The 112,923-nt window shown below is 60.0% G+C and carries 114 protein-coding genes (2 of these 114 only partly in view); 56 read left to right on the forward strand and 58 right to left on the reverse strand.

Annotation, left to right across the window (positions count from 1 at the left end; all coding sequences use genetic code 11):
* Positions 1–774, forward strand: the 3' portion of a protein-coding gene (locus tag AC1DF8_RS10640) for a nucleotide sugar dehydrogenase (protein WP_478153394.1). It extends 570 nt beyond the left edge of the window; only the last 774 of its 1,344 coding nucleotides appear in the window; its start codon lies beyond the left edge, outside the window; its stop codon occupies positions 772–774.
* On the opposite strand, the gene AC1DF8_RS10645 is transcribed toward AC1DF8_RS10640, so the two are convergent.
* Positions 764–1,939 (reverse strand): DUF3095 domain-containing protein, encoded by a 1,176-nt coding sequence (locus AC1DF8_RS10645; protein WP_112968993.1) that lies wholly within the window; start codon positions 1,937–1,939, stop codon positions 764–766. The two genes, AC1DF8_RS10640 and AC1DF8_RS10645, sit on opposite strands and share 11 nt — an antisense overlap.
* Before the next feature lie 121 nt (positions 1,940–2,060).
* Here AC1DF8_RS10645 and AC1DF8_RS10650 point away from each other — a divergent pair, with 121 nt between their 5' ends.
* On the forward strand, positions 2,061–2,540 hold the full coding sequence (locus tag AC1DF8_RS10650) for a class I SAM-dependent methyltransferase (RefSeq protein ID WP_112546150.1): 480 nt from the start codon (positions 2,061–2,063) through the stop codon (positions 2,538–2,540).
* Positions 2,541–2,547: 7 nt separating this feature from the next.
* Here the strand turns inward: AC1DF8_RS10650 and AC1DF8_RS10655 are convergent, their stop codons facing one another.
* On the reverse strand, positions 2,548–3,003 hold the full coding sequence (locus AC1DF8_RS10655) for an Rrf2 family transcriptional regulator (protein ID WP_478153396.1): 456 nt from the start codon (positions 3,001–3,003) through the stop codon (positions 2,548–2,550).
* Between the two features lie 136 nt (positions 3,004–3,139).
* On the opposite strand from AC1DF8_RS10655, the gene AC1DF8_RS10660 reads away from it, so the two are divergent.
* A complete protein-coding gene (locus AC1DF8_RS10660) occupies positions 3,140–4,045 on the forward strand; it encodes an NAD(P)/FAD-dependent oxidoreductase (RefSeq protein WP_478153398.1) in 906 nt (301 codons plus the stop codon).
* Positions 4,046–4,057: 12 nt separating this feature from the next.
* Here AC1DF8_RS10660 and AC1DF8_RS10665 read toward each other — a convergent pair whose 3' ends face one another.
* Positions 4,058–4,936, reverse strand: a complete 879-nt coding sequence (locus AC1DF8_RS10665; protein ID WP_478153400.1) for an FkbM family methyltransferase — start codon at positions 4,934–4,936, stop codon at positions 4,058–4,060.
* Positions 4,936–6,651 carry an adenylate/guanylate cyclase domain-containing protein gene (locus AC1DF8_RS10670; RefSeq protein ID WP_478153402.1) on the reverse strand — a complete coding sequence of 572 codons (1,716 nt, stop codon included), beginning with the start codon at positions 6,649–6,651 and terminating at the stop codon, positions 4,936–4,938. Before AC1DF8_RS10670 ends, AC1DF8_RS10665 begins: the two co-directional genes overlap by 1 nt.
* A gap of 192 nt (positions 6,652–6,843) precedes the next feature.
* On the opposite strand from AC1DF8_RS10670, the gene AC1DF8_RS10675 reads away from it, so the two are divergent.
* Entirely contained in the window at positions 6,844–7,935 is a 1,092-nt protein-coding gene (locus AC1DF8_RS10675) for a glycosyltransferase family 4 protein (protein WP_478153404.1), read from the forward strand.
* Positions 7,925–8,692 carry a polysaccharide deacetylase family protein gene (locus tag AC1DF8_RS10680; protein ID WP_113114503.1) on the forward strand — a complete coding sequence of 256 codons (768 nt, stop codon included), beginning with the start codon at positions 7,925–7,927 and terminating at the stop codon, positions 8,690–8,692. The genes AC1DF8_RS10675 and AC1DF8_RS10680 overlap by 11 nt, the downstream gene beginning before the upstream one ends.
* On the opposite strand, the gene AC1DF8_RS10685 is transcribed toward AC1DF8_RS10680, so the two are convergent.
* The gene (locus tag AC1DF8_RS10685) at positions 8,674–9,504 is read right to left on the reverse strand and encodes an MBL fold metallo-hydrolase (RefSeq protein WP_112546157.1); all 831 of its coding nucleotides are present in this window, start codon (positions 9,502–9,504) and stop codon (positions 8,674–8,676) included. The two genes, AC1DF8_RS10680 and AC1DF8_RS10685, sit on opposite strands and share 19 nt — an antisense overlap.
* A gap of 501 nt (positions 9,505–10,005) precedes the next feature.
* On the opposite strand from AC1DF8_RS10685, the gene AC1DF8_RS10690 reads away from it, so the two are divergent.
* The 4 genes from AC1DF8_RS10690 (at position 10,006) to AC1DF8_RS10705 (ending at position 14,056) form a co-directional block, all read left to right on the forward strand.
* Entirely contained in the window at positions 10,006–11,121 is a 1,116-nt protein-coding gene (locus AC1DF8_RS10690; RefSeq protein ID WP_478153406.1) for an ABC transporter ATP-binding protein, read from the forward strand.
* A complete protein-coding gene (locus AC1DF8_RS10695; RefSeq protein WP_478153408.1) occupies positions 11,114–12,073 on the forward strand; it encodes an ABC transporter substrate-binding protein in 960 nt (319 codons plus the stop codon). The genes AC1DF8_RS10690 and AC1DF8_RS10695 overlap by 8 nt, the downstream gene beginning before the upstream one ends.
* 11 nt (positions 12,074–12,084) lie before the next feature.
* Positions 12,085–13,764: an ABC transporter permease gene (locus AC1DF8_RS10700; RefSeq protein ID WP_478153410.1), complete on the forward strand. Its 1,680-nt coding sequence runs from the start codon at positions 12,085–12,087 to the stop codon at positions 13,762–13,764.
* Between the two features lie 79 nt (positions 13,765–13,843).
* Complete coding sequence (locus tag AC1DF8_RS10705; RefSeq protein WP_478153412.1) at positions 13,844–14,056, forward strand: hypothetical protein; 213 nt, start codon at positions 13,844–13,846, stop codon at positions 14,054–14,056.
* Between the two features lie 2 nt (positions 14,057–14,058).
* On the opposite strand, the gene AC1DF8_RS10710 is transcribed toward AC1DF8_RS10705, so the two are convergent.
* From AC1DF8_RS10710 to pcaD, 6 genes are all read right to left on the reverse strand, one after another.
* The gene (locus AC1DF8_RS10710; protein ID WP_112969004.1) at positions 14,059–14,826 is read right to left on the reverse strand and encodes an SDR family oxidoreductase; all 768 of its coding nucleotides are present in this window, start codon (positions 14,824–14,826) and stop codon (positions 14,059–14,061) included.
* 62 nt (positions 14,827–14,888) lie between these two features.
* A complete protein-coding gene (locus tag AC1DF8_RS10715; RefSeq protein WP_478153414.1) occupies positions 14,889–15,935 on the reverse strand; it encodes a 3-carboxy-cis,cis-muconate cycloisomerase in 1,047 nt (348 codons plus the stop codon).
* Between the two features lie 110 nt (positions 15,936–16,045).
* Entirely contained in the window at positions 16,046–16,657 is a 612-nt protein-coding gene (gene pcaG / locus AC1DF8_RS10720) for a protocatechuate 3,4-dioxygenase subunit alpha (RefSeq protein ID WP_478153416.1), read from the reverse strand.
* Between the two features lies 1 nt (position 16,658).
* The gene (gene pcaH, locus AC1DF8_RS10725) at positions 16,659–17,408 is read right to left on the reverse strand and encodes a protocatechuate 3,4-dioxygenase subunit beta (protein ID WP_478153418.1); all 750 of its coding nucleotides are present in this window, start codon (positions 17,406–17,408) and stop codon (positions 16,659–16,661) included.
* Between the two features lie 10 nt (positions 17,409–17,418).
* On the reverse strand, positions 17,419–17,817 hold the full coding sequence (pcaC, locus tag AC1DF8_RS10730; protein WP_478153420.1) for a 4-carboxymuconolactone decarboxylase: 399 nt from the start codon (positions 17,815–17,817) through the stop codon (positions 17,419–17,421).
* On the reverse strand, positions 17,814–18,617 hold the full coding sequence (gene pcaD / locus AC1DF8_RS10735) for a 3-oxoadipate enol-lactonase (protein WP_478153422.1): 804 nt from the start codon (positions 18,615–18,617) through the stop codon (positions 17,814–17,816). Before pcaD ends, pcaC begins: the two co-directional genes overlap by 4 nt.
* A gap of 93 nt (positions 18,618–18,710) precedes the next feature.
* On the opposite strand from pcaD, the gene pcaQ reads away from it, so the two are divergent.
* The 5 genes from pcaQ (at position 18,711) to AC1DF8_RS10760 (ending at position 23,388) form a co-directional block, all read left to right on the forward strand.
* Positions 18,711–19,649, forward strand: a complete 939-nt coding sequence (pcaQ, locus tag AC1DF8_RS10740; RefSeq protein WP_478153424.1) for a pca operon transcription factor PcaQ — start codon at positions 18,711–18,713, stop codon at positions 19,647–19,649.
* 64 nt (positions 19,650–19,713) lie between these two features.
* Positions 19,714–20,607 (forward strand): NAD(P)-dependent oxidoreductase, encoded by an 894-nt coding sequence (locus AC1DF8_RS10745; protein WP_478153426.1) that lies wholly within the window; start codon positions 19,714–19,716, stop codon positions 20,605–20,607.
* Between the two features lie 81 nt (positions 20,608–20,688).
* Positions 20,689–21,366, forward strand: coding sequence for a response regulator transcription factor (locus AC1DF8_RS10750; RefSeq protein ID WP_112546168.1), 678 nt, complete (start codon positions 20,689–20,691; stop codon positions 21,364–21,366).
* Complete coding sequence (locus AC1DF8_RS10755; RefSeq protein WP_478153428.1) at positions 21,363–22,733, forward strand: sensor histidine kinase; 1,371 nt, start codon at positions 21,363–21,365, stop codon at positions 22,731–22,733. The genes AC1DF8_RS10750 and AC1DF8_RS10755 overlap by 4 nt, the downstream gene beginning before the upstream one ends.
* An 85-nt stretch (positions 22,734–22,818) precedes the next feature.
* A complete protein-coding gene (locus AC1DF8_RS10760) occupies positions 22,819–23,388 on the forward strand; it encodes a class I SAM-dependent methyltransferase (RefSeq protein WP_478153430.1) in 570 nt (189 codons plus the stop codon).
* Between the two features lie 78 nt (positions 23,389–23,466).
* Here the strand turns inward: AC1DF8_RS10760 and AC1DF8_RS10765 are convergent, their stop codons facing one another.
* Together AC1DF8_RS10765 and AC1DF8_RS10770 are read right to left on the reverse strand one after the other, a co-directional pair.
* A complete protein-coding gene (locus AC1DF8_RS10765; protein WP_478153432.1) occupies positions 23,467–24,222 on the reverse strand; it encodes an IclR family transcriptional regulator in 756 nt (251 codons plus the stop codon).
* A gap of 72 nt (positions 24,223–24,294) precedes the next feature.
* Positions 24,295–25,206, reverse strand: a complete 912-nt coding sequence (locus AC1DF8_RS10770) for an acetamidase/formamidase family protein (RefSeq protein WP_478153434.1) — start codon at positions 25,204–25,206, stop codon at positions 24,295–24,297.
* Positions 25,207–25,360: 154 nt separating this feature from the next.
* Between AC1DF8_RS10770 and AC1DF8_RS10775 the strand changes: the two genes are divergently transcribed.
* The 5 genes from AC1DF8_RS10775 (at position 25,361) to pcaF (ending at position 29,117) form a co-directional block, all read left to right on the forward strand.
* Positions 25,361–25,783: a YbaN family protein gene (locus tag AC1DF8_RS10775; RefSeq protein ID WP_112546172.1), complete on the forward strand. Its 423-nt coding sequence runs from the start codon at positions 25,361–25,363 to the stop codon at positions 25,781–25,783.
* Between the two features lie 148 nt (positions 25,784–25,931).
* On the forward strand, positions 25,932–26,138 hold the full coding sequence (locus AC1DF8_RS10780) for a hypothetical protein (RefSeq protein WP_112969015.1): 207 nt from the start codon (positions 25,932–25,934) through the stop codon (positions 26,136–26,138).
* Between the two features lie 372 nt (positions 26,139–26,510).
* The gene (locus AC1DF8_RS10785) at positions 26,511–27,218 is read left to right on the forward strand and encodes a 3-oxoacid CoA-transferase subunit A (RefSeq protein WP_112546174.1); all 708 of its coding nucleotides are present in this window, start codon (positions 26,511–26,513) and stop codon (positions 27,216–27,218) included.
* Positions 27,215–27,904, forward strand: a complete 690-nt coding sequence (locus tag AC1DF8_RS10790; RefSeq protein ID WP_113202147.1) for a CoA transferase subunit B — start codon at positions 27,215–27,217, stop codon at positions 27,902–27,904. The genes AC1DF8_RS10785 and AC1DF8_RS10790 overlap by 4 nt, the downstream gene beginning before the upstream one ends.
* Positions 27,905–27,914: 10 nt before the next feature.
* A complete protein-coding gene (gene pcaF / locus AC1DF8_RS10795; RefSeq protein WP_478153438.1) occupies positions 27,915–29,117 on the forward strand; it encodes a 3-oxoadipyl-CoA thiolase in 1,203 nt (400 codons plus the stop codon).
* A 6-nt stretch (positions 29,118–29,123) separates the two neighbouring features.
* On the opposite strand, the gene AC1DF8_RS10800 is transcribed toward pcaF, so the two are convergent.
* Positions 29,124–30,011 carry an amino acid ABC transporter substrate-binding protein gene (locus AC1DF8_RS10800; protein ID WP_478153440.1) on the reverse strand — a complete coding sequence of 296 codons (888 nt, stop codon included), beginning with the start codon at positions 30,009–30,011 and terminating at the stop codon, positions 29,124–29,126.
* Positions 30,012–30,217: 206 nt separating this feature from the next.
* Here AC1DF8_RS10800 and AC1DF8_RS10805 point away from each other — a divergent pair, with 206 nt between their 5' ends.
* From AC1DF8_RS10805 to AC1DF8_RS10815, 3 genes are all read left to right on the forward strand, one after another.
* Positions 30,218–31,012: an SDR family NAD(P)-dependent oxidoreductase gene (locus AC1DF8_RS10805; protein ID WP_478153442.1), complete on the forward strand. Its 795-nt coding sequence runs from the start codon at positions 30,218–30,220 to the stop codon at positions 31,010–31,012.
* 82 nt (positions 31,013–31,094) lie between these two features.
* Positions 31,095–33,251, forward strand: a complete 2,157-nt coding sequence (gene glgX / locus AC1DF8_RS10810; protein WP_478153444.1) for a glycogen debranching protein GlgX — start codon at positions 31,095–31,097, stop codon at positions 33,249–33,251.
* A 17-nt stretch (positions 33,252–33,268) separates the two neighbouring features.
* Complete coding sequence (locus tag AC1DF8_RS10815) at positions 33,269–34,279, forward strand: DNA topoisomerase IB (RefSeq protein ID WP_478153446.1); 1,011 nt, start codon at positions 33,269–33,271, stop codon at positions 34,277–34,279.
* Between the two features lie 51 nt (positions 34,280–34,330).
* Here the strand turns inward: AC1DF8_RS10815 and AC1DF8_RS10820 are convergent, their stop codons facing one another.
* The 7 genes from AC1DF8_RS10820 to AC1DF8_RS10850 form a co-directional block, all read right to left on the reverse strand.
* A complete protein-coding gene (locus AC1DF8_RS10820; protein WP_183850094.1) occupies positions 34,331–34,891 on the reverse strand; it encodes a DJ-1/PfpI/YhbO family deglycase/protease in 561 nt (186 codons plus the stop codon).
* 89 nt (positions 34,892–34,980) lie between these two features.
* On the reverse strand, positions 34,981–35,715 hold the full coding sequence (locus AC1DF8_RS10825; protein WP_113202142.1) for a glutathione S-transferase: 735 nt from the start codon (positions 35,713–35,715) through the stop codon (positions 34,981–34,983).
* 16 nt (positions 35,716–35,731) lie between these two features.
* Complete coding sequence (locus AC1DF8_RS10830; RefSeq protein ID WP_112546183.1) at positions 35,732–36,022, reverse strand: DUF3175 domain-containing protein; 291 nt, start codon at positions 36,020–36,022, stop codon at positions 35,732–35,734.
* A 66-nt stretch (positions 36,023–36,088) separates the two neighbouring features.
* The gene (locus tag AC1DF8_RS10835) at positions 36,089–36,403 is read right to left on the reverse strand and encodes a plasmid stabilization protein (protein WP_112969024.1); all 315 of its coding nucleotides are present in this window, start codon (positions 36,401–36,403) and stop codon (positions 36,089–36,091) included.
* Positions 36,404–36,572: 169 nt separating this feature from the next.
* On the reverse strand, positions 36,573–39,296 hold the full coding sequence (locus AC1DF8_RS10840; RefSeq protein WP_112969025.1) for a hybrid sensor histidine kinase/response regulator: 2,724 nt from the start codon (positions 39,294–39,296) through the stop codon (positions 36,573–36,575).
* A gap of 633 nt (positions 39,297–39,929) precedes the next feature.
* Positions 39,930–40,262, reverse strand: a complete 333-nt coding sequence (locus tag AC1DF8_RS10845) for a DUF2934 domain-containing protein (protein WP_183879659.1) — start codon at positions 40,260–40,262, stop codon at positions 39,930–39,932.
* 142 nt (positions 40,263–40,404) lie between these two features.
* Positions 40,405–41,046: a UdgX family uracil-DNA binding protein gene (locus tag AC1DF8_RS10850; protein ID WP_478153450.1), complete on the reverse strand. Its 642-nt coding sequence runs from the start codon at positions 41,044–41,046 to the stop codon at positions 40,405–40,407.
* A gap of 117 nt (positions 41,047–41,163) precedes the next feature.
* Here AC1DF8_RS10850 and treZ point away from each other — a divergent pair, with 117 nt between their 5' ends.
* The 3 genes from treZ to AC1DF8_RS10865 all read left to right on the forward strand — a co-directional run bounded on the left by treZ (position 41,164) and on the right by AC1DF8_RS10865 (position 45,451).
* A complete protein-coding gene (gene treZ / locus AC1DF8_RS10855; RefSeq protein ID WP_478153452.1) occupies positions 41,164–42,993 on the forward strand; it encodes a malto-oligosyltrehalose trehalohydrolase in 1,830 nt (609 codons plus the stop codon).
* A gap of 76 nt (positions 42,994–43,069) precedes the next feature.
* On the forward strand, positions 43,070–44,533 hold the full coding sequence (locus tag AC1DF8_RS10860; RefSeq protein ID WP_478153454.1) for a phospholipase D-like domain-containing protein: 1,464 nt from the start codon (positions 43,070–43,072) through the stop codon (positions 44,531–44,533).
* 93 nt (positions 44,534–44,626) lie between these two features.
* Complete coding sequence (locus AC1DF8_RS10865) at positions 44,627–45,451, forward strand: endonuclease/exonuclease/phosphatase family protein (protein WP_113014667.1); 825 nt, start codon at positions 44,627–44,629, stop codon at positions 45,449–45,451.
* A gap of 14 nt (positions 45,452–45,465) precedes the next feature.
* Here the strand turns inward: AC1DF8_RS10865 and tehA are convergent, their stop codons facing one another.
* Positions 45,466–46,422, reverse strand: a complete 957-nt coding sequence (gene tehA / locus AC1DF8_RS10870) for a dicarboxylate transporter/tellurite-resistance protein TehA (RefSeq protein ID WP_478153457.1) — start codon at positions 46,420–46,422, stop codon at positions 45,466–45,468.
* Between the two features lie 59 nt (positions 46,423–46,481).
* On the reverse strand, positions 46,482–46,820 hold the full coding sequence (locus tag AC1DF8_RS10875; RefSeq protein ID WP_112546190.1) for a carboxymuconolactone decarboxylase family protein: 339 nt from the start codon (positions 46,818–46,820) through the stop codon (positions 46,482–46,484).
* 120 nt (positions 46,821–46,940) lie between these two features.
* Here AC1DF8_RS10875 and AC1DF8_RS10880 point away from each other — a divergent pair, with 120 nt between their 5' ends.
* Positions 46,941–47,873, forward strand: a complete 933-nt coding sequence (locus tag AC1DF8_RS10880) for an AraC family transcriptional regulator (protein WP_478153459.1) — start codon at positions 46,941–46,943, stop codon at positions 47,871–47,873.
* Between the two features lie 18 nt (positions 47,874–47,891).
* Here AC1DF8_RS10880 and AC1DF8_RS10885 read toward each other — a convergent pair whose 3' ends face one another.
* Positions 47,892–48,797 carry a LysR family transcriptional regulator gene (locus AC1DF8_RS10885; RefSeq protein WP_478153461.1) on the reverse strand — a complete coding sequence of 302 codons (906 nt, stop codon included), beginning with the start codon at positions 48,795–48,797 and terminating at the stop codon, positions 47,892–47,894.
* A 110-nt stretch (positions 48,798–48,907) separates the two neighbouring features.
* Between AC1DF8_RS10885 and AC1DF8_RS10890 the strand changes: the two genes are divergently transcribed.
* On the forward strand, positions 48,908–49,738 hold the full coding sequence (locus AC1DF8_RS10890; RefSeq protein ID WP_478153463.1) for an SDR family oxidoreductase: 831 nt from the start codon (positions 48,908–48,910) through the stop codon (positions 49,736–49,738).
* Positions 49,739–49,744: 6 nt separating this feature from the next.
* Here AC1DF8_RS10890 and AC1DF8_RS10895 read toward each other — a convergent pair whose 3' ends face one another.
* Complete coding sequence (locus tag AC1DF8_RS10895; RefSeq protein ID WP_478153465.1) at positions 49,745–50,740, reverse strand: aldo/keto reductase; 996 nt, start codon at positions 50,738–50,740, stop codon at positions 49,745–49,747.
* 273 nt (positions 50,741–51,013) lie between these two features.
* Between AC1DF8_RS10895 and AC1DF8_RS10900 the strand changes: the two genes are divergently transcribed.
* Positions 51,014–51,904, forward strand: coding sequence for a LysR substrate-binding domain-containing protein (locus AC1DF8_RS10900; protein WP_478153467.1), 891 nt, complete (start codon positions 51,014–51,016; stop codon positions 51,902–51,904).
* A 3-nt stretch (positions 51,905–51,907) separates the two neighbouring features.
* Here the strand turns inward: AC1DF8_RS10900 and AC1DF8_RS10905 are convergent, their stop codons facing one another.
* From AC1DF8_RS10905 to AC1DF8_RS10945, 9 genes are all read right to left on the reverse strand, one after another.
* Entirely contained in the window at positions 51,908–52,450 is a 543-nt protein-coding gene (locus AC1DF8_RS10905; RefSeq protein WP_478153469.1) for a 3'-5' exonuclease family protein, read from the reverse strand.
* 118 nt (positions 52,451–52,568) lie between these two features.
* Positions 52,569–53,645 (reverse strand): ABC transporter ATP-binding protein, encoded by a 1,077-nt coding sequence (locus AC1DF8_RS10910; protein ID WP_478153471.1) that lies wholly within the window; start codon positions 53,643–53,645, stop codon positions 52,569–52,571.
* 1 nt (position 53,646) lies between these two features.
* Entirely contained in the window at positions 53,647–55,575 is a 1,929-nt protein-coding gene (locus tag AC1DF8_RS10915) for a glycoside hydrolase family 127 protein (protein ID WP_478153473.1), read from the reverse strand.
* Positions 55,576–55,602: 27 nt separating this feature from the next.
* The gene (locus AC1DF8_RS10920) at positions 55,603–56,466 is read right to left on the reverse strand and encodes a carbohydrate ABC transporter permease (protein WP_478153475.1); all 864 of its coding nucleotides are present in this window, start codon (positions 56,464–56,466) and stop codon (positions 55,603–55,605) included.
* Positions 56,466–57,377 (reverse strand): carbohydrate ABC transporter permease, encoded by a 912-nt coding sequence (locus tag AC1DF8_RS10925; RefSeq protein ID WP_112969037.1) that lies wholly within the window; start codon positions 57,375–57,377, stop codon positions 56,466–56,468. The genes AC1DF8_RS10920 and AC1DF8_RS10925 overlap by 1 nt, the downstream gene beginning before the upstream one ends.
* Before the next feature lie 82 nt (positions 57,378–57,459).
* Positions 57,460–58,698, reverse strand: a complete 1,239-nt coding sequence (locus AC1DF8_RS10930; protein WP_478153477.1) for an ABC transporter substrate-binding protein — start codon at positions 58,696–58,698, stop codon at positions 57,460–57,462.
* 40 nt (positions 58,699–58,738) lie between these two features.
* Entirely contained in the window at positions 58,739–59,761 is a 1,023-nt protein-coding gene (locus tag AC1DF8_RS10935) for a LacI family DNA-binding transcriptional regulator (RefSeq protein ID WP_478153712.1), read from the reverse strand.
* 187 nt (positions 59,762–59,948) lie between these two features.
* Entirely contained in the window at positions 59,949–60,302 is a 354-nt protein-coding gene (locus AC1DF8_RS10940) for a hypothetical protein (RefSeq protein ID WP_049811517.1), read from the reverse strand.
* A gap of 38 nt (positions 60,303–60,340) precedes the next feature.
* Complete coding sequence (locus tag AC1DF8_RS10945; protein WP_478153713.1) at positions 60,341–61,309, reverse strand: GGDEF domain-containing protein; 969 nt, start codon at positions 61,307–61,309, stop codon at positions 60,341–60,343.
* Between the two features lie 229 nt (positions 61,310–61,538).
* Here AC1DF8_RS10945 and AC1DF8_RS10950 point away from each other — a divergent pair, with 229 nt between their 5' ends.
* A complete protein-coding gene (locus tag AC1DF8_RS10950) occupies positions 61,539–62,510 on the forward strand; it encodes an alpha/beta hydrolase (RefSeq protein ID WP_183886433.1) in 972 nt (323 codons plus the stop codon).
* A 52-nt stretch (positions 62,511–62,562) separates the two neighbouring features.
* On the opposite strand, the gene AC1DF8_RS10955 is transcribed toward AC1DF8_RS10950, so the two are convergent.
* Both AC1DF8_RS10955 and AC1DF8_RS10960 read right to left on the reverse strand, forming a co-directional pair.
* A complete protein-coding gene (locus AC1DF8_RS10955; RefSeq protein WP_113210142.1) occupies positions 62,563–63,459 on the reverse strand; it encodes a LysR family transcriptional regulator in 897 nt (298 codons plus the stop codon).
* Positions 63,460–63,567: 108 nt separating this feature from the next.
* Positions 63,568–63,894, reverse strand: coding sequence for a hypothetical protein (locus tag AC1DF8_RS10960; protein ID WP_478153480.1), 327 nt, complete (start codon positions 63,892–63,894; stop codon positions 63,568–63,570).
* 359 nt (positions 63,895–64,253) lie between these two features.
* On the opposite strand from AC1DF8_RS10960, the gene AC1DF8_RS10965 reads away from it, so the two are divergent.
* Positions 64,254–65,357, forward strand: coding sequence for an NADH:flavin oxidoreductase/NADH oxidase (locus tag AC1DF8_RS10965; RefSeq protein ID WP_478153482.1), 1,104 nt, complete (start codon positions 64,254–64,256; stop codon positions 65,355–65,357).
* A gap of 117 nt (positions 65,358–65,474) precedes the next feature.
* Positions 65,475–66,593, forward strand: a complete 1,119-nt coding sequence (locus tag AC1DF8_RS10970) for a flavin-containing monooxygenase (RefSeq protein ID WP_478153484.1) — start codon at positions 65,475–65,477, stop codon at positions 66,591–66,593.
* Here the strand turns inward: AC1DF8_RS10970 and AC1DF8_RS10975 are convergent.
* Complete coding sequence (locus AC1DF8_RS10975; protein ID WP_478153486.1) at positions 66,525–67,631, reverse strand: aminoglycoside phosphotransferase family protein; 1,107 nt, start codon at positions 67,629–67,631, stop codon at positions 66,525–66,527. The two genes, AC1DF8_RS10970 and AC1DF8_RS10975, sit on opposite strands and share 69 nt — an antisense overlap.
* A gap of 310 nt (positions 67,632–67,941) precedes the next feature.
* On the opposite strand from AC1DF8_RS10975, the gene msrA reads away from it, so the two are divergent.
* Entirely contained in the window at positions 67,942–68,454 is a 513-nt protein-coding gene (gene msrA / locus AC1DF8_RS10980) for a peptide-methionine (S)-S-oxide reductase MsrA (RefSeq protein WP_112546207.1), read from the forward strand.
* Between the two features lie 78 nt (positions 68,455–68,532).
* Here the strand turns inward: msrA and AC1DF8_RS10985 are convergent, their stop codons facing one another.
* Complete coding sequence (locus tag AC1DF8_RS10985) at positions 68,533–68,703, reverse strand: hypothetical protein (protein WP_162710162.1); 171 nt, start codon at positions 68,701–68,703, stop codon at positions 68,533–68,535.
* A gap of 85 nt (positions 68,704–68,788) precedes the next feature.
* Here AC1DF8_RS10985 and AC1DF8_RS10990 point away from each other — a divergent pair, with 85 nt between their 5' ends.
* The 15 genes from AC1DF8_RS10990 to pepT all read left to right on the forward strand — a co-directional run bounded on the left by AC1DF8_RS10990 (position 68,789) and on the right by pepT (position 85,326).
* Entirely contained in the window at positions 68,789–71,863 is a 3,075-nt protein-coding gene (locus tag AC1DF8_RS10990; protein WP_478153488.1) for an ATP-binding protein, read from the forward strand.
* 25 nt (positions 71,864–71,888) lie between these two features.
* Positions 71,889–73,067 carry a YcaO-like family protein gene (locus tag AC1DF8_RS10995; protein WP_478153714.1) on the forward strand — a complete coding sequence of 393 codons (1,179 nt, stop codon included), beginning with the start codon at positions 71,889–71,891 and terminating at the stop codon, positions 73,065–73,067.
* Between the two features lie 9 nt (positions 73,068–73,076).
* Positions 73,077–73,820, forward strand: a complete 744-nt coding sequence (locus AC1DF8_RS11000) for a TfuA-like protein (RefSeq protein WP_478153490.1) — start codon at positions 73,077–73,079, stop codon at positions 73,818–73,820.
* A 44-nt stretch (positions 73,821–73,864) separates the two neighbouring features.
* Positions 73,865–75,049 carry a gluzincin family metallopeptidase gene (locus AC1DF8_RS11005; RefSeq protein WP_113210150.1) on the forward strand — a complete coding sequence of 395 codons (1,185 nt, stop codon included), beginning with the start codon at positions 73,865–73,867 and terminating at the stop codon, positions 75,047–75,049.
* A gap of 19 nt (positions 75,050–75,068) precedes the next feature.
* On the forward strand, positions 75,069–75,611 hold the full coding sequence (locus AC1DF8_RS11010; protein ID WP_246715546.1) for a hypothetical protein: 543 nt from the start codon (positions 75,069–75,071) through the stop codon (positions 75,609–75,611).
* A 259-nt stretch (positions 75,612–75,870) separates the two neighbouring features.
* Positions 75,871–76,581 (forward strand): 7-cyano-7-deazaguanine synthase QueC, encoded by a 711-nt coding sequence (gene queC, locus AC1DF8_RS11015; protein WP_478153493.1) that lies wholly within the window; start codon positions 75,871–75,873, stop codon positions 76,579–76,581.
* Positions 76,581–76,937: a 6-carboxytetrahydropterin synthase QueD gene (gene queD, locus AC1DF8_RS11020; RefSeq protein ID WP_183850128.1), complete on the forward strand. Its 357-nt coding sequence runs from the start codon at positions 76,581–76,583 to the stop codon at positions 76,935–76,937. Before queC ends, queD begins: the two co-directional genes overlap by 1 nt.
* Complete coding sequence (queE, locus tag AC1DF8_RS11025; protein ID WP_478153495.1) at positions 76,934–77,662, forward strand: 7-carboxy-7-deazaguanine synthase QueE; 729 nt, start codon at positions 76,934–76,936, stop codon at positions 77,660–77,662. Before queD ends, queE begins: the two co-directional genes overlap by 4 nt.
* A gap of 182 nt (positions 77,663–77,844) precedes the next feature.
* Positions 77,845–78,567 (forward strand): FadR/GntR family transcriptional regulator, encoded by a 723-nt coding sequence (locus AC1DF8_RS11030; protein WP_478153497.1) that lies wholly within the window; start codon positions 77,845–77,847, stop codon positions 78,565–78,567.
* Entirely contained in the window at positions 78,564–79,730 is a 1,167-nt protein-coding gene (locus AC1DF8_RS11035) for a PLP-dependent transferase (protein ID WP_478153499.1), read from the forward strand. The genes AC1DF8_RS11030 and AC1DF8_RS11035 overlap by 4 nt, the downstream gene beginning before the upstream one ends.
* Before the next feature lie 37 nt (positions 79,731–79,767).
* Complete coding sequence (locus AC1DF8_RS11040) at positions 79,768–81,030, forward strand: ABC transporter substrate-binding protein (protein ID WP_478153501.1); 1,263 nt, start codon at positions 79,768–79,770, stop codon at positions 81,028–81,030.
* A gap of 93 nt (positions 81,031–81,123) precedes the next feature.
* The gene (locus tag AC1DF8_RS11045) at positions 81,124–82,059 is read left to right on the forward strand and encodes a carbohydrate ABC transporter permease (protein WP_113014450.1); all 936 of its coding nucleotides are present in this window, start codon (positions 81,124–81,126) and stop codon (positions 82,057–82,059) included.
* Positions 82,060–82,062: 3 nt separating this feature from the next.
* Positions 82,063–82,893, forward strand: a complete 831-nt coding sequence (locus tag AC1DF8_RS11050; RefSeq protein WP_478153503.1) for a carbohydrate ABC transporter permease — start codon at positions 82,063–82,065, stop codon at positions 82,891–82,893.
* Positions 82,894–82,897: 4 nt separating this feature from the next.
* Positions 82,898–83,956 carry a sn-glycerol-3-phosphate ABC transporter ATP-binding protein UgpC gene (locus AC1DF8_RS11055; RefSeq protein ID WP_184405422.1) on the forward strand — a complete coding sequence of 353 codons (1,059 nt, stop codon included), beginning with the start codon at positions 82,898–82,900 and terminating at the stop codon, positions 83,954–83,956.
* 137 nt (positions 83,957–84,093) lie between these two features.
* Positions 84,094–85,326 (forward strand): peptidase T, encoded by a 1,233-nt coding sequence (gene pepT, locus AC1DF8_RS11060; RefSeq protein WP_478153506.1) that lies wholly within the window; start codon positions 84,094–84,096, stop codon positions 85,324–85,326.
* A gap of 20 nt (positions 85,327–85,346) precedes the next feature.
* Here pepT and AC1DF8_RS11065 read toward each other — a convergent pair whose 3' ends face one another.
* From AC1DF8_RS11065 to AC1DF8_RS11085, 5 genes are all read right to left on the reverse strand, one after another.
* Positions 85,347–86,156, reverse strand: coding sequence for a cell wall hydrolase (locus AC1DF8_RS11065; RefSeq protein ID WP_113014447.1), 810 nt, complete (start codon positions 86,154–86,156; stop codon positions 85,347–85,349).
* A 159-nt stretch (positions 86,157–86,315) separates the two neighbouring features.
* Complete coding sequence (locus AC1DF8_RS11070; RefSeq protein WP_112546223.1) at positions 86,316–87,356, reverse strand: sulfate/molybdate ABC transporter ATP-binding protein; 1,041 nt, start codon at positions 87,354–87,356, stop codon at positions 86,316–86,318.
* Between the two features lie 10 nt (positions 87,357–87,366).
* On the reverse strand, positions 87,367–88,254 hold the full coding sequence (gene cysW, locus AC1DF8_RS11075) for a sulfate ABC transporter permease subunit CysW (protein WP_478153508.1): 888 nt from the start codon (positions 88,252–88,254) through the stop codon (positions 87,367–87,369).
* A complete protein-coding gene (gene cysT / locus AC1DF8_RS11080; protein WP_112546225.1) occupies positions 88,244–89,101 on the reverse strand; it encodes a sulfate ABC transporter permease subunit CysT in 858 nt (285 codons plus the stop codon). The genes cysW and cysT overlap by 11 nt, the downstream gene beginning before the upstream one ends.
* An 8-nt stretch (positions 89,102–89,109) precedes the next feature.
* Positions 89,110–90,135 (reverse strand): sulfate ABC transporter substrate-binding protein, encoded by a 1,026-nt coding sequence (locus AC1DF8_RS11085; RefSeq protein ID WP_112546226.1) that lies wholly within the window; start codon positions 90,133–90,135, stop codon positions 89,110–89,112.
* A gap of 356 nt (positions 90,136–90,491) precedes the next feature.
* On the opposite strand from AC1DF8_RS11085, the gene AC1DF8_RS11090 reads away from it, so the two are divergent.
* Positions 90,492–91,505 carry a porin gene (locus AC1DF8_RS11090; protein ID WP_112546227.1) on the forward strand — a complete coding sequence of 338 codons (1,014 nt, stop codon included), beginning with the start codon at positions 90,492–90,494 and terminating at the stop codon, positions 91,503–91,505.
* A gap of 90 nt (positions 91,506–91,595) precedes the next feature.
* Here AC1DF8_RS11090 and AC1DF8_RS11095 read toward each other — a convergent pair whose 3' ends face one another.
* From AC1DF8_RS11095 to AC1DF8_RS11140, 10 genes are all read right to left on the reverse strand, one after another.
* Entirely contained in the window at positions 91,596–92,051 is a 456-nt protein-coding gene (locus AC1DF8_RS11095) for a PTS sugar transporter subunit IIA (RefSeq protein WP_112546228.1), read from the reverse strand.
* Between the two features lie 29 nt (positions 92,052–92,080).
* The gene (locus AC1DF8_RS11100) at positions 92,081–92,773 is read right to left on the reverse strand and encodes a response regulator transcription factor (protein ID WP_112969057.1); all 693 of its coding nucleotides are present in this window, start codon (positions 92,771–92,773) and stop codon (positions 92,081–92,083) included.
* Positions 92,770–95,481 carry a DUF4118 domain-containing protein gene (locus AC1DF8_RS11105; protein WP_478153512.1) on the reverse strand — a complete coding sequence of 904 codons (2,712 nt, stop codon included), beginning with the start codon at positions 95,479–95,481 and terminating at the stop codon, positions 92,770–92,772. The genes AC1DF8_RS11100 and AC1DF8_RS11105 overlap by 4 nt, the downstream gene beginning before the upstream one ends.
* Before the next feature lie 64 nt (positions 95,482–95,545).
* A complete protein-coding gene (gene kdpC / locus AC1DF8_RS11110; protein ID WP_478153514.1) occupies positions 95,546–96,115 on the reverse strand; it encodes a potassium-transporting ATPase subunit KdpC in 570 nt (189 codons plus the stop codon).
* Positions 96,116–96,127: 12 nt separating this feature from the next.
* Positions 96,128–98,188, reverse strand: coding sequence for a potassium-transporting ATPase subunit KdpB (kdpB, locus tag AC1DF8_RS11115; RefSeq protein WP_112969060.1), 2,061 nt, complete (start codon positions 98,186–98,188; stop codon positions 96,128–96,130).
* Between the two features lie 45 nt (positions 98,189–98,233).
* Entirely contained in the window at positions 98,234–98,389 is a 156-nt protein-coding gene (locus AC1DF8_RS11120; protein WP_184405424.1) for a hypothetical protein, read from the reverse strand.
* A 22-nt stretch (positions 98,390–98,411) separates the two neighbouring features.
* Positions 98,412–100,115 (reverse strand): potassium-transporting ATPase subunit KdpA, encoded by a 1,704-nt coding sequence (kdpA, locus tag AC1DF8_RS11125; RefSeq protein ID WP_478153517.1) that lies wholly within the window; start codon positions 100,113–100,115, stop codon positions 98,412–98,414.
* A gap of 52 nt (positions 100,116–100,167) precedes the next feature.
* Positions 100,168–100,257 carry a K(+)-transporting ATPase subunit F gene (locus AC1DF8_RS11130; RefSeq protein WP_016556800.1) on the reverse strand — a complete coding sequence of 30 codons (90 nt, stop codon included), beginning with the start codon at positions 100,255–100,257 and terminating at the stop codon, positions 100,168–100,170.
* A gap of 383 nt (positions 100,258–100,640) precedes the next feature.
* Positions 100,641–101,003: a copper resistance CopC family protein gene (locus tag AC1DF8_RS11135; protein WP_029868888.1), complete on the reverse strand. Its 363-nt coding sequence runs from the start codon at positions 101,001–101,003 to the stop codon at positions 100,641–100,643.
* A gap of 75 nt (positions 101,004–101,078) precedes the next feature.
* On the reverse strand, positions 101,079–101,279 hold the full coding sequence (locus tag AC1DF8_RS11140) for a hypothetical protein (RefSeq protein WP_029868889.1): 201 nt from the start codon (positions 101,277–101,279) through the stop codon (positions 101,079–101,081).
* Positions 101,280–101,519: 240 nt separating this feature from the next.
* On the opposite strand from AC1DF8_RS11140, the gene AC1DF8_RS11145 reads away from it, so the two are divergent.
* Positions 101,520–102,563 carry an NAD(P)-dependent alcohol dehydrogenase gene (locus AC1DF8_RS11145; RefSeq protein WP_478153520.1) on the forward strand — a complete coding sequence of 348 codons (1,044 nt, stop codon included), beginning with the start codon at positions 101,520–101,522 and terminating at the stop codon, positions 102,561–102,563.
* On the opposite strand, the gene AC1DF8_RS11150 is transcribed toward AC1DF8_RS11145, so the two are convergent.
* From AC1DF8_RS11150 to AC1DF8_RS11165, 4 genes are all read right to left on the reverse strand, one after another.
* Entirely contained in the window at positions 102,553–103,137 is a 585-nt protein-coding gene (locus tag AC1DF8_RS11150) for a DedA family protein (RefSeq protein ID WP_478153522.1), read from the reverse strand. The genes AC1DF8_RS11145 and AC1DF8_RS11150 overlap by 11 nt on opposite strands.
* Positions 103,138–103,165: 28 nt before the next feature.
* On the reverse strand, positions 103,166–104,527 hold the full coding sequence (locus tag AC1DF8_RS11155; RefSeq protein WP_478153524.1) for an FAD-containing oxidoreductase: 1,362 nt from the start codon (positions 104,525–104,527) through the stop codon (positions 103,166–103,168).
* Positions 104,527–104,985 carry a DUF4126 family protein gene (locus AC1DF8_RS11160; RefSeq protein WP_113114443.1) on the reverse strand — a complete coding sequence of 153 codons (459 nt, stop codon included), beginning with the start codon at positions 104,983–104,985 and terminating at the stop codon, positions 104,527–104,529. The genes AC1DF8_RS11155 and AC1DF8_RS11160 overlap by 1 nt, the downstream gene beginning before the upstream one ends.
* Before the next feature lie 95 nt (positions 104,986–105,080).
* A complete protein-coding gene (locus AC1DF8_RS11165; protein ID WP_478153526.1) occupies positions 105,081–106,268 on the reverse strand; it encodes an acyl-CoA dehydrogenase in 1,188 nt (395 codons plus the stop codon).
* A 168-nt stretch (positions 106,269–106,436) separates the two neighbouring features.
* Here AC1DF8_RS11165 and AC1DF8_RS11170 point away from each other — a divergent pair, with 168 nt between their 5' ends.
* Positions 106,437–106,775, forward strand: a complete 339-nt coding sequence (locus tag AC1DF8_RS11170) for a cupin domain-containing protein (RefSeq protein ID WP_029868895.1) — start codon at positions 106,437–106,439, stop codon at positions 106,773–106,775.
* Here AC1DF8_RS11170 and AC1DF8_RS11175 read toward each other — a convergent pair whose 3' ends face one another.
* Positions 106,776–107,726, reverse strand: a complete 951-nt coding sequence (locus tag AC1DF8_RS11175; protein ID WP_112546240.1) for a LysR family transcriptional regulator — start codon at positions 107,724–107,726, stop codon at positions 106,776–106,778.
* 252 nt (positions 107,727–107,978) lie between these two features.
* Between AC1DF8_RS11175 and AC1DF8_RS11180 the strand changes: the two genes are divergently transcribed.
* The 6 genes from AC1DF8_RS11180 to AC1DF8_RS11205 form a co-directional block, all read left to right on the forward strand.
* Complete coding sequence (locus tag AC1DF8_RS11180) at positions 107,979–109,190, forward strand: ABC transporter substrate-binding protein (protein ID WP_029869011.1); 1,212 nt, start codon at positions 107,979–107,981, stop codon at positions 109,188–109,190.
* Positions 109,191–109,193: 3 nt separating this feature from the next.
* The gene (locus AC1DF8_RS11185; protein ID WP_112546241.1) at positions 109,194–109,979 is read left to right on the forward strand and encodes an ABC transporter ATP-binding protein; all 786 of its coding nucleotides are present in this window, start codon (positions 109,194–109,196) and stop codon (positions 109,977–109,979) included.
* Positions 109,979–110,680, forward strand: a complete 702-nt coding sequence (locus tag AC1DF8_RS11190; protein ID WP_478153530.1) for an ABC transporter ATP-binding protein — start codon at positions 109,979–109,981, stop codon at positions 110,678–110,680. Before AC1DF8_RS11185 ends, AC1DF8_RS11190 begins: the two co-directional genes overlap by 1 nt.
* 4 nt (positions 110,681–110,684) lie before the next feature.
* Positions 110,685–111,572, forward strand: a complete 888-nt coding sequence (locus AC1DF8_RS11195) for a branched-chain amino acid ABC transporter permease (protein WP_112969068.1) — start codon at positions 110,685–110,687, stop codon at positions 111,570–111,572.
* A gap of 1 nt (position 111,573) precedes the next feature.
* Positions 111,574–112,563: a branched-chain amino acid ABC transporter permease gene (locus AC1DF8_RS11200; RefSeq protein WP_478153533.1), complete on the forward strand. Its 990-nt coding sequence runs from the start codon at positions 111,574–111,576 to the stop codon at positions 112,561–112,563.
* 110 nt (positions 112,564–112,673) lie between these two features.
* On the forward strand, positions 112,674–112,923 hold the 5' portion of the coding sequence (locus tag AC1DF8_RS11205) for a GMC family oxidoreductase (RefSeq protein ID WP_478153535.1). It continues 1,346 nt past the right edge of the window; the window shows 250 of its 1,596 coding nt (coding positions 1–250); it begins with the start codon at positions 112,674–112,676; its stop codon lies beyond the right edge, outside the window.

Consider the following 112,923-nt stretch of genomic DNA (forward strand, 5'->3'; position numbering starts at 1 on the left):
GACGGCCCGCAAGCCCTGTCGCTGATGAAGTCCTTCTATGGTGCCGCCGTCTCGACCGTCGTCCCGGTCTCCTCCAATGCCACGGCGGAAGCGGTCAAGCTCACCGAAAACATCTTCCGCTCGGTCAACATCGCGCTCGTCAACGAGCTTAAGACAGTCTACGCCGCGATGGGGATCGATGTGTGGGAAGTCATCGACGCAGCCAAGACCAAGCCGTTCGGTTATATGCCCTTTTATCCCGGCCCGGGTCTCGGCGGCCACTGCATTCCGATCGACCCTTTCTACCTCACCTGGAAGTCGCGCGAATACGAGCTGCCGACACGTTTCATCGAGCTTGCCGGCGAGATCAATTCGGCGATGCCGCGCTATGTCGTCGGCAAGCTGGCAGAGGCACTGGATATTCGTGCCGGCAAGGCACTCAGCCGCTCTCGCGTTCTCGTGCTTGGTCTCGCCTACAAGAAGAATGTTGCCGACATCAGGGAAAGCCCGTCGTTGCGCCTGATCGAAATCATCGAAGAGCGGGGCGGCAAGGCGGATTATCATGACCCCTTCGTCGCGGAGATCCCGTCGACCCGTGAATATCAGGCTCTGAAGGGCCGGAAATCCATCGACCTGACACCGGAAGCCGTTGCCGGGTATGATGCGGTTCTCATTGCGACTGACCATGACATGATCGACTACGCGGCTCTTTCGAAGAGCGCCAAGCTGATTGTCGACACCCGAAACGTCTTAAGCCGGCTCGGCCTCTCGGCCGATCATGTCATCAAGGCGTAACGAGCACGCCGGAAAGCTGCTTGCCGGTGATCTGGCTGGCGGCGACGGCGTAACCGCCAGCTGCGCCGTCGATGAAGTGCATGTGGTCGCGCGACAGCGGCGTCGGCACGAAGCAGGTCATCAGTGCCGACGACTGGCGGTGCAGGCCGTAACGCGCCACACCCTTTTCCTGTGCCTGTTTCAACAGCATCTCGATGCGGGCGAGATGTGTGGCGTCAACATCGATTGTCATCTTCAGTCCATCGTCGAATTTACGGAAATCCGAGTTGCCTGAGACGTCCCTCTTGTAGCGGCTTGCGTCGAAATGGGTGAAGGTAATTCCGAATTTATGCAGGAAGACGACCAGGCCGATCTGCAGGAGGATGAAGAGCTTTTGCCGCAGGCGCTTGCCGTCAGGTGCGGTGGCTTTCACCTCGCGATTAATACCCTTCATCGAGAAGGCAAGCTCCGGCCCGTTTTCCGGCACGGGATGCCCGCTCCGGTTCTGTTCTGCGGTGATGGAAACGATGCCGGTAACAAGAGCCTGGAATTCCGGCCCTGGGCCGTCCTCGCCAGGCACGGCGATGATCGAGACGATCTCTCCGTTGCGGGCCTCGATCGGGCTCCAGCGGCAGGAGAGGCCGGTCAGATCCGGCCGGGTGCCGGGTGCGGCCTTCTCGACGCCGTAGCGGCCCATCTTCATATTCTTCTCGGCCCATATCGTGCCACCGCCGGAAAACATCGCATAGGTGACATAAGGACTTGCCGAATAACGGGCGACGCGTACGTCGAGACCCTCCGCGCGAATATCCGCGATCGGTACGATGGCGATGCGCAAATCGAGGTCGAGATCTTCCTTCACCCAGACCTGCGTCGCGGCAAGCGCCTTGCGCGCTTCCTTCTCAAGCGAAACGGGCAAGGCGATCAACGCGCCGTCGCCGGCAAAGACGAAGGGATAGTCGCCCTTGCCGACAGCATTCAGCACCGCGGATATGACGCTGGCACCGGCCATGTTGACGTCCTTGTAGCGGCCGCCGGAAATCGCCTTCGTCGAGCCGACGATATCGGCCATCGCCAGCACCCATCCTTCGGGCAGCGGCTGATAGTTGCTCTCATCGGTCACGCCTTCGAAGTCGCTGAAGACAGGCACGTTGGCGAAGAATGCGTCGTTGGACATCTCGTTCATGGGACTGAGTTTATCACAGACCCGTGTTACCGCTGCAACGGCAATTTGCGTTTCCGGCAATCGACTTACACTGCATCGATATGGTAGCACCGCTGAGATATTTTATGATGGACGGGACAAGATGAGCCGCCTCGACAGCTTCATTCGCCGATTGACGGCTCAACGCGATATTCTCAACGCGATCATTGACCTGGTGGAAGAGGTGGAGGGGCCGGTGCTCGAATTTGGCCTCGGCAACGGTCGCACCTACGACCATCTGCGCGAGCATTTTCCCGACCGCCGCATTATCGCCTTCGATTGGGAAATACGTTCCTATTCCGCCTCAACACCGCCGGCCGAAAACATGGTGACTGGCAATATCCGCGACACCGGCCAGGCGTTCCTCGGAATCAATGCTGCGCTCGCGCATGCCGATATCGGCACCGGACATGACGAGATCGATGCCGTCACGCTGACCTGGCTGCCGCAGTTGATGGCTGGCGTTCTTACGCGTCACGGAATCGCAGTCAGCGGCTTGCCGCTGGAGCACGCCGAGCTTTTGCCTCTGCCTTTGCCCGACGGCATCAAGGAAGGCCGCTATTTCCTCTACCGCAGGAAATGATCCGCGCTCATGAGGCGCAGGAATAGGGTGTCGCCGAGCGTTCGGCAAATTTTGCCTCGAAGTCGGCCGCGATCTTGTCCAGCGTCACGCTGCCCAGCCGCCGCAGGAGCAGCGCCTGTGCCTCCTTCATCGCGTCCTCGAGAACGGCATTTACGGCTTGCTCCACAAGGCATGTAGGCTGGTCATCGGCCGGCCCGATCGCGAAAAGATTCGGTTCGCCGATGGCGTTATAGACATCGAGCAGGGTAATTTCCGATAGCGGACGCACCAGCGTCCAGCCTCCGCCATGCCCCTTTTCGGAACGGACATAGCCCTGCGCTCGAAGGCCGGCCATGGTGCGGCGGACGACGACGGGATTGGTGTTCAGCATCTTGCCAATCATTTCAGAGGTCGCCGAATGCTCATGCCGATCCATATGGATCAGCACGTGCAGCATGCGTGAAAGGCGGCTGTCATTGCGCATGAGGTTTCATTCCTGTCGATCGAATGCGCCATTATCACAAGCGGATCGTAACAAGACAAGTAACATGATACTTGACCGCTTCACTTCATGTAACTTATGTTGATTCATGATTGAGATGTCGTCGAAGGAGAGTGCTATGTCATACGAGGCTATCGTTGTCGGCGGAAATTTCGCCGGCCTGTCCGCGGCAATGCAGCTCGCCCGGGCGTTGCGCCGGGTTCTGCTTGTCGATGCGGGGGCGCCGCGCAATCGATATTCGCCGGCCTCCCATGGCTTCCTGGGCCAGGATGGCCAGACGCCGGCGGCGATCATGCGGGAGGGAAAGCGGCAGCTTGCGCTTTATCCGACCGTCACCATTCGGGACGGGGAGGTTGTTCATGCGCGTGCCGATGGCGGCGAATTCGTCATCGACATCGAGGGTGGTGGCGAAGAAAGGGCCGCGCGCATCGTCCTGGCAACCGGGATCAGAGATACACTGCCCGAGATCTCCGGTCTGCGGGAGCGATGGGGACACTCCGTGCTGCACTGCCCCTATTGCCACGGCTATGAGGTGAGCGGCGGCAGGCTCGGTGTTCTCGCAAACCATCCGCTTTCAGCACATTCGGCCATGCTGATTCCCGACTGGGGAGAGACAACCTATTTCACCCAAGCGCTATTCGAGCCCGATGAAGAGCAACTCGTGCGGCTGACCGCTCGCGGCGTACGGATCGAGCGCAGCCCCGTCGTGGAATTATTGGGCGATAGTCCCAGGCTTGAGGCCGTTCGCCTCACCGATGGCCGGATCGTGCCGCTCGATGCCGTGTTTGTCGCTCCGAAAACGGCGATGGCCAGTCCGCTTGCCGAGCAACTTGGCTGTGTCTTCGACGACGGTCCGTTTGGTCCTGTCATCCGGACCGGCGATAACAAGGAAACGTCCGTCAAGGGTGTCTTTGCCGCCGGCGACGCGGCGAGCGCCATGCACAACGCCACGCTTGCTTCCGCCTCAGGGGTGCTTGCTGGTGTGCATTGCCATCAATCGCTGGCGATGCAGTCAGCCGGATAGCTCTTGTTCGGTCTAAGGCAGGAACAGCACGTCATATTGATCGAATGCGCCCGGCAAATCACGGACTTTCATCTCTTTCTCGTGGTCCTCGAAGACCACGAGACAATTCTCGTAGAAGCCGGCGAGCATGCGAATGAAGGCTTTTGTGCCCTCAGGGCCGTAGAAGAGCGGCGTGAACTCCATATAGAGCGGCGCGCGGCGGGCAAGCAGCGGCAGCATCGAGCGACAGGCAACCGGCTCATACCCCTCGATATCCATCCAGACGAGACCGATGGACGCCTGATCGATGCCGAGGTCGTCGAGGATGCCGGTCACGGAGCGCACCGGAACGCTGATCTTCTGGTCGCTGGCGCTCTGGCGGATGGCGCTGCTCTTGCCATGATTGGCGCTGTTTAGAAAGAAGTCGATCTCGCCTTTACCTTCGCCGGCGGCGCAGTTGACGAGGCGTACCACATCCGCGAGCCCATTCTGACGGATGTTCTGTTCCAGAAGGCGGAAATTGCGCGGGTCCGGCTCGACGCTGACGATCCCGGAAAATGCCCGAGCGAGCGCAAAATAGACGGTCTGTGTGCCGATATTTCCGCCGATCTCGAGCAACATGCTGTCTTTTCTCAGCAAGCCGCGCTGGCGCAGGATCACGAGCAGCCGATCGACGGCCTCGCGTTCGAAATGGCCCTTCCGGAAGACTTTGCGGCCGATATAGTCGGCTGGCGAAAAGCTCATCAGGTGATCGCCGGCATCGACCGTCATGGAGATGACGCGCGTCCCGATATTTTCGATCAGCAGCCGGCGGCCAAAACGGGTGTTGAAGAAACGCGTGGCCAGCGCATTGCGCGCCTTGCGCAAACGACGCCTCCAATATTTGCCAGTTAGCCACGCTTGGCCGGACATTATTGCTTTTCCTTGAGCGGTTCGGCGGCCTTCTCTCTCGGAATGACATAGACTTTCAAGGGCAGCGCCCGTCCACGCACATTGATTTCGCAGCTTTCGACCGGTTCCAGATCAATGCCGGCGCCTTTTGCGACCGGCTCGGAGATCACGATCGCGGCATTGAGCTCCTTGGCGGCCGTCTCCAGGCGGCTTGCGACATTGACCGTATCGCCGACGGCCGTCAGGCTGCGCACCCGCCCATAGCCCATCGTGCCGACGACTGYCGGGCCGGCGTGGATGCCGATGACGATTTGCAGCGGCAAAGGCAGTTCGTCGGAAAGTTCGGCGGCGAGTTTTTCCACCTCGGCAGCAATCGCGGTTGCGGCCGCGACAGCCTGCCGGCAGCCTTCCTCTGGCGTGGTGTTGAGGCCGAAGAGTGCCATGGCGCCGTCGCCGATGAATTTGTCGAGCTGTCCGCCGGCCTGTTCCACCGCCTTGCCGACGATCCCGAAATAGCGGTTGAGCAGGAAGACGACGTCGAAGGGCAGGCGGGTCTCGGTCAGCGTCGTGAAATGACGCATGTCACAGAAGAGTACGGCGATGTCGCGCTCGCGGCCGGGGCTGGTTTCCTGGCTATTGGCGGGGAGGGCTGCTTCTGTCTGCGGCACGAGCAGTGGCGCCACGGTCAAGTCCTTGTCCGGGCGGAGCTGACAGGCGAGGCGTACATCGGCTGCCGCATTGATGCGCTTCAGCGTCGTCTGCTCCAGCTTGTCGGCTGGCGGCAGGGTCCAATAATCGCTGAGAATCTGGACGCGGCACGTGGAGCACTGGCCCTTGCCACCGCAAACCGAATAGTGCGGCAGGCCGCCAAGCCTGCTAGCCTCCAGGACTGTAAAGCCGCGTGGCACACGAACCGTCTCGCCGCCGGGATAGTGAACGGCGACCTGGGTCGCCCGCTCTTTCAACCTGCGGCGCGCCCGTGCCAGAATGACGAGGGCAAGCGCTGCGGAGAAGCTGCCGAAGAGCCCGGCGCGGATCTTCGCGATTTCCTCACGCGCCTCGGGATCGTTGTAGTAGCGGGTATTGATTGTTTCTTCGTAGTGGTCGGATTCCGACTGGACGTAGGAGGGATCGGACAGCGTGCGGCCCATCTCGACGAAACCGAGCAGCGCCAGCACCGGCAGGAGAATGGCGATGGCCAGAAGCAGCGACGAGGAATTGACGTACCACGACCGGTAGCGCAGCCAGAAATGGATGCCGATACAGCCGTGGATCCACACGGCAAGCAGTGCGAAAGTCTGGCGTACACCGTCCTTCGGCGAGTTGATCCAGAGCGTGCGGACGATCGTCTCGTAATTGTCGCTATAGCTGTAGAGCGCATGAACGATGCGTGTGCCGATAACATGGTCGATGAGCAGAAGCGGAATCAGAAGGCCGAGAACGATTTGCGCCATCTCGTTCTTCGGCATGATGAGGCTGCGGCGCATATAGAGCCCACGTAGCACCAGCGTCAGATGGACCAGGACCGAGCCGTAGAAGAGCAGAGTGCCGAGCGGATTGCGCCAGACCCCCAGAAACAGTCGGCGCGCATCGTCGGCTGCCGTCAGCGAAACGAGCCCCAACGCATGGTTTGACATATGCAGGATGATGAAGACGAACATCACAAGGCCGGAACCGAGTCTGGCCTTCCTGATCGTGCGCTCCGAAAAAATCCCTGTGGCCCAGACCGTGGTCATCAATTCCTGTTCTTGAAGCTCAAATCGCAAATGCACTAGAGAAGACGAAAAAGGGCGGAATTATCGTCTCGTCTAATCACGATCGCTTCGGTATGCCTGCCTGTATCGTTCAAGGATAGTGGCAATAGCGGAAATTTTCGCTTACGGCGTGAGCGCCGATTGGAAACACACTGTCATACGCGGAGTGTCGCGATGAGGATCGCTTTCTACGCGCCGATGAAATCGCCTGATCATCCGGTGCCGTCAGGTGACCGCTTGATGGCGCAGCTGTTGATCCGGGCGCTGGAGATGGCCGGGCATTCAGTCGAGGTCGTGTCTCAATTCCGCATCCATGCCGGCACGCCGGAAGCGGCGGCCGAAGCGCTATCGAGGGCCGGGGAGGAGCTCCAGCGGCTTCGGCACAAATGGCGGGACGAGCCGAAGCCGGAACTCTGGTTCTGCTATCATCCTTATTACAAGTCCCCCGATCTCTTCGGACCGGCGATCGCTGCGGAATTCACCATTCCCTATGTGACCGCCGAAGCCTCCTATTCGCGCAAGCGCGACGCGATGGGCTGGGCATTGTTTCAGAAGCCGGTCGGCGAGGCGATCCGTCAGGCGGCGGTCAATATCGCCTTTACCGAACGCGACCGGAAAGGATTGGAGGACGTCTTTCCCGAAGCGCGTATTGCCGGAGTAAAACCTTTCATCGACACAGTGCTCTTCGAAGCGGCAACGCCTGCTCCCGTTCCGCAACGCTTGGCGAGCGTGGCGATGATGCGGGCCGGTGACAAGATGGAGAGCTACACGATGCTCGCTGCGGCACTGCGCAAGATCGAGGATCGGCCCTGGACGCTCGGCATCATTGGCGACGGTCCGTTAAGAGCTGAGGTGGAGGCGCTGTTTGCGGGCTTTGCCCCCGGTCGTATCGACTGGCTCGGCCAGAGGGAGCCGGAAGAGATAGCCGACCTGCTTTCGAAGAGCGGCATCTATGTCTGGCCGGGCTGCGGTGAAGCCTATGGACTTGCCTATCTCGAAGCGCAGGCAGCGGGGCTTCCTGTCGTGGCGCAGGGAACTGCCGGCGTGCCCGCCGTCGTGGAGGCCGATGTGACCGGGCTATTGACGCCTGCTGGCGATGTGGAAGCCTACGCGCGGGCCGTTGCCGGACTGCTGGATGACCGGACGCGCCGTGACGCCATGGCATCTGCCGCCCGACGCTTTGTTATCGGAGAGCGTTCGCTTGCCGGCGCATCACATGAACTGGATTTGATCCTCAACCATGCAGGAGCAGCACATGATCGATAGCACCCTCCGCGAGCCGTTGTATCGGGAGCTGGAGCGCTGGCGCGACGCTGGCCGCGTCGCACGGCTCTGGCTGCGGGATGACGATGCGATCGAGCCGACGGCGGCGCTCGAGCGACTGCTTGGAGAGACGAGAAACTACGGCATCCCCCTCACGCTCGCTGTCATTCCGGCCTTTACCGGCATGCCACTCGCTCAGAGGCTTGCGGATGAGGCACATGTCAGCGTGGCAGTTCACGGCTGGGCCCATCACAATCATTCCGGACCTGACGACAAGAAGCAGGAACTCGGCGGATCACGGCTGGAAGAAACCATCCTCGGCGAGCTCTACGAAGGTTTCCTGAAGCTGAGGGATCTCTACCCCGCGCGCTTCCTGACAATGCTGGTTCCGCCCTGGAACCGGATAGACAAGGGTCTCATTCCCAAACTGCCTGCGCTTGGCTTCGAATCCCTTTCCACTTACGGACGCGCCAAGGGAGAAAGTCCGATCGCCATCGTCAACTCCCATGTCGATCTCATGGACTGGCACGGCACCCGCGGCGGGCGGCCGATCGCAGAGTTGATCGGCAAACTGGTCGCGGAGTTGCAGGATCGGTTCGAGGGCGGCAACGAGCCCATCGGCGTGCTTGCACATCATCTGGTGCATGACGCGGCCGCCTGGGATTTCCTCGGCGAACTTTTCGAGGCGACGGCAGGCCATCCCGCGGTGGAATGGGTCTCTGCCACCGCACTCGTGCGGGATCAGATGTCGACGACTTGATTGTCGCGGGCAGCGAAGGCGCCGGCAAAGGCGGCCTGCGCCTCGCTTTCCATGACGGCAAGCTGCTCATCGGTRCGCGAAGGCGCATGATGGAATAGGGCGAAGCGCTTAGCGCCCGCCATCTTTGCAAGTTCAGTGCCGTGCTGCCACGTGGAGTGGCCGAAGCCCTTGAAGCGCTGCATCTCGTCTTCATTGTAGGTGCAGTCGTAGACCACGAGATCGGCGTCCTTCATCATCTCGAGCGCCACCGGATCGTAGGTGCCCGGAATGTGCTCGATGTCGTAGATCAGCGACACTATGCGGCCCTTCCAGTTGATGCGATATCCGATCGCGCCGCCTGGATGGTTCAGCATGTAGGTCTGCATTTCGACGCCTGCATGCGGCGTCAGCGTCTGGCCCGCATGGAAATCGCGGAAGTTCATCGTCGCCTGGCAAATATCGGTCTTTACCGGAAACCAGGGCGGGCTGATGAACTGCTCGACCATCTCGCGCGTGCTCATCTTGCCGTCCAGATGGCCGGACCAGATGTTGACGTTGATCGAAGGGTAGTAAATCGCCTTGAAGAAGGGCAGGCCGATGATGTGATCGTAATGGCAGTGGCTGAAGAAGAGATCGACATCGCGGACTTCGTCAGCAATGAGCGAGAGGCCGGCCTCGCGCAGTCCAGAGCCCGCGTCGAACAGCATCCGGTGCTCGCCGCAGCGAATTTCAATGCAGGAGGTGTTGCCTCCATATCGGTCGAATTCCGGGCCTGATACGGGGATGCTTCCCCGAACGCCCCAAAATTTCACCTGAAACAGATCGTTACTCATTTTCCTTCAAACCAGCTTTCCCGCTTCGTCATCGTAATCACCATCGATCCCGATGCGAAGCTGCAGAATTCCACGGGTTTGCCTATATCCCCTCGCACTCTTCTAACGGCTAGCCGAAGAAGAAGTAGATTTTCCTAAGCAATCGGCTTTTGGCTCAGAATGCAAGCCGGTATGGTTCGTTTTCAGTAAACGTCCCGGCACATGCGAGGTYGCGACATCTCCCGCGGATCATGCATCTTAAATGGTTGCGTGCGACCGAAAATGCAAATTCGTTGCTTTTGTGCGTGCTGAAGCCGCGAAACGGCATGAAAACTGCGTTGAAGATGGCCGGCGGCAAGGCGCGGCTACGGGGGGCTGCGTCTTAGTCATCCCGGCACGAAACGCCGACGTCCTCCTGTCCAGAAGATATTGTCACAAAACTGAAATATATCTGTCGCAGAGCTGTCATCCGGGGTGCCTAAATGTCGCCATACTTTCTTTAAAGCGACATTTGGTCTTCCCATGAACGCCCCTTCAATTCGATCGTCCTGTGCCGTTGCCGCGGCGGGTCTGGAATTGAGCTACGGGCCAACGCAGATCCTCAAAGGCATTGATTTTTCTCTGGAAAGGGGCAAGACGCTGGCGTTGCTCGGCCCTTCGGGCTGCGGCAAGACTACGCTCTTGCGGCTGGTCGCCGGGCTGCTTGTGCCGACCAGGGGTTCCGTTTCAATTGCCGGCACGACAGTTGCCGACGGTTCGACCGGTGCCTTCGTTCCGCCGGAGCGGCGCGGGCTTGGCATGGTCTTTCAGGACTATGCGCTCTGGCCGCATCTGACGGTCGGCGGCAATGTTTCTTTTCCGTTGGAAATGCGTGGCATCGGGAAAGCCGAGCGTCACGAGAGGACGATGCGGTCACTCGAGCGCGTCGGGCTTGCTGCCTACGCAGACAGGCGACCGAGCGATCTTTCCGGCGGCCAGCAACAGCGCGTGGCAATTGCGCGCGCCATCGTGGCCGAACCGCAGCTCATCCTTTTCGACGAACCGCTTTCCAATCTTGATCGCGAACTGCGCGAAAACATGGTGGGTGAACTTGCCGAACTCATCTCCACGCTCGGCCTGACGGCAATCTATGTGACGCATGATCATAGCGAGGCACTGACGCTTGCCGATGAGGTCGCAGTCATGCGCTCCGGCCTGATCGAGCAGCTGGCGTCGCCCGATGATCTGATCGAGCGTCCGGCAACGCCCGAGGTCGCCGACTTCCTGCGGCTTGGCTGCCTTGCGGATATCGAGCGGCGCGGTTCGGCCTGGTATTTCAAGGGTAGCGATATTGTGCTGACCGAAGCTGCGGGCATCGCCGGCAACAGCGCCCGCGTGTTGCTCCCGGTGGCCTCCATCTCCGCCGGCGAAGTCTCTGCTGGTCGCCTTGCCGCCACTGTGCTGCGCTCGCAGTTTCGCGGCGACGGGCACCTGGCGAGCGTTTCGCTCTCCGGCCTGCCCGGCCTGGAATTACAGGTGCTTAGCCGCGTGAAGCTTCGTGCCGGCGAGGTAATCGGCCTTGAGATCGACGCCGCACAGATCCGCTGGTTTCAGCGGGAAATACACCAATCCATAGAGGAGAAATTGGAACATGTTTAAGTCATTGAAGAGCATCACTTTTGGCGTTGTCGCCGTAGCCCTGATGGCCGGCGTCGCCCATGCCGATGTCACCGTTTACACCGCTGGCCCGCAGAGCCTGATCGACAAGCTGTCGGCTGGCTTTACCAAGCAGACCGGCGTCAAGGTCAATGTTTTCCAGGCAACGACCGGCAAGGTCATGGCGCGTATCGAAGCCGAAGCCGCTAACCCGGTTGTCGACGTCGTCATCTCGGCTTCCTGGGATACGGCAAACGACTTCGCCAAGCGCGGCTGGCTTGTCAGCTATGCAAGCCCGAACGCTGCCAAGGTGCCGGACTTCCTGAAGTCCGAAGGCGCTGTTGCACAGGGCATCTCGGCTCTCGGCATCGTCTGGAACACCAAGAGCGGCACGCCGAAGCCGTCCGAATGGGCTGACCTCGCAAAGCCGGAATACAAGGATCTCGTCAATATCCCGGACCCTGCGCAGTCCGGTTCGTCCTTCGAGCTGACTGCTGCCCTCGCCGGCCAGGACGACTGGAAGCTCTTCAAAGCTCTGCAGGCTAACGGCGCCATCATTGCCGGTGCAAATGCTGATGCCCTGAACCCGGTTCTGCAGGGCGCAAAGGCCGTCGTCTTCGGCGCCGTCGACTACATCGCTCTTGCCGCCCAGAAGAAGGGCGAGAATATCGAAGTCGTGTTCCCGAAGTCCGGTACGGTCATCGCACCGCGCCCGGCCATGATCATGAACTGGTCGAAGAACCAGGACGACGCCAAGAAGTTCATCGACTACATGCTCTCTGACGAAGGTCAGGCGCTTGTTGCCGGCGAAATGCTGATGCCATCGCGCACCGACATTGCCGCCAGCCGTCCGCTGATCGGCGACCTGACGCTCCTGAAGTATGACACGGCTGCTGTCTACGGCAAGCGCAAGGAAACGCTGAAGACCTTCGCTGATCTCTACGGCGCCAAGTAAGGTCTGAACGAATGAGGGGAAACGGCATCGGCGGCACGGCTCCGTCCGCCTGGCTTGCAACAGCGGGTCTGGTTCTCGTCGTCGCCGTTCCCTTCATTGCGGTGGTGCTGCAAGGCATCTTCCCTGAACTTGGACAGGGCTCGTTTGCGAGCCCGTTCTCCTCTCTCTATGCGACCCTCGCCGATAGTTCGCTGATCCGCATGGGCGGCAATACCATCCTGCTCGGCGTTTGCGTGGTGCTCGCCTCTGCATTGGTTGCCGTACCGCTCGGTGTTTTCCGCGCTCTTTACAGGATTCCATTCGCGCCTCTCTGGGACGTGCTCTTGCTCGTGCCCTTCATGATCCCGCCTTATATTGCGACACTCGGCTGGATCATGACCCTGCAGCCGCGCGGTTATCTGCAGCAGCTTGCCGGCTTCAATCTGGCGCCCTTCCTGTTTTCGATTTTCGGCATGACGCTGGTCATGGCCTTCAACACTTTCCCGGTCGTCTATTTTGCCGTGTCGCGCACGGTCGAAGCCGTCGGCGCACGTTACGCCGATGTCGGTCGTGTCTTCGGCGCCTCTCCGGCACGCGCCTTCTGGCGCATCACGCTGCCACTCTCGGCCCCCGGCCTGACCGCGAGCCTGATGCTGGTCTTCGCCGCCGCGATCGAGGAATACGGCACGCCGGCAGCGCTCGGCCGACGCGCCGGGTTTCAGGTGCTGGTAACTGGCATCGACCTTCGCGTCACCGACTGGCCGATCGATCTGCCGGGCGCGGCCATCCTGTCGCTCGTGCTGGTCGCCATGTCGCTGATCACCTTCCTCCTGCAGCGCTGGATCCTCGCGCGCCGCTCTTATCAGACGGTCGGCGGCAAGCCGACGGCGAAGGACAAGCGCCCACTTGGCGCGCTGAAAGCGCCCGTGATGATCGCGTTCACGGTCGTCGCCTTCCTTGCAACCGGCGTGCCGTTGCTGGCCATCCTCGCGACAGCGTTGGCACGGACCATCTCAGGCGGTCTCGCTTTCGACAATGTCAGCCTCGACAATTTCATGGCGGTCTTCGGCAATAGCGCCGGCGCCGTCACGGCACTGATCAACAGCTTCTCGCTCGGCATCGGTACGGCGCTGATAACGGGCCTGATCGGTGTGACGGCCGCCTATACCGTGGTGAAGACGAAGATTTCAGGTCGCTTGGCGATCGACGTGATGACCATCCTGCCGAATGCCCTGCCGGGTATCGTCGTTGCTGTCGGTCTCATCCTCGCTTGGAATATGCCGGGCCTGCCGTTTACCCCCTATAATACCGCTTTCATTCTGCTTCTTGCCTATTGCTGCATCCTGCTGCCACAGCCGGTTCGCTACACCACGGCCGCCTTCCAGCAGATCGGCGACAATCTGGAGGCAGCAGCCCGCGTCTGCGGTGCCAGCGGCGTCACAGCCTTCCGCCGCATTCTGCTGCCGCTCGTCTTTCCGAGCCTTGCTTCCTCGATGCTGCTTGTGTTTGCGCTTGCCTCGCGTGAGCTGGTTGCTTCCGTCGTCGTGGCACCGGTTGGCATGCAGACGATCGCGACCTTCATCTGGCGCCAGTTCGAGCAGGGCTCCATCGGCCTCGGCATGGCGATGGCTTTCATCGCCATCTGCATCACGACATTGCTGCCGTTGATTCTGATGGGGCTGATGCGGCGTGGTAATATGGTCGCCGATTGAGGCGTCCTCTAAATTGAAATGCTCTTGTTTCCCGGCGAGATTGCTGAGATAATTTCTTCAGGCAATCTTTGGAGTAAACATGTCTCCAGTCACGGAGATCCTTATAGGCCTCTCGGCCGTTTCCGTCCTGATCGTCGCATTTGCCGTATTCTTGTCCTGGAACCCTCCCTGGTGGGCTCGCCTTCGCTTTCGAGGGCGTTTCGTTCGTGGCCAAGCCGAAGGCGGCATAGAGGTGAGTTTTGATCTCGATGATGGAGGCGATGGTGGTGGTGGCGATGGAGGAGGCGACTAACCTCAGAGCGATGCCGTAATCCCACCATCCACCATCAGCATATGGCCGTTGACGAAGGACGACGCGTCCGACGCCAGGAAGACGGCCGCACCTACCAACTCTTCCACGTTGCCCCACCGGCCAGCTGGCGTACGCGTCTCGAGCCAGGCGGAAAATTTCGGATCGTCGACAAGCGCCTGGTTGAGCGGCGTCTTGAAATAGCCTGGCGCGATGGCGTTGACCTGCAGGCCATGCTTTGCCCAGTCCGTCGCCATGCCGCGGGTCAGGTTGCGAACAGCGCCCTTGGTTGCGGTATAGGGTGCGATATTCGGGCGGGCGAGTTCCGCCTGCACCGAGGCTATGTTGATGATTTTGCCGCGGCCGCGGCTGATCATCGCCTGTGCTACTGGCTGGCTGACATAGAAGATGCTGGAAACATTGGTTCGGAACAGTTCGTCCCACTTTTCGACCGGAAATTCCTCCAGCGGCGTCCGAAACTGCATGCCGGCATTGTTGATCAGGATATCGATCGGACCGATCTCCGCCTCGATATAGGCAATGGCGGTTCTGCTGGCCTCGGCATCCGTCACATCGAAAGCGGCGCTGACGGCGTGGCGTTTCCTTTCGCGGATCGTCTCGGCAGCCGCCTCCGCCTTCTGGGCGTTTCGGCCATTGATGATGACGGAGGCGCCATGCTCGGCAAGGCCGAGCGCCAGTGCATAGCCGATGCCCTGGCTGGAGCCTGTCACCAGCGCACGACGGCCGGAAAGATCGAAGAGCGGAAAGGTCACGGGATCACTCCTGAAATCAACACCCCTGCATAGCCGGTTTTGCAGCCTTGACGCAAAGGCGATCAGCTTGTCCCTAGACGTTTGATGTTACCAACGAGGTCCGTTGCAAGCCGCAGTGACGCGGCAGTCGCCATGACCATCTGTGGGAGGACTAGCCATTCAAGTGTCCAGGCCGCCCCCGAGCGTTCCTGCTCATGAACGAGCGAATGGTGGATGGCCGAAAGCTGCGTCGCATTAAAGCGGGCAAGTGCCACCAGCGTTTCGGCGGCGACCGGATTCTGTTTGTGCGCCATTGCCGAGGAGGCGCCGCCGCCCGCAAGCTCGATTTCGCCGCCAGCTTCGGCAAGCAATGCGATGTCCTGACCGAATTTCCCGAGGCTGCCTGAAATCAGCGAATAGAGATTGGCGAGATCGGCGATGCGGGCACGCTGGCTCTGCCATTGCGGTTCGTCTGATAGCCCCAGTTCCTGCGCCAGCGAACTGCGCACGGCGGCGGCTTCGTCGCCAAGTTTTTCGAGCGTACCGGCCGCACCGCCGAACTGGACCGGGAAGAGCTGCTCCGTCAGCCGGTCGCGATAGCTCTCCAGCGGGATCCGCCAGGCGGCGATACGGTCGGCGGCGGTAATGGGGATGGCGGCCTGCATGCGCGTATGGCCCATCAGGCGATTGGTGCCGAATTGTCGTTCGAGTGCGTCCATTCCACTGACGATGGCATGCAGACGCCCACCAAAGAGGAAGGTCACGGATTTCAGCCGCAGCATCAGGCTGGTATCGATGACATCATGGCTGGTGGCGCCGAAATGCACATGCTCGGCGGCCTCGCCACGGACTGCTTTCCTGAGTTGCCGGACGAGATCGGGAATGACGACGCCGTCCTTCGCTGTCGCCGTCTTCAGGCTGGCAATATCAGGCGTTAAAGCGGCACAGGCCTCGCGGATCCTTCGGGCCGCCTCGGCCGGGATGATGCCATGCACCGCTTCAGCACGCGCAAGGGCCGCCTCGAAGGACAGCATTGCCCTGACATCAGCGTCGGCTGAGAAATAGGTTGCAATTTCAGCGTCGCCGAGCAGGCCGGACAGGAAGGGATGGTCGAAGGGGGAGGTGGTCATGGAACGTCCCGTTTCATTGCAATCCTCTTCTGCCAGCCGGTGTCGTCTCCCCTGGAGAGGAAAGGGTGAGGGGGGACGCTACTTGTACTGAGCCTTGCTCGCAAGCCGGCTCAGATATCCAGGAATACCGTCTCCTTCGGTCCCTGCAGATAGATATCGAAGCTGAGCTTGGCATCGTCGCGGGTGGCGATCAGCGTAGCTACGCGCTCCCGGTGTTCGATACGGGCGAGGATCGGATCGCCGGCATTGGCTTTCTGCTCCTCTGGAAAATACATGCGTGTATGCAGGCCAATATTGATGCCGCGAGCGACGATCCAGAAGGTGATGTGCGGCGCCATCTTGCGGCCGTCCTTGAAGGGAACCTTGCCGGGCTTGATGGTCTCAAAACTGTAGACGCCGTCTTCTGCGCGGGTAGGGCAGCGGCCCCAGCCGGTGAAATTCGGGTCGGCCGTGCCGCGCATTTCCGAGGGACTGTTATAGAGGCCGGCACTGTCTGCCTGCCAGATCTCGATGACGGCATCGCGAACGAGGGCGCCGGCGCCATCGAAGATACGGCCGCTGACGGTGATGCGCTCACCGAGCGTCTTGTCATTGACCATCTGCGTGCCGAGGTCGGTATCATAGACGCCGGTGATGTCGCAGAAATTCGGCGTCAGACCGATATGCACATAGGGGCCGGCGGTCTGGGACGGGGTTTCCTTGAGATAGCCGAGTTCCTGCATGTCAGTTCCCCTCCAGCTTGTTTTCGAACATCGTCGAGCGGCGGCCGCGCAGCACGATATCGAACTTGTAGGCGCGGCTGTCCATCGGGATCGTGCTACCCCAGTCGAGCGGGGCAATGAGCTGCTCGATCGCCGCCTTGTCGGGGATGGTGCCGACGATCGGACATTTCCAGATCATCGGGTCACCCTCGAAATACATCTGGGTGATCAGACGCTGCGAGAAGCCGTGGCCGAAGATCGAGAAATGGATATGGGCCGGGCGCCAGTCGTTGACACCGTTCGGCCAGGGATAGGCACCGGGCCGAACGGTGCGGAAGAAATAGCGGCCTTCCTCGTCGGTGAAAAAGCGGCCGCAGCCCCCGAAATTCGGGTCGATGGCGGCGAGATAGGTTTCCTTCTTGTGGCGGTAGCGACCGCCGGCATTGGCCTGCCAGAATTCCACGAGAACGCCGGCTTGCGGCCGGCCGCGTTCATCAAGCACCCGGCCATGGACGATGATACGTTCACCGATGGCGCTTTCGCCGGGCCGCGCGAAATTGTGGATCAGGTCATTGTCCATCTCGCCGATCATCGAATGACCGAAAACCGGGCCGGTGATTTCCGAGATCGTCCCATCGAGGGACAGCAGCGCGCGCTGCGGTGAGCGCAGAACGGATGTCTTGTAGCCCGGCGTATAGGCCGGTGAATGCCAGGCGCGGTCACGAGCGAAGAAGGCTCCGGTTTCTGGCTTGCGGTTCGGTAGGTCCGACATTCTCTCTCCCTCAGGCCACCTTGCCGGCGTCCATCTGCTCGAAAACCTGTTTGGCGATCTTGATCGCGTGATTGGCGGCCGGCACGCCGGCATAGATTGCCACATGCAAGAGCGCCTCGCGAATATCCTCCCGGGAGGCGCCGGTATTGACGGTAGCGCGCACATGCATCGCCACTTCGTCGTCCTGGCCGAGTGCGGCAAGCAGCGCGATCGTGATCATCGAGCGCTCACGCTTCGTCAGTTCAGGCCGCGACCAGACGTGACCCCAAGCCGCTTCGGCGATCAGTTCCTGGAACGGCCTGTCGAAGTCGGTCGAGGCAGCCTGGGCGCGGTCGACATGGGCATCGCCGAGAACGGAGCGACGAGTCRCCATTCCCTGTTGATAGCGTTCGGACACGGTGTCACTCATGGGCTTTTTTCTCCAATCGATGACAGGAAGGCACGAATGATCGCTGTCAGCGCTTCCGGCTGCTCGACCGGCGGAATATGGGCGCAGTCCTTGATGACTTCGTAGCGTGCGTCGGGGATCAGCCTGGCGGTGGACAGCACCAGATCCGGCGGCGTCGAGCCATCCTGATCGCCGACGACACAGATGGTCGGCACCTTGATCTTGGCTGCCGCCTCGGTGAAATCGGCGTCGCGGATCGCCGCGCAGGTTGCGTTATAACCTTCCACCGGCTGGCGGATCAGCATGTTGCAATAGCCGGCATAGGCGATGTTTTCCGGTCGGCGGAAAGCCGGTGTGAACCAGCGCTCCATGACCATGTCGACGATGCTCGCGATGCCGCTTTTCTCGACCGCGGCGATGCGGTTGTTCCAGCTTTCGGCCGTGCCGATCTTGTGGGCGGTGTCGCAAAGGATGAGCGCTTTCACCAGATCCGGACGACGCTGATAGAGCGACTGGGCAATCAGGCCGCCGACTGAAAGGCCGCAGATAACGGCATCCTTCACCGACAGCAGATCGAGCAGCCCGGCAAGATCCGTCGCATGGTCCTCCATGGAATAGGGCACCTGGCCGACATCGGAAAGACCGTGGCCGCGCATGTCATAGAGAATGATGGCAAAGTCGCCGGCAAGACGCACGATCACATCGCGCCAGATCCGGAAGTCCGTGCCGAGCGAATTGGCAAACACGATGACCGGCCTGTCAGCCGGCGCACCGATGAGCTGGTAGTGGATCGTTACGTCGTTGATACTGGCGAACTGCACTTTAAATCTCCTCCCCACCCAATTTGATGAGTTGATCCGGTTAAGTAAAATGATATTTTTCGGCTTTTCGATAACCTATGAGTTATGAAAATTATGATCGATAATCGTATCAAGTTTCGCCATCTGCAGACCTTTGTCGAGGTGGCGCGGCAGAAAAGCGTCATGAAGGCGGCTGAACTCCTGCATGTCAGCCAGCCGGCGGTGACGAAGACGATCCGCGAGCTCGAGCTGGCACTTGGCGTCAGTGTTTTCGAGCGTGACGGGCGCGGGATCCGGATCACGCGTTATGGCGAGGTCTTCCTGCGCCATGCCGGCGCTGCGCTGACAGCGCTGCGGCAAGGGCTCGATTCCGTCTCGCAGGAGCAGTTCGGCGATGCTCCGCCAATCCGCATCGGCGCGCTGCCGACAGTCTCGACGCGCATCATGCCGCGGGCAATGGATCTGTTTCTGAAGGAAAATACCTGGAGCCGGGTGAAGATCGTCACCGGTGACAATACTGTGCTCCTTGAGCAGCTGCGTGTCGGCGATCTCGATCTCGTCGTCGGCCGTCTCGCGGGAGCAGAAAGGATGGCCGGCTTCTCGTTCGAGCATCTCTATTCCGAGCAAGTGGTCTTTGCCGTGCGCACCGGCCATCCGCTGCTTGGCGCCGGCAAATCGTTCTTCGCCGAACTCGGCCGCTATACGCTTCTCATGCCGACCCGCGGCTCCATCATCAGGCCGGTGGTCGAAAATTTCCTGATCGCCAATGGCGTCGCCAGCCTGCCGAGCCAGATCGAGACTGTTTCCGATGCCTTCGGCCGCGCTTTCGTGCGCGATAGCGACGCGATCTGGATCATCTCCAACGGCGTGGTTGCGCGGGATATTGCCGACGGCGTGCTTGTCGCCCTGCCGGTCGACACGAGCGAGACGAAGGGTCCCGTTGGATTGACGGTGCGTAGCGATTCCGTCCCCTCGCTGCCGCTGTCGATCCTCATGCAGACGATCCGTGAGGCAGCGCTGGAAATTTCGGGGCAGCCTGCACCTGCGCACTAACCTTCAAGACAACTGCCGCCTTTGTTCGTAGACTTCGCTCCTGGCTATCCGAGGAGACGGCAAAATGAAAACAGGCTTCATCGGTCTCGGCGTGATGGGTACGCCGATGGCGCTCAATCTCGCGCGGGCAGGTACCGATCTCATCGTCTGGAATCGTTCGCCGGAAAGCGCTGACACGCTACGGACAGCGGGCGCCGAAGTGGCCGCGGATGTCGACGAAGTGTTTACGACAGCCCGGACCGTCATCCTGATGCTTGCAACGGCAGCGGTGATCGACACGGTTCTCGGGCGCGGCACACCAGGTTTTGTCGAACGGGTAGCCGGACATGTCGTCATCCATATGGGGACCACCGCGCCCGAATATTCGAAAGCGCTCGAGGCGGATATTCGTGCCGCCGGCGGCCATTATGTCGAGGCGCCTGTTTCAGGCTCGCGCCGGCCGGCGGAGGAAGGCCAGCTTGTGGTCATGCTTGCGGGAGATGCGGACGTCGTCGAAGAGGTTCGTCCGCTTTTGAAGCCCATGTGCAGGGAAACGGTTGTCTGCGGCGCCGTGCCGAATGCGCTCCTGATGAAGCTTGCCGTCAATATTTTTCTGATCACGACGGTCACAGGGCTCGCCGAAGCGGCGCACTTTGCCGCCCGACAGGGATTGGACATGGGGCTTTTCAAAGCTGTCGTCGATGCCGGCCAGATGGCGAGCGGCATATCGCGGATCAAGAGCGGCAAGCTGGTGGAGCGGGACTTCTCAGTGCAGGCGGCGATCTCCGACGCGCTGAAAAACAATCGTCTGGTCGCCGAAGCGGCTCGGCATGCGGGCATTGCTTCGCCGCTGCTCGATGCTTGCCATGCCCTCTACGCGGAAACCGAAAGCCTGGGTTTCGGGCGTGAGGACATGGCGGCCGTCATCCGCGCGCTTGAAGCGCGAACCGAGGCAATCCGCCTGCCTTTCGGGGATTGACGCCACACCGCTCTGGCCTTTCGCGTCATGCTGACGCAATCTTGCCTGTGCAGAGAGCGGCTTTTGAAGTTGGACGGTTAAATGCGCGTCTTGCTGGCGGAAGATGAACCGGAAATGGCTGCCGTGCTGGTGGCGGCGCTCCGCAACAACAATATCATCACGGACCACGTTTCCACGATCGAAGCGGCTGAAGAGGCCGTACGGCTGAACAGCTATGATGCCCTGCTGCTTGACCGCAGCCTGCCTGACGGCGACGGGCTGGAGCTGATCGCCGACGCGCGCCGCATCCAGCCGGCCGTTCCCGTCATCATGCTGACGGCGCGCGGCGATCTGAAGGATCGGATAGAAGGTCTCGATCTCGGTGCCGACGACTATCTCGCCAAGCCCTTTGCCGTCGAGGAGCTGATGGCGCGTTTGCGCGCTATTCTGCGCCGCCCGGGCAATATCGAGATCGAGAGCCTGTGCCTCGGCCGGCTGCATTTCGACCTGCGCAACCGCGAGGCGCGCGTCGGCGAGACGGCGCTCGAACTGCCTCGCCGCGAATTGCTGGTGCTGGAAGCGCTGATGCGCCGGGCCGGCCGCACAGTGGAGCGCTCAAGCCTCGAGGAAGCGGTCTATGGCATGGATGACGAGATTCAGTCCAACGCGCTCGATGCGCATGTCTCGCGGGTGCGCCGCAAGCTCGATGCTGCGGGCGCCGGCGTCGAGATCCATACGATCCGTGGCGTCGGTTACCTGATCCGGCAGGCCCGGCCATGAAGAAGATGAAGTTCTATTCGCTGAAATGGAGGCTGATCCGCCGGCTGGTGGCGCTGCAGGCCGCGACATTGGTACTGATCGCGATTGCCTTTGCCTTCGTCTTCTGGATTTCGGGCATGAGCGGCATTTTCGCACCCGATGAACATGCAATCGATGCCGTTTCGGAATCGATTGCCTGGAACGCTGATGGTTCGATGCGTATCACCAACACCGACGATCTGGGTTACCAGCGCGAAAAGGCGGCCGACTTCTGGTTTCTGGTGCGCGATCAGCAGGGCCGCATGGTCAGCGAAGGCAATGTGCCGGCGCAATATCTCGCCATCGCCGCGTCGGGTAGCGATATCGCAGAAGCCCGTTTCAATGGGGACGAGGACAATCCAGCGACGATTGCCGCACGCCTGCAAAAAATAAAGACGGATCACGGCGATCTGCTCGTCATCGTCGGCCGACAGGGCAGCCTTTCGGCCGGCAAACTGCTGGTCGTCTTCATGGCGATCGCTTCCGGTATAGTGCTGCCGGTGATTTTGCTGACCGGCCTGATAACACTGGCGGTCACACCATTCGTGGCGCGAGGCATCCACCGCGGATTGAGCGAGGTGGCGCAGGCGGCACAGGGCATCGACGGGACGACACGCGGCTACCGTTTGCCACTGGAAAACGTGCCGGAAGAGGTTGCGCCGCTGGTGATCGCCATGAACGAGACGCTGCAACGGCTCGACGATGACCATAACAAGCAGCGACGCTTCATGCTGGCCGCCGCCCATGAGCTGCGTACGCCGATCGCCATCCTGCAGAACCGCCTGGAAACCATGCCGCCAACGGAGGCGACGAACAGGCTGCTGGAAGATGTCGCCCGCCTTTCGACACTGGCCCAGCAGCTGCTCGACCTGCAGCGGCTCAATCAGGAGCCGGTGCCGGATTGTTCCATCGACCTTGCGACGGTCGCCCGCCGGCAGGCCGCAGAACTTGCGCCGCTGATCATCGCCGCCGGCTATCAGGCAAATTTCGAGTTGCGCTCGATGCCGGAACGTATCCTCGGTGATGAGACTGCGCTGGAGCGGGCGATCGCCAACCTGGTTCAGAACGCCATCCAGCATGGCGGCAGGAGCGGGACCATCACCATCGCCRTGGAGCGCCCGGCACAGATTTCCGTCAGTGATGAAGGCCCAGGTATCGCGCCCGAGGACCGGGAGCGGATCTTCGAACCCTTCCAGCGTGCGAACGGTCGTAGCCAGGGCATCGGCCTCGGCCTCCACCTCGTGCGCGAGATCGTCAAAATACATCACGGGCGGGTATGGGTATCGGATGCGACCGGCGGCGGAGCCGCCTTCAACATGAGCTTCGAGCCGACAGCGCAGAGCGCCTAAAATTTTCGGTGATGCGGATAAACGTCATGCTCGCATCATTTGAAAGGAGAATATCGGCATCGATCAATCGATGCTGGAGACCTGCATGCAACAGCCGCCGTTGGCCGCCTTCTTTAGTGCCCTTCTCGCCGAGCCCAGGAAAATCGGCGCGATCGTGCCCTCGGGAGGGCGGCTGGCGCGGTTGATGACCAGTGAGATCGAGCCTTCGGCGGGCAGGGTGCTGGAGCTTGGCCCGGGGACCGGGGTCTTCACCGAGGCGCTTCTGAAACGCGGCCTGCCGGCACGAGACCTGACACTGGTGGAACTCGAAACCCGTTTCATCGCTCCGTTGCAGCAGCGTTTTCCTGAGGTGACCGTACTCCAGCGCGATGCGCGCGAGCTTGCGGCCTGCAAGGCAGAACTTGGACTGCAGGCTGCAATCGTCAGCGGACTGCCCTTTCGCAATATGCCCCCGGAGATCATCCGCGCCATTGTCGGCGGCAGTTTCGGACTGCTGGACCGTGGTGGCGCCTTTTACCAGTTCACCTACGGCCGTGCCTGCTCGGTCCCGTCAGACGTGCTCGATGAGTTCGGGCTGCAGGCGGAGAGGCTCGGCCGGGTACGCCTGAATATCCCGCCAGCCAGCGTTTTTCGCATTTCGCGCCGCCTGGATTGACGGACACGGTTTTGCTGGACTTCGTTGATTTCAGCCGGCTGGCTGCTACCAGCATTTCTAAAACGTTTGCGATATGCGCTAGCGCAGCACGGTGCGCAGCGTCGCCTGGGTTTCCCTTAGCAGCGGCAGGTAGCGCGCGACCATCTCGGACGCCGGCACATGGGCGGCCGGTGCGCCGATGTTGATGGCGGCCACGGTCTGACCGCGATCGTTCTCGACCGGTACGGCGATGGAGCAGAGGCCGATCTCAAGCTCCTGGTCGATGAGAGCATAGCCCTGTGCGCGAACCTTGCGGAACTCGGCCATCAGTTCCACAGGATCGGTCTTCGTGTTCGGCGTGTTCGCCTTCAGCTCGCTTCGGGAAAGAACTGCCCGTGCCTCGGCTTCCGGGAGGGCTGCAAGCAAGACACGGCCCATCGAGGCGCAATAGGCGGGAAGACGGCTGCCGGGCGTCAGATTGATCGACATGACGCGGCGCTGCGAGGCACGGGCGATATAGACGATATCGGTGGCGTCGAGTACCGATGCGGACGCGCTTTGGCCGGCTTTTTCGGAGAGCGCATCGAGATGCGGCTGGATGAGCACCGGCAGCGGCGTCGCCTCCAGATAGGCATGCCCGAGCCGCAGGATTTTCGGCGTCAGCGTGAAGAACTTGCCGTCGTAATCGGCATAACCGAGATCGGCAAGCGTCAGTAGCGAGCGACGCACCGTGGCGCGATCGAGGCCGGTTAGCTTCGCTGCATCCGTGATTGAAAGCCGGCGATGCATTTCGCCAAAGGCTTCGATCACCTTGAGGCCGCGGGCGAAGCCGCTGACGAAATCACTTTCCCGCATGGGCTTGTGTGGCTCCTTCCCGACAGCTTGGAAGTGTGGCTTCGCGGGATCTATGATCGGATGGATGATGGATCAGCGTGCCGGGAGCCATTTCTTCGCTATCCGGCAGGCGACTGTGTAGGCGGGGTCGAAGACGTTGCCTATATCGTAGCGAACCACCTGGCCGAGCAGATGGCTGGCAGCAACCTTCGACAGGCCGTAATCCGCCACGAGCAGATTCAGCATTTCGGTCGTCGCATGCTGCAAAGCCTGATCCAGCGGCCTGGCGTTGCCGATGGCGATGATATCATCGGCAATTTCGGCTCTCGGCCAGGATATCGGCTTTTGTTTTTCGACGGTGAGACGGAGTGTCACCTCAAACGTCGTCTCGACGCCGGTACCGACGATTTCGCCATCACCCTGAACGGCGTGGCAGTCGCCGAGGAAGAACAATGCGCCTGATACCGAGATCGGGAACCAGATCGTCGCGCCCGGACCGAGCAGGCGATAATCCATGTTCCCGCCATAGGCGCCGCTGGTAGCCGTCGAGATCGCCTGGCCGTGGCTTGGTGCCACGCCAAAGCAGCCGATCATCGGCGAGAGCGGCAGAACCAGCTTTTCGATGCCGGCAACCGGTTCCTTCAGTTGGACGGTCATCGCGCGTCGATCGATATGCCAGAGTGTCTTTTCGGATCTCGGAAGATCACGAACCGCCTCGGGATCGATGACATTTGCCGCCAGAACACTGCGCGTGAAGCCCATGTCCCTTGTCGGTTTCATGTCCAGAATTTCGACCTTGAGGCTATCTCCGGGCTCGGCGCCTTCGACGAAAATTGGCCCGTTCATGGGGTTTGGACCGTGCGCCCGCTGAACCTCGTTCTCGTCGTAGCCCCAGGCATCGAGCGTGCGGATGACGACCGTGTCACCGCTCGCGATCGTCAAAGCCGGAGGCAAGGTTCCAAGAACGTTGTAAAAGGCAGTTGCGACGAAATCGTGGGCCGTCATGTTAGAGTTCCGCTCGGATGTCTGGGGTGTTCTCTGAAGGTGGTTCGATGAACTTACGCGTCAGCCGGGCGACCGTCGACGGCAAATTATGCTAACGCGGGTGAATTGTTGAATATCGCGGCAGAAGATGGTGGCCTGACGGGGAGTATGTGAATTGAGTTCTACGCCAGGCCCATCGCGCAGCCCGCTACAGCGGGCCGTCTATCTTTGCCTTGGTCTTGTGATGGTCGGCCTCGGCATTATCGGCGCCATCCTTCCGCTTATGCCGACAACGATTTTCCTGATCCTGGCGGCATGGTTTTTCAGCCGGTCCTCTCCGCGTCTGGAGGCCTATCTCATGAATAGCCGATTTGGCGGCCCGTTGCGCGACTGGCGCGAGAACGGCGCGATTTCCCGTAAATCCAAGATGTTGGCGTTGACAGGGATGTCGGTTGGATACGCGGTATTCCTGATCGCGTCGAAGCCGTCGGTTTTCCTCGCGATCGCCGTCGGTGCATCGATCCTGGCTAGCGCTGCTTACGTCGTCTCGCGGCCGAGTTCGACCGAGCCCAACCGGCCGAAGGAAAGCGACGTCTGATCAGTTTTGCCGGCAAGAGGCACTTTACAAGGGACGCAAACTCAAATTATACGGCCCGCTCACTATTGCTCCCACACCCCAGCATTCCCATCTGAGCGCCATGCCAAAAACTCATAAGCACAAGTTCCTTCGGGAACAGTATCGACGCATGCTTTCGTCCGACCACCATATCGATCCACGCTGGCGCGACAGTTTCGACGCCTTCCTGACGGATATCGACCACCTGGCACCCAACACCGGAAGTCGCCGAATTATTGGTCGCAGGAACCTCAAACTCGGCTTTGTGCCCGGAAATGTCGAGTGGCATTGGGAAAGCACGACACTGCCTGTGTCGCGGGAAAGCAGAGGACGCTAGGTCAGGCAGAGCGACACGGTTGAAAACAATCCGGCCAGAGTTCCAACATCCAGGCAGTCCGGATCTTGTCAGCGCAACCGTGTCTTCGTCTTATTGCACATTCCTCTTCGGCGGTCGCTGAGACCCGCCTTGCTGACGATCTGATTTCACAGATAACCGGCTTGCTATGACATCCGGTGGATGGCTCCTGTCTATGGGCACGCACCACTTTCTGCGTAACCCGTCGCTTGAGCACATTTACGTGCGAAGTTTGTGCGATATACGAACAAATATCAAATAACGCACAAAAGCCTTGCGGATGAAGTGGCTCTCGCCTTATCCCTATCCTCGGGGAGGCACGAGGCGGCCTCATCCGGCAAGGAGAAATCCCGCATGGACAAGACAATCCGGAGCGCGGCGGAAGCCATCTCCGAAATCGGCGATGGCGCCACCGTCATGATCGGTGGTTTCGGCGGCTCCGGCGCGCCGATCGAGCTCATTCACGCCCTGATCGACAAGGGACCGAAGGGCCTTACGGTCATCAACAACAATGCCGGTAATGGCCGGATCGGCATCGCCGCCATGATCGATGCAGGCATGGTGCGGAAGATGATTTGCTCCTTTCCGCGCTCATCCGACCCGCGTGCCTTCACCGACAGGTACCTTGCCGGGCAAATCGAACTGGAGCTGGTGCCGCAGGGCACGCTCGCCGAGCGCATCCGCGCCGGCGGGGCTGGCATTCCTGCTTTCTACACTCCAACGGGCTACGGGACGGAGCTTGCAGACGGCAAGGTCATCGCCGAGTTCGATGGCCGCCATTATGTGCAGGAGCGCTGGCTGAAGGCCGATTTCGCGATCGTCAAGGCGCAAGTCGGCGATGTCCACGGCAACCTGACCTACAACAAGGCCGGCCGCAACTTCAACCCGCTGATGTGCATGGCCGCTGCCAAGACGATCGCGCAGGTCTCGACCATCGTGCCGGCCGGCGGGATCGATCCCGAGCATGTCGTCACACCCGGCATCTTTGTCGACCGCCTCGTCCAGATCGCCAATCCGCAACAGGAAGAAGAGCTCATTCGAGCCGGGGTGGCCTACATATGACCGTCGACACCAGAGAAGATATCAAGCTCTCAAACGCCCAGATCGCCTGGCGGGCGGCGCAGGACATCGCCGATGGCGCCTATGTGAACCTCGGCATTGGCTTTCCGGAAATGGTTGCCCGCTATCAGCCGCCGGGTCGGCAGGCGATCTTCCACACGGAAAACGGCATCCTCAATTTCGGCGAGGCGCCACCATCAGGTGAGGAGGACTGGGACCTTATCAATGCCGGCAAGAAGGCGGTGACGCTAAAGCCGGGTGCGGCCTTCTTCCACCATGCCGACAGCTTTGCGATGGTGCGCGGCGGTCATCTGGATGTTGCGATCCTCGGCGCCTATCAGGTCGCTCAAAACGGCGACCTCGCCAACTGGCGCGTCGGGGCCAAGGGCGTGCCGGCAGTTGGCGGCGCCATGGATCTGGTGCACGGCGCCAAGCAGGTCTGCGTTATCACCGAACACGTYACCAAGAACGGCGAGCCGAAGCTGGTCGAAAAATGCAGTTTCCCGCTGACGGGAGTGGCTTGCATCACCCGCATTTATACGAGCCACGCCGTCATCGACATCAAGGACGGACGTTTCGTGCTGCGCGAAAAACTTGCCGGCATGTCCGTCGAAGAACTGCAGGCCATGACTGGCGCGCAGCTTCATATCGAGGGGCCGGTTGCCGACCTCGTCGTTCCCGAACTTTGAGGACAAGTCCATGACCGAAGCCTTTATCTGCGATTATATCCGCACGCCGATCGGCCGTTATGGCGGCTCGCTTTCCTCCGTGCGCGCCGATGATCTCGGCGCCATTCCGCTGAAGGCGCTGATGGCGAAGAATGCATCGGTCGACTGGGAGGCGGTCGACGACGTCATCTTCGGCTGCGCCAATCAGGCGGGCGAGGATAACAGAAACGTTGCGCGCATGTCGCTGCTTCTCGCCGGTTTGCCGGTATCTGTGCCGGGCACGACGATCAACCGGCTCTGCGGGTCGGGCATGGATGCCGTCATTACCGCAGCGCGTGCCGTCCGATCAGGCGAGGCCGAACTGATGATCGCCGGCGGCGTGGAGAGCATGTCACGCGCGCCTTTCGTGATGCCGAAGGCGGATACTGCTTTTTCGCGTGCTGCCGAAATCCACGACACGACGATCGGCTGGCGGTTCGTCAATCCCTTGATGAAGAAGCAGTATGGCGTCGATTCCATGCCGGAAACCGGCGAGAACGTTGCCGAGGATTACAAGGTGAGCCGTGAGGACCAGGACGCTTTCGCCGTGCGCTCGCAAGGAAAGGCCGCGGCCGCACAGGCAAGCGGCAGGCTTGCCAGGGAAATCACTCCGGTGACCATCCCGCAGCGAAAAGGCGATCCGATCATCGTGGCGAAGGACGAGCATCCGCGTGCGACCAGCATGGAAGCGCTCGCCAAGTTGCCGACGCCTTTCCGTCAGGGCGGCTCCGTGACGGCCGGGAATGCCTCCGGCGTCAATGACGGGGCCGCGGCCCTCGTCGTCGCGTCGGAAGCCGCGGCCAGGAAATATGGCTTGACGCCGATTGCCCGTATTCTCGGCGGTGCGGCAGGAGCCGTTCCGCCGCGTGTCATGGGCATCGGCCCGGTGCCGGCGTCGCGCAAGCTGATGGCACGTCTCGGCCTGAAGCAGGAACAGTTCGACGTGATCGAACTCAACGAGGCCTTTGCAAGCCAGGGCCTCGCCGTGCTTCGTGAACTCGGCATTACCGATGACGATCAGCGTGTGAACCGCAATGGCGGGGCAATTGCGCTTGGCCATCCGCTCGGCATGTCCGGTGCCCGTATCACTGGTACGGCAGCCTTGGAACTTGGCGAAACCGGCGGCCGCTATTCGCTGTCGACCATGTGCATCGGCGTTGGCCAGGGCATTGCCGTGGCGCTTGAGCGGATTTGAATTCGCTTATTCGGGGATAGATTGCATGATGATTTCGCTGCGCAGGGCCGGGGCTTCGGCACCGAAATAGGTCTTGAGCAGCTTCGGGAAATCGTCCGAGATATAGAATCCCGTCAGCGTGCGATCGACGAGAAGCCGAAAGGCGGAATCGTCTCGCCGCATGGCGATGCCATAGGGCTCATGCGTGAAAAGGCGGCTGCCGAGTTCCAGTTCGTCGGGGTTGCCCGCCCGGTCGGCAAGGCCGATCAGAAGGGAGCGATCGGCGAAATAGGCATCGATTTTGTGATCCTCGAGCGCCTTCAAACCGTCTTCATGCGTCGCGAAATCGACGATACGGGTCTGTGGGACGTCGGGGCCGATGGCCTCGCGCAGTGTCGCGCCCGTTGTCGTGCCGGCGCGCACGCCGATCGAACTCCGGGCCGGCGACTTCAGGTCAACAGCGCTGACGGGTCGCTTGTCGAGAAAGAGAATCTGCAGGTAATCAGGCGAATCCTTGCGCAACAGCGCGCTGGCACCCGTCAGGAAGATGGGTTGGGAGAAATCGACGCTTTCGCGCCTTGCAAGATTGATCGTGGTCGCACCGCAAAGAAGATCGATCTTGCCATCCTTCACCGCGTTAAAACCATCGAACAGCGTTGTCTCGACATAGCCTTTCTTGAGACCGGGCACGCTCCGGCCGACTTCGTCGGCAATGCGCCGGCAGAGATCGATCGCATAGCCGGCAGGGCTGCCATCCGTCGTCTTGAACGAGAAGGGCTTCTCGTCGGCGATATAGCCAAGGCGGATGGCTTTGCTTTGCTTGATCGCGTCGAGCGTCTGCGCATCGGCCGGCCTGTGGGCTGAAAGACCGAAAGCAAGACATAGAAAAAGCAGCCATTTCACGGGCTTGAGCATGTTTTCCCCTCAAAGAGCGGTAACCCTCACCGCGACGAGAAGGCCGAGACTATGGCCTGTCGGTCATTTGTCAACGGCAGTACCGGTTGCCCAGCTATATCCATCTCGCTCTTTCGTGCATTGCTCTTTCGTGATCTCGCCTGCTAAGACTGGCACATATCGTTTCATCACCTATGTCCTTGGTTTTTCGGGAGGCTATCGTCGCCATGGCAGATCTTGCTCAATCGCTTGCATCCATCAAAATTCCTGATCTCGCCGGCAGGGCCGTGCTGATTACGGGTGCCTCCACCGGTATCGGCGCCGCCGTTGCGCGCGCCTTCGCTGCGCAGGGCGCCAAGGTCGGTGTGCATTACAATTCAAGCCGCGATCCGGCAGAACAGCTTGCCGACGAGATCCGGGCAGCCGGCGGCACCGTTCATCTCGTGCATGGCGACGTGTCGAGGGAAGGCGAAACGGAACGCGTCATCGAAGAGACGGCGAAGACATTCGGCCACCTCGATGGCCTCATCAACAATGCCGGCGGCATGCTCGGCCGCAAGCCGACCGCAGAATATACCGACGAGCACTATGAGAAGGTCATGAACCTCAATGCGCGCTCGGTGCTCGCAGCAACGCGCGCGGCCCATCCCTGGCTGAAGAAGCAGGGCGGTTTCATCATCAACACCACGTCGATTGCGGCGCGCAACGGCGGCGGCAATGGCGCAATCCTCTACGCGGCTTCAAAGGGCTTCGTATCGACGATAACCCATGGTCACGCCAAGGAATTCGTCGCCGACAAGATCCGCGTCAATGCGGTCGCGCCGGGCGTCATCGCAACGCCCTTCCACGAGCGCTATACAAATGACGAGCAGATGGAACTGCAGCGCAAATCGATTCCGATGGGCTTCGTCGGCACGTCGGAAGATTGCGTCGGCGCCTATCTCTTCCTCGCCTCGCCGACTTTGTCGGGTTACATCACCGGCCAGATCATCGAGGTCAATGGCGGTCAGTTGATGCCCTGATGGGGCTGTAAGGATCGCTATCTACGGAACTTTCGCACTGCAATGACGTTTCCCGCTTGGCCATTCAACAAGCGGGGGCGTCATGAGCTTTTCCTTTTCCGAACTCGACTTCCTGAAACCGGAACTGGGGGCGGAATACACCGGCTCAGGCACGCATTTTGCTGTTTTCTCCGCGCATGCGGAGCAGATGGAGCTCTGCCTCTTCTCCCCAGACGGCAAAAAGGAAGTCGCGCGACTACCCCTGCCGAAGCGTGAGGGTGATATCTGGTCGGGATACATCGCCGGCGTCGGCCCGGGCACGGTCTATGCCTACCGCGCGCACGGTCCCTACGATCCGAAGAACGGACATCGCTTCAATCCCAACAAGCTGCTGCTCGATCCCTATGCCAAGCAGGTCCTTGGGGATCTCAAATGGGACGATGCGCTCTACGGCTACAGAATTGGCGAGGACGATCTTTCTTTCRATGAGCGTGACAGTGCGCCCTTCATGATCAAGGGCGTTGTGCAGGATCCGGATTTTGATTGGGACGGCGAGCAGGCGATCCGCCGGCCGTGGACGGAAACGATCGTCTATGAAGCGCATGTGCGCGGTCTGACGATGCTACACCCGAAAGTGCCGGACCGACTGCGCGGCACCTTCCTCGGCATGTGCAGCGATCCGATCATCGATCATCTCGTCAAGCTCGGCATTTCCGCCATCGAGCTTCTGCCGATCCAGTTCTTCCCCAATGATCGCTATCTCGAAGAGAAGAAGCTCACCAATTACTGGGGCTACCAGACGCTCGGTTTCTTCGCGCCGCAGACACGTTATCTCTCGGGCGACAAGATCACCGAGATCAAGACCATGGTGAAGAAGTTCCACGCCGCCGGCATCGAAGTGATCATGGACGTCGTCTACAATCACACGGCCGAAGGCAGCGAGAAGGGACCGACCATGTCTTTCCGTGGTCTCGACAATGCGAGCTATTACATCCTCTCGCCCGACGATCCGCGCCATACTTTCGATACGACGGGCACCGGCAATACGCTGAACGTCGCCCATCCCATGGTCATGCGCATGGTGCTCGACAGCCTGCGTTACTGGGTCGGCGTGATGCATATCGATGGTTTCCGCTTCGATCTCGCCAGCACGCTTGGTCGGCAGGATCTGGAGTTTGACCGGCAGGGACTCTTCTTTGGCGCGATCCGCCAGGATCCTATCCTTGCCGGCGTGAAACTGATCGCCGAGCCCTGGGATGTCGGCGCCGGCGGCTACCAGGTTGGTGGCTTCCCGCATCCGTTCCGCGAGTGGAACGACAAGTTCCGTGACGATGTGCGCCGTTTCTGGAAGGGCGATAGCGGCATGGTGTCGGAGATCGCGCAGCGCATCACCGGTTCGGCCGTGCAGTTCAATCACTCCGATCGCGGAGCGACATCATCGGTCAATCTGCTGTCGGCGCATGACGGCTTCACGCTGATGGACACTGTTTCCTTCAACGACAAGCACAATGAGGCAAACGGCGAGGACAACAGGGACGGTCATTCAGACAATCATTCGGACAATATGGGGGCCGAGGGAACGACCGACAATGACGATATCAACAGGCTGCGGGCTCGCCGGCGCCGCAACATGATGGCGACGCTGATGCTCTCCCAGGGCGTCCCGATGATCCTTGCCGGCGATGAGGTCGGCAACAGCCAGGGCGGCAATAACAACGCCTACTGTCAGGACAACGAGATAGGCTGGACGAAATGGGACGGCCTCGATGACGCGTTCCTCGATTTCTGCCGGAAGGCCGTCGGGTTCCGCAGGGCTCATCCAGTCCTGAGACAGGAGCGCTTTCTGACCGGCGACAGCACCGATGATGGTCGCATTGAAATCGCCTGGTACAAGCCGGATGCCAGTTTCATGGATGATGGCGCCTGGAACGATGACGGGCTGCAGGTGCTTGGCGTCTATCTCTCAAAGAGTGCACATTCTCCGGAAACGGAAGAAATGGACGATCTGTATCTGGTGTTCAACGCTGGCGGCGATTGCGAGGTGCACTTGCCCGAGGTCAACGGTTTGAACCAGTGGGCGCGGGTGCTCGATACCGGCGCCGAGAAAGACGCATTCAAGCTGCATGAACCGGAGGCTCCGATCGTGGTTTATGCCCAAAGCATTGCGATCTTTGCGCCCAAGGGGCAGACCCAGCCGCCCAAGGATGCAAGCAAGGCCGAGCGACACAGGTGGTTTCACTTCGGTCGCCGGAGCAAGTAACAGGTCGATAAGCAGCAATGAATGCAGAAGTCATCACTGAGCTAGGCCTGGTCTATGTCAGCGACACCGAACCGGGCATCCGCAGGCGAAGAAAAGGCAAGGGTTTCAGCTACCAGCTGCCGGACGGCACGACACTTGCCGATGAACTCCAGCGTGCGCGCATACAGGCGCTGGGCCTGCCACCGGCCTATGACAATGTCTGGATCTGCATTTACGAGAACGGCCACCTGCAGGCAACGGGCTATGACGCGCGTGGGCGCAAACAGTACCGCTACCACAAGGACTGGCAGTCTTTCCGAAGTGCCGGCAAGTTCCATCAGCTTGTCGAGTTCGGCCGGGCGCTGCCCAGAATCCGGCGAACGGTCCTGCGCCATCTCGACACCGGTGCCAACGATATCGACGGCGTACTCGCGGCACTGACGACCCTGCTTGATGAAGCCCATCTGCGCGTCGGCAATCAGGCCTATGTCAAGGAAAACGGTACCTACGGCGCGACGACGCTTCTCAAGCGGCATCTGAAGATTGTCGATGGCCAAATCGAGCTGAAGTTCCGGGCCAAAGGCGGCAAGCGCGTACAACGCAGCCTCAAACATCCGCGCCTGCAGAAAATCCTGGAGGAGATTGCGGACTTACCGGGGCGGCAGCTCTTTGTCTGGAAGGACGAGACCGGAGCGCTGAAGCCGATCGATTCCGGTCGGCTGAATGCCTATCTCGCCGAGATTTCAGGCATCACCATTTCGGCCAAGACTTTCCGCACCTGGGCGGGCTCACTTGCCGCTTTCGGCGCGGCGCGCAGCGCCATATCCGAGGGGCGGCGACCGAGCGTGAAAGAAATGTCGGAGGCTGCGGCGGAGGCGCTGCACAATACGCCGGCAATCTCGCGCTCCAGCTATATCCATCCGTCGATCATTGCCCTGTCAGGTTCCGGCGAGACGTTAGAAGAGGGCGATGCCGAGCCCCTGCGGGGGCTGCGGGCAGATGAAAACCGTATGCTGGACTTTCTGACGCGCCACCCGCTTCCCGAATGACAAAAAAACCCGCGGCCTGGCCGCGGGCTTCGAGTTCAACAGGAGTATAAGTCAGGCGGCGCGCTTCTCGTGGCGGCCTTCCTCGACCTCTTCGACGATCTTATTGACGAATGCTTCGAGATCGTCGGGTGAGCGGGAGGTGATGATCCCCTCGTCGGTTACGACCTTCTCGTCTTTCCAGGTCGCTCCGGCATTTTTCACATCGGTTTTGATCGACCAATAGGAGGTAGCCTGGCGGCCACGCAGGGCGTCGACTTCAACCAGCAGCCACGGCGCATGACAGATGGCGGCAACGACCTTGCCGGATTCGACGAATTCGCGGACAACTCTCACGGCATTATCGTCGATACGCAGCTTGTCGGGATTGATTTGGCCACCCGGCAAGACCAGCGCATCGAAATCCTCGATGTTTACGTCCTTGGCCTGCAAGTCTACCGGTACGGTGTCGCCCCAATCCGTCTTGTCCCAGCTCTTGATCTGACCCTCCTTAATGGACGCGATCTTCACGGAGGCACCACGCCTCGTCAGTTCGTCCAAGGGCACGCGGAGTTCGGAGCGTTCGTAACCGTCGGTGGCGAGGATGAGGATTTTTGCGGATTTGATGGAAGGCATTACTTCTTCTTTCCTTCGTGTCGAAACTCGGGATCAAAGGCGAAACCGACGGCGGTACTAATCGTTCCCGAAAAATCCAAGGAAGCCGATCAGGAAACGCCAATGTCGAGTTCCGGATAATGGCGGAAAATCCCTTCCGTGTTGAAGGCAAGGCGGCGATCGGATCTGAGGTAGTGAGTTATGTTGGGGCGGCGTTCGACCCTGTCGCGAAGGGCCGCAAGGAGAGGATAACTGCCGCGATAATTGCTCATCGCTTTCGGGAAGGCGTAGACGAGACCCTCGACGATTTGGAACAGCGAGAGATCGACATAAGTGAGCGCATTGCCGACGATATAGTCCGAGCCTTCCGGATTCTGGTTCAGCACCCTTTCGAAATAGCCGAGGAATTTCGGAATACGCTCCTTGATGAAGGCGGCAGACCGGGCCTTCGCTTCTTCCTTCTGATCTTCGTAATAGAGCGAGGTCGCGATCGGATGGTGTGTGTCGTGCACTTCGGCCACAAAATCGGTGATGGTGAGCTGCAGGCCGTTTACGACATAGCGTAGCCCTTCGTCGTCAGGCGCCAGCCCGAGTTTGGGGCCTAGATAGAGGAGGATGTTGGCGACATGCGAGATAATGAGATCGCCGTCTTTCAGGAAGGGCGGGGCAAAGGGGGGCAGCGCCTCGCCATCGCTCTGCATGACGGCAAGCATGGCGCCAGTGCCGCGCCCGCGACCCGACTGGCGGGTGATGTCTATATACTCGGCACCCGCTTCCTCGAGGGCCAGCCGCACAAATTCGCCACGGCCCTGAATGCCGTCCCAGTAATAGAGTTCGTAAGCCATCTGCCCTCGTTATTTCTCAGTGTCCGGATCCGCGTCCGAAATCCTTGCGCAATTCACCCTTCGCCTTTTCAAGTGTGCCTTTCTGCTTCTTCGTCAACTGGTCACCGGCGCGGTTGATGTAGAAGGTCAGCATCGACATGGCCGAGCGGAAGGGGCTCGATTTGCGCCGCTGGCTGCTTTCAGCCGACTGTTTCAGTGATTCTGCTATCTTTTTCGGATTGCTCGATTTGAAAACGCCTTCTTTGAGGTCCATCGCATCACTGTTTTCGGTCACGTCCTGCGACCATTTCTTGGTCTTCTTCGCCATCGTAAAAATCCTTCGGAGAAACGCCAAGCCCGCGCACCTGCCGCTTTGTTTCTGATTGTTGGCCTCTCAGTGGTGGGCGTGTTGGTCGTTGCGCTTGCGCGTGGCTGCAGCCTTTTTGGCTGATGCCGAGCGCTCTTCTTTCGAACGGGACGCAGAAGCGTGGCCGCCGATGCGCCCGCCCTTCTCGGAGGATTCGTGCGTATCCTTCTTGCCTCGGCCCGAACCGGATTTGTTGCCCCCGCCACTTTCCTTGTTGACGGTTGCCCAGGCTCGGCGCTCGGCTTCCCCGTGAGAAACACCGCGGTCCTCGTAGCCTTCCTCGATATGCTCGGCCTTCCTCTTCTGCTTATCCGTGTAGGCGGATTTGTCACCTTTCGGCATGGCTGCCTCCTCTGACGTGTGTGAATGAAACTGAACTGCTGGCTTTCTCAAAAGTTCCGGGATTTCGCGCTCCGCTGTGAGGAGAGCGAAATCAGGAAACATGCAGCATGAGCCGGAAGGACTTGTTCGAAAGATATCCGGAACTCGGTGGTTCCCAAGCGGTGCAGCTCTAGGCGATGGGGCGCTGGCGGGCTGCGGTCTTCACTGCGCGGTCGAGCGCTGACGTGGTAAAGGGCTTTGGCAGCAGCACGGAACCGGAAAAGCGGTTCGCATCCGGCAGATTGCTGTTGCCGGTCGCAAAGACGAGGCCGACCGAGGGGAACGCTTCGCGCGCCAGCGCTGCGAAGGCCGGGCCGGACATGCCCGGAAGGCCGACATCGGCAACAATGATATCTATATTCGTATCGATGCCGCGCAGGAGTTCGATGCCCTGTTCGCCGCTGTCGGCCTCGATCACGTCATAACCGAGATCCTGCAGGATTTCGGCAGTGTCCATGCGGATGAAAGTATCATCCTCGACCAGCAGAAGCTTCAGCCTGGCCTGGACGATGCCGCGGGGCTGTCCGCCGCCCGGCAAGGGCACCGGGTTGGTCTGGCGGCGTTGCGCCTGATTGGCGAGAACGTGGCGAACTTTCCGCGCCAAGGCTTCCCGTGTGTAGGGCTTTGAAAGGAGTTCAAGGCCGGGATCGAGGCGGCCGCCATGGACGATCGAGTTTTCGGTATAGCCCGACGTATAAAGCACTGCGACATTGGGCAGGCGCTCGCGGGCCATGCGCGCGAGCTCCGGGCTTTTCAACGAACCAGGCATGACGACATCGGTAAAGAGTAGGTCGATATGCGCTCCGCTCTCGATCACGGTCAGCGCGCTCTGTGCGTCCTTGGCTTTCAGCACGTAATAACCGAGATCGGTCAGCATCTCGACCACAGTTGCGCGCACACCCTCATCGTCTTCGGCGACCAGAACCGTCTCGGTGCCGCCGGTCGCCGGAGCATTGTCGCCGTTGGCGATCCGGTCCTCGCTTTGGAATGAGCGGGGAAGATAGAGCTTCACCGTCGTGCCTTCGCCGACTTCGCTATAGATCTTCACATGGCCACCGGACTGCTTGGCAAAACCGTAGACCATGGAGAGGCCGAGACCGGTGCCCTTGCCCTCCGGCTTGGTTGAGAAGAACGGTTCGAAAGCCTGCTCGATGATCTCGGGTGGCATGCCTGAGCCTGTATCGGTGACGGCGAGTACCACATATTGGCCAGGCGCGACTTCCGGATGGGTACGGCTGTAGGAATCGTCCAGAAAGGCGTTTCCAACCTCGACCGTGAGCTTGCCCGCGCTGTTCATTGCATCGCGTGAATTGATCGCAAGGTTCAGCAGGGCGTTTTCAATCTGTATCGGATCGGCAAGACTGTTCCAGAGGCCGCCGGAAACCATGGTCTCCACCTCGATTTCCTCGCCGAGCGCGCGGCGCAGCATGTCATCCATAGCAGAGACGAGGCGACCGATATTGACGACCTTTGGCTCCAAAGGCTGGCGGCGGCCGAAAGCGAGAAGCTGGCTGGCCAGCCGCGATCCGCGCTCGACGGCGGACAGCGCGTTGGAGATACGCTCTTTGGCTCGGCCGTTGGTCGTCACATCCTTGCCGAGAAGCTGGAGATTGCCCGAAATAACCTGCAGCAGGTTGTTGAAGTCGTGCGCGACGCCGCCAGTGAGCTTGCCGATCGATTCCATCTTCTGCGCCTGCTGCAAAGCCGCCTCGGCCTGCTGGCGTTCGAGAATTTCGGTAGCAACACGGACCTCAAGCGTTTCGTTCAGCTTGCGTAGTTGGTCCTCGGCCTCACGGCGTTGGGCAATTTCGACCCCGGCCGCGCGGATGAGCCGGGCATTGTCGATTGCGACGGCGGACTGGCCGGCCAAGCTGATGAGGCTTGCCTCGGCGGCATCCGAAAAACGACCGGGCTGGCTATGGCCGAAGAACAGGCCGCCAATGACGCTGCCATCGCGCGACTTTACGGGTACGGCGAGATAGCTGCGCACAGGAAGGTGGCCGCTCGGCATCCCGGAATAGGGTGCGTTCTGCCCGTAGCGTGGATCAAGCAGGATATCGTCGGATCGAACGACGCCTTCGCCGCCGAAAGTCGGTGCGAAGACCTTGGTATTGCGCGGCATCGGAAACTTGTCGAAATGTTTGCGATCGACACCCGACAGCGCGTAAAGCATATAACTGCCGCCTTCGCCGTCATCGACATTGTAGAAAAAGGCGCCGAACTCAGCAGCCGTCAACGCCACTCCTGCATCGACGGCGATCTGCGTCAGGCGGTCGACATTGAGCTCGGCCGTGATTGCCGAGCCGGCGCGATTGACGACGGCGAGTGTTGCGGATTTTTCCTGCGCTTCATCCAACGCAAGGCGCTCCCGGCGCTTTGCGAGCACCTGATCCGTCACTTCCATGGTCGCGCAGAGAATGCCGGCTACCTTGCCGTCGTCGTCCCGCAGCGGCGTGTATGAGAAGGTGAACCAGGTATCTTCCGTCTGCCCCTCGCGCCGCATGGGAACGTGCAGTTCCTTGTAGAGCTGCGACTGGCCGTTTAGCGTGGCCTTCACAATCGGTTCGAATTGCGGCCAGATATCCGACCAAACTTGCTGAAACGGCCTTCCGAGGGCGGCGGGATGCCGTTCGGGAAAAATCGCGACATAGGCGTCATTATAAATAAAAGCGAGTTCGGGACCCCAGGCGACGAATTTCGGCTGGCGGGAATTTACAACCATTTCCGCAATATGTCGGAGGGAACTTGGCCATGCTTCGACTGATCCGACGCCGGCTGCATCCAAACCATTCCGGCGCAACAAATTTCCGATTTCGCTATCGCCTCCCGGCCAGCGGCTCCCCACCCGTGCCATCAAAAATCGCTTTCATTCCTCATCCGCCGGTCCATGGCAAAATAGAGGCGTCGATCACGAGGGAAAGAGCGAGCTGAAAATATCGTTAATCGGATAGGTGCCGAATACTTTCAATGAGATCGTTTATATTTGTTATTCTTGATCCAGCTTTCGGGAGGTGATGAAAGCGCGGCTCAGCGCAAAGGAACGAAGCTCACTCGGTTTGCGCGGATCGCGAAAAAAAACGCCGACAATATTGTCGACGAAAAGGATAAGTCCCAGCGCGAAACCGATGTAAAGCACCGCAGCGATGAGAAGAAGCGACATCTCCATCCCTCACACCGAAGCTGGAAAACCGCAGCCTGAAACTGCGGGGATAGGGATGATGAGGAAATGGGCTAAACGGCGGGTCATGACGACTTCCCTGTTTGCCCATAAACAGCCGGGAAATACTCTTGTTCCCCGTTTCGAGGGGCGGACGCAGCTTTTTTAAAGAGCTGTCCAGACGGACGTTTCATTCGGCTTGTGGTCACCCCCGCACAGAAGCTGGCGCTTCATGACCTTATTAGTGCGCAACTAATTCAAACTTATGACAAAAAAAGCCAAGGGGCGCCGTGAAGGCGCCCTTTTTCATCAACATCTGAAGATTTCTCTTCAGGAAGCCGACTTGCGTACGGCCGTCCGCTTTGGGGCCGGTTTGATGATGCCGTTCGTCTTCGTGCTTGCCGCCGCCCGTTTGGCAGGTTTCTTGGCTTCGGCACCATCCGTGATCTCGGCTGCTGCCGGTGCCTGCGTCTTGGCTGCCGCGGCCCGCTTCGCCCGAGGTTTCACTTCCTTGCCGTTTGGAGATTTTGATACCCCCTTGAGCGCATCATGCTCAGCCCTTGCTTTTTCCCAATGGATGGAATCCCTTCCCGTCGGGTGTCCCTCTTCTTCCCAGAGGGCATATGCACGTTTTTGTATCCACTCATCCCGAGTTTCTGCCATCGCTGATCTCCAGTCACAACATGCCGTCGTCCGAACGCGATACTATTGAAAAGGTTCCAGACTATCGGGCTGGTTTCAAGTGGATTTGCCAAGTAAATCGGGAATATTTTTGCGTTGCAATATTTATAGGCAATAACTCGTTCTAGTTGCCTTGATATTGAACAGCGTGGCGCAGATCCGCGATGAAATTCGCGCGCTGGCGCACGATATCCTCATCACCGCGGATCCTCAGGAGGAAGGAAGGGTGGATGGTGACGAGAACCGGCGGATGGTTCTCCGGCGTGAGGATGTGACCGCGCTCGGGCGTCAGCTTCACCTTCGGGCCGAGAAGAGAGTAAAGCGCCGTCGCACCAAGTGCGACGACGAGATGCGGCCTCACAAGATTGATTTCGGCGCCAAGCCACCAGGAGCAGCGCTGGATCTCCCCCGCATTGGGTTTCGAATGCAGGCGGCGCTTGCCGCGAGGCTCGAACTTGAAGTGCTTGACCGCATTGGTGACGTAGCATCGCGAGCGCTCGAGCCCGGCCTCCTCGAGGCAGATGTCGAGCAGGCGTCCGGCAGGGCCGACGAAAGGGCGTCCTGCAATATCCTCCTTGTCGCCAGGTTGTTCGCCGACGAGGATGATGTCGGCCTTCTGCGATCCCTCGCCGAAGACGAGCTGGGTGGCGTTCTTGTAGAGTTCGCAGCGTGTGCAGCCTTGCGCTTGATGTTCAAGTTGATCGAGGCTGGCGGCGTCGGCGCTTTCAAGCGTGAAGGCAGGGCCAAATTTCGATGCGATGTTCATGGCGGCAATCTCTTGGCTTCCACTCTTAACCGGTCACGCAACCGATTGTTCCTGCCTGTTCGGAACAACCCGGGGCCTCAGGAATTTGGTGCTGACTGGAACCATACGGGGTGAGGGATGAGCCAGATCTCAAAGAATGGAACGAACATGGAAAGCACCGGGTGCTGGGGCGCAGAGTTGCTGGCGGACGGGACCGCACATTTTCGTCTCTGGGCGCCGAGCGAGAATGCGATTTCGCTGCGCCATCGTGGCCGGGATATTCCGATGCGTGATGCTGGAGACGGCTGGCTCGAGGCGACTGTGACGAAAGCCGTCGCCGGTGACGAGTACATGTTCGTCCTCCCGGATGGAAAAGCCGTCCCGGATCCAGCGTCGCGGGCGCAGGCTGGCAAGGTGGACGGCCCGTCGCTGATCGTCGATCCCCGCTACCAATGGCAAAATTCGCGCTGGCGCGGCCGCCCCTGGGAGGAGGCCGTGATCAGCGAAATCCATATCGGCGCCTTTACACCCGAGGGTACGTTCCGGGCGGCGGGGGAGAAACTGAAGCATCTTGCGCAAACCGGCATCACTGCGGTCGAAGTGATGCCGGTGGCGCAATTTGCCGGTAATCGTGGCTGGGGTTACGACGGCGTGCTGCAGTACGCGCCGCATTCCGCTTATGGGACGCCTGGCGATTTCAAGGCTTTCATCGACGCGGCACATGGGCTCGGCCTCATGGTGCTGCTCGATGTCGTCTACAATCATTTTGGACCCGAGGGTAATTACCTGCAGACATATGCGCCCGGCTTCTTCCATAAGGTTCGGCAAACGCCCTGGGGTGCGGCGATCGATTTCGGTCAGGAACCGGTGCGGCGCTTTTTCATCGAGAACGCACTCTACTGGATCGGTGAATTCCGGCTGGACGGGCTCAGGCTCGATGCCGTCGAGCAAATCCACGATACCTCCGGAAAGCATGTGCTCTTAGCGATTGCGGAAGAAGTGAAAGCTGCTTTCGCCGACAGGCAGGTTCATCTGGTCGTCGAAGACCAACGCAATCTCGTGGAACTGCTTGTCCGCGACGAGACCGGCGCTCCCAAAGCCTACAAGGCCGAATGGAATGATGATTTTCATCATGTGGCCCACATCATCGCGACCGACGAAACCATCGGTCACTACAAGCCTTTCGCCGATCAGCTCTGGCACAAGCTTCGCCTCGCGCTCCAGCACGGCTTCATTTATCCCGATCGAACCGATCGGCCGGAGCTACCCGTTGGCGAACGCCGCTACCTGCCGCCGACGGCCTTTGTCGATTTCCTGCAGAACCACGACCAGATCGGAAACCGTGCGTTCGGCGAACGGCTGGTGAGCCTTTCCGATCCCGAGATGCTGGACGCGTTGACCGCGATCCTCCTGCTTTCACCTCATATTCCCTTTCTCTTCATGGGGGAGGAGTACGGGGAAAGGCGGCCCTTCTATTTCTTCACCGATTACACGGGCGAGCTCGCCAGGATAGTCCGCGAGGGTCGCATGGCGGAAGCCGAGGGTTTCGGCGGATTGAAGGCCGGCAGAAGCGTGGCCGATCTGCCTGATCCAAATGCGCCTTCGACCTTCGAAAATTCAAAACTCGACTGGCAATGGCGGGAGAACGAAGAGGGTCGGAAAAGCCTGGCTTTCGTCGCCGAACTCCTGAAGTTGCGCAAGACCTATATCGTGCCGCTGCTGCGGCAAAACTGGGCCATCGAGAGCGGTGTGCTCGAAGCGCCCGAAGGGGCGGTCGCCGTCTGGTGGAAGTTTGCCGACCTGACGCTGGCGCTGCGCGCCAATTTGTCAGGGCGGGCACTGGCTCTGCCGTCACTCGCGGGAACTGTGATCTACGAGCACTACGGCCGGGAAGCAAAGCCTGCCGAGAACGGCGCGCTGCCGCCCCATTCGGTTGTCTTTGCCATAGATATTGAGCCGGCAAATTAAGCATCTGAAAAATTCGCGTTGTAAGCGAGCTCCGGACTAATTGAACGCAGGCCATTCGCGGCTATATGCTGTCGCGATGTTTCAGCTGCTGTCGACCTATTGGCCGCATATCCTCTTCGTCATCTCGATTGCCATGGGGGCAGCGGCGGCGATCCATGCCACCATGACCAAGGAAGAGGTCCGGGCTGCAACCGGCTGGGTGGGCGTCATCATCCTCTCGCCGATCGTTGGCGCGCTGCTTTACATGATTGCCGGCATCAACCGTATCCGCCGCAAGTCGCTGAGCCTTCGGCGTGATGCGCTGCTGCCTGCCGCCGATCTGGACGAGCTCGAGAAATTCGACGCGGAGACTGAAGCCGTCATCAGCCAGTTCGGCCGGCGTTTTGCTGCCCTGCAGACGCTCGGCGATCGCGTTACGCGCTACCCGCTGACGACAGGCAATACGATCGACATGCTGGAAAACGGCGACGAAGCCTATGCAGCAATGAAGACGGCAATCGATGACGCGCAGAGCAGCATCCTGCTCGAAACCTATATCTTCGACCGCGACAGGATCGGGCTGCGCATCGCCGACGCGCTGATTGCAGCCGTCAGGCGCGGCGTGGAGGTGCGTGTACTGATCGACGCCGTCGGGGCACGCTATTCGGTGCCGAGCATTCTCGGGTACCTGAAGGAAGGGGGCGTCACCGTCGATGTCTTCAACGGCAATGTCATCATGGGGCTCAGGCTGCCCTATGCCAACCTGCGCACTCACCGCAAGATCCTGATCGCGGATGGAAAGACCGCGTTGACCGGCGGCATGAATATCCGCGAAGGCTTCAGCGAGGAGGCGGTCGGCGGGAGTTTTGCCCACGACACGCATTTCAGCGTCAGCGGCCCGGTGGTTGCCGATCTCTTCGACGTCGCGGCCGAGGATTGGCGTTTCACGACAGGCGAAGTCCTGAACGCGGAGGCTTGGCGCATCGATCGGCCAGAACGCAAGCGCGGCGATCCGGTCTTCATGCGTGTCGTCGCTTCCGGGCCGGACCGGAGCGTGGAGACGAACCACAAGATGCTGATGGGCGCCTTTTCCGTAGCGCGCCAGTCGATCCGGATCATGTCGCCTTACTTTTTGCCGGATCGGGAGCTGATCAGTGCGCTGGCAACAGCAGCCCGGCGTGGCGTGGAGGTCGATATCGTCGTGCCCGCCGCCAACAATCTCGTTCTGGTCGACCGGGCGATGACGGCGCAGTTCGACCAGATGGTCAGGAATTATTGCCGCATCTGGCGTTCGACCGGCAGCTTCAGCCATTCCAAGCTGCTCTCCATCGATGGAACCTGGGCCTATGTCGGCTCCTCCAATCTCGATCCGCGCTCACTGCGGCTGAATTTCGAGGTGGATCTTGAAGTACTGAATGCGGGCTTTGCCGGCGAAATCGATGAGCACATAGACGATGCCATCAAGTCCGCCACGCCCGTGACGCTCGAGGGGCWGTGGTCGCGGCCCTTCCTGGTGCGGCTTCTCGAAAAGGTGCTTTGGCTGGGTTCGCCGTATCTTTGAACGAGTTTTCGTGATTGCGGCATGGCAAGTTTTATTGCGCTGCCTATAATCTGGGAAAAAAGCTTTCGAGCAATGGAGCCGGCGTTCCTTCCGATGCAAGCCAAAAAGAAAGACAGTCTCCCCGCCAGTATCATCGCTTCCATCAAGAACAGGAAGAAACGCGTCGAGACCTGGCGTGCCGGGCCGAAGCCGCGCGGTGACGGCACGCTGATCGCCTCCTACAATGTCCATAAATGCGTCGGCACCGATCGACGCTTCGATCCGGAACGCACGAGCCGTGTCATCCATGAGATCGATGCCGATGTGATCGCCTTGCAGGAGGCCGATACGCGCTTCGGCGAGCGTACCGGCATTCTCGATCTCGCCCGGCTGGAGCGCGATACCGGGCTTGTTCCTGTTCCAATTTCAGGGGCTGTGAAAGCACATGGCTGGCACGGCAATGTGGTGCTCGTGCGAAAGGGCCTGGTGCATGACGTGCATCAGGTGAAGCTGCCGGGCCTGGAGCCCCGCGGGGCACTGGTTGCGGAAATAGAGCTCGAATCTGGCGGCAAACTGCGCATCATTGCCGCCCATTTCGGGCTGCTGCGCCATTCGCGGGCACAACAGGCAAAGACGCTGGTCGATCTCATCAGCGACCGTCACGAAATGCCGACAATCCTGCTTGGCGATCTCAACGAATGGCGGCTCGGTGACCGCTCGTCTCTTCACACCTTTCAGATGGCCTTCGGTCCGCTGCCGCCCGCCGTTCCGAGCTTTCCGGCCGGCTTGCCGGTCCTGGCGCTTGACCGCATCATTGCCAACCGGAAAGGGATCATCTCCGCAGTGGAGGTGCATGACACTCCGCTCGCCCGCATGGCGTCCGACCACCTGCCGATCAAGGCGGTCGTCGATCTGCAGCAGGAGCTGGCAAGGACCTGAAGCCGTTCGGGCTTTCAGGCCCGGACGGGAGCGGGAAGGAGCTTGCCTTTGAGCAGCAGCCACAGTGTGCCGATCGCGATAAGCGCAAGTGCGATATTGACCAGGATGAAGATCACCTGCGCAAGATGGCTGATCGCTCCAGTGTCGCCATGTCCCATCAGACGCAAGCCGGCAGTCGAAAGCGCCGTCAGGCCGAAGGTGAAGGCCCAGTATGAGCCTGCGAAGGGCTGCTGCATGATCCAGGGCAGCTGACGGCCGACAATCAGAACCTGCAGAATGGCGTAGCCGAACATTGCATGCACGAACATATCGGGCGCACCGCCGGTGACGCTGAGATAAGCGACGCTGCCAACGGCAGGCGGGGCAATCTGGATGCCAAGAGTTGGCCGAAGGGGAGCGGCAAGTTCCGGGGCCATTAGCAGCCGGTGCAGCAGCACGGATTCGATCGCCAGCCACGAGAAGAACCCTGCGCCAAAGGCAAGCTGGCCCCAATCGGCATAACCAAGCGTACCTGCCGCAATAGCGGTGACGAAGGAACCGGCAACCGTTGGCAGATAGAGGACCGGCGTGTTGGTGACCGGATCACGTCCGCCACGCCACAGAAGCCCGGTTCGCCACAGCAGGAAAAACAGGGTGACGGCAAATCCGACCATTGCCAGCGCTTCGGCCGCGATGCGCGAATAAGGAAGTATGGCAAGTCCTGCCAACATGGTCGCAACACCGATCAGCCCGACAAAGCAGCACTGTATGGGATGTTCAAGCTCGGACATCGCCTCCTTCGGCGCGATGAGCCATTTTGCTGCGTAGAGGAGAATGAGGAGCAGCCAGATGGCGAAGCCGAGCAGGCTGATCGCCTCGCCTATATCAGGCGAGACGGGCCAGACGGCAGAGGCAGCGCGCCAACTGTTGCCGAGCCCGACAACGCCGAGAACAATGCCAAAGAATGCAGCGGGTATGCGGGGCAGCGACATTTTCGTTTCTCCGGGCTGATCCGGCGGGCGCTACGCCCCACCGGCAGTGCAGGTGGTCGTCACTTAGCAATAGCGTCGGCAGCGTCCATGACGCGAGCCGAATAGACAAGAGCAGCGCCTGCATTGACAGAAATTGCAACGCCGAGGGCTTCGGCAATTTCTTCCTTGGTTGCGCCAAGCTTCTGGGCTTCGGTTGTATGCACGACGATACAGCCATCGCAACGAACGGTAACAGCGACGGCAAGAGCTATCAGTTCGCGCTGTTTGGCGTCGAGATGATTTGTCTTCTGCCCGGCCGTCGAAAGGGTCTGGTAGCCTTTGATGGTTTCGGGCGCGATCTTGGAGAGTTCGCCGATCCGGCCGAAGAGTTCGCTGCGATATTCCTTCCAGTCCAGCATGAAAGTCACTCCATCTGAAATCAGCACCGGCGTGATTGCCTCTGCTTCTGGAAATGACTATGACCGCAAGAGCCGATACTTTGAATGCTCAGGAAGGTCATTTTCTAGCGCGATCGTCTCATGGATGTTTTAAGCCGCCTCATCGAACTTGCCCGCCTACAGCCAACGCTCGACATTCGCTGCCGACTGCAAGGCGCGTTTCATATCGATCACGAACCCGTTGCAGCAGGTACGTTGCCGTTTCATCTGATCCTGGGCGGCGACTGTCTCATTCGCCTCGGCTCCGGTCGTGAAATCACCTTGCACTCCGGCGATTTTCTGCTGCTGCCGCGCGGCGATGCGCATGCGATTATCGGTTTGCGGCCAAGCGGAGAAATGCAGCCGCTGCGCGTTACGACGGGCGGTATGTTGCCCTTGCGCGAAAATGGCCAAGGCGAGGCCGATGTCGACCTGCTCTGCGGTCATTTTGATTGCGCTCCGGGATCGGCAGCCTTGCTGCTCGACAGCTTGCCCGACGTCTTTCACGTATCGCTCGCTGCGGAATCGGAGGAACTGCTGAAGACGCTTGTTGCCATGCTCTACAGGGAAACGGCTGAAGAGAAGCCGGGAGCATTGGCGATTATCACCGCGACTTGCCTCTCGCTCTTCATCATGGCGGTAAGGGCAGGCAAGGCCTCGCCCATTGCATCGGCGGGACTGTTGCAGCTGCTTGGTGATGCCAGGCTTGGCAAATCTGCGGTGGCGATAATGTCCTCGCCGGCCCTTGCCTGGACGATTGATGATCTCGCCCGCCATTCGGCCATGTCGCGGGCAACCTACGCCCGGCAATTTCGTGAGCGCGCCGGAATGACGGTCGGCGCATTCCTGACCGATATCAGGATGATGCTGGCGAGCGACCTGCTGCTCCGGACGCGGCGAACGGTTGCAGATATTGCGGCAGAGGTCGGTTATGAATCCGAAGCCGCCTTTGGCAAGGCTTTCAAGGCACGACGGGGCATAACACCGGCCCGTTACCGTTCTGCGGAACAGGCAAGGCAGGCCGGGCAGCAATGATGGCGCAAGAACCGTGCGCTAGCCGCCGTGCCGTTCCACTTCCGTCAGGACGGAGATAAAGGCGCGCAGACTCTGCGGCACGTGCCTATGACCGGAATAGTAGAGGCAGAGGCCGGGAATCGGCGGACACCAGTCGTCAAGAACGGAGACCAGTTCGCCGCCGGCAAGATAGGGCCGGGCAACCCTTTCCGCCACATAGGCAATGCCAAGACCCTTCGCAGCCGCTTCCGCCATCAGTCCCACATGATCGAGCGTGAGTGCGCCGGACACCTCCATGGTCACTTCCTGTCCGTGTTTCTCAAACTCCCAGCGATAGAGCTTGCCGCTCGGCATGCGCAGGCGAATGCAGTGGTGATGCCTCAGATCCTCCGGTGTTATCGGTGATTTGTGATTTCTCAGATAGGTGGGTGCGGCAACCGCAAGGAAGCGGGCCTCTCCACCGAATTCTACCGCGACCATATCGAGCGGCACGGATTCTCGCAGGCGGATGCCGGCGTCGAAACCTTCGCTGACAATATCCACCAGCCGGTTTTCGGTCACCACATCGAGCGATATCGCGGGATAACGTTCGAGAAAAAGAGGGATGGCCGTATTCATCAGTACACGGGCCGCAATCTCGCTGGCATTGATGCGGAGAGTGCCACTTGGCTGACCGCTGAATTCGCCGACTGCGTCGAGCGCCAGATCAAGATCCCGCAACACGGGCTTCAGCCTGTCGAGAAGCATTTCGCCGGCTTCGGTGACTGCGACGCTGCGTGTCGTGCGATGCAGCAGGCGCACGCCCATGCGCGCCTCCATGTTGCGCATCATGTGGCTCAGCGTCGAAGGCGATAAGCCAAGTTCGCCGGCCGCCCTGCGGAAGCTGCGGTATGTGACGATTGCCGCAAAGGCGTTGAGATCATCAAGTGTCGGCCGGTAACTCATGGGTATTTTTCAACAACTCATGCAAGTTTGAACGGATTATCACATCAATAATCACCTCTATCTTTGCTGTCATCAAGCCGCGATCCAGCGGCATCAGAAAGGTAGAGACGATGACGAAGACATGGTTCATCACGGGCACATCCTCGGGTTTCGGCCGGATCATGACCGAGAAGCTGCTGGCGCGCGGCGATCGGGTGGCCGCCACCCTGCGAAAGCGGGAGGCCCTGGCTGACCTTGAGGCGCAGTATGGCGAACGGCTCTGGGTCGCAAACCTGGACGTCACCGACGACCGGGCCATTCGTGCAGTCGTCGACGCAGCCTTTCAAAAGATGGGGCGCATCGACGTCGTCGTCAGCAATGCCGGCTACGGCCTGTTTGGCGCTGCAGAAGAGGTGAGCGATGCGCAGATCCGTCATCAGATCGATACCAACCTGATCGGCTCCATCCAGGTGATCCGCGCGGCCTTGCCGCATCTGCGTCAGCAGGGCGGCGGTCGCATCCTTCAGGTCGCTTCGGAAGGCGGACAGATCGCCTATCCGAATTTCAGCCTCTATCACGCCACCAAATGGGGGATCGAAGGTTTCATTGAGGCGGTAGCGCAGGAAGTCGCTTCCTTTGGCATCGACATCATCATTGCCGAGCCGGGACCGGCGGGCACGGATTTTGGCGCCGGTCTCGTCAGGCCGCTACAGATGGATGTGTACGAGGACACGCCGGCCGGCCAGGTGCGCAGGGCAATTGCCGACGGCTCGTTCAAGATCCTGGGCGACCCGGTGAAAATGACCGACGCGATGATTGCGGCGGCCGAAAAACAACCGGCACCCAAGAGACTTGCGCTTGGCAGCACGACCTATCAGTCGATCCGCAAGGCTCTGGGCGAGCGGCTTGCCGAGCTGGAAGCACAGAAGGAGATCACGCTGTCGACCGATATCGACGCCTGACTGCCCTCAGCGGTCGATCGTCGCCATGATCGTGTCGTTGTAGCGCTTGCCGGAAACCTTGCCGGGGGCAAGCGCTTCATCGAGCGCCTTCATATGTTCGGCGCCAAGCGCGATGGAGGCAGCGGCGATATTGTCTTCCAGATAGGCGCGGCGTTTGGTGCCGGGGATCGGCACGAAATCGCTACCCTTGTGGAGGATCCAGGCGAGCGCCACCTGCCCAGGCTTGACTCCGAGCGAGGATGCAACGGAGCGGACGGCCTCGGCCGCGCGAACATTGGCGTCGTAATTTTCGCCCTGATAGCGTGGATCGCCACGGCGGAAATCGCCTTCCGGATAATCCTCTGCGCGCTTGACCTCTCCGGTCAGGAAGCCTCGGCCGAGTGGGCTGAAGGGCACGAGACCGATGCCGAGTTCCTTCAAGGCGGGGATGACGTCGGCTTCCAGATTGCGTTCCCACAGCGAATATTCACTCTGAACGGCTGAGACGGGCAGGACGGCATGAGCGCGGCGGATATTGGCGACACCGGCTTCGGAAAGCCCGAAATAGCGAACCTTGCCCTCCTTGACGAGTTCGGCAACGGTAGCAGCGACGTCCTCCATCGGGACAGCCGGATCGACGCGGTGCTGGTAGATGAGATCGATGTGGTCGGTGGCAAGACGCTTGAGCGAGCCCTCGACGGCGCTGCGAATGGTTTGCGGCCGGCTGTCGCGCTCGGTGCCGACCTGCTTTCCATCCTTCAAGCGAAAGCCGAATTTGGTGGCGAGCGTCACCTCGTTGCGGCGACCCTTCAGCGCACGGCCGAGCAATTCTTCATTCCTGTAGGGGCCGTAGACCTCTGCCGTGTCGAGAAAGGTGCAGCCGAGCTCGATGGCGCGGTGAAGGGTGGCGATGGATTCCGTTTCATCCGCCGGGCCGTAGGACTGGCTCATTCCCATGCATCCGAGGCCGATGGGCGATACTTCAAGTCCCTGGCTGCCGAGTTTGCGCTTCTGCATCATCATGCTCCTGCTTCTCAAATGGGAGAGGTCTATATAGACCCCAGTGCAGGATTATGAATGCGCGAAAATCCCGATAAACTGCGTGAGCGTTCAGCTGTTGCGGTGGTGCCGGTTGTTCCGGTCATCAGATGTGTAGGTGGCGAGGCGAAGCGCATCCATCAGGACGGCAATGATTTGCTTCCACATGGCGTTTCTCCTTTCGCCAGTGTTCTCCTCCTCTTGCGCCCAGTGTTCAAACGAGCTTATCGTCGGTTTCGGATAACTTGAGGTTATGGGATGAAACGCGGCCGGCTTCCCCTGACGGCATTGCGCAGCTTCGAGGTTGCCGGCCGGCTCGAAAGCTTCACGCTTGCGGCGGAGGAACTGTTCATCTCGCAGGCGGCCGTCAGCCGGCAGATCCGCGAGTTGGAGCAACTGTTGGGTGAGCCGCTTTTCGAGCGGCGTCATCGCAGTGTTCTGCTGACGGGAAGCGGACGGAAACTGCTTGCCATGCTCACTCCATCCTTTGACCGGATCGATGAGTGCCTGGAGGATATCCGCGGAGCTTCAATGTCTGCGGATCTGAAAGTCAGCGTCGAGCCTTCCTTTGCCGCTTGCTGGCTGGTGCCACGACTGCCGGAATTCCGCAAACGTCACCCTGACGTCGAGATCTTGCTCGATGCCGATCCGAGGACGATCGAATTTCGTACCGGGCAGGCGCAGATCGCGATCAGGCACAGCGCCACCGTCACTGCATGGCCACGAACGGAAAGCCGGCACCTGATCGATGTCCGCATGGTGCCGGTGATCGCATCCGATCTTCTGGAGCGTGGCACGCCGATCTCCTCTCCGCATGACATCTTTGCGTATGGGCTTTTGCATGAGGAAACCCGCGACGCCTGGAGCCGGTGGTTTGGGGCGGCTGGCCTTGCCATACCCGAGACGGCGAGGGGGCCGGTCTATGCCGATGACGGCCTCGTGTTGCAGGCGGCACTGCGCGGCCAGGGCGTTGCGCTCCTTGATGAAGCCTTTGCAGAGGAGGAAATCCGGGGTGGCCGTTTACGACAGCTTTTCGATCTCGCTGTGCCGAACGGCGCCTATTGGCTGGTGACCCGCAGCTTCGACCGCCTTCCACCTCCGGCCGCGGATTTTGCACGCTGGGTCACCGAAAGCTTTCACAAGCACTGACGTCTACCCGCCTCTCGCCATCCGCTTTTGGGCGGCCTCGCGGACAAGCTTCCATCGGGTAAGCTCAAGCGTGGCGTCTGCCAATGCGCGATGCGCCGGGATTGCCGCCTTGCTTTCCTCGACGATACCGTCGATGAGCCTCGACAGCTCTGTTTCGGTGACAGTCGCTCCTGTCAATTCGCGCGCCGTGGCCATAAAGGCATCACGTGACTTGCCGAGCCTGAGAGCATGGCGCGGAAAGCCTGCGGCGCGCAGGAGAACGCTGAGCCATTTTCCGTCCCATGACGGCGCGCTCGCATAGAGATCATGGCCGGTCAAAACCTCAATCATTTCGCTGGCGACCTGTTCCACCGGCACGCCCTGCGACGCGAGCAGTGCCTGCGGAATCCCGTGGATTGCTTCCGCATCCGCAGCCCAATCGTCCCAGTCGGGGGCAGGCCGGATCAAGGTCGAGTGCGAACGTCCATCCTCGAACACCCAGGCAACTTCGATGGGAACGCTTTTCTTGCTGAGGGACGAAGCCTCGAAGTCCAGGAAAACGATCAATGCAACGCGACAGGCGAGAGCTGCCCTCCAGCGAAAGAGTTTATCCCGATCGGACCGTGCTTCAAGTTTCGGGCGCCGGCTCGAACGAACAGGAAATGCAGCCTAGCTCTGCCGGCATTTATTTGTCGAGCCGCGTGCCATCGGCGCTGAAGATATGGAGGTGGGCAGGATCACAGATGAAAGCGAGCTGACTGCCGGTCGCGATGTCGCCAGATCCTCTATATTCGACAGTGAGAGGCTGACTGTCGCCAAGCTGACAGTAGAGGAATTGAGTCCCGCCGAGATATTCGTCGAAATCAACCCTTGCCGCCAGAACCCCATCCCGCGGTTCGGCAATGCTCAGATGTTCCGGCCGCGCGCCGAGCGTGATCTTCTGGCCCGCCGTCAGGCCCGCGCCCCCGATCGGCGAACGAATGTGGTTGCCTGCCACCAGAATGCTGCCGTCACCCGCCCAGCTTGCCTCGAGCAGATTCATGCGCGGCGAACCGATGAAGCCGGCAACAAAGACATTATTGGGTCTTTCGTAGATCTCGCGCGGTGTTCCCGCCTGTTCGATATGCCCGTCACGCAGCACGACGATCTTGTCGGCAAGGGTCATTGCCTCGGTCTGGTCGTGCGTGACGTAGATCATCGTATTGCCGAGCTCACGGTGGAGCCTGGCGATCTCGATGCGCATGGAGACACGCAATTCTGCATCGAGGTTCGACAGCGGCTCATCGAAAAGAAAGACCTCCGGCTTTCGGACGATCGCACGGCCGATCGCCACGCGCTGCCGCTGTCCACCAGATAGCTGGCCCGGTCGGCGGTCAAGCAGATGGTCGATCTTCAGGATCGCCGAGGCCGCCTTGACGCGGGCCTCGATTTCCGAGGCCTGCGTCCGCGCCATTTTCAGGCCGAAGGCGAGATTGTCCCGCACACTCATATGCGGATAGAGCGCATAGGACTGAAAGACCATGGCGATGCCGCGATCAGAGGGATCGAGATCGGTGACGTTACGTCCCTTGATCTCGATCTCGCCGTCGGTGACATCCTCCAGCCCGGCGATCATGCGCAGCAGCGTCGATTTTCCGCATCCGGAGGGACCGACGAAGACGACGAAGGACCCCTCCGATATGGTCAGGTCGATGCCGTGGATGACTTCCAGATTGCCGAAACTCTTGCGAATTTCGGTCAGCACGACGCCCGTATCCGCCATTTTATTCACCGCGCGCCTCTCCGGCTCTGACCCAGACGAGCATCTCGCCCGGTTCGCGATTGTCCCAGAAAGGATAGGGCACGAAACGCGCGCTCGCCTGTTTTGCGGCAGGCGGAGACGTACGGTAGAGCGCGGCGCCCCAATCGGCCGTGTCGCGGCTGATAGGAAGGTCGAGAGCGACTGCCCCGCGAAGGCCTGCAATTTCTGTTGTCTTCGCCAGCGAGACATCGGCGGAAAGGGTAATCCCATTCAGCCCCTCGCCATTATCGGTCTCCTCGACGCAATAGACGAGCGGACCGCGCATCAGCGCCGTGCGGCCGGCATCCTGGCGGACCAGCGGGTTGGCAAAGAGCTTACGGGCGGTCAGCGGGATCGAGAGATCCACCTTGTCGCCGCTCTTCCAATCGCGCTCGATACGCGCATAACCATCGATGACGACGGATTGCAGATCGAGCTTTTCGCCGTTGACGGAGAGCGCCGCACCTTCGGCCCATTCCGGTATGCGTAGCGACAGCGCGAAACGGGCGGGATGGTCGACTGCCACATCGAAATGGATCGCGCCATCCCAGGGATAGCGGGTCTGCTGGGAAAGCTCGACCTTGGCGCCGGCAAGATCGAAACGTGCCTTGCTTTCCCCGTAGAGATGGACGGCAATCTCGTCTTCGGCGATCGCATACATATAGGAGCCGACTGATGCGAGCAGGCGGGCGATGTTCGGCGGGCAGCAAGGGCAATGGTGCCAGATCCAGCGGTGATGCTTGCCGGCACTTTCCAGCGGGTTCTCGTAGAAGAAGCGCGTGCCGTCGAGCGACAGACCGGCCATCGCACCGTTGTAGAGCGCCTGCTCCATGATATCGGCGTAACGACGATTTGGACCGCGGCCGAGCATGCGGTTCGCCCAGAAGACCAGGCCGACGGAGGCGCAGGTCTCTGCATAGGCGCTTTCGTTCGGCAGGTCGTAATAGTCGGTAAAGCCTTCGTTGGAGGCGGCCGGGCCGATGCCGCCGGTGACATACATCTGCTTGGTCGTCAGGTCGTCCCAGAGAGTCTCGAGTGCTGATGTCAGCGTATCATCGTTGTATTCGGTCGCGATATCGGCCATGCCGGCATAGAGATACATGGCGCGCACCGCATGGCCGACGACCTTCTTCTGTTCGCGCACCGGCAGATGCGCCTGGCCATATTCATAGGTCTTCTGGTGGAAATCGGCAGCACTGCGACCGTCGCGGGCAGCCTCGTCGGTGAAGAAATGCGGTTCGGTGCCGCGCTCGTCAATGAAGAACTTCGAGAGGTCGAGATATTTCTTCTCGCCGGTGACACGCGCCAGCTTGACCAGCGCAAGTTCTACCTCTTCGTGGCCGCAATAGCCGGGTAACTGGCCGGGGCCGTGGCCGAAGACCGTGATCAGGTAATCGGCATAACGGCTCATAATGTCGAGCAGCTTCTTCTTGCCGGTCGCCTGGTAATAGGCGACGGCGCCTTCGATCAGGTGTCCGGCGCAATAGAGTTCGTGATGATCGCGCAGGTTCGTCCAGCGCCGGCCGGGCTGTACACGTTGGAACCAGGCGTTCAGATAGCCGTCCTTGTCCTGGAGTTTCTCATACATGTCGATAATCTGGTCGACGCGGGCCTCGAGTTGCGGATTGGGCCGACGGTAGAGTGAATAGGCAACGGTCTCGATCGACTTGCCGAGATCGCTGTCCCAGAACATCTGCGTCGTGCCGCCCCAGGGACCGATCGGAATGACGACGCCGGGGCTCGGCTGCGTCACGTCGATTGCCTGCAGCATGCCGGCCTCGACACAGCGGTCGAGCAGCGTTTCGGCGGTGGAATCGCAGATCGCGTCCTGGCGATCGCCAAACAGCCCCTGCAATTCGACACTTGGCACGGCCAGGGGACGGAACTGGCGATCTCTTTTCAGCTGGTTCATGGCTTCATCCATTTTGTTGAAAGGTCATCATTTCACCGCGCCGGCCATCAGCCCGCGCATGTAGTAGCGTTGCAGGACCAGGAAGACGATCAGGCAGGGGATCGTCATCACGACGACGCCAGCCTGAACCGCGCCCCAGTTGATGGCGCCGAGGCGTCCGGCGCGCACAGCCGTCATCAGGACGGGAAGCGTGTATTTCTCGTTGCTGGAGAGCAGCACGAGGGCGGCCAGGAATTCATTCCAGGCATTGAGGAAGGCAAAGATCGCGACTGTCGCAATACCCGGCAGCACCAGGGGCAGAAGCACGCGGATCAGCAGTCTCAGATCCCGGGCACCGTCGATGCGTGCGGCCTCCTCGATCTCCTTCGGCACGGCGTCGAAGGCATTGCGCATCATGAAGACGGAGAAGGGAAGTTGCAGCGTCACGTAGACCAGGGTTAGCCCCAACAGCGAATTGTTGAGGCCGAGCTTCGCCAGGATGATGAAGAGCGGCGTCAGGATCGACTGGAACGGGATCATCAGCGTTGCGATGATCAGCACGAAGAGGGCATTTTTCAGCGGGAAGCGGTAGCGAGAGAAGCCATAGCCAGCGAGCAGGCTGACGGCGACCGTCAGCAGTACCGTTGCCAGCGAAACGAAGAGCGAGTTGATCATGTGCCGCCAGATGCCGGCGCCGAACGTATCGAGCAGCGCATAGGCATCGAAGCTGACACCTGTCGTCGGCCATGGCGGCAGCGGCGGCAGGCTCGACTCCGTACCGTGCCGGAACGAGGCAAAGAGCGTGATGATGAAGGGCGCCAGGAAGAAGATCGAAATGGCGATCCCGGCGACATGATAGGCCGATTGCGACCTGAAGCGCTTGCGGGCGCGGCGTTCCCGTGAGGAGATCATCAGCGTTCCTCCCCGACACGCAGCAGCCAGAGCTGGACGATGGATATCGCAACCAGGATCGCCAGAAGAGCGATCGACAGGGCGGACCCGTAGCCCAGATTGAAGGATACGAAGGACTGGTTGAAGATGTAGTAGACGACCGAGATCATCTTGTTCTGCGGTCCACCCGAGGTCATGATGTAGAACTGGTCGAAGGCAAGGATCGACCCGGTGACCGAGACGATCAGCGCTAGCGCAATCGTTTTGCGCATCAGCGGCAGAGTGAGATGCCGGAAGCGCTGCCAGCGGCCGGCGCCATCGATGCGGGCGGCCTCCGTCAGTTCGGACGGAATGGCCTGCAGCCCGGTCAGCAGGATGATCATCGTAAAACCTGCGATCTTCCAGACGACCATGACGATGATGGTCGCAAAGGCGGTATCGAAGCTTGCCATGATGTTAGGGCTTCGCTCGACGAGGCCGAGTGCGCGAAGGGCAGGGCCGAAGAAGCCGCTATCGACATTGGCAAGCCAGACCCACAGAAGCGACGCCGTCGCCAGTCCTACCACGACGGGCAGGAAGATGATCGTCCGGTAGGTGCTGACGAAGCGGCGTTCCTTTTCGACGAATATTGCCAGCGGGAAGGCGATCGCGAAGATCGCGATGGTCACGATGACGGTGTAGTAGGCGGTGAAATTCAGAGCCGCCATAAAGCGGCTGTCGTTCCACATGCGGGTATAGTTGGCAAAACCAATCCAGCGCGAGGCGCCCATCAGCGGCCAGTTGTGCAGGCTCATCCAGCCGGTGAACAGCACGGGCATGACGAAGAAGACGATGACGAGCGCCATGGCGGGCGCAATGTAGAGAAAGCCGCGCCATTGCGACCTTCGCCGTTTTCGGACAGCGCGCGTGCGCTGAGGACCGGAACCGGTCATCGAAACCTCCGCATTTTATAAGGTCTTCTAGCTTTGAATCGGCCGGGGAACTGCCACCGTCCCCCGGCCACGGCCGGGAGAGTTATTGGCCGCTGTYGATGATGGACTGCATCTCGGACTGGGCGTTCGAGAATGCGCCATCGACGTCGTCACCGAAGATTGCTGCGTTGGTGAAGGTCGCCCAAGGTCCGTTGGCGCTGTTGATCAGATCATTGAACTGCAGCGTGTAGGGTGTCTTGGCCACAGCGATTGCCTTCAGGCCCACTTGCATGCGGGGGTCGAGCCCGGCAAGCACCTGGTCGGCAATATCGCCGCGTGTCGGCAGGCTGCCGTATTTCGCCAGGACTTTCTGGCCGTCCATCGAATAGATGTATTCGAGGAATTCCTTGACCGCATCGATCTTCTTCGTGCCCTTGGTGATGACGAAATTGTCGCCGCCGGCAAAGGACGAAGTCTTGCCGTCGACGCTGGGGATCAATGTCACGCCGAAGTTGATATCCGGATACTTGGTGACCAGCGTACCGATGGCAAAGGCGCCAAGGCTCTGTTGGCCGATCTTGCCGTTGGTGAAGCTCAGGAAGCTCGTACCATTGTCGCTTGCTGCACTTGCCGGAACGAGATCCTTTTTCACCATATCGCGATAGAAGCCGACCGCCTTGCGCATCTGCGGAGTATCGAGCGTCGCGGTCTTGCTATCCTCCGAAAGGATATCGGCACCGGCACCCCAGACGAGTGGCGTGAAGGTGAAGATCATGCAGCCGCCACAGCCACCGCCCGAGAAGTAGAAGCCATAGGTATCGTCGCCGAGCTTGCGGATCTTTTCAGCGTTCGCCTCGATTTCCTCCCAGGTCGCGGGCGCCTTTTCGGGGTCAAGACCGGCCTTCTTGTAGAGGTCCTTGTTCCAGGCGAAGACAGAGGTTTCGACTGAAAGCGGCAGGCCGTAGATCTTGTCCTGATAGGTGCCGAGCTTGACATGCGACGGCGACAGCGAATTGAAATAGGGCAGGCTCTTGGCCCAGTCCGTCAGGTCTTCGAGCTGACCTGCCGCGGCAAAGGCCGGTGTGTAGATCAGGTCCATCGACAGGGCATCGGGCGCCTGGCCGCCGGCGATTGCCGTTGCATATTTCTGCACCAGTTCGCCGAAGGGCACTTCGGTGGTGACGACCTTGTTTTCATGGCTCGCATTATAGGACTCGACGACCTTGTTGAAGGCATCGCCGATACCGGTGCGGACCCACATTTCGATCTTTTCGGCAGCAGAAGCTGTCGAAGCCAGACAGAGTGTGGCAAGGCTGGTTGCCACCAATAGACGCTTCATCATGGCTCTCCTCCCAATAAGGCGCGTCTCCTTCGCGCCGTTGCTATATTCCGAGGGTGTCTCCCCCGCATGACTGCCGCACGACGAGACGGCACGGCAGTTTCCTGATGCCAGGCTCCACCGGACGTCCCTCCGCAAGCGCCAGAACCGTCAATCCGGCCTGCCGCCCCAGTTCCTTCAATTCCATATCGACCGTCGTCAGCGGCGGGCGCGTCTGGCCGGCGACAATCTCCCAATTGTCGAAGCCGACCACCGAAACATCCTGCGGCACCCGAATGCCGCGTTCGCGCAGCGCATCGATGACACCGCGCGCAATCTGGTCGTTGCCGCAGAAGATGCCGTCGGGCTTTTCGCCGCTGCCGCTCCACAATCTTGCGACGGCTTCGTGGCCCCAGCTTTCCGACCAGGCTCCAAACAGAACCGGCCGCTCCTCTCCCGCAACCTTACGATAGGCATCGGCACGCTCACGCACCGAAAAGAAATTCTCCGGTCCGGTGACATGCACGATCCGCTTGCGCCCGAGCTTTGCCAGCCATTCGATGGCAAGCCGCGCGCCCTGCGCATCATCAGAACTGAACGTCACGGTTCCCGGCGCTCCCTCCGTGAAGGCGTAGACGACGGGCACGTTCAAATTCGACAGGTCGATCGGCAGCCGTCTGTCCAGACGCTTTCCTGTGGCGATAATGCCGTCGACCTGTTTGTCGAGCATCGCCTCCACATGAATCTGACCGAGTGCCGGATCCTCCTCGATTGCGCACAGGAAAACCGAAACGCCGTGATCAACGAGAGCATCCGATATGCCGGCCATGACCGGCAGGGTAAAGCGACCATAGGTATCGTTGGTAAGAAGCCCGATCGTGAAGCTGCGCTTGCTGAGCAGCCCTCTCGCCAAAGCGTTCGGTCTGTATCCGATCTCTGCCGCTATGCGCTTGACCCGCTCGCGCGTTTCCGGTCCCATCCGGCCTGTATCGTTGAGTGCCTTCGATGCCGTCGAGATGCTGATTCCAGCTGCCGCCGCGACGTCATGAATGGTAATCCGGCCTCTTTTTTCTCCTGTTGTCTCCAGCAACCCCTCCCATCGAGCTTGCGATGAGAAAAGCTTTTCTCAATAGAATTGTCAAGTGAGAAAAGGTTTGCGCAATTGCTTTGATCTTGAGCGAAGTTACAGAAGATGGACGTACGATGGCCGATGATGAGCCGGCTTTTGGTCGAAGGCTGGCGCTGCGGGCTTGTTAGTGTGCGAACGCAATCACTTACAGATAGCCGACGTGGTCGCCGAACGGGACATCTTCATCCAAGTTGCCGCTGCCGATGCGCTCGCTCTCACCGGACAGACGTTCTTCGTCCGGATCAGGGGCCTCGGCATGGGGGTGGGTGGAATGATGGTCCAGATGCCGGCCCGCTGCCGGATCATCATCCGCATCGATACGGTCTTCGTCGCTGTCAGCGGAATGATGCTCGTCTTTTTTTCCACTGCCGGCGGTGATCTTTGCCTGTCGCTCGGCGACCCAGGCATTGTCGGGTTCGGAGCCGATGGAGGTGCTGTGGTTTACGTGTGTGGCCGAGGAGGGTGCGGTGGGCGAGGTGGGCGCAATCTTTTCGACCATTGGAATTCCCTGGCTTATGGCCCGACTGGCAGGCTTGTCTATGATTTCTGTCGCCCAAGCGGGTGCGCGTGGGGATCGATGCTGATCTGGTCGCGACCCCTCATCTTGGCCGCATAGAGCGCCAGGTCGGCCCTGCGATAGATATCATTGGCATAGTCTCCGCTCATGACACAGGCAATGCCTGCGGAAAAACTGTAGCGGAAGCTGAGTTGGTCGGCCAGCGGACGGGACTGTCTGACGGCAACCAGCATGCGATTGACGATTTCTGCCGCTTCCTCGGGAGCCGTGTTCGGAAGAACCAGAACAAATTCCTCGCCGCCCACGCGGCCGAGAATATCGGTCTTGCGCACCATCTTCTGCAGAGTAGCGGCGAAATCCTTGAGAACGGCATCGCCCGCAGTATGGCCGAAGCGGTCATTGATATATTTGAAATTGTCGATGTCGATAACTGCGAGGCAACCGACCTTCTCGGGCTGGTGCCCATAATTGCGCACCAGTTCCTCGAGCTTTGACATCACGAAACGTCTGCTCGGGATGCCTGTGAGCTCGTCGGTCTGGGCAGCCTTGATTGCGCTGTCGCGATCTTGCCGCAGCGTCCTCTGATCGGAGCGGATCGATGTCACGTCGCTCGCAATACACAGCATCCAGCCATTGGCCTGCATGGTTTCGGTCATCCATAACCAACGGCCGTCATGAAGGTCGGTCTCAAAGGCGCGAAACCCGCTTTTCCCGCGGCGGGCAAGCGTTGACAACAGCCAGCTCTCAAAGTCGGCCGCGGCAATGATCGTTCCGCGGCGGGCGTGAAAGTTGCGCCGCATCAGCTCGGCCCAGAGGGGCTGTTCCTCTTCTGTGACAAACCAGGCATCGCGAAACGCGCGATTGGCAAAACGCAGCCGGTCATCCTGGTCGTAGACCGCAACCATGACGCCCGCAACGTCCATCAGCTGCGCCATTTGCAACATTGCTTCCGTGTCAGCCAAGGTCATCATGCCCTCAGAACAGATCATCATCAGCTTGCACTATCCGCCCCACGTGAAGAAACAGTTAGCCGGTCTGCATATGCGCAGACCGTTCTGACATCATCAACAGTTGCGGTGCAATTCCTGCCAGGCAATTATTCCTCCAAGTGGAATAATACCTTCCGCATTCTGCAGATTAACGGATTCCGGTGAATGGCTATTGTTGGTCCCAGGCCAGCAAGGGCTGTTGGCGAATTTGTYAAAACGGAGAACTGAGATGAACAGACTGATCCTTTCCCTGATGCTGGCAACTGTCAGCTTTGCTCCCCTTTCCCAAGCCGTCGCCGCTCCTGCCAAGCAGGCTGCGATCACCCAACAGGTGCCGGTGACCGTGCACTATCGTTCGGCCAAGATCGATGGCGTCAACATGTTCTATCGTGAAGCCGGCCCGTCCGATGGCCCGGTCGTCCTGCTTCTGCACGGCTTCCCGACATCCTCGCACATGTTCCGTAATCTCATTCCGCTGCTCGCGGATCGCTATCACGTCATCGCGCCGGACTATCCGGGCTTCGGTCAGAGCGATGCACCCGATCACACCAAGTTCGCTTACACTTTCGCCCATTACGCAGACATGGTCGATACGCTCATGAACCAGCTCGGCGCCAAGAAGTATGCCATGTATCTCATGGATTATGGCGCACCAGTCGGCTACCGCCTGGCTCTCAAGCATCCCGAACGGGTGAGCGGGCTGATCGTCCAGAACGGCAACGCCTATGAAGAAGGCCTGCGAGAGTTTTGGGATCCCATCAAGGCTTACTGGGCCGATGACTCCAAGGAAAAGCGCGAGGCCCTGTCCAATCTTGTGGTCCTCGAGACCACCAAGTTCCAGTACACGGACGGCGTCAAGGACCTCACCCGCATCAGCCCCGACAACTGGGTTCACGATCAGGCCCTGCTCGACCGTCCCGGCAACAAGGATATCCAGCTCGATCTCTTCCACGATTACGGCACGAATGTCCCGCTCTATCCGCAGTTTCAGGCCTTCTTCCGCGAACGCAAGCCGCCGACGCTGATCGTCTGGGGCAAGAACGACAAGATCTTCCCCGAAGACGGTGCACATCCTTACCTGCGTGATCTTCCGGACGCCGAAATGCACCTCCTCGATACCGGCCATTTTGCCCTCGAAGACAAGCTGGATGAAATGGCGCCGCTTATTCACGACTTCCTCGACCGCAAGGTCGCAAAGTAAAACTCGCTTATACGAGAGCCCGCGCATTCTGAGATGAATGCGCGGGCCTTTGCTAATTGAAGTGCCTGTTGGACCTCAGTTTTCCCACCGCAAAATCGATGAAGCTCCGTACTTTTGCCGAAGCATGCCGGCCTTCCGGATGAACGACGTGGATCGGCAGGGCTTCTTCCTCGTAATCGGACAGGATCGTGCGCAGTTCACCTGCCTCGAGCTGCGGTGCGATCTGATAGGACAGGACGCGCGTCAGGCCCCAGCCGGAGGCCGCCGCCGAGATGGCAGCTTCATTGGTGCTGCAGTAGAGGCGCGGATTGACCCGCACGGTCGACTTCTTCTGCACGCCGAAACGCCATTCGAGCGATGTCCATGCACTGGTCGATGCGATGATGCGATGGCGCGACAGATCGCTTGGGCTTATCGGGACACCGTGCTTTTCAAAATAGATGGGCGACCCGCAGATGACACGCCTCACCTGGCCGACACGTGTTGCGGTGAGGCCCGAGTCCGGCAGATGGCCGATACGGATGGCCACATCGATGCCCTCATCCACCATGCTGACAACCCGGTCGACGAACAGGCCACGACCGATGACATCAGGGTAAAGATCGAGATATTCCGTCATCAGCGGCAGGACGAACATTGTCCCGAACATGGCCGAGGTCGTGACGGTGAGGGTGCCTGTCGGTTTGCCGTAGGCGCCGGCAGCGCTGGCTTCCGCCTCCGAGAGATCGGCGAGAAGTCTTTGGCAGTCCGCAAAATACTGGGCACCGGCTTCCGTCAGTTTGACAGATCGGGTCGTGCGCGCCAGGAGGCGTGTCCCAATGACGTCTTCCAGGGCGGACACGATGCGTGTGACTGCCGGCGGGCTCATGTGGAGTTGCCGTCCTGCATCTGCAAAGCTCTCGGCCTCCGCAACCTTCACGAAGACCCTCATTGCCTGCCATCGATCCATGCGCCCCACATTCTCGTGAAAATCTCGGTCCCGCACCAAGCTTTAAACGCTTTTATTCCGATCGCAATCTATCGGTCCCATAGCGTCAAGCCGCTGAACGGCAATCTTTTATCTGGCGGGCGATAGGTCCAGTCTCCTGATGAGGGCGGGCAGTTCCGACGCGATGTCCGGAACGCCGAAAGCCATCAGTTGCCGACTCGCGACCATGCTTGCCTCGTCGTCACCGGCTTCGATCGCCAGTGCGCATTTCACGGCGATATCGACAAGCAGGTCGAAGCTGCCTCCGCGTTTTGCAGCATCGATCTCCGCGCCGCTCAACGCCAGATGTTTCGCCTCCTCCTCCAGCAATCGGACGGCGTGGGGATCATGTCTCGCGTTTGCGATGGCCAGTTCGATTTGTACGCGCATGATCGGGGTTATGAGATCTTTACTCACTTCATTCTCCATAGGCTGCGAATAGCGGTCGTCTCTTCGCTCGCCGTTTCGAGCCTGTCGGCAAAGATGTCGGGTGACGCTTTGGCTGGTGGAGCGATCGCGAGCCGTTGGCCATTCGCAGACGGAGCACCATCGACGCATTGGTACACCTGGCCGCATTGGGCTAGAACAGGGGTTCTGCTGAAGACTTTCTTTCCAATAGCGAAACAATCGAAGAAAGCCGCTCCGCTGAGGCTTTTTTGCAAAAGCGGACCCACACCAAAGAACAGTTCCTGACACACGGAGGCTCTGCTAACCGTCTTAAAACGCCGACAGAGTGCTATAAACCGAGACAACTGCATTCAGCTTCGAGGAACGCCATGCCCCAACCCGTCCTGTTTTCTCCCTTCACCGTGCGCAGTCTTGAACTCGCCAACCGTATCGTGATCGCGCCCATGTGCCAGTACTCGGCCGTCGACGGTTGCATGACGGACTGGCATCTGATCCATCTTGGACAGTTGGCGCTTTCCGGTGCCGCACTTCTGACCATTGAGGCAACCGCTGTCGTTCCCGAAGGACGCATCACCTTTGCCGATGTCGGCCTTTATGATGACGCCTCCGAAGCCGCGATGGCCCGTACGCTCGAAAGCATCAGGAAATGGTCGGATATGCCAATTGCCGTGCAGTTGGCGCATGCCGGCCGCAAAGCCTCGACCGAGGTTCCCTGGAGAGGCGGCGGTCAGTTCGCGCCGACCGATTCGAACGGATGGCAGACCGAGGCACCTTCCGCCGTTGCCTTCAACCCGAACTACGTGCCGCCAACTGCGCTCGACCGCGATGGCATGAAGCGGGTCCGCGATGCCTTTGCCGCTGCCGCACGGCGGGCAGCGAAAATCGGCATTGATGCCGTTCAGATCCATGGCGCTCACGGCTATCTGCTGCACCAGTTCCTGTCGCCCTTGTCGAACCTGCGAACCGACGACTATGGCGGCTCGCTGGAAAACCGCGCCCGCTTTCCGCTGGAGGTTCTCGATGCCGTGAGGGATGCCTTTCCCTCCGATCGGCCGGTGACGATGCGCGTTTCCGCGACCGATTGGGTCCAAGGTGGTCTGGAGATTTCCGAGAGTGTGGAATTTGCCAAGATGCTCAAAGCACGGGGCTGCAACGCCATCCACGTATCGAGCGGCGGCCTGCATCCCTCCCAGGCGATCCCGATCAGCCCGAGCTACCAGGTGCCGCTCGCACGAGCAATCAAAAGTGCCGTCAAAATGCCGGTCATCGCCGTCGGCCTGATCACAGAGCCGACGCAGGCCGAGGCAATCGTGGCGACCGGGGATGCGGACCTGATCGCACTTGCGCGAGCCATCCTCTACGATCCTCGCTGGCCCTGGCATGCAGCCGCCGAGCTCGGCGGGCAGGTCAAGGCAGCCAATCAATATCTCCGCTGCCAGCCGCCGCAGCTCAAAAACCTGTTTGCGAAATAGGACCGAGCGCAAATATCCGCGCGCGGAAAACGCTGTCTGCGTGATCGTTCGGGCGGCTGTCTGGCACCATGATTATGATGTACCCTTCCGGCTACGCTAAATGGGCGGGAGGGGCTCATGACCGATACGGGCACAGTGATCGTCGGAGCAGGTCCCGCCGGTCTTGCCTGTGCGGCGGCGCTCAGAAAAAATGGCCGCTCCTCGTTAATTCTCGAGAGTGCAGACAATCTGGCTGCCTCGTGGCGAAGGCACTATGATCGGCTGCATCTGCATACCGCCAAGGCCCATTCGGGGCTGCCCGGAATGCCAATGCCGGGAGAGTTTCCAAGATATCCCTCACGGCTGCAGGTGATCGACTATCTCGAAACCTATGCGCGCGCCAACGATGTCAGGATACGGTTTCGCAAATCGGTCACGCGTATCTGGCGGGAGCAAGGCTGGATCGTCGAGACGATCGATGGAGACGCCTTCGACGCCCGAACCGTGGTGATCGCGACCGGGCTTTCCAAAGCCCCGATAAGGCCGGTCTGGAAAGGCCAGGAGAGCTTCGCGGGGAAGATCCTGCATTCCTCGGAGTTCGCCAATGCAAGGGCATTTGGCGGGGGCCGGGTGCTTGTCGTCGGCTTTGGCAATTCAGCGGGCGAGATCGCGCTCGAATGCGCTGAGGAGGGTCTTGAGGTCGGCATGTCTGTGCGCGGGCCGGTGAACATCGTCCCGCTGGAAATGTTCGGAATTCCAACCGCGACAATCGCCATTGCGCAACGTTACTTTCCGTACCGACTTGTCGACGCCCTCAACGCGCCGCTTTTGCGTCTGCGCTACCGCGACATGGAGAGATTGGGGCTGCAAAAATCCACGGATGGTCCTCTGACCAATATCGCCGAGAAAGATCGTACACCTTTGATCGATATTGGAACCATGGCAGAGATCAGGATCGGAAGGATCAGGATCTACCCGGGCATTAAAAGCTCGGATCGTCACCAAGTGCATTTCGCCGATGGCCGATCGGCGGATTTCGACACCATCGTCCTGGCGACTGGTTACCGTCCCTCGCTGGAAGCCGTATTGCCGGATTTCGTCGAGAGATTTGATGGCGCCGACAGGCCGAAAAGGGGAGATCTCCAGCCAGGGAGTGACGGTCTTTATTTCTGTGGGTTCAATCCGGCCTCAACGGGCCTTTTGCGTCAAATCGGCATCGAAGCTATCAGCATTGCCCGATCGATAGCGGAGCGATGAATGAAGCTCGGATCGAAATCCCATGAGCGCCAATGTCGGGAATGGCGGCTTCAGTAACGACGTCAAGAGCCAGGTCCCGTGGTCATCGTGCGGAGATCCCGGATCAATCCGCCGGGACCGTTTTCGTTGGTGGGTTCGAGGCCGAGCTTCGTCAGCCAGCACCACATGCTGACCCGATGGAACAGCGTATAGAGCCAGAGCGCCCCGCTCGATATCGGGATGATCGAGAGCGCCGTAGCCCTCGAGGATGGGTTTCCGGCTGCGCGGATCTTCATGTGCCGAACAGAAGAGCGCCTTTGCAAGATCGAAGAGCTTGTCCGCTGCCCGCGCATTGCCGAAATCGACAAGCCCACTGAGCTGAAGTCCGCCTGGATCGGTGCGCAGGGCCAGCACATTGCCCTGATGAAGATCGTCGTGGCAGAGGACGGCGCCGCTGCTTTCCCGCAGGAGGTCGAAGCTTCCTTCTGCCAGTTGCTGCAGACGACGCCCAAGATCGGCATCGCCGCCGAAGTCGCGGAACCGCCGGAACACATCCTCGAACGCTGATGTCATATAGTCGGCATTCGTCGGCATCGGTTTGGCGATCCCGTGGCCGACTACGTAGCCATAGGCCGGCATCGGCATTGCATGGATGTGTCTCAGCAATGCACCCATCTGGCGGTAGGCATTGTCGATATCCGGCTCCGCTACCCAGCCGCGCAGCGAGCGGCCGGGCAGCAGCGGCAGCAAGGCATATCGCAGCGGCAAGAGGCTTCGCGACTCGTCGATCGCAAGCCACTTTGGCGCAAGCGGTGTCAGCTCCGTGAACCAGCCGGCCACAAGCTTCTCCTTGGCCGGTCCCCATTCAGGTTCGTCGGGATAGATCTTGAGCACCAGCGGTTCGCAATCAGCGCCGGCGAAGTCGATCCTGTAGACCTCCGTGCTGCCGCCATGCAGGCGGGCAAAGCCGTCGGCGACAAGCCCAGGATCGAGATTTTGGACGATCCGCTGGATGGTTTCCCTATCGAGCTCCAAGGTCGTTCGTCTTTCCGGTGCCATCTGTAGTCCCTGGACGACGCGCGCAGCCATTTTTAAGATGCGAGGCCAGAAGTTGCGTACTGGAAAAAGCCACCCGGATGATCGGTCGGCGCGGAGTGGGCGCAGAATGCTGTGCCCAATACAGCCGGTCAATCTCGTTCCGTCGAAATATGCCTTGGCTTTGCGAGCTTCTGGAAGCCGGACGTGTCTTGATGAAGGTTTCGATGTCACTGTGGTGGACTGGCGATTATTGAGCCGAATACCCATATAGGCGTCAACGAAGCGCACCTGACGATTCCCGTCCAACTCGCGCATTGGAAAGGAAAGTTCTATGACAACAGAACGTGCAGTACTTGCTGGCGGCTGCTTCTGGGGAATGCAGGACCTTATTCGACGCCTTCCCGGCGTTGTTTCAACGCGCGTCGGTTACACCGGTGGCGAAGTCCCCAATGCAACCTATCGCAATCACGGCAACCATGCCGAAGCGATCGAGATCATTTTCGATCCGCAAAAGACGAGCTATCGCGATATCCTGGAATTCTTCTTCCAGATCCATGATCCATCGACCCGCAATCGTCAGGGCAATGACATTGGCGCAAGCTATCGGTCCGCAATTTTCTATGCTGACGAGACCCAGCATCGTATTGCCGAGGACACGATCGCCGATGTGGATGCTTCGGGCCTCTGGCCCGGGAAGGTCGTGACGGAAGTCGTTCCCGTCAGCGATTTCTGGGAAGCCGAGCCGGAACACCAGGACTATCTCGAACGTATTCCGAATGGCTACACATGCCACTTCGCTCGTCCGGGCTGGAAATTGCCGAAGCGGCAGTCGAACGTCGCTTGAGCGTTGTCGATCAGGAAAATTGAACGGACTTGACGAGCGGCGGCCTTCCGGGCCGCCGTTTTGATTCACGAGATCATTTCAATCTGTCCGTATGGCCTCCGCATCATGATCAAACCCTTGTTTGATCATCTCGCTTGGGTGCCTGCCGCCATCGTGATATCCACCGCTTTCGGCGAGGGCGATGCGAGGAAATTGCACGCCCCGCTGGCGCTTTTTCCAGCGCCATTCCACGCTCCAGCGATCATGCATTTTGTCCGCCGACAATGCGGAAAACGTATGTTATCGTTTGCTTGAATAGAAGTGATTGTCGATGTTTTGAARGCAGGAGCCGCGTATGACTCGCGACACGCCAATCGATAAACAGGGGCGGTCTGCAAGTATCACGACCGGCGATAGCCGCTCTTCTGAAATTCATGGCGAGCGGCGGGTCGTGACTGCGCTTTGCTATGATCTGGTCGGCTCTACAAATCTCTTCAATCTGATGGATCTCGAAGACTACCAGGATCTGCTGGCGGCCTTCCTGCAGGCGGCGCGCCAATCCATCACCGCGCATTCCGGCGTCATCCGGGTCGAAGCCGGGGACGGCGGAGTGGCGCTTTTCCCGATCGAACTCGGACCGAGAGATGCAGCATCGGCTGCGATCCGCGCCGGCCTTGGAATCGTTGAAGCGTGCCAGCGCCTTGCCCGCGATCTCAAGCGCGACGACGTGCAAGTGCGTGTGGGGGTCGCCACTTCCGTTGCCCTCATCCGGGAAGCGCAGTTGCAGAACTGGATACACGAGCCCGTCACGGGTGCCGCACTCGCTCTTGCAACACGGCTCGAGGCCGCTGCCCAGCCAAACACCGTCCTGGTTTCGGACGAGACACGAAACCTCGCCGGTCGTTCCCACGCCTTCGTATCGGAGGGTACGCGCCTGTTGAAAGGCTTCTCGGAGCCCGAAAGCGTCTGGAGAGCGATCGGCCACAAACGGGAGGTCGACCGGTTTCACGCCTTCGGAAGGCTGGACGGTACTTTCATTGGCCGTGTCCACGAACTCGAACGGATCGGGCAAGCCTGGACCGCCGCCGCTGAAGGCAAGGGCAGGATCCTTGTCATCACCGGCGAGGCCGGTATCGGGAAGTCGCGGATGCTTCGGCAAGTCAGGCGAATGATCCATGCGGAGCCCGCAAGATCGCTGCTCTTCCAATGCCTGCCGGGAGGCGTTCGCTCGACGCTTCACCCGCTGCTTAACAGTTTCCCCCAGCGCCGATCCGAAACCGCTGACGGCGGACGCCTGACGGTCGATATGGTTGCCGCCCAATTCGCTCGACAGGGTATTCAGGATCCGGACGTCATCGACATTTTTTCTTATCTGCTCGGCGCCGATGGGCGCAATGAAGCTCTCGCAGGCAGTTCCCCCAAGGTGATACAACAGCGCGCACGACAGGCGCTGTCAAAGGCATTGAGCGTCATCTGCGAGGAAACGCCGCTGGTCATTGCTGTCGAGGACATTCACTGGATCGATCCGACTTCCGAGCGTCTTCTTCACGAAGTGGCCCGGCTCGTGCCCACGCTGCCTGTGCTGCTGATCGTCACCTGCCGACCCGGTTCTGAGGCCGGCATGTTCGACGCGGACGCCGCGGAACATATTTCCCTCGGCCCGCTCGATCGCGATGAAACACGGCTGGCGATCGCGGCGCGCTGGCCGACGGATCGCCAGGATGCACTACCGCAGCTGTTCGAAGTAACCGAGCGCATATCCGGCGGCGTGCCGCTTTTCATCGAGGAAATATGTCAATGGGCCTCTGAAATAACGTCCAAGGACGCGATGAGCGTGCCCCCAAACACATCCCGCAGCCATGTTTCCGCCTTCGAAGGAATATTGGACTTGCGGCTCGAACACCTGGGTCCGGCCAGAGACGTTGCCCGTGCCGGAGCCGTTGTGGGCGATCGTTTCACCATTCCGCTGCTTCGCGCATTGCTGCCGGACACGAGCAGGAAATCGCTCGTGCATGCGGCCGAAACGCTTTGCGAGACCGGATTCTTGACCCGTGTGCGTGCTCATGGCGATGTCGCATATGGCTTTCGCCATGCTCTGATCCAGGAGACCATCTATAACGGCCTGCTTAAGACCCAGCGTCAGCTTCTCCACCGGCGCCTGTTCACGGCAGCAAACAGCAATCGTCCGGTCGTAAATTGGCTGGATGCGGGTGCACTTGCCCAGCACGCAGAGTCTGCAGGCCTCCGGGAGCATGCGATTGCATTGTTCATAAAGGCCGGAAAGGAGCTCGCCAGGCGTTCGGCAATGGTCGAAGCGCGCCACCATTTTGAACGCGCCCTGGCGCTGTGTGAGTCTATGCCCGGAGGTGCCGCCGATGGTTTATACCTCTCGGTGCTGACCGAGCTCGGGCCGCTCCTGACGGCAACGGTCGGTCCCAACTCGGCACCGGCGCGGATCCTTTACGAAAAAGGCGTCGAGGTCGCACGACGCCAGGCCAAGGAGGATCAGCCCAAGTGGTTTCCGGTCTATTGGGGTTGGTGGCTGACCGGGCAGAACTTCATGGAGATGCGCAGCCGTGCCCGTGAAGTTCAGGTCATGCTGTCAGGAATTGCCGATCGCGAGATCGAACTCCAGGTCAATCATTCTATCTGGGCGATCGAGTTCAATGTCGGCAGGCAGGAAGATGCCCAGAAAGCGATAAGGGCGGGGCTTGCGCTTTATGACGATGAGGCGGCCAAAGCGAGCCGCAACGTGTTCGGCGGCCATGACGCGAAGGTCTGTGGTCTTGGACAGTTGGCGCTATCCCTCTGGCTGACCGGCCAGACCGAGGCTTCAAGCAAGGCGCTTGCCGATATGGTCGCCTTTGCGGACAGCATCGCCCATATGCCGAGCAAGGCGCACTCGCTGGATACCGAGGCAGTATCGGCATTCTACCGCAACGACCATGCTCGTCTGATCGAGATTTCCAGCAGGATGGGTGATTTCGCGAAAAAACACGAATTGCAATCCTTGTCTGCCCTCGCAATGCTCTTTCGCGGATGGGCGACTGCGCATGTTGAAAATCTGTCCCGCGGTCATGAGATGTTCCGCACGGGTTTGGCGCTCCTGAAGGAGCTTGGGGCCGTCGCGGATCTGCCGATCTATCTCTACATGCACGCCACAATGCTCGGCCATGCGCGCAAGTATCAAGCGGCGATCGATGTCGCCACCGACGCGATCCGTGAGGCGAGGGCGACAGGCCATGGTTACTGGCTAGCCGAACTCCACCGGCGTCGCGCGCTCTTGCTGTCGAGCGCCAAGGCTGAAAAGACGGCTCTCCTGTCCGATCTGAGAATCGCCGTCGCCATCGCGGAAGAGCAGGGTGCGGTTGCCTTGCTGCACCGGACGCAACGGTCCTTGAAGGAGCTCGGCCTTGCTGGCGAGTCCTGACATTTGCCCTGCAGGCGTCAGTGAGATGCTCTCGGCATTCTATGCCGGGATCAGAGATGGAAACATGTCTCCTACATCTGCAGGATCGGACCCTGAAGATGCAGAGGCTTATTTCCGCTCCTTGTTGCCTCTCTGTCGTCGCGCCCGGATCACACGCATCGCCGACCTGACCGGCCTCGACCGGATCGGGCTTCCGGTCATCCAGGCCATACGACCCGCGGCATTGTCCGAAGTCACCTCGCTCGGCCGCGGATTGTCCAAGGCGCCTGCTGCCATCGGTGCAATCATGGAGTCGCTCGAGCGCTATTACGCCGAGGCAATCCCTGCTTCTCGCGTCTTCGTGTCGACTGCAGAAAGACTGCAGGTTGGCGCCGGATTCTTCGATGGTTTCAGTCCCGCTGCTTCTCGGGAAAATTGGCGCGAGCGCGAGATCGACTGGATCATGGGCGTCGATATTGCGACCGGCGCTCTCACCCCCGTGCCGTTTGAACTTGTGCATACGATCTACACCGATCCGCCACCTCGGCGTGACGGCGTATTCCTGCGCACCACGACCGGCCTTGCATGCCACCGGTCAGACCTTGCCGCCTTGCTGCATGGGCTACTGGAATGCATAGAGCGGGATGCGATGGCGCGTGCTTTCGAAACCCACGGCCTTATGGACCGGATGAGGCTGTCGTTGTCGGGACTGGGAGCAGCGGCTCAAGATCTTCTGTCACGCATCGCCGAGCACGGAATATCGGCCGCCTTCTGGTATGCGCCATCGCCAGCAGGGATCCCGGTCGTCTGGTGCCAGACGATTGAAGCTGGCGAAGGCGAGCCCACGCTCGCGCTGCCGACGGAAGGTTATTGTGCCGGTCTTGATATTCATCAGGCGGCGTTCGGCGCGCTGCTTGAAGCGCTGGCGGCCCGTGCCGGCGCGATATCCGGTGCGCGTGACGATCAGACGCGGAGACATTATCTGAGGCCGAGCAAGGCAATGCTTGCCGACGCGCGCGATCTCATCCTAGGCAAAAACGCTCACTCGACCAATTTTCCCGGTGTTTTGCCGCCTGCTGTCGACCTCGTTGATCTTCTGGAGCGGGTCATCGCTGCTGGACTGGGGCCGGTTCTTGCTGTTCCGGTTGCTTTGCTGAACGATCCGAGCATTCGTTGCGTGCGCACGATCCTTGCTGGCATGCGCCCCTTTTCCGTCGAGCGGTGAGGATCCGGAATGGATCAAGGCAAGGACGGCCCAACACTCGTTTTTCTCGGTCCGACCCTGCGTTTGCCGGAAGCGCAGCACCTTCTCGACGCGATATACCTGCAGCCCGTTTCGCAGGGAGACATCATCCTTGCCGCGCACGCGTTTCGCCCGAAAGCGATGGTCTTGATCGATGGCTTCTTTGAAGACAGACCCGCCGTGCGCCATAAGGAAATTCTCTGGGCGCTGTCGCAAGGCATCGTGGTGATCGGCGCGGCAAGCATGGGCGCGCTCCGGGCTGCAGAACTGCACCCGTTCGGAATGATCGGTGTCGGCCTCATCTATCGCTGGTACAGGCGGTGGCCGCTGACGGCGGAAGATGCCGTCGCAGTCCAATGCGGGCCTGCCGAACTCGGCTTCACGCCTCTCACGGAGGCCATGGTCGACCTTCAGCGCAGTTTTAAGGCGCTCTTTCGTCGTGGCCTGATCTCAAAAGCCGAGATGGATGCCGGTACCGCTGCGGCCCAACGGCTTAATTTTCGGGAGCGCTCCCTCAGAAAGGTAGTGATTGCAGCGCAATGGCTGCCGGAGAAGGCAGCCTTGCTTCGCAGCCATCTCATTATGCAGAAGAAAGCCGATGCCAGACTGGCACTGCAACTCGCTCCCGCGCTCTTGAAGTTAAAACAGGAGAAGCTGCCCTGTACGATAACCAATACTTTCCTTCGCGATCTGGAAGCCGGATCTATTGACATCAAGTTAATTAGAAATTACTAATTTAATAAATTGCCATACAACTCATCTCACCGAGGAGTTGAGCTATGGAATTATATCCCGACATATCACTTGAAAAGTCCGCGCAGGCTCTTGGAACGCGATGCTGGATATTTCCCCAGCCGCCTTTTATCCTTGGCTATGAGCAACCGGACCGGGTCTTGCTGTCCATATTGCCCGATGAGATTGGCGATGGTCCAAGCGACATCTTGATGTATGTCGCCGATCCGCTCTTCGACAAGGAGCCCTACGGGTTCAGCGGTCTTCCCCCTTATGGCGGCCCTCGACGGCGCTCCGTCCGATCCGGCCCTGATGGTCATTTTGACAGCCTTGATCCGAGATCACGCGATTATCTCGGCGTTCATGCCTATGCATGCGTGCATTTCGTTCTGGACGTCTGGCGCAATTATCTCGCCCGGCCGATGCATTGGTTCTTCTCCGATTACTATTCAAGGCTCGAAATCATTCCCTTTGTCCGGTGGAACAATGCGCATGCGGGCTTCGGCTTCATCGAGCTCGGCTGCTCAGAGGCAGGTGGCGAAGAATCGCCCTATGCGTTGAATTTCGACACGATCGCTCACGAGATCGGCCATCTGGTCACGCTCTCGCAGATGGGGCTTCCAGATAGCCTTTCCCGCGACGCGGATTTCTTTCCGTTCTCCGAGGCCATCTCAGACAGCATATCGTTGATTTCTTTTCTGCATTTCGAATCCGCCATCGACCGGCTGCTGCGCCGGACGAAAGGAAATCTCCTGCTTTACAACGAGCTCAATCGCTTCGCCGAAACAAGCCCGGAGACGCAAATTCGCCTTGCGACCAACTTCCGGCGCATGTCGCAAGTCACGACCGAGGCCCATGATCGCTCGCTGCCTTTCCTCGGTGCGATCTTCGATACGATCGTCGAACTCTATCACCGTGAGCTGGTGGCCAGCGGCTGTGCCGATCATCGTCTGCTCTCTGTCAATCTTCGCGATCTGACGCAGGACGAGTTTGACTGGTTCCGGCAAACGACAGCGGAGGCTTTTCGCGACAAACCGCTTTTCTTCAAGCTCGCCTTGATCAAGGCGAGAGATTCAGTGGGAGGGGCAATCGGTGCTGCACTTCATAAGCTGGATCCGGGCGCGATGCGTCTTGGGGATGCCGCGCTGGCTATTGTCTCGGCTGCGGATATACGGGCCGCCGCGCAACTGGAGGAAAACTTTGTATGGCGTGAAATCATCGGCTCGAGGTGAGCCAGAACAGGAGGGGAAAATGAGCTGCTGCTCTGAAAATCCGTTCGTCGGAACAGGCAATCTGCCATTCAATCCAAGCGAGGTTCGTCTCTATGGACGAAACGAATATTGTCCGCCCGACGAAGCCCAGCAGCGATCCGAAGCTGCCCAGGCAAAACCTATCCGGGATGGTGGCGTTGAAGCTGGCAAGGACAAGATCAAGCTCAGGGTGGACAACTGCCACATTCTGATCGATCCCGGGAAGGTCGACATAGTCAGCATCGGCGTGATCTATGGCTATGCCTATGAGGGACACTGCTACAAACTCCCGAAACCGCGGATCATGTATCTCCCGGTCAAGGCCACGGAAATAGAGGGAGATGACTGCGGATGCGATTGCGGCTACTCGAACGCACTCGGCTATTCCGTCTGGTCGCTGGACAAACTCGAACGCGTGATTGCGCTCGATGTGCGCTCCGACGATATCAAGACGCTGATCCTTGACGAGAACCTTCCCGGCAACCGTTCGCCGCTCGCCTATGCGCAGACGCAATCGCTGGCGCCGCAGCGGCTTCGCGATTGAGAACCGGCAAGCGTCCGGATCAAGGCCTGCCTGCTCTCCGTTCGACGCCAGGACGGAGAGCAGGCGTCACCTGCTCGTCCCGGTCCGACACGACGCGACGGTCTGTCTTCGCGAGAGGCGTCCCGCATGCCCTGCAGGTGCTTCGGCATTGATGGTTCCTGCCGGCAAAGTTACTGGACTTTGCGGCATCGGAAGTTTAGTACGTGCCTCCGCTAACCGGTCGCAGCCCACCCGGTTCAACAAAACAAGGGATCCTAAAATGAAAGTACTTGTCGTCTGCTCAGGCGGACTCGACTCCATTTCGCTTGCATACAAGATCGCGGCGAGCCACCAGCTGATCGGGCTGATTTCCTTCAACTACGGTCAGCGGCATGTCAAAGAGCTGGAATTCGCGGCTCTCTGCGCACAGAAGCTCGACGTTCCGCACGACATCCTAGACGTCTCGAACGTGGGCAAGCACCTGACCGGCTCCGCCCTCACGGACGATATTGAGGTGCCAGACGGCCACTATGCTGAGGAGACGATGAAGGCAACGGTCGTGCCGAACCGGAACGCCATCATGCTGGCGATTGCATTCGGGCTGGCCGCAGCACGTCGGGCAGACGCCGTGGCGATCGCGGTCCATGGCGGAGACCATTTCATCTACCCCGACTGCCGGCCGGGTTTCATTTCGTCGTTCGAGGTCATGCAACAGCATGCGCTCGAGGGCTACGCAAACGTCAGATTGCTCGCTCCCTATGTGAACGCTACGAAGGCCGACATTGTCATCGATGGCGCCAGGCACCGAACGCCATTTGCGGAGACCTGGTCTTGCTATAGGGGCGGTCGCCTGCAGTGCGGAAGATGCGGCACTTGCGTCGAGCGTCGCGAAGCTTTCCATCTCGCCGGTGTCGAGGATCCGACCGTCTATGACGATCCGGATTTCTGGATTGCGGCGACGGGTGGGTACAGAGCAGAAGAGGCGAAGTGATGTACCGGATCACCAAGGAGTTCCATTTTTCCGCCTCGCATCAGCTGTCCCATCTTCCCGACGACCATCAGTGCGCGCGTCTCCACGGGCACAATTATATCGTCGAGGTCGAGCTTGCCGCCTCCGAATTGAACGAGGACGGCTTTGTCCGCGACTATCACGAGCTTGCGCCTCTCAAACGGTACATCGACGAAGGCTTCGATCATCGACATCTCAACGATGCGCTGGGCCATGATCGGGTAACGTCAGAATGGCTCGCCAAGCATTTTTACGACTGGTGCAAGGAAAGGCTGCCGGAAACCTCGGCGGTCAGGGTAAGCGAGACGCCGAAGACATGGGCGGAATATCGCCCATGACAGTCAGGGAGCAAAAGATCCGCATCAGCGAAATATTCGGACCGACGATCCAGGGGGAGGGGCCGCTCATAGGCCTTCCCACAGTCTTCGTCAGAACGGGCGGATGCGACTATCGCTGCGAATGGTGCGATACCCTCCATGCCGTCGACAGCGCCTTCCGCGACGAATGGACGCCGATGTCGGTCGACGACATCTGGTCGAAAGTGGAAGCGCTCTCTCAGGGCTGTCCGCTGACGATTTCCTTGTCTGGTGGAAACCCGGCAATTCAGCCACTTGGGCCGCTGATAACCAGGGGAAAGCGCGACGGTTATCAATTCGCTTTGGAAACGCAGGGCTCGATCGCCCAGGACTGGTTTGCAGAATTGGATCATTTGATCCTTAGCCCGAAACCACCGTCCAGCGGAATGGAATTCAAGGCTGGTGAACTAGGGGAGTGCGTGGCAGCTGCACGCAATGGTCCCCGGATCGCTATGAAGATCGTCATCTTCGATGAGCTTGACTACGCTTTTGCAAGGTCGGTCGCCAGGGAGTTCGAAGAGCTTCCGATCTTTCTCCAGCCGGGCAATCACACGCCGCCGGTGGAAGATGAAGTGCTGGTCGATCTCGACGGCATTCTCAACCGCATGCGGTGGCTGGTCGATCGGGTCGCCTCGGACCGGTGGTTCGACGCGCGCGTTCTCCCGCAGCTCCACGTTCTGCTCTGGGGAAACATGCGGGGCGTGTGATCGCCTCCAAGGAAATCTCGGACCGCCGGGGATTTGCGACCTTGTCGCCGGTCGCTGCGGCGTCGCCATCTATCTGTTGAGAGGAACGCAAAACTGCCTTGACGGCTTCCCATCTTTCAGAAATGCTAAGATGTCAGACCAATTTAATAGGTCGGCTGCCTTGAAAAAGAACCTGGGGAACCATGAAGGCAAATGCTAGCGACCGGCCGGTAATCCGGCCCCTTCCGGCGATGGATCGCGCGCGTCAGGTGACCGATGCGCTGGCGCATTATGTCGAGGATGCCCGGCTTCAGGCGGGTGACCGGCTGCCGGCGGAGCGCGAGCTGATGGCGGCCCTGGCCGTCGGGCGTTCCACCATTCGTGAAGCGATCCGGCATTTCCAGGCGCTCGGCGTCATCGAGACGCGCAAGGGCAGCGGAACCTATCTACTGAAACCGGTTTCTCGCGATACCGTTCATATGCCGCTGTCACTCGATACGACGCATCTGCGCGATGTTCTGCTACAGACGCTGGAAGTTCGCCGCGGCATTGAATGCGAAGCCGGCATGGTGGCTGCACGCCGGCGCACCGGGAAGGATCTCTCGCTCATCGAGGAAAAGCTCTGCGAGATGGAGCGGGTGCATATAGCCCAGGGCGCATCGGGTCCGGAAGACCTGGCCTTCCATCTGGCGGTCTATGATGCCACCCATAATCCGCTGTTCCGCCAGCTTCTCGAGCAGATGCGCGAGACCTTCGAACGGTTCTGGACGCATCCTTTCGACCGGCAGGACTTTGCCCGCCGGTCCTTTCCCTTTCACCGCACCCTTTTCAACGCCATCGCCGCCCAGGACACCGAAGCGGCGCGGCGTGAGACACTGAAAATCCTCGACGTGGTCGAGGAAGACATCAAGGAAATGTCCCGATGACTGACGGCCTCGAACCGTTCGACCTTGCCTCGCTGATTACCGCCCATGACGAAGGCAACTTCGCCGAAGCGGTCGTGCCGCCAATCTTCCAGACGTCACTTTTCACCTTCTCCGACTATGACGACATGATCGCCTCCTATCGCGGCGAAAAGGTGCGGCCGATCTATACGCGTGGCCTGAACCCGACCGTGCGCATGTTCGAGGAGATGCTGGCAAAGCTCGAAGGGGCCGAGGATGCGTTGGGCTTTGCAAGCGGCATGGCGGCGATCTCGTCTGCCGTTCTGAGCTTCGTGGAACCGGGCGACCGCATCGTCGCCGTCAAGCATGTCTATCCGGATGCCTTCCGCCTGTTCGGCACGATCCTGAAGCGAATGAAGGTCGAAGTGACCTATGTCGACGGTCGTGATGAGGAGGCCGTCGCCAAGGCGCTGCCGGGTGCAAAGGTCTTCTACATGGAAAGCCCGACGAGCTGGGTCATGGAAGCCCATGATGTCGGCGCGCTGGCGGCACTCGCCAAAAAGCACGGCGTGGTCACAATGATCGACAATAGCTGGGCGAGCCCGTTCTTCCAGCGGCCGATAACGCTCGGTGTCGACCTGGTCATTCATTCGGCCTCAAAATATCTCGGCGGCCACAGCGATGTCGTCGCCGGTATCGTCGCCGGCTCGAAGGAGATGATTGCGCGCATCAAGGCCGAATCCTATCCCTATCTCGGTGGCAAGCTGTCTCCCTTCGATGCCTGGCTGCTGATCCGGGGCCTCCGGACTTTGCCCTTGCGCATGCGGGCACATGAGGCAGCGGCCATGGCGATCGCGCAGCGCCTGCAGGCGCTCGATGTAGTCGAGCAGGTCTGTCATCCGGGCCTTGCCAACCGCTTGCCCAACGGCCTCAACGGCACGTCGGGCCTCTTTTCCTTTATATTCCGCGAAGGCATCGATGTCAGAGCCTTCGCAGATCACCTCAAGCTTTTCAAACTGGGCGTAAGCTGGGGTGGACATGAAAGCCTGATCGTACCGGGCGAGGTGGTGCTGCAGCAAAAGGCACAGCCGAATTCCGCACAAACCTTCGGTATCAGCCCGCGATCTGTGCGCCTCCATATCGGCCTCGAAGGAACCGAGGCCCTGTGGAGGGATATCGAGGAGGCGATTGCTGTCGCCTCTTAACTGAAACCTCACAAACAACGACGGAGGGGAACCGAAAATGAAAAAGCTTATTCTTTCAGCGCTCTTTGCAACCACGATGATGGCAGGCACGGCCTTTGCGGACACGACGCTGAAGCTCGTCGAAGTCATCACCAGCCCAGAGCGCACCGAAACGCTGAAGTCGATCGTCGGCAAGTTCGAAGCCGCCAATCCCGGCACCAAGGTCGATATCATCTCGCTGCCCTGGAACGAAGCCTTCCAGAAGTTCGCGACCATGGTTTCGGCCGGCGATGTGCCCGACGTGATGGAAATGCCCGATACCTGGCTGTCGCTCTATGCCAACAACGGCATGCTCGAGAGCCTCGAGCCCTATCTTGCGAAGTGGGAGCACACCAAGGAACTGACGCCGCGCGCGCTCGACCTCGGCCGTGACGTCAACAACACCGCCTATATGCTGCCCTACGGCTTCTATCTGCGCGCCATGTTCTACAACAAGAAGCTGCTCGCAGACGCCGGCGTCAAGGAACCACCGAAGACGATGGAAGACTTCACCAAGGCCTCCGAAGCTGTCTCCAAGCTGCCGGGCAAATATGGCTACTGCATGCGCGGCGGTCCAGGCGGCCTCAACGGCTGGATGATCTTTGCAGCCTCCATGGCCGGCAGCAACAAGTACTTCAACGAAGACGGCACCTCGACCATGAACAGCGAAGACTGGGCAAAGGGCATCGAGTGGATGGTCGATCTCTACAAGAAGGGCTATGCACCGAAGGATAGCGTCAACTGGGGCTTCAACGAAGTCGTCGCCGGCTTCTATTCCGGTACCTGCGCCTTCCTCGACCAGGATCCGGATGCGCTGATCGCCATTGCCGAGCGCATGAAGAAGGAAGACTTCGGCGTCATGCCGTTGCCGAAGGGCCCGGCCGGCAAGTCCTATCCGACCATCGGTTACGGCGGCTGGTCGATGTTCACGACGAGCCAGAACAAGGACCTCTCCTGGAAGCTGATCGCCACGCTCGAAGGGCCTGAAGGCAATATCGAGTGGAACAAGAAGATCGGCGCTCTGCCGGCCTATACGGCTGCCGAGAAGGATCCCTTCTACGCCGGTGACCAGTTCAAGGGCTGGTTCGAGGAACTCGCCGATAAGGATACCGTCCCGACGGTCATGCCGACCTACCTCGAGGAATTCGCCTTCTTCAAGGATTCCATGGCGATCAAGACTTCGCAGCAGGCGCTGCTCGGTGACATCTCGGCCAAGGATCTCGCCGATCAGTGGGCCGATTACCTCACCAAGGCGCAGCAGAAGTTCCTGGCCAAGAAGTAAGGCCAAAATCGCAAACGGCGGCGGAGATGTTCCGCCGCCGCTCATGCAACGACAGACGGCGCGCCGAAGTGCCGCAAGGGGAAGTATCGGTAAATGACTATCACCGCCGACACGCTCGAGATGCGCCACGACCGCCGGCCATGGCTGCGCCGCCTGGCCGATGCCTCGGAGCCTTATCTCTATAGCGCGCCCTCGTTGATCCTGATCATTGCGGTCATGCTGGTCCCGCTGGTGGTCGGCGTTTCCTATGCCTTCCGCGATATCCAGCTTCTCAATCCTTTTTCCGGTGGCTTCGTCGGGATCGAGCATTTCCGCGAGCTTGCACAGGACAAGGCCTTCTATGGTGCGCTGAAGAATACGCTCTGGTGGACCGGCGCGTCCGTCATCCTGCAATTCATCTTCGGTCTCATTCTCGCCCTTCTGCTCGACAAGCCGTTCTGGGGCAGGGGCGTCATTCAGGCACTGGTCTTCCTGCCCTGGGCCGTACCGTCATTCCTTGCCGGCCTGAACTGGGCCTGGCTTTTCAATCCGGTCATCGGGCCGATCCCGCACTGGCTGTTTGGGCTCGGGCTGATGAGTGAGCCGGGCAATATTCTCTCCGATCCGCAATATGCGATGTGGGGGCCGATCATCGCCAATGTCTGGTGGGGGATTCCCTTCTTTGCCATCACGCTGCTCGCAGCCCTGCAGGCGATCCCGCGCGATCTTTATGAAGCGGCCTCGATCGACGGTGCCGGCTGGTTCCAGCGTTTCTGGTCGATCACCTTGCCGTTTCTGGCGCCGACGATTGCCATCACTGTCATGCTGCGCACCGTCTGGATATCGAATTTCGCCGATCTCATCGTCGTCATGACTGGCGGCGGCCCGGCGGACAGGACGCAGATTGTCGCGAGCTACATCTTCACCCAGGCCTTCAAGCGGCTCGATTTCGGCTATGCCTCGGCGATTGCGCTGGTGCTGCTGGTCCTGCTTCTCGCCTATTCCATGCTGATCATCCTGCTGCGGCAGAGCTTGCTGGCCAAGGATTGAGCCATGAGACGATCCATTCTCCCCACCATCGCGCACCGTCTGGCGATCCTCGTCTATGTCATCTTCGCGCTTTTCCCGCTCTTCTGGCTTTTGAAGGTCTCGGTAACGCCGAATGACCTGCTTTATACCGAAGGCGTCCGCATGTGGCCGTCGCGGACCACTTGGGAACACTATAGTTTCGTGCTGCAGCACAGCGCCTTCCCAACCTTCTTCAAGAACAGCGTTATCGTCTCGGCTTCGACGGCGATCACGGTGACGATCTGTGCCTCGCTGTCCGGCTACGCTTTGTCGCGCTTCACCTTCCGGGCGAAATACTGGATCGTGGCGCTGATGCTGCTGACACAGATGTTCCCGCTCGTCATGCTGGTGGCGCCGATCTTCAAGATTCTGTCGCCCCTGCACCTGACGAACAGCCTGACCGGTCTCGTCATCGTCTACACCGCCTTCAATGTGCCCTTTGCGACCTTCCTGATGCAGTCCTTCTTCGATGGCATTCCGAAGGACCTCGAAGAGGCGGCGATGATCGATGGGGCCACCCAGTTCATGGCCTTCCGTCAGATCATCCTGCCGCTGACGCTGCCCGGCATTGCGGCAACTCTCGGCTTCGTCTTCACGGCGGCGTGGAGCGAGCTGCTCTTTGCATTGATGCTGATCAACGGCAATGACGCGGCGACCTTCCCGGTTGGCCTTCTTACCTTCGTTTCGAAATTCTCCGTGGATTTCGGGCAGATGATGGCGGCAGGCGTCATGGCGCTTATTCCGGCCGGCCTCTTCTTCCTGCTCATCCAGCGTTATCTCGTCCAGGGCCTGACGGCCGGCGCGGTCAAGGGTTAGTCACATGGCATCGATCGACATCAAGAATATCAAGAAATCCTACGGCCATTTCCCGGTGCTGCATGGCGTCGATCTGGAAATCAAGGATGGGGAATTCGTCGTCCTCGTCGGCCCGTCCGGCTGCGGCAAGTCAACACTGCTGCGCATGATCGCCGGCCTCGAAGAGGTGACTGATGGTGAAATCTGCATTGCCGGCAATCGTGTCAACGAGCTGCATCCGAAAGACCGCGACATCGCCATGGTGTTCCAGTCCTACGCACTCTATCCGCACATGAATGTTGCCGGCAACATGAGCTACAGCCTGAAGCTCAGGAAGACGGCGAAGGAGAAGATCGCGAGTGCCGTTGCCGGTGCGGCTTCCAAGCTCGGCCTCGACCCGCTGCTCGAACGGCGCCCGAAGGCGCTCTCCGGCGGCCAGCGCCAGCGTGTCGCCATGGGCCGCGCCATCGTGCGCCAGCCGAAGGCATTTCTCTTCGACGAGCCGCTGTCGAACCTCGATGCGCGCCTGCGCGAACAGATGCGCGCCGAAATCAAGAAATTGCATGGCGACCTCAAGGCAACCTCGATCTACGTTACCCACGACCAGATCGAGGCGATGACGCTGGCGGACCGGATCGTCGCCATGCATGGCGGGGTCGTGCAGCAGGTCGGCAGCCCCTTGGAGCTTTACGACCGTCCCGCCAATCTCTTCGTCGCAGGCTTCATCGGTTCGCCGGGCATGAATTTCCTCGATGCGAGTTATGAGGCAGGCGGAGCGAAGCTGAAGGACGGTACCATCGTGCCGCTCAACACGTCGCTTGGCCTGCCGAACGGCGAAAAGGTGACGATCGGCATTCGGCCGGAACACGTCACCATGACGAATGACGGGTCAGGTATTAGCGCCGACGTCGAGCTCGTCGAGCCGACCGGCTTCGGCATCATCCTGCATCTTTCGCTGCACGGCCTGCCATTCAAGATCTTCACTCTTGATCGTGATGCGCTGAGTGCGGGACCGAAGGTCAATGTCACTTTCCCGGCCAAGCATCTGCATGTGTTCAACAGTGAGGGCAACCGGGTCGATTGAACCGAGGGAGAGCAATTGCCTGTCTTCAGGCAACGGAAGGAGCGGTGATGCGGCCTTGCCGATAGCGGAAAAGAGCTTTCATCACAGGCCCTTCGGTGGCTATATGACCGGGTGATGATCATGCTGGACTGGATATTATGACAGACACTGTTCTCGACCGTTTTCTTCGCTATGTCGTCATCGACACGCAATCTGATCCCGCCTCGTCCGCGCAGCCGACGACCGAAAAACAGAAGGATCTCGGCCGGGTTCTTGTCCAGGAACTCCTGGAGATCGGCCTTTCGGATGCACATCTCGATGAGTACGGCTATGTCTATGCGACTATTCCGGCCAATACGGACAAGAGCGTGCCAGTCATCTGCTTCTGCTCGCATATGGACACTGCGCCTGACTTCACCGGCAAGAATGTGAAGCCGCAGATGGTGAAGGCCTATGCCGGTGGGGATATTCAGCTTCCCGGTGATCCAAACCGGGTGATCCGAGTTTCAGAACATCCCGAGCTGAAAAACCAGATCGGCAACGATATCATCACGACCGATGGAACGACTTTGCTCGGCGCAGACGACAAGGCGGGCCTGGCGGAAATCATGGCTGCGGCTCAAGTCCTCGTCGACAATCCGGGGATCAAGCATGGCACGATCAAGATCCTCTTCACGCCGGATGAAGAGGTTGGTCGCGGCGTCAACAAGGTCGATCTGAAGAAGCTCGGCGCGGAATTTGCCTATACGATGGATGGCGAGACCGCCGGCCATATCGAGGATGAAACCTTTTCGGCAGATAGCGTCGATATTGTTATCGCCGGCGTGGCAATCCATCCGGGTTTTGCCAAGGATCGGATGGAAAATGCCATCAAGATCGCAGGCGCGATTATCCACCGGCTGCCGAAAGAGATCGCCCCGGAAACGACCGAGGGAAAGCAGGGCTTCATCCATCCGACAGGGGTGGCGGGCTCGATGGAAAAGGCTGCAATCAGCCTCATCATTCGCGATTTCACCGATGTGGGTCTGGTCGAAAAGGAGACCATGCTCGAAGCGATCGTCAAGGATGTGATGAAGGCTTACCCGGGGTCGACCTATCGTTTCGACGTGAAGGAACAGTATCGCAACATGAAGACGGTGCTCGACCGCCATCCCGAGATCGTCGCGAATGCCGTCGAAGCGGTTCGCCGGGCGGACATGACGCCGGTGCGCGGCAGCATCCGCGGCGGCACTGACGGTTCGCGTCTTTCCTTCATGGGCCTGCCGTGCCCCAACATCTTCGCTGGCGGTCACGCCTTCCACTCGCCGCTCGAATGGATCAGCCGCCAGGATATGGAAAAAGCTGTCAGGACGATCGTGGAGCTTGCCAGGGTTTGGGAAGAGCGCGCCTAGCGCTCTTCATCCTTCTGAATTCAGGTGCCGTTCGCCGAAATGCTTGGACGCAGCATCACGCTGTCATAAGCGGGGCGGGGTGTTGGGATGGCGATGGGCGTACCGGGTTGGGGCTCGATCGCAGTCGCTGCTGCGGGCATCGGCAAAGGAGTGACGCTTGCCGTCGCTGCGGGGTCGGGAGACGGGATCGGGACCGGAACGTCCGACGGGATCAGTATCTCGAACTGCGGCGGCAGCATGCTCTCGCCCGGGACGTAGTTCATCGCGACTTCATAGGAAGGCAGCGGTGGCGGCGTTTCAAGCGTGCCGTCTTCGTCACGCTTCTCGTAGAAGGCATTGCCGCCTGCGACCGTCACATAATGCATGTTGTTGTAGGGGAATTTCAACCCTGCCGTGTGGAAGAACATCGCGTCCTTCACCGCCGGATGGCGCTCGCCGCTGAGGATCGCGTCAGCCGCTGTCGTAAGCTCCGGCTCGGCCTGAGATTTGACCTCGCGCGTCATGACACCGGGCGCAAACTGCTTCTTCTGGGCGACGACACCACAGATGGAGCCGGCATAGGCGCCGGAAGTGAGTCGGTTCATGACGACACTGCCGACGGCCATATAACCAGCCTCATCCGAATGCTGCGATTCGAAGTACATCGCGCGCTTCAGGCAGTCGCGATCCTTGGTGGTGTAATTGAAAGTGACTTTTGCCGATTGAGCCTGTTTTGTTTTGGCTTTTGCCGGCGATGCCGCCGGTTTCGGTGTTGTCGTGCAGCTCGCAGCTGCAAGTCCTACGAATAAAATCCCAACCAGGGATTTTCCAAAGGAAATCTCCGCCCTCAACGCTAGGTGCCTCCTATTGGAATTAGTCCAGCCCTTTTCGATCTTAGCGAAAACGTTTTACCCGGCATGTGACAAAAATACAAACAACCGCAGATAACAAAAATAACAAGGGGTTCCCGCCAAAATACGATTCTGGCGGGAGCCGGTATTGCAACGGTGTCAGCTTCGGAAAAGCTTCCAGCGCGTGGGCTTGAAGGCGACGCGTGACCGGTCGAGCCTGTCGGCCTCGCTCGGCGGAAGCTCGATCTCGATATGCGGGCGGTCCTTGCCGATGTCGAGTTCGATATGGCGGGTACCGGCGACGCGCCGACTTGCAACCGGTTGGCCGGCAATACAGTTTTCGGCCGATTCGCAGAGCCGGACATCGTGCGGGCGGAAATAGAGCTGCGCAGCGCCATCAGCTTCACCATCGGCGTTGAGACCCAGCGAGCGCCCTTCGAAGCGGATATCGCCGCCGGCAACTTCCACCTGCAGGCAGTTCGACTGGCCGACGAAGCCGAAGACGAAGGGCGAATTGGGGCTGTCATAGACCTGGTCCGGCGTGCCGACCTGTTCGATCGCACCCTGGCTCATGACGACGACTCGGTCGGCAAGCTCCATCGCTTCGTCCTGGTCGTGGGTGACGAAGACGGTGGTGTGGCCGGTGCGGTCATGGATTTCGCGCAGCCATTTGCGCAGGTCCTTGCGCACCTGCGCATCGAGCGCCCCGAAGGGTTCGTCAAGCAGCAGGACGTTCGGCTCGACTGCCATGGCGCGGGCAAGGGCTACGCGCTGGCGCTGGCCGCCGGAAAGCTGTGCCGGATAGCGCTTTTCAAGACCTGAAAGCTGTACGAGATCGAGCAGTTCCAGCGCCCGTTTGCGAATCTCTGCCTTGGGCGGACGGCGCGATGAATTGCGCACCTTTAGGCCGAAGGAGACGTTGTCGAGTACCGTCATATGGCGGAAAAGCGCATAGTGCTGGAACACGAAGCCGATATTGCGTTGCTGGACCGTCTTTCTCGACGCATCTTCGTCGCCGAAAAATATCAGGCCATCGGTCGGGCTTTCAAGGCCGGCGATGAGGCGCAGCAGCGTGGTCTTGCCGGAACCCGACGGGCCGAGCAGTGCGATCAGTTCTCCTGAGCGGATATCGAGCGAGACATCGTGCAGCGCCGGAAAACGATCGAATTCCTTGCGTAGGTTTTGGACGCGTACTTCCATTCTAATTCCTTCAGTGCCGCCGGCTGGCGGCGATTTCCGCGCTATAGCGCATTTCCAGCAGCGTCTTCAAAACAAGCGTGACGAGGGCAAGCAAGGCCAGAAGCGAAGCGACCGCAAAGGCTCCGGTGAAGTTATATTCGTTGTAGAGGATTTCTACCTGCAACGGCATCGTGTTGGTTTGCCCGCGAATATGGCCTGACACGACCGAAACGGCGCCGAACTCACCCATGGCGCGGGCATTGCAGAGAAGGACGCCGTAGAGCAGGCCCCATTTGATGTTCGGCAGCGTGACGTGCCAGAAGGCCTGCCAGCCGCTCGCGCCGAGCGAAAGAGCTGCCTCCTCGTCCTGCGTTCCCTGTTCCTGCATGAGCGGGATAAGCTCGCGCGCAACGAAGGGGAAGGTGACGAACATGGTGGCGAGGATCAGCCCCGGCGCCGCGAACAGGATCTTGATGTCATTGGCGCTCAGCCACTGGCCGAGCCAGGTGTTGGCGCCGAAGAGCAGCACGAAGACGAGACCCGAGATAACAGGCGAGACCGAAAAGGGCAGATCGATCAGTGTCGTCAGGAACGCCTTGCCCTTGAATTCGAACTTGGCGATCGCCCAGGCAGCGGCGACGCCGAAGACGAGGTTGAGCGGCACGCTGACGCCGGCAACGATCAGCGTCAGGCGGATCGCCGAGAAGGTTTCGGCGTCCTGGAGTGCTGTGAAGAAAGCGCCGGCACCCTTGCGAAAAGCTTCGACGAAGACGGCTGCAAGCGGCAGGAACAGGATCAAGAGCAGAAAGACGAGTGCAATGACGACCAGCGTGATACGGGCGACCTTGCTCTCTGTGACAGCCGAATGAACCTTGTGCGGCTCTGCGGTCGAAACGGTTGCGGTAACGTTAGACGCCATAACCGTACCTCCGCCTGCTCCAGCTCTGGATAAGGTTGATGACAAGCAGCATCGTGAAGGAGATGATCAGCATGATCGCCGCGATGCCGGTCGCTGCTGCATAGTTGTATTCTTCGAGCTTGATGACGATCAGCAATGGGGCGATTTCCGATTTGAACGGCAAGTTGCCGGCAATGAAGATGACCGAGCCGTATTCGCCGACCGCGCGGGCGAAGGCGAGGGCGAAACCCGTCAGGACCGCGGGCGCAAGGCCCGGCAGCAGCACGCGTGCGATTGTCTGGAATCGATTGGCGCCGAGCGTGGCGGCAGCCTCTTCCACTTCCTTGTCGATCTCTTCCATGACCGGCTGGACCGTCCGCACGATGAAGGGCAGGCCGACGAAGATGAGGGCGACGACAATGCCGGCCGGCGTGAAGGCGATCTTGATGCCGAGTGGCGTCAGGAACTGCCCGACCCAGCCGTTCGGAGCGTAGAGGGTGGTCAGCGCGATGCCGGCGACGGCCGTCGGCAGGGCAAAGGGCAAGTCTACCATGGCGTCGATAATGCGCTTTCCGGGAAACCGGTAGCGTACCAGCACCCAGGCAAGGATGACGCCGAAGACGACATTGAGGCAGGCGGCAATGAATGCGCTGCCGAAGCTGATCCGCAGGGCGCTCAGCGTTCGCTGGTCGAATGCAATGCCGAAGAACTTCTCCCAGCCGAGTGCGCTCGACCGCCAGGCGAGGCCAGACAGCGGAATAAGGACGATGAGGGTAAGCCAGATCAAGGTAAGGCCGAGCGCCAGTCCGAAACCCGGAATGACGCTCGGCCGCTTGAACCGCCACCGTGTGGGGTTATGTGCGCTCATAGAACCTATTATTGGGCCGGCTTGTAGATCTGGTCAAATACGCCGCCATCGCCGAAGAATTTCGGCTGTGCATCCTTCCAGCCGCCGAAGTCGTCAATCGTGGCGAGCGTCAGCTTCGGGAAGCGGGCAATATCAGCCGCATCGGCTGCTTCCGGCTTGATCGGCCGGTAATAGTGCTTTGCCGCAATCTTCTGGCCTTCGTCCGAATAAAGGTAGTTCAGGTAAGCTTCCGCGACCTTGCGGGTGCCCTTCTTATCGACGTTGCCGTCAACGATTGCGACCGGCGGGTCGGCGCGGATCGAGAAGGTTGGGGTCACGATCTCGAACTGGTCGGGACCGAGTTCCTCAAGCGAGAGATAGGCTTCGTTTTCCCAGGCAAGCAGAACATCGCCGAGGCCGCGCTGGACGAACGTGGTCGTCGCGCCACGTGCGCCGCTGTCGAGAACCGGAACGTGCTGGAGGAGCTTGGTCACATAATCCTGCGCCTTGGCTTCGTCACCGCCGTTCGCCTGCTTTGCCCATGCCCAGGCGGCAAGGAAATTCCAGCGGGCGCCGCCGGAAGTCTTCGGGTTCGGCGTGATGACCTGCACATCGTCCTTGATCAGATCGCTCCAATCCTTGATGCCCTTCGGGTTACCCTTGCGGACGAGGAAGACGATCGTCGATGTATAGGGGGTCGAATTGTTCGGGAATTTGGTCTTCCAGTCGGCCGGGATCTTGCCCGTGGCCTTTGCGATCGCGTTGATGTCGCCTTCGAGGGCGAGGGTTACCACGTCGGCATCAAGGCCGTCGATGACTGACCGCGCCTGTGCGCCGGAACCACCATGAGAGGCTTGGATCGTCACGGCTTCACCGGTGTCAGCCTTCCACTTCGCAGCAAAGGCGGCGTTGAAATCCTTATACAATTCGCGTGTCGGGTCATAGGACACGTTCAGAAGCGTCTGGTCGGCGAATGCCGGTGCGACACTGCCGATGGCAAAGCTGCCTGCCATGACCGCGGCCGCGACGAGCCGGGTGAACCTTAAAGTCTGCATGGGAACCCTCCGTGGTTATACGCTAAACTCTATCAACTAGGTCGTATAATGAAACGAAGATTGTTCCGGTTCCGGGGACCAACCTTAGAAAGCCATCCCATTTTCAGTGCGAGATTGCGAATGGGACGTGCTGCCAAGTTGGCCGCGGCCAATTAAGGCACCGTGCCACAGTCGTGATTTTTCTGCCACAGTTCGAGCCGGAAAGTGACATTCGTGTGTCGATTTTTAGTCTTGTTTTGCAGCGGTGACGCTTTCGAGTGCCTACATGGCCTTCCGGTCGTTGGGATTCGGCGACCGATGGTGGGGGTGTCCTTGAAACACTGCTTGCCTCTTTCAAACCGTAAAAGGTCTTTCTGATGTCTATTAAAACTATCCTTCTTGGCTCTGTTGCCGCCCTTGCAGCGGTTTCCGGAGCACATGCAGCCGACGCTATCGTCGCCGCCGAGCCGGAGCCCGTAGAATATGTTCGCGTTTGCGACGCCTACGGGACTGGCTACTTCTACATCCCGGGCACCGAAACCTGCCTTCAGATCAGCGGTTACATCCGTACTGAAGTTCGTTTTGGCCAGAACGTCTCGGGTGATTCCGATGTGAACTTCTGGACTCGCGGTCAGGTTACCTTCCAGACCAAAAACGACACCGAGTACGGCACGCTCACGGGCGTTATCACGTTGCGTACCAACGCTGACAACGCCACCGATCAGGAAACCCTGCTCGATGAAGGCTATATCGACATTGCCGGCTTCCGCGCTGGTAAGCTGTACAGCTGGTGGGACGACGATCTGAGCGGCGAGACGGACACGCTCTCGAGCAACGAGACGACCCACAACTCGATCCGTTATCAGTACGAGACCGACAGCTTCGCAGCCGGTGTCTCGGTCGACGAACTTGAAGAAGACTATGTCGAGAAGCCGGGTGAAGGCCCGAACAACTTCGGCGTTGCAGCCCAGGTCTCGTTCAAGAGTGGCGCATTCAGCGGCTACCTGCTTGGTGGTTACGATACGGATAACGAAGAAGGCGCCATCCGCGCTATCGTTTATGCCGATATCGGTCCAGGCACTCTCGGCCTCGCTGGCATCTGGGCCAGTGGCGCCAACTACTACTACGAAGCGTCCGAATGGACGGTCGCAGCCGAGTACAAGATCAAGCTGACCGACAAGTGGGCCGTCACCCCGGCCTTCCAGTACTTCGACAAGATCGATATCGATGCTGACGGCGACTTCAGCGGCGGCAGCGCTTATACGACCGGCGTCACCATCGACTACCGGATTGCTGACAATCTGCGCAGCAAGCTCAGCGTCCAGTATCACGACGAAGAAGACGGCGACGACGAAACCTTCGGTTTCCTCCGTTTCCAGCGCGACTTCTAATAAAAAGGGGCCGGAGCGGCCCCTTGTCCTCGATTTGCCTTCCCCCCGCCATGGCGGGGAGAAGGTCGGAAGCGCGAAGCGAATTTCTCTTCAGACGCGTGAATCCGCGATGAAATCCGAATAGAATTCATCTGTGCTTTTCGCCTTGCGCATGGCCGCCAGGACGCCATCCGACTGAAGCCTGCGGGCGATGGCGGCGAGCACGTTCAGATATTCCCCACGATTGTTTTCCCCGAAGAGCAGCACGAAGGCGATGTCCGTCGCGATATCGTCGATCGCATCGAAGTCCAGCGGCTGGGCGAAGCGGATCAAGAGACCGCGCGGGCTCGTCATGCCGTCGATGGCTGCATGAGGAACAGCGATGCCGTTGCCGATGCCGGTGGAGCCGAGCTTCTCCCGGGATTCGAGCGCTTTCAGCACGCTCTGGCCGTCAATGCCGAAGGCCTTGCCGGCTTTTTCGGAAATCGTCTGCAGCGCGCGCCACTTGGTGGTCACCGACAGGCCAATGAAGGTGTGCTCCGGCCGGATGATATTGGAGAGGTTCATTACATTCTCGATGCTGTTTTCGGCAGGTATCAGTCAGGCTCACGGAGCCGGTAGCCGACGCCGGTCTCTGTGGTGATATAGTGTGGCTGGTCAGGAATCTGCTCGACCTTTTGCCGCAGCTGGCGCACGTAGACGCGCAGATACTGCACGTCCGCGGCCGGACCCCATACCTGCTTCAGAAGAAATTGATGTGTCAGCACCTTGCCGGCGTGCTGGGCGAGCACGCGCAGGATGTCGTATTCCTTCGGCGACAGCTTGATTTCCCTGCCGTCGACCTTGACGATGCGCTTGACGAGATCGATTGACAGCCCGCCGGTCTGAAAGATCGCCTTTTCGCCCTGCTGCTGCAGCCGGTGGCGGAGCGCCACGCGGATACGGGCACCGAGTTCGTTGACGCCGAAGGGCTTCGTCACATAGTCGTCGGCACCACTTTCCAGCGCCTTGACGATGCCGGCCTCGTCGGTACGGCTCGAGAGAATGACGACAGGCATGGTGAGCCCGTCTTCGCGCCATTCCTGCAAAAGGTCGTGGCCTGATATGTCGGGAAGGCCAAGATCGAGCACGATGAGATCGGGCTGATCATCCTTGACGGACTGGCGGGCGGCACCGGCATTCGGGGCCTCCTGGACTTCGTAGCCTTGTGCGGTGAGGCCGACGCGCAGAAGCTTGCGGATTGGCGGCTCGTCATCGACGACGAGAATCTTGACGGCTGAACCGGTCATTTGAGTTCATCCAATTTTGGAATGTCGTTCGGTTTTGGAAGGCGGATGGTGAAGACGGCGCCGGACCTGTCTGTCCGGTTGCCGGCTGTGATCGTCCCACCCATCGCCTCGATGAAGCCGCGGCATATGGAGAGGCCGAGGCCGGTGCCGGCGCGCACCTGATCGCCCTTGCGCACGCGGTAGAACGTGTCGAAGACACGGTTGAGGTCTGCAGGAGGAATGCCCGGGCCTTGGTCGGAGACCTGTACGACGACATTATCGGCATCCGCCCAACCTTCGATGCGGATGACAGAGCCTTCGGGCGCGTATTTGGCGGCATTGTCGAGAAGGTTGAAGAGGACCTGCTCGAAGAGAACGGGATCGACGCGGACCATGGGCAGGTCGGCAGGGATTGTCATTTCCGTCCTGTGGTGATCGAGAATTTTTGCAGCCCGGCGCAACGCGCTGCCTGCGATATCTCCTGCATAGTGCAGCGCATAGTTCGGCTCCATGGCGCCGGACTCGATCTTCGTCATGTCGAGCAGATTGGCGATGAAGCGGTTGAGACGTTCGGATTCATCGACGACCGTCGACAGAAGATCTGTCCGGTCATCCGCTGACATGGAATCAAAGTAATCGCGCAGTGTGCCGGACGCGCCGAGGATCGCCGCAAGTGGCGTCTTGAGATCGTGGGAGATCGACGTCAGCAGAGCAGAGCGCAGGCGGTCCGCTTCGGCCGCAAGCTTGGCTCGATCGACGTCAGCAACGAGTTGCACGCGTTCGATGGCGAGTGCCGCCTGATCGGCAAGCGCATCGAGAAGCCGCTGCTGTTCCGGCGTCAGCAGCGGTCCGTCCCGGCGGTCACTGTCGAGGCCGATGACGCCAACGGCCGTTCGACCGGTACGCAATGGTACATAGAGGCGCTTGGCCCCGGGCAGGGTATCAGCGCCGCGACCGGCGGCGTGATTATGTTCCCAGGCCCAGCGGGCGGCGGCGATATCGGCATCGTCGAGCGTATCGTCAGGCGGATAGCCGGCCTTGACGGCAATGGAATTATCTTCCGGCAGGAGGAGAACGACGCGCACCTTGAGCATCGAGGCGATCTGGAAGGCCGTCGCCCAGAGGACGTCATCGAGCGTACCGGTGCCGGCAAGCTTCTTGGAAAAGAGATAGAGGTCTTCCGTCGTGCGCGCTCTTTGCCGGGCCGCGGCCGCCTGCCGCTGGACGGTTGCCGTCAGGTTGGAGGCGATGACGGCGACACCAAGGAAGAAGAAGAGCGCGAGCACGCTTTCCGGATCGCTGATCGTCAACGTATAGCGCGGCGGCAGGAAGAAGAAGTTGAAGGAGAGGGCACTGACGATGCAGGTATAGAGCGCCGGTCTGAGGCCATGGATGACGGCTGATGTCAGCACCGCCATCAGGAAGACGAGCGCCAGATTGCGAACGTCGAGCACCTGATCGAGCACCACGCCGGCAACAAGCGCAATGGCGACGTAGAGCGTTGAAAGTGCGTAAGCCCGGAAGTCCAGCGCAGCCGTGCTCGGCGCCGCCTTTACGCCACGCTGCGCGGTCGGATCTTTCTCGTTGCCGGAAATCACATGGACGCTGATATCGCCCGCGCACCGTATCAGCTCGTCGGTGATGGAGGGGTTCCACCACCATTCGCGCCATGTTGGCTTTTTCGGCGCGCCGATGACGATGTGGGTGACGTTATTCGCGGTGGCGTGACGCACCAGCTCCTCAGTCACCTCGCGTCCGGGAATGGTGATCGCTTCGCCGCCAAGCTGCTCGGCAAGCCGGAGCGTGGCGGCAATCGTATCACGCTGCGTTTCCGAGAGATTGATGGAGCGGTTGGTCTCGATATAGACGGCCGCCCAGGGGGCACGCAGACGCGCAGCCATGCGCGAGGCGTAGCGGACCAGAGAAGCAGAGCGTGGATGATCGTCGATCGACACCAGCACACGGTCGCCGGCAGCCCAGGGGCCGGAAATAGCATGCGCCTGCATATGGCTCAGCAACTGGTCATCGACGCGCTGGGCGGTCTTGCGCAGTGCGAGTTCGCGGAGCGCCGTCAGGTTGCCGGGCGTGAAATAATTGGTCAGCGCGCGCTCGGCGGTCTTTGCCACATAGACCTTGCCATCGTGAAGGCGTTTGATGAGGTCGTCGGGTGTCAGGTCGATGATCTCGATGTCGTCAGCCACGTCGATCACGGAGTCCGGCACTGTCTCGCGCACCCGGATGCGCGTGATCTGCGAAACGACGTCGTTCAGGCTCTCCACATGCTGGATGTTCAGCGTCGAATAGACATCGATGCCACGGTCGAGCAATTCCTTGACGTCGAGATAGCGCTTCGGATGGCGACTGCCCTCGGCATTGGTATGGGCAAGTTCGTCGACGAGAACAAGATCGGGCTTGCGCGCGAGAATGGCATCGAGATCCATCTCCTCGAGCGACTGGCCGCRATAGGCGATCTCCACACGCGGAATGATTTCGAAACCGGCAAGCAGTGCCTCGGTCTCTTTGCGGCCATGGGTTTCGACGACGCCGATCACCACGTCGAGGCCGTCGGCGATCTTGGCGTGGCCGGAGACCAGCATTTCATAGGTCTTGCCGACGCCGGGTGCCGCGCCCAGGAAGATTTTCAGGCGTCCGCGCGACTCCGCCCGGGCCTTTTCGAGAAGCGCATCGGGCGAGGGCCTGCCGGCCTGGTCGCGGTTGTCGTCTGGCATGCGTTCGGTCTTTCTTCACGAGCAAGCCCCGGCGCGCATTGCAGCGTTCCGGGGCTCTCAACCTTCACTGAGTCATAGAAGCATCAAGGCTCTGGTTCAACGCCAGAACATTGACGGTCGGTTCGCCGAGCAGGCCGAGTTCACGGCCCGTAACGGCTGCATCGACCAGCGCCTTGACCTTGGCTTCATCAACACCGCGGGCCTTGGCGACGCGCGGTACCTGGAAGTATGCGGCATCGGGCGAAATATGCGGGTCGAGGCCGCTACCCGAAGCGGTGACGAGGTCGACGGGAACCTCGGCATTCGGGTTGCTCGCCTTGGCAGCCTCATAGTCACCCTTCACGCGGTCGATCAGCTTCTGGCTGGTCGGGCCGAGGTTGGAGCCCGAGGAAGCCGCTGCATTGTAGCCATCGCCAGCGGCGGACGGACGGCCATGGAAATACTTGTCGCTGGCAAAGGCCTGGCCGATCAGCGTGGAGCCGATAACCTGCCCGTTCTTTTCAATGAGGCTCCCATTAGCCTGGTAGGGGAAGATGGCCTGTGCGGCACCTGTCATGGCTAGCGGGTAGAGGAGGCCGGTGATGGCCGTGGTGGCAACGATCATGACGATTGCCGGACGAAGTTCTCTAAGCATTGTTTTAACTCCTTAGGCGAGGCCGAGGGATGCGACGACCATGTCGATCGCCTTGATGCCGATGAAGGGGACGATGATGCCGCCGAGACCGTAGATCAGCAGGTTGCGTGAAAGCAGCGCACCGGCGCCGATCGGGCGGTAGCGCACACCCTTCAGGGACAGCGGGATCAGGGCGATGATGATCAGCGCATTGAAGATGATCGCCGACAGGATGGCGCTCTGCGGCGTGGCGAGACCCATGATATTGAGTACGCCAAGCTGCGGGTAGAAAGTCAGGAACATCGCCGGGATGATGGCGAAGTACTTGGCGATGTCGTTGGCGATCGAGAAGGTCGTCAGCGCGCCGCGGGTCATCAGGAGCTGCTTGCCGATTTCGACGATCTCGATGAGTTTTGTCGGGTCGCTGTCGAGGTCGACCATGTTGCCGGCTTCGCGGGCTGCGACCGTGCCGGTGTTCATCGCCACACCAACGTCGGCCTGAGCCAGAGCAGGAGCGTCGTTCGTGCCGTCGCCGCACATGGCGACAAGCTTGCCCTTGGCCTGTTCCTCGCGGATCAGCTGCAGCTTGTTTTCAGGCGTTGCCTGGGCGAGGAAGTCGTCGACGCCGGCTTCGGCGGCAATCGCCGCTGCTGTCATCGGGTTGTCGCCCGTAATCATGACGGTGCGGATGCCCATGCGGCGCAGCTCGTTGAAGCGCTCGCGGATGCCGCCCTTGACGATATCCTTGAGCTGGATGACGCCGAGCAGCTTGCCGTCGCGGGCAACGGCGAGCGGCGTGCCGCCGGCCTTGGCGATCTCGTCCGATATCGACTGCAGTTCACGCACGATTTCGGCTCCGTTCTTCGAGGAAGCATCGCCGTTGACGTAGTTGAGCACAGCATCGACGGCACCCTTGCGGATCGCCGAGCCTTCGAGATCGACACCGCTCATGCGGGTCTGGGCAGTGAAGGGTACGAATGTGGCCTTCAGGCTTGCCATGTCGCGGCCGCGGATCGCGTATTTTTCCTTGGCGAGCACGACAATGGAGCGGCCCTCGGGCGTCTCATCGGCGAGCGAGGCAAGCTGCGCCGCATCGGCGAGATCCTGTTCGGCGACACCGCGTACCGGCCGGAAGCTGGTGGCCTGGCGGTTGCCCAGGGTGATCGTGCCGGTCTTGTCGAGCAACAGCGTGTCGACGTCACCGGCAGCTTCTACGGCGCGGCCGGACATGGCGAGCACGTTGAAGCGGACGAGACGATCCATGCCGGCAATACCGATCGCCGAAAGCAGGGCGCCGATCGTGGTCGGGATCAGCGTGACGAAGAGGGCAACGAGCACGATGATCGGGATCGAGCCGCCGGCATAGGCCGCAAAGCTCGGGATCGTCGCCGTGGCGAGAACGAAGATCAGCGTCATCCCGGCAAGCAGGATGTTGAGCGCGATTTCGTTCGGCGTCTTCTGACGTTCGGCGCCCTCGACGAGCGAGATCATGCGATCGAGGAAGGTCGAACCTGCCGCCGCCGTGATGCGCACGCGGATCCAGTCGGAGAGAACCTGCGTGCCGCCGGTTACGGCCGAGCGGTCGCCGCCGGATTCACGGATGACGGGGGCGGATTCGCCGGTGATGGCCGCTTCATTGACGGAGGCAACACCCTCGACGACTTCGCCGTCGGAGGGAATGATATCGCCGGCTTCGACAAGAACGAGATCGCCGACCTTCAGGCTGGTGCCAGGTACCATGCGGTAGCCGGTGCCGTTGTTAGCGGTCAGGAGCTTCGCCTGGGTCTCGGTGCGCGCCTTGCGCAGCGAGTCTGCTTGCGCCTTGCCGCGGCCTTCGGCGACGGCTTCGGCGAAGTTGGCAAAGAGCACCGTGAACCAGAGCCAGAGGTTGATCTGGAAGGAGAAGGCGAGATTGCCGTTGCCTGAAACGAGATCGCGCAGGAACAGGACTGTGGTTAGCGCCGAGACCGTGGCCACGACGAACATGACCGGGTTCTTGGAAAGGGTGCGCGGGTTGAGCTTGGTGAAAGCAGCGCCCACGGCCGGAATGAGGATGCGAGAATCAAGGATGCTCGCGGATTTTGCCTGGCTCATAAGAGACTCCAGCTTTGAAACGAGGATGGCGAACCGGATTGCCGGTCAGCCCTGTAAAATTCTGAGAACGCAGACGACGACGAGCAGGCCTGCCATCATCACCAGGATGATGTCGGAGGCGCGCGGCATCCGCTGGGCTCCACGCCCCGGCAGACCGGGACGTGGATGGAAGGCTTTTCGGAGCCTGTGACGGATAATCATGGTCAACCTCTAAAGGTTTGGCTCAGAAGGTCTGGCCGGCGATCATGACCAGGTGCTCGACAACAGGACCGAGGGCCAATGCCGGGAAGAAGGTGAGACCACCGACGATCAGGATCGTGCCGATGAGCAGGCCGACGAAGAGCGGCCCATCCGTCGGGAAGGTACCTGCCGAGGCGGGTACCGTCTTCTTCGTCACCAGCGAACCGGCAATGGCGAGCGCCGGGATGATGACGAGGAAACGGCCCATCAGCATGCCGAGACCAAGCGTGATGTTGTACCAGGGCGTATTGCCCGTCAGGCCGCCGAAAGCCGAGCCGTTGTTGGCCGCAGCCGACGTATAGGCATAGAGGATTTCGGAGAAACCGTGCGGGCCGGCCGTGCCGACCGAAGCGACTGCCGAAGGCAGGACGCTGGCGATCGCGGTGAAGACCAGCATGGCGAGCGGCAGGCAAAGGATGGCAAGAACGGCCATCTTCATTTCCTTCGCCGCGATCTTCTTGCCGAGATATTCCGGCGTGCGGCCGACCATCAGGCCTGCGACGAAGACAGCGACGATGATGAAGAGAACGATGCCGTAGAAACCCGCACCAACGCCGCCGACGATGACTTCGCCGAGCTGCATGTTGATCAGCGGGATCAGGCCGCCGAGCGCGGTGAAGGAGCCATGCATGGCATTGACCGCACCGCAGGAGGCAGCCGTGGTAACGACCGCAAACAGCGAGGACATGGCAACGCCGAAGCGGACTTCCTTGCCTTCCATGTTGCCGCCAGCCAGGCCGAAGGCGTGCATCAGCGGGTTGCCGGCAGCTTCAGCCCAATAGGTGACGCCGACGCCGACCATGAAGAGGACGCCCATCGCCGTCAGGATCGCCCAGCCCTGGCGCTGGTTGCCGACCATACGTCCGAAAACGTTGGTGAAGGCTGCGCCAATCGCAAAGATCGAGACCATCTGAATGAGGTTTGAGATTGCGTCCGGGTTTTCGAAGGGATGGGCCGAGTTGGCGTTGAAGAAGCCGCCGCCATTCGTCCCAAGCATCTTGATGGCGAGCTGCGAGGCAACGGGGCCGAGGGCGATCGTCTGCTTGGCGCCTTCGAGCGTGGTCGCATCGACATAGGGACCAAGCGTCTGCGGTACGCCGAGCCAGACATAGGCGAGCGTCAGCACGATGCAGATCGGCAGCAGAATATAGAGTGTGGCTCTGACCATATCGACCCAGAAATTGCCGATCGCCTTGCCCGAGGCACGCGAGAAGGCGCGGATCAGGCCGATGGCGATGGCCATGCCGGTCGCAGCCGACACGAAGTTCTGAACCGTCAGGCCCATCATCTGCGTCAGGTACGACATGGTGCTTTCGCCGCCATAATTCTGCCAGTTGGTATTGGAGACGAAACTGGTGGCGGTGTTGAAGGCGAGTTCCGGCCCGACCGCGGCCATGCCGGCCGGGTTATAGGGCAGTACGTTCTGGAACCGCATCAGGAGGTAGAGAACGATGACGCCCATAAGGTTGAACATCAGCATGGCGAAGGCATAGGAGGTCCAGTGCTGGTCTTCGCGCTCGCTGGTGCCGGCGACGGCGTAAAGCCCCCGTTCGATCGGAACGAGGACCGGTGAGAGGAATGTGCGCTCGCCGCTGAAGACACGCGTCATGTAACCGCCGAGCGGTTTGACGAGCACAAGGACGATCCCGCAGTAGAGCAGGATCTGAAGCCATCCGTTGAGGGTCATGGGAGGAAACTTTCAGTACCCGGCTGCTTCTGGATGAGAAGCGCCGGCGCTTTCAGAAACGTTCTGGGCGGATGAGAGCGTAGGTGAGGTAGACGGTGAGAAACACGGTCACGGCACCGCTCAAGATGTAATCGAGGGTCATCTGTTCTCTCCTGTCAAAGCCTGTCGCAGGCGCGTGTATAGGCAAAGCAAAGTCCGAAGAATACGATTGCAGTGCCGAGTAGAATTATATCCATCATCGATCTTGACTCCGGTTGTTATTCTTGGAGTCAGACAAGACAAAGGGCGCCGGCTCGCAAAGGCGGCACCTTTTATGCTTTCTGGCGTGGAGATGATCTTTGCGATCTCTCGGACATTAATATGCGACCGAAGGGCATAAAGGTTCGAGATTGGGCGAAGGGTATCTATATAAAAATCTTATAAATGCCTTTATGCGGTCGGAGGGGCCAGTGAGAACGCTTCAACAGACAAAAACGCCGTGTCCAATGACACGGCGCAATATCGGGTGGCGAAATATCGCAGCGTTCAGGGCTCAACCCTAAACTGGTAATGGCCTTCGGCGCTGTGGCCGTCCATCGAGAGTACGCGCCAGTTGAGTGTATAAACACCGGGCGCCATGGACGGATCGAGCGGAACCTTGAAGACCGAACCTTCCGGTCCTGAAAGAAACGGCTTGCCGGTCGGCAATGTCAGGCCCTGGGCATCGAGAAGGGTGGCGGTCGAACGAGCGAGATCGACAGGGCCAGTGAACGTGAGCTCCAGATTGGCCGGCACCAGCCTTTCTTCCTGCTGCGGTGGCGGAAGGGATGCTTCCTCGATCGCCGCGGACGCCTCGGTTGCGGCAAAGAGAAGAGATGCGAACAGGCAGAATGACACAATCGATTTCATGACGGTCTTCCTTGTATTGCCGATCCGCATGGTGCCGGAAGCGTCATGCCCCCGCCACGCCATGCCGGCGCATGCCTAATAACGCTGCGGAGGCCGATTTCGATCCCGCGCCCGTGCAACAACCCTAACCGGCTGAAGCAATGCCTGCGGCTCGCGATCCTGATGGATTGCAGCAACAGCCTCATCCACCAGGTTGCGCCAGAATTCGCGGAGCTGCCGCGTGATCTGAGAGTTGGAAACCAAGTTTCGGCCGACATTGTCGTTGTCGTGCTTCATCGCTTTTCTCCTTCCCACTATGTCGTGGTCGTTGAAGATAAAGGTAGTCCTCGCCGGGCTTTTCCGGAATCATACGGACGTCTAGGAAGAGCTTATCTTTCGGGTGATAATTACGTGAGCATTTCGTCACATGGCGAGCAAAAGCCTGACAGGGATGATTGAATTGCTGCGCCTTGCAGTCTTATAGTCGCCAGAACGGCGCCCCATGAACCGCGGGAGCCATAGGGAAGGAAACCGATCATGACAAAAGTCCGTGCGCTGGTTCTGGAGCGCCAGCATGAGCTTGCGCTTCGCGATATCGATCTGCCTCTGGAGACAGGTCCGGGGCAGGTGAAGATCAAGATCCATACCGTTGGTGTCTGCGGCTCCGACGTGCATTATTATACGCACGGCAAAATCGGTCCATTTATCGTCAACGAGCCGATGGTGCTCGGCCACGAAGCGGCGGGCACGGTGGTCGAGGTCGGCTCCGGCGTTACTCATCTGAAGGTTGGCGATCGCGTTTGCATGGAGCCTGGCATTCCTGATCCCAATTCCAAGGCAAGCCGGCTTGGCATGTACAATGTCGATCCGGCCGTCACCTTCTGGGCGACGCCGCCGATCCACGGCGTGTTAACCCCCGAGGTCGTGCACCCGGYCAATTATACGTTCAAGCTGCCGGACAATGTCAGCTTCGCCGAAGGCGCAATGGTCGAGCCTTTCGCGGTCGGCATGCAGGCAGCCACCAAGGCGAAGATCGCACCCGGCGATACAGCCGTTGTCCTCGGTGCCGGCCCGATCGGCACCATGGTTGCGATCGCCGCTCTCGCTGGCGGTTGCTCCCGTGCGATCGTTGCTGATCTTGCCCAGCCGAAGCTCGATATAGCTGCGCAGTATCAAGGTGTCATTCCGGTCAACATTCGCGAAAAGAACCTTGCTGAGGAAGTCGGCCGGCTGACTGATGGCTGGGGTGCGGATGTCGTCTTCGAATGCTCAGGTTCACCGAAGGCCTGGGAGACGATCATGTCTCTGCCACGTCCGGGCGGCGCTATCGTCGTCGTCGGCCTGCCGGTCAATCCTGTCGGTTTCGACGTCTCGACGGCTTCGACGAAGGAAATTCGCATTGAGACGGTGTTCCGCTACGCGCATCAGTATGAGCGCTCGATCGCGCTTCTCGGATCGGGGCGTGTCGACCTGAAGCCGCTGATATCAGAGACGTTCACCTTCGAAGATTCGATCAAGGCCTTCGATCGTGCGGTCGAGGCACGTCCTGATGATGTCAAACTGCAGATCGTCATGGATTAGGACCCTTTACGGGTACTTGACCAAATTTCCTCTTGCGAAGCACCAGCGCCGCGCCCGCGATCAGGGCCGCGGCGCCAAGTGCTATCAGCAGATGATGATGCAGTGGCAGGCGGCCGAATATCTGGTGAATTCCGTGGCCGAAGGCATAACCAAGCGCGGTGAAGAGCTGTCCCCAGACGAGCGCCGCCAGGAGGTTGAGCACGAGAAACCTCTGCGTCGAGATGTGTGTCGTGCCGATGACGATCGGGCTGATCGTCCGCAATCCCACCAGAAAGCGGAACGCGAAGATGAACCCGGTCGGATATTTTTCGAGAAGTCGCGTGACGCGTGCAAGCGCCGGTGTCTCCATCACGCGGCGAACGAAGTTCCATTGGGCGGCATAGCGGCCGGCAAAGAACCACATCTGATCTCCGGCGAATGATCCCGCCGAAGCTGCCATCGAGGCGGCCCAATAGGTTAGAAGCTCGCGATGCGCGATGACGCCGCCGAGAAAGGCAGCAGTTTCGCCCTCGAAGGCGGTGCCGAGAAAGATTGCCGGCAGGCCATAATTTTCGATCAGCAGTTCGATATTCAATGACCGGCCTCCGGCTGATTGCGATCTATCAGATCGCCTTCAAATCACCCAGAAGCGTCGGGATCAATTCCGAAACGGTGGGATGGATCGGTACCGACCACTGCAGCACCGGATAGGTCGTCCCGGCATTCATCGCATCGATGATGCCGTGAATCACCTCGTCGCCCTCGATCCCGAGGATCGCCGCCCCCAGGATTTCCTTGCTCTCCGCATCAGCGACCACCTTCATGAAGCCCTTGGTTTCGCCGCGCTCATTGGCGCGGCCGACCTTGCTCATCGGGCGGGTCGACACCATGATCTTGCGGCCCGAGGCGCGTGCCTGCTTTTCCGTCATGCCGACGCGGCCAAGCGGCGGATCGATATAGAGGGCGTAGGCGAGAATGCGGCTCGACAGTTTCCTGTCGCCACCGTCCAGCAGATTGGCTGCGGCGATCTCGAAGTCATTGTAGGACGTATGGGTGAAGGCACCGTGGCCGTTGCAATCTCCGAGTGCCCATATACCTTCGACATTGGTTGCCAGCCGGTCATCGACGGTAATAAAGCCGTGCTTGTCAGTGGCCACGCCAGCGGCATCGAGACCGAGGTCGTCGGTATTCGGCGTCCGGCCGGTCGCGACGAGCACATGGCTTGCCTCGATTGTTTCCTTGTCGACCGTGACCGTCGCGCCATTGTTGGTTCTGGCGAAGCTAATATCCTTGACATCTGTATGGATCTTGATGCCCTCGGATCTGAGGATATCGGCGATCGCATCGGAAATATCCTCGTCCTCGCGGGAGGCGAGTTTCGGGCCGCGCTCGATCACCGTTACCTCGGCGCCGAAACGCCGGTACATCTGTGCAAATTCCAGGCCGATATAGCTTCCGCCGATAATGGCAAGATGCTTCGGCAGGCTGTCGAGATGGATGATGCCGGTGCTTGTGAGATACTCGATATCAGCAATGCCCGGCATGTCGGGGACGACAGGGCGAGCGCCGACATTGAGGAAGATCTTCGGCGCCGTCAGCGTCTCGCCGTTGACGACGACTTCCTTCGGGCTCGTGAAGCGGGCGTGGCCGTAGATGACGGTCATGGTTTGCATGCCGCCGAACCAGCTGCTCAAACCGTTGCGGGCATTCATGATGATTGTCTCTGCTCTACCCCGCACGGTCTTCATGTCGATGGCGATTTCGCCCGGTATCCGCACACCGTAATCGGCGCCGTGCCGCGCCACGTAGGCGGCGCGCGCGCTTGCGACCAGCGTCTTTGTCGGCATGCAGCCTGCGTTAACGCAGGTGCCGCCGAGGAACTTGCGTTCGATCAGCGCCACCTTCATACCCTTTTCCGCCATGCGGGCAGCGAGGAATGGGCCGGCCTGGCCGGCGCCGATGAAGATTGCGTCGAAGCTCTTCATCAGACTGCCCACGCGATAATAATGGCGCCGATGACGGCCACGGCATCCTCTATCAGGGCTGCCGGGCGATCCTGGCCGAAAGAGGCCGCGAGCTTGCTGCGCACCGCAGCCCCGCCAAGCGTGCCGATGACAGCGCCGATGACGCCGGCGAGAAGGCCTCCGAAGAGCAGGCTGCTGGCCGCGCCGATGACTGCGCCGGAAAGTGCGCCCATAACAATGCGTGCGCCGAACTGGACGGGCACCTTGCGCGAGGGGGTGGTCGGCAGCTGGTCAGTGATGAGCTCGACGACAGCCAGCACCGTGAAAATCCACGGTGTCCACTGGTAGCCCATGAAGGCGAGCGGTGTCTGGGAGACATCGAACCAGCCAAGTGCCGCGCCCCAGGCGACGGCGGCAGGTGCGGTCATGGCGCGAAGACCGGCAATGACGCCGATCAGAAGTGCGAGCAGCAGAAACATATGCACATCCCCCTTGCACCGTCGGCCTGTCTGCCGCGGCAAGGGAGGTTTGCACATTGTTATCCAGCTTGCAATTCGCCTCCTGCGCGGCTGAGTCAGTTGGAGAAGGCTGCAATGCCTGTGATCGCGCGACCGAGAATAAGCGCATGAATATCATGCGTTCCTTCATAGGTATTGACCACCTCGAGATTGACGAGGTGGCGGGCGACGCCGAATTCGTCGGAAATGCCGTTGCCGCCCAGCATGTCGCGGGCTGCTCGCGCAATATCCAGCGCCTTGCCGCAGGAATTGCGCTTGAGGATCGATGTCAGTTCGACGGGTGGATGGCCCTCTTCCTTCATGCGGCCGAGACGCAAGCATCCCTGAAGCCCGAGCGAGATTTCGGTTGCCATATCGGCAAGCTTCTTTTGAATGAGCTGGTTGGCGGCGAGCGGCCGGCCGAATTGCTGACGGTCCAGCGTATATTGCCGAGCCGTTGCATAGCAGGCTTCGGCCGCGCCCAGCGCACCCCAGGCAATGCCGAAGCGAGCGGAGTTGAGGCAGGTGAACGGTCCCTTGAGACCGCTGACATGGGGCAGCAGGTTCTCTTCCGGTACGAAGACATTGTCCATGACGACTTCGCCAGTGATCGAGGCGCGAAGTCCGACCTTGCCCTGAATCTTTGGAGCCGACAGGCCCTTCGAGCCTTTTTCCAGGATGAAGCCGCGGATAAGTCCATCCTCGGTCTTTGCCCAGACGACAAAGACATCGGCAATCGGCGCGTTCGAGATCCAGGTCTTGGAGCCCGTCAGGCTATAACCGCCATCGACCTTCTTTGCCCGTGTCGCCATGGAGCCCGGATCAGAGCCGTGATTGGGCTCGGTCAAACCAAAACAGCCGATCCATTCGCCGGTCGCAAGCTTCGGCAGATATTTCTTCTTCTGCTCTTCGGAACCAAAGGCGTCGATCGGCACCATGACAAGCGAGGACTGTACGCTCATCATYGAACGGTAACCGCTGTCGATCCGCTCTACTTCGCGGGCGATCAGGCCGTAGGCGACGTATCCGAGGCCAGCGCCGCCATATTCCGGATCGATCGTCGGGCCGAGAAGGCCGAGTTCGCCCATCTCCCGGAATATTTCCGGATCTGTCTTTTCGTTGCGAAAGGCTTCGAGGACACGGGGGGCGAGCTTTTCCTGCGCGTAGGCATGGGCGGTGTCCTGCACCATGCGCTCCTCGTCGGTCAGCTGCTCCACGAGCCGAAACGGATCAGCCCAGTCGAAAACCTCGCGCGTATGCCGCATGTCCAGTCTCCTCACCTGTAATCACGCATGCCTGACTTAAGGTCGCATAGACCTGCCTGTTTGCGGCGTCAACAAGGGGACCATCCCGCCAAAGATCAAGGCACATCTTTTCAAATGCCGGCTGGTGCGCCAGTTTGCGCGCAATGGATTCGGATGTGAGGAGCAGACATGTCATCGAGCGATCTCTTCGTATCGGCGGAAGGTGCCGAATGGGTAAACCCTGAACCGGGCGTGACTCGCCGTATCATGGCCTATCTGCCCGAGATGATGATGGTGGAGGTCGCCTTTGAGGCAGGCGCCGTGGGTGCGGCTCATTTCCACCCGCATATCCAGGCAAGCTATGTCGCCGAAGGTAGCTTCGAGGTGACGATCGATGGTCGCACCGAAGTCTTGAAACAGGGCGGCAGCTTTATTGTGCCACCCAATCTGGTCCATGGTGTCAAGGCATTGCAAAAGGGTCGCCTCATCGACACCTTTACTCCGCATCGCGCCGAATTCCTGAAGTAATCACATCTCTGCCTTTGCCTTTCGAGCTGCGGCGGAGCCAATGTAGGGCGGTATGAAACAGGCGTCTTCGCTGCGCACGGCTTCGCGCAGGAAGTCGATGACGGCGCGCACGCGCGGCGCCTGCTTCAGATCCCGATGGCAGGTTATCCAGTAATGCCGCTTGAGATCGATCTCGTCAGGCAGCACGCGCACCAGTTCGGGATAACGGCAGGCAAAGAAATAGGGCAGGATGCCGAGGCCCAGACCGTTTCTGGTGGCCGTCAACTGCGCGAAGATGCTGGAACTCTGGAATTGCGGCTTGATGCGCGGATGCACGTCGCCGAGATAATCGAGCCCCGGTGCGAAGATCATTTCCTCGATATAGCTGATGAAGGGATGGTTCAGCAGGTCGTCACGCGTGGCGATGGGTGCTGCGCGGGCGAGATAGTCGCGCGAGGCGTAGACCTGCAGATGATAGTCCGTCAGCTTTTCCGCAAAGTAGGGACCACCTTTGGGCTCGTCGAGGACGACCGAGATATCCGCCTCCTTACGGGAAAGCGACATGATCTGCTGGATGGTGACGAGTTCTAGTGCCAGATGCGGATGGCGGGCGGCAAATTGCGGCAGGACGGTCGCAAAGAAGAAATTCGCAAAACCTTCCGGTGCGCTGAGGCGCACGAGGCCGCGCTGGCTGAGCGAGCCATCGGCGAGATCGGCGCGCAGCCGTTCCGTTTCCTGTTCCATCTTTTCGGCGGTTTCTACAAAGCGCGTGCCCATGGCAGTCAGCACGTAACCGCGCGGATTGCGCTCGAAGAGCTTCACCTTCAATGCGAATTCCAGCCGATCGATGCGCCGTGAGACGGTCGCATGGCTTGAGCGCAACTGCCGGGCCGCCGTCGAAAGCTGGCCGGTGCGGGCGACGGCTAGAAAAAACTGCAGATCGTCCCAAGTAAACTGCGAAGCATGGCTCATCGGCGTCGCCCATCCGTCTACGTCTTTGGTCTAATGCCGCCCGGCAACGAGAGCGCTGCGACTGTTGGCGGAGCACCATTATGACGGGTTCTGTTCAAAAACGAACAGATACTGTTTGGAATTAGATGTAAACCGCCAGTTGCCTCGTTGAGGAAATTCCGTGATCGTAAGGGTGGAGCGGCCGCTTTGAGGAGAGTGGATCGCCAAATTTGAACAGATTCGCGATCTGGCCAATCTCTGGGAGGAGAGAATATGCGAAAGAATTTCATTGCGTCCGTTGCATTTTTGCTTGCAAGCAGCACCGCCGTGTTTGCCCAGAGCGCAGCTATTTCCGATGGTAAGGTCAAGATCGGCATCCTGAACGACCAGTCGGGCGTTTATGCCGACTTTGGCGGCAAATCCTCTGTCGAGGCCGCCAAGATGGCCGTCGAGGACTTTGGCGGCAAGGTGCTGGACATGCCGGTCGAGATCGTCGATGCCGACCACCAGAACAAGCCTGATATCGCCTCCAACATTGCCCGCCAGTGGTATGACACCGAACAGGTCGATGCCATCATGGAACTGACGACCTCTTCGGTTGCGCTCGCAGTCCAGGCGGTCGCCAAGGAAAAGAAGAAGATCGATATCGTTACGGGTGCTGCGACGACTGATCTCACCGGCAAGGCCTGCTCGCCTTATGGCTTCCACTGGGCCTATGACACCCATGCACTTGCCGTCGGTACCGGCGGGGCACTGGTCAAGCAGGGCGGCGACAGCTGGTTCTTCCTGACGGCGGATTACGCTTTCGGCTACTCGCTGGAACAGCAGACCACCGACTACGTAAAGGCAAGCGGCGGCACGGTCGTCGGTTCGGTACGCCATCCCTTGTCGACACAGGATTTCTCGTCCTTCCTGCTGCAGGCACAATCATCGGGCGCCAAGGTTATCGGCCTTGCCAATGCCGGCCTCGATACGTCGAATGCCATCAAGCAGGCGGCAGAGTTCGGCATCACCCAAGGCGGCCAGCATCTGGCGGCATTGCTCTTCACGCTCGCCGAAGTTCACGGCCTTGGCCTCGAAGCAGCTCAGGGCCTGACGTTGACGGAAGGCTATTACTGGAACCGCGACGACGACAGCCGCGCATTCGCCAAGAAATTCTTTGCCCGCACCGGCAAGATGCCGAACATGATCCACACCGGCACCTATTCGGCGGTTCTGCAATATCTGAAGGCGATCCAGAAGGCCGGAACGGATGAGACGGAGGCCGTCGCCAAGCAGTTGCACGAAATGCCTGTCGACGACGTCTTCGGCCGTGGCGGCACGGTTGGCCCGAACGGCCGCATGATCCATGACATGTACCTGCTGCAGGTCAAGAAGCCCGCGGAAAGCAAGGAACCGTGGGATTACTTCAACGTTCTCGCCACCATCCCGGGCAAGGAAGCCTATATCGACCCCGCCAAGAGCGGCTGCGATTTGGTGAAGTGAACGATGGCGGTTTCCGCGATTGAGACTGGAGCCAAGCCGCGGGTGGTACTCTCCGCCCGCGGCCTGCGCCGTGATTTCGGCGGCTTCACGGCCGTCAAGAATGTCGATCTCGATGTGCATGATGCGAGCGTCCATGCACTGATCGGGCCGAACGGTGCCGGCAAGACGACGGTGTTCAACCTGCTCACCAAGTTCCTGCAGCCGACATCAGGCGCCATCACGCTGATGGGGACCGACATCACCAGGACGCCGCCGGACCGGGTGGCGCGCATGGGCCTCGTCCGTTCGTTCCAGATCTCTGCCGTCTTCCCGCATCTTTCCGTGCTCGATAATGTCCGGGTCGCCCTGCAGCGTCCGAATAATCTTTCCACCCAGTTCTGGCGACCGCTTTCGGCGCTCGACAGTCTCAATGATCGGGCCGAGCAATTGCTCGCCAGTGTCGGGCTTTCCAAGGAGCGTGATCATATCGCCGCCGACCTCTCCTATGGGCGCAAGCGTGTGCTGGAGATTGCGACCACTCTCGCGCTCGATCCGAAAGTGCTGCTTCTCGATGAGCCGATGGCCGGTATGGGGCAGGAGGATGTCAGCGTCGTCTCCGCCATCATTCGCGATGTCGCCCGCGACCGCGCGGTTCTGATGGTCGAGCACAATCTGTCCGTCGTTGCCAATATCTGCCAGCATGTCACCGTGCTGCAGCGCGGCGAGATCCTCGCCGAGGGGGACTATGCGACAGTCAGTCAGGATGAGCGCGTACGCCAGGCCTATATGGGCACGGAGGAGCATCACTGATGGCGCCGCTTCTCGAAGTTAAGGGGCTGAACGCCTGGTATGGCGAAAGCCATATCCTGCACGGCATCGACATGACGGTGGGCGAAGGCGAGATGATTACCATTCTCGGCCGCAATGGTGTTGGCAAGACGACGACTTTGCGCACCATCACCGGTATTGTGCGCTCCCGAAAGGGAAAGATCAGCTTTGCTGGTACGGATATGATGCAGGTGCCGTTGCATAAAACCGCCCATAGGGGCATCGGCTTCGTACCGGAGGAGCGCGGTATTTTTTCGACGCTGACGGTTTCGGAGAATCTGATGCTGCCGCCGGTCGTAGCGCCCGGCGGCATGACCCTCGATGAAATCTACGAGCTTTTTCCGAACCTTTACGAGCGGCGCACGAGTTCCGGCACCAAGCTTTCGGGTGGCGAGCAGCAGATGCTGGCGATCGCCCGCATTCTGCGCACCGGCGTGCGCCTGCTGTTGCTCGATGAGCCAACCGAGGGGCTGGCGCCTGTTATCGTCCAGCGGATCGGCGAGGTCCTCRGGACACTGAAGGAGCGCGGCATGACGATCGTGCTCGTCGAGCAGAATTTCCGTTTCGCAAGCCGTATTGCCGATCGCTTCTATCTGATGGATCATGGGCAGATGGTCTCGGAATTCCCGGTCGGCGAACTGCCGCAGCGCATGGATATGCTGCACAAGGTTCTGGGAGTGTGACGCGATGACGATGATCTTCGGCATTCCCTTGCAGGCACTGCTCGGCCAGCTGCTGATCGGCCTGATCAACGGGTCCTTCTATGCGCTTCTGAGCCTTGGTCTTGCGATCATTTTCGGTCTTCTGCGTGTCATCAACTTCGCGCACGGCGCCCAGTACATGCTCGGCGCCTTCGTGGCCTACCTGCTCTTGAACTATCTCGGTATCGGTTACTGGCCGTCGCTGATCCTGGCGCCCGTCATCGTCGGATTGGCCGGTGCTGTCATCGAGCGGCTCTTCCTTCGCCGGCTCTATGATCTCGATCCGCTCTACGGCCTGCTGTTCACCTTCGGTCTGGCGCTCGCAGTCGAAGGCACGTTCCGCTATCTCTACGGCTCATCCGGCCAACCCTATGCGACGCCACCGGCACTGGCCGGGGGCGTGAATCTCGGCTTCATGTTCCTGCCGATCTATCGCGGTTGGGTGGTGGTCGTTTCGCTCGTCGTCTGCATCGGCACCTGGCTGCTGATCGAAAAGACCAAGCTCGGCGCCTATCTGCGCTCGGCGACGGAAAACGCCACGCTCGTGCAGGTCTTCGGCGTCAACGTTCCGGTGCTGCTGACCTTTACCTATGCGCTCGGCGCCGGCCTTGCGGCCTTCGCCGGCGTGCTCGCCGCCCCCATCTACCAGGTCTCGCCGCTGATGGGCTCCAACATGATCATCGTCGTCTTTGCCGTGGTCGTCGTCGGCGGCATGGGGTCGATCATGGGCGCCATCATCACGGGCTATGTGCTTGGCATCGCGGAAGGCCTGACCAAGGTCTTCTATCCGGAGGCCTCCAATATCGTCGTCTTCGTCATCATGGCGATCGTGCTTCTCATCAGGCCCGCGGGCCTCTTCGGCCGGGATGCGTGACATGGCTGACATCACCGAAACCATCCGAACGGAAAAGAGCCGAACTGCTTTATCGGTTCAGACTGGGTTCCTGATCATCGGGCTCCTGCTTCTCTTGCTCGCGCCCTTCTTCTTCTACCCGATCTTCCTGATGAAGCTGCTTTGCTTCGCGCTCTTTGCCTGTGCCTTCAACCTGCTGCTCGGCTACACGGGACTGCTGTCCTTCGGCCATGCCACCTTCTTCGGCGGAGCTGCCTATTTCACCGCCTATACGGTGAAGTCCTGGGGCTTTCCGCCCGAGCTCGGCATCCTCGTCGGCGTCGCCGGGGCCGCATTTCTGGGCCTCGTCATGGGTTTCTTTGCGATCCGCCGCCAGGGTATCTATTTCGCCATGATCACGCTGGCGCTGTCGCAGATGTTCTTCTTTTTCTGCTTGCAGGCAAAATTCACTGAAGGTGAGGATGGCATCCAGTCTGTGCCGCGCGGCCACCTCTTCGGCTTCGTCGATCTCAGCAGCTCCACCAACATGTATTATTTCGTGCTGGCGGTGTTCCTGATCGGACTTCTGATCATCTGGCGCTTCATCAATTCGCCCTTCGGCATGATCCTGAAATCGATCCGCGAGAACGAGCAACGGGCAATCTCGCTCGGCTATTCCGTGGCGCGTTACAAACTCGGAGCCTTCGTGATGTCGGCAGCTCTTGCCGGGCTGGCAGGATCGGCCAAGGCTCTGGTCTTTCAGTTTGCGACGCTGACGGATGTCGCTTGGCAGATGTCGGGTGAGGTGATCCTGATGACCCTGCTCGGCGGTATCGGCACGCTGATCGGCCCGGTATTCGGCGCTGGCCTCGTCGTGACGCTGCAGAATTATCTCGCGACCTCAGAATTTCCGGTGACTATCATCACCGGCGTTGTCTTCATGATCTGCGTGCTGATCTTCCGCCGTGGTATTATCGGCGAATTCTACGCCTCGCGGCTCGGGCGTAAACTGGGCTTTGTCTACCGCCGCTGAACGGGCGGACCTCTTTTCCTGCAATGGGAAAAGATGTGCAGCGGCGCCGCAAAATTCCGCCTCCTCGGCCCCGGGGAGGCGGGAGGCAGCCATTTCGGAGTGCATGATCCATGGATCGCTACGACTATATCATCATCGGGGCAGGCAGTGCGGGCTGCGTGCTCGCAAACAGGCTATCGGCCGACCCCAATACGAGGGTCTTGCTGCTGGAGGCGGGTGGCAACGACAACTACCACTGGATCCATATTCCCGTCGGCTATCTCTATTGCATTAACAATCCGCGTACCGACTGGTGTTTTACGACCGCGCCCGAGGACGGGCTGAACGGGCGGGCGCTGAATTATCCGCGAGGCAAGGTGC

This window comes from Rhizobium sp. 05N49 (assembly GCF_056396805.1).

Coding starts and splice junctions, on each gene's coding strand:
- AC1DF8_RS10645 (WP_112968993.1), bottom strand. CDS start 1,939: ATGAACGAGATGTCCAACGACGCATTCTTCGCCAACGTGCCTGTCTTC.
- AC1DF8_RS10650 (WP_112546150.1), top strand. CDS start 2,061: ATGAGCCGCCTCGACAGCTTCATTCGCCGATTGACGGCTCAACGCGAT.
- AC1DF8_RS10655 (WP_478153396.1), bottom strand. CDS start 3,003: ATGCGCAATGACAGCCGCCTTTCACGCATGCTGCACGTGCTGATCCAT.
- AC1DF8_RS10660 (WP_478153398.1), top strand. CDS start 3,140: ATGTCATACGAGGCTATCGTTGTCGGCGGAAATTTCGCCGGCCTGTCC.
- AC1DF8_RS10665 (WP_478153400.1), bottom strand. CDS start 4,936: ATGTCCGGCCAAGCGTGGCTAACTGGCAAATATTGGAGGCGTCGTTTG.
- AC1DF8_RS10675 (WP_478153404.1), top strand. CDS start 6,844: ATGAGGATCGCTTTCTACGCGCCGATGAAATCGCCTGATCATCCGGTG.
- AC1DF8_RS10680 (WP_113114503.1), top strand. CDS start 7,925: ATGATCGATAGCACCCTCCGCGAGCCGTTGTATCGGGAGCTGGAGCGC.
- AC1DF8_RS10690 (WP_478153406.1), top strand. CDS start 10,006: ATGAACGCCCCTTCAATTCGATCGTCCTGTGCCGTTGCCGCGGCGGGT.
- AC1DF8_RS10695 (WP_478153408.1), top strand. CDS start 11,114: ATGTTTAAGTCATTGAAGAGCATCACTTTTGGCGTTGTCGCCGTAGCC.
- AC1DF8_RS10700 (WP_478153410.1), top strand. CDS start 12,085: ATGAGGGGAAACGGCATCGGCGGCACGGCTCCGTCCGCCTGGCTTGCA.
- AC1DF8_RS10705 (WP_478153412.1), top strand. CDS start 13,844: ATGTCTCCAGTCACGGAGATCCTTATAGGCCTCTCGGCCGTTTCCGTC.
- AC1DF8_RS10715 (WP_478153414.1), bottom strand. CDS start 15,935: ATGACCACCTCCCCCTTCGACCATCCCTTCCTGTCCGGCCTGCTCGGC.
- pcaG (WP_478153416.1), bottom strand. CDS start 16,657: ATGCAGGAACTCGGCTATCTCAAGGAAACCCCGTCCCAGACCGCCGGC.
- pcaH (WP_478153418.1), bottom strand. CDS start 17,408: ATGTCGGACCTACCGAACCGCAAGCCAGAAACCGGAGCCTTCTTCGCT.
- pcaQ (WP_478153424.1), top strand. CDS start 18,711: ATGATCGATAATCGTATCAAGTTTCGCCATCTGCAGACCTTTGTCGAG.
- AC1DF8_RS10745 (WP_478153426.1), top strand. CDS start 19,714: ATGAAAACAGGCTTCATCGGTCTCGGCGTGATGGGTACGCCGATGGCG.
- AC1DF8_RS10750 (WP_112546168.1), top strand. CDS start 20,689: ATGCGCGTCTTGCTGGCGGAAGATGAACCGGAAATGGCTGCCGTGCTG.
- AC1DF8_RS10760 (WP_478153430.1), top strand. CDS start 22,819: ATGCAACAGCCGCCGTTGGCCGCCTTCTTTAGTGCCCTTCTCGCCGAG.
- AC1DF8_RS10765 (WP_478153432.1), bottom strand. CDS start 24,222: ATGCGGGAAAGTGATTTCGTCAGCGGCTTCGCCCGCGGCCTCAAGGTG.
- AC1DF8_RS10770 (WP_478153434.1), bottom strand. CDS start 25,206: ATGACGGCCCACGATTTCGTCGCAACTGCCTTTTACAACGTTCTTGGA.
- AC1DF8_RS10780 (WP_112969015.1), top strand. CDS start 25,932: ATGCTTTCGTCCGACCACCATATCGATCCACGCTGGCGCGACAGTTTC.
- AC1DF8_RS10785 (WP_112546174.1), top strand. CDS start 26,511: ATGGACAAGACAATCCGGAGCGCGGCGGAAGCCATCTCCGAAATCGGC.
- pcaF (WP_478153438.1), top strand. CDS start 27,915: ATGACCGAAGCCTTTATCTGCGATTATATCCGCACGCCGATCGGCCGT.
- AC1DF8_RS10800 (WP_478153440.1), bottom strand. CDS start 30,011: ATGCTCAAGCCCGTGAAATGGCTGCTTTTTCTATGTCTTGCTTTCGGT.
- AC1DF8_RS10805 (WP_478153442.1), top strand. CDS start 30,218: ATGGCAGATCTTGCTCAATCGCTTGCATCCATCAAAATTCCTGATCTC.
- AC1DF8_RS10815 (WP_478153446.1), top strand. CDS start 33,269: ATGAATGCAGAAGTCATCACTGAGCTAGGCCTGGTCTATGTCAGCGAC.
- AC1DF8_RS10820 (WP_183850094.1), bottom strand. CDS start 34,891: ATGCCTTCCATCAAATCCGCAAAAATCCTCATCCTCGCCACCGACGGT.
- AC1DF8_RS10825 (WP_113202142.1), bottom strand. CDS start 35,715: ATGGCTTACGAACTCTATTACTGGGACGGCATTCAGGGCCGTGGCGAA.
- AC1DF8_RS10830 (WP_112546183.1), bottom strand. CDS start 36,022: ATGGCGAAGAAGACCAAGAAATGGTCGCAGGACGTGACCGAAAACAGT.
- AC1DF8_RS10835 (WP_112969024.1), bottom strand. CDS start 36,403: ATGCCGAAAGGTGACAAATCCGCCTACACGGATAAGCAGAAGAGGAAG.
- AC1DF8_RS10840 (WP_112969025.1), bottom strand. CDS start 39,296: ATGGCACGGGTGGGGAGCCGCTGGCCGGGAGGCGATAGCGAAATCGGA.
- AC1DF8_RS10845 (WP_183879659.1), bottom strand. CDS start 40,262: ATGGCAGAAACTCGGGATGAGTGGATACAAAAACGTGCATATGCCCTC.
- AC1DF8_RS10850 (WP_478153450.1), bottom strand. CDS start 41,046: ATGAACATCGCATCGAAATTTGGCCCTGCCTTCACGCTTGAAAGCGCC.
- treZ (WP_478153452.1), top strand. CDS start 41,164: ATGAGCCAGATCTCAAAGAATGGAACGAACATGGAAAGCACCGGGTGC.
- AC1DF8_RS10865 (WP_113014667.1), top strand. CDS start 44,627: ATGCAAGCCAAAAAGAAAGACAGTCTCCCCGCCAGTATCATCGCTTCC.
- tehA (WP_478153457.1), bottom strand. CDS start 46,422: ATGTCGCTGCCCCGCATACCCGCTGCATTCTTTGGCATTGTTCTCGGC.
- AC1DF8_RS10875 (WP_112546190.1), bottom strand. CDS start 46,820: ATGCTGGACTGGAAGGAATATCGCAGCGAACTCTTCGGCCGGATCGGC.
- AC1DF8_RS10880 (WP_478153459.1), top strand. CDS start 46,941: ATGGATGTTTTAAGCCGCCTCATCGAACTTGCCCGCCTACAGCCAACG.
- AC1DF8_RS10885 (WP_478153461.1), bottom strand. CDS start 48,797: ATGAGTTACCGGCCGACACTTGATGATCTCAACGCCTTTGCGGCAATC.
- AC1DF8_RS10890 (WP_478153463.1), top strand. CDS start 48,908: ATGACGAAGACATGGTTCATCACGGGCACATCCTCGGGTTTCGGCCGG.
- AC1DF8_RS10895 (WP_478153465.1), bottom strand. CDS start 50,740: ATGATGATGCAGAAGCGCAAACTCGGCAGCCAGGGACTTGAAGTATCG.
- AC1DF8_RS10900 (WP_478153467.1), top strand. CDS start 51,014: ATGAAACGCGGCCGGCTTCCCCTGACGGCATTGCGCAGCTTCGAGGTT.
- AC1DF8_RS10910 (WP_478153471.1), bottom strand. CDS start 53,645: ATGGCGGATACGGGCGTCGTGCTGACCGAAATTCGCAAGAGTTTCGGC.
- AC1DF8_RS10915 (WP_478153473.1), bottom strand. CDS start 55,575: ATGAACCAGCTGAAAAGAGATCGCCAGTTCCGTCCCCTGGCCGTGCCA.
- AC1DF8_RS10920 (WP_478153475.1), bottom strand. CDS start 56,466: ATGATCTCCTCACGGGAACGCCGCGCCCGCAAGCGCTTCAGGTCGCAA.
- AC1DF8_RS10925 (WP_112969037.1), bottom strand. CDS start 57,377: ATGACCGGTTCCGGTCCTCAGCGCACGCGCGCTGTCCGAAAACGGCGA.
- AC1DF8_RS10940 (WP_049811517.1), bottom strand. CDS start 60,302: ATGGTCGAAAAGATTGCGCCCACCTCGCCCACCGCACCCTCCTCGGCC.
- AC1DF8_RS10945 (WP_478153713.1), bottom strand. CDS start 61,309: ATGATCTGTTCTGAGGGCATGATGACCTTGGCTGACACGGAAGCAATG.
- AC1DF8_RS10950 (WP_183886433.1), top strand. CDS start 61,539: ATGAACAGACTGATCCTTTCCCTGATGCTGGCAACTGTCAGCTTTGCT.
- AC1DF8_RS10955 (WP_113210142.1), bottom strand. CDS start 63,459: ATGGATCGATGGCAGGCAATGAGGGTCTTCGTGAAGGTTGCGGAGGCC.
- AC1DF8_RS10965 (WP_478153482.1), top strand. CDS start 64,254: ATGCCCCAACCCGTCCTGTTTTCTCCCTTCACCGTGCGCAGTCTTGAA.
- AC1DF8_RS10970 (WP_478153484.1), top strand. CDS start 65,475: ATGACCGATACGGGCACAGTGATCGTCGGAGCAGGTCCCGCCGGTCTT.
- AC1DF8_RS10975 (WP_478153486.1), bottom strand. CDS start 67,631: ATGGCACCGGAAAGACGAACGACCTTGGAGCTCGATAGGGAAACCATC.
- msrA (WP_112546207.1), top strand. CDS start 67,942: ATGACAACAGAACGTGCAGTACTTGCTGGCGGCTGCTTCTGGGGAATG.
- AC1DF8_RS10985 (WP_162710162.1), bottom strand. CDS start 68,703: ATGCATGATCGCTGGAGCGTGGAATGGCGCTGGAAAAAGCGCCAGCGG.
- AC1DF8_RS10990 (WP_478153488.1), top strand. CDS start 68,789: ATGACTCGCGACACGCCAATCGATAAACAGGGGCGGTCTGCAAGTATC.
- AC1DF8_RS10995 (WP_478153714.1), top strand. CDS start 71,889: ATGCTCTCGGCATTCTATGCCGGGATCAGAGATGGAAACATGTCTCCT.
- AC1DF8_RS11000 (WP_478153490.1), top strand. CDS start 73,077: ATGGATCAAGGCAAGGACGGCCCAACACTCGTTTTTCTCGGTCCGACC.
- AC1DF8_RS11005 (WP_113210150.1), top strand. CDS start 73,865: ATGGAATTATATCCCGACATATCACTTGAAAAGTCCGCGCAGGCTCTT.
- AC1DF8_RS11010 (WP_246715546.1), top strand. CDS start 75,069: ATGAGCTGCTGCTCTGAAAATCCGTTCGTCGGAACAGGCAATCTGCCA.
- queC (WP_478153493.1), top strand. CDS start 75,871: ATGAAAGTACTTGTCGTCTGCTCAGGCGGACTCGACTCCATTTCGCTT.
- queD (WP_183850128.1), top strand. CDS start 76,581: ATGTACCGGATCACCAAGGAGTTCCATTTTTCCGCCTCGCATCAGCTG.
- queE (WP_478153495.1), top strand. CDS start 76,934: ATGACAGTCAGGGAGCAAAAGATCCGCATCAGCGAAATATTCGGACCG.
- AC1DF8_RS11030 (WP_478153497.1), top strand. CDS start 77,845: ATGAAGGCAAATGCTAGCGACCGGCCGGTAATCCGGCCCCTTCCGGCG.
- AC1DF8_RS11035 (WP_478153499.1), top strand. CDS start 78,564: ATGACTGACGGCCTCGAACCGTTCGACCTTGCCTCGCTGATTACCGCC.
- AC1DF8_RS11040 (WP_478153501.1), top strand. CDS start 79,768: ATGAAAAAGCTTATTCTTTCAGCGCTCTTTGCAACCACGATGATGGCA.
- AC1DF8_RS11045 (WP_113014450.1), top strand. CDS start 81,124: ATGACTATCACCGCCGACACGCTCGAGATGCGCCACGACCGCCGGCCA.
- AC1DF8_RS11050 (WP_478153503.1), top strand. CDS start 82,063: ATGAGACGATCCATTCTCCCCACCATCGCGCACCGTCTGGCGATCCTC.
- AC1DF8_RS11055 (WP_184405422.1), top strand. CDS start 82,898: ATGGCATCGATCGACATCAAGAATATCAAGAAATCCTACGGCCATTTC.
- pepT (WP_478153506.1), top strand. CDS start 84,094: ATGACAGACACTGTTCTCGACCGTTTTCTTCGCTATGTCGTCATCGAC.
- AC1DF8_RS11070 (WP_112546223.1), bottom strand. CDS start 87,356: ATGGAAGTACGCGTCCAAAACCTACGCAAGGAATTCGATCGTTTTCCG.
- cysW (WP_478153508.1), bottom strand. CDS start 88,254: ATGGCGTCTAACGTTACCGCAACCGTTTCGACCGCAGAGCCGCACAAG.
- cysT (WP_112546225.1), bottom strand. CDS start 89,101: ATGAGCGCACATAACCCCACACGGTGGCGGTTCAAGCGGCCGAGCGTC.
- AC1DF8_RS11085 (WP_112546226.1), bottom strand. CDS start 90,135: ATGCAGACTTTAAGGTTCACCCGGCTCGTCGCGGCCGCGGTCATGGCA.
- AC1DF8_RS11090 (WP_112546227.1), top strand. CDS start 90,492: ATGTCTATTAAAACTATCCTTCTTGGCTCTGTTGCCGCCCTTGCAGCG.
- AC1DF8_RS11095 (WP_112546228.1), bottom strand. CDS start 92,051: ATGAACCTCTCCAATATCATCCGGCCGGAGCACACCTTCATTGGCCTG.
- AC1DF8_RS11100 (WP_112969057.1), bottom strand. CDS start 92,773: ATGACCGGTTCAGCCGTCAAGATTCTCGTCGTCGATGACGAGCCGCCA.
- kdpC (WP_478153514.1), bottom strand. CDS start 96,115: ATGCTTAGAGAACTTCGTCCGGCAATCGTCATGATCGTTGCCACCACG.
- kdpB (WP_112969060.1), bottom strand. CDS start 98,188: ATGAGCCAGGCAAAATCCGCGAGCATCCTTGATTCTCGCATCCTCATT.
- AC1DF8_RS11120 (WP_184405424.1), bottom strand. CDS start 98,389: ATGATTATCCGTCACAGGCTCCGAAAAGCCTTCCATCCACGTCCCGGT.
- kdpA (WP_478153517.1), bottom strand. CDS start 100,115: ATGACCCTCAACGGATGGCTTCAGATCCTGCTCTACTGCGGGATCGTC.
- AC1DF8_RS11130 (WP_016556800.1), bottom strand. CDS start 100,257: ATGACCCTCGATTACATCTTGAGCGGTGCCGTGACCGTGTTTCTCACC.
- AC1DF8_RS11135 (WP_029868888.1), bottom strand. CDS start 101,003: ATGAAATCGATTGTGTCATTCTGCCTGTTCGCATCTCTTCTCTTTGCC.
- AC1DF8_RS11140 (WP_029868889.1), bottom strand. CDS start 101,279: ATGAAGCACGACAACGACAATGTCGGCCGAAACTTGGTTTCCAACTCT.
- AC1DF8_RS11155 (WP_478153524.1), bottom strand. CDS start 104,527: ATGAAGAGCTTCGACGCAATCTTCATCGGCGCCGGCCAGGCCGGCCCA.
- AC1DF8_RS11160 (WP_113114443.1), bottom strand. CDS start 104,985: ATGTTTCTGCTGCTCGCACTTCTGATCGGCGTCATTGCCGGTCTTCGC.
- AC1DF8_RS11170 (WP_029868895.1), top strand. CDS start 106,437: ATGTCATCGAGCGATCTCTTCGTATCGGCGGAAGGTGCCGAATGGGTA.
- AC1DF8_RS11175 (WP_112546240.1), bottom strand. CDS start 107,726: ATGAGCCATGCTTCGCAGTTTACTTGGGACGATCTGCAGTTTTTTCTA.
- AC1DF8_RS11180 (WP_029869011.1), top strand. CDS start 107,979: ATGCGAAAGAATTTCATTGCGTCCGTTGCATTTTTGCTTGCAAGCAGC.
- AC1DF8_RS11185 (WP_112546241.1), top strand. CDS start 109,194: ATGGCGGTTTCCGCGATTGAGACTGGAGCCAAGCCGCGGGTGGTACTC.
- AC1DF8_RS11195 (WP_112969068.1), top strand. CDS start 110,685: ATGACGATGATCTTCGGCATTCCCTTGCAGGCACTGCTCGGCCAGCTG.
- AC1DF8_RS11200 (WP_478153533.1), top strand. CDS start 111,574: ATGGCTGACATCACCGAAACCATCCGAACGGAAAAGAGCCGAACTGCT.